Source organism: Cobetia sp. PDI-23MA, assembly GCF_059507735.1.
Window position 1 is genome coordinate 1,028,879 of record NZ_CM183352.1, and the last position, 115,343, is coordinate 1,144,221.

A 115,343-nucleotide genomic window follows, 5' to 3' on the forward strand; every position below is an offset into this window, starting at 1 on the left:
GGGTGCCATGAGGGGCGTCGTGGTGAGAGGCATCGCTGTCGTGTGCGCGAGGATGTCTCGCGCCGAGTGCGTCATGATGCAGGGGCGCGAAGACGCCGGCGGGCTGGTACAATATGTCGGCGTTATCGTCGCTGCCCGCAGGTGAGGTGCGTGGCTGGCCGCTTGAATCTGCGCCGTGTGCCTCATGCACGATGGCGGGTCGCCTGCCCTTGGGGCGCGCTTCCCCTCACGCATGTCAGAGACAACGGCTTGCCGGACGCGCCAGCCTTGCTGCCATTACCCGTGCCAGCGACATGCAATATGCAATACATGAGTGTTACCTGAATGACCCTGGCAGGTACGCCGCCCCGGTCCACACAGATAGACAGATAGACAGACGGGCGGCGGCGAACTGTCCCGTGGCGTGGCCAAGGTTGCCCGGCAGCCTGATGCCCGCCCGATGAAGAAGCCCTTTCGACCGACACGCAGTATCGGCCGTTCTTGTGGCGACCCATGAGCCTGTCCGTTGCGTGAGCCCGGCGATGACATGACCGGTGCCACGTGAGCAGACCCTCATGGCAGACGTCCGCTCCAGTCCCTTGCCGAACATTCGGGCAAGGGCGCGCTGGATGCGTGAATCCGTCAAGCACAGGTGAGAGCATTCGTGTCCTTCTGCACCCGAGGCCTGCGCGGCCCCGGAGACGCACACCCAGGGGGTGTTGCCGCACAAGGGCAGGGGATGGCTCCCAATCCGGTAAAGGCGCATGCAGCCCGAGACTACCGCGCATCAGGCGCGAGTCAGGCGAACCAGGTGAGACGACTGGGCATGACGAACCAGCCGGATGTGGCCTGTCACGGCGAGATTCCGAGAACGACCCGCGCCTGTCGCATATGAACCCTTGAAAAGAACGGATTACATGAGCGAGACGGATCAGACCCAGCCAGCCGCTGAGCAGACTCAGCAAGAGCCGCAGGACCCGAACCAGAAGCCGAGAAAGCCCAAGCGTCGTCGTCGCAAGCCGCGTCGCTCCCAGTCCAAGTGGAACCTCGATCAGTTCCCGGTCGCGCCGGTCGCCGGCCAGTGGCGCTTCCATGATTTCGATCTGCCGCTGCCGCTGATGCGTGCCATCCAGAAGGCCGGCTTTGAATACTGCACCCCGATCCAGGCCCAGACCTTCGAGAAGGCGCTGCTGGGTGGTGACGTGGTCGGCCGTGCCCAGACCGGCAGCGGCAAGACCGCCGCCTTCCTGATCGCCACCCTGGCCTACTTCCTGGAAGAGAAAGCGCCGGAAGGCCAGAAGCCGGGCGCGCCGCGTGCCGTCATCATCGCGCCGACCCGTGAGCTTGCGCTGCAGATCGAGAAGGACGCCAAGGCGTTCTCCGAATTCGCGCGCATCTCGGTGGCCTGTGTGGTGGGCGGCATGGACTACCAGAAGCAGCGTGAACGCCTCGAGCGCAAGGTCGACCTGCTGGTCGCCACGCCAGGCCGCCTGCTCGATTTCCACACCAAGCGCGATGTCGATCTCTCCGAGACCGAGGTGCTGGTGGTCGACGAAGCGGACCGCATGCTGTCGATGGGCTTCATTCCTGACGTCAAGCGCATCATCCGCGCCACGCCACGTCCCGAAGAGCGCCAGACGCTGCTGTTCTCCGCCGAGCTGTCTTCCGACGTGCTGGGGCTGGCCGAGCAGTGGACGCATGAGGCGACTCAGGTCGCGGTCGAGCACGAAGCGACGGCTGCCATCGCGGCGGACAACGACGCCGTGAAGAGCTACACCGTGAGCGATGATGACAAGCTGCGTCTGCTGATCAATCTGGTGAAGCAGAGCGAGATGGAGCGCTCCGTGGTCTTCGGCAATAGCCGTGGGCTGGTGCGCAAGATCAACGCCGCGCTCAAGGAAGCCGGTATCGAATCGGCGGTGATGTCCGGCGCCGAGACCCAGGCCGAGCGCCTGGAAGCCCATGAGGCCTTCCGCAACGGCAAGCTCAAGGTGCTGGTGGTCAGCGATGTCGCCGGGCGTGGCTTCGCACTCGAAGACGCGACCCATGCGATCAACTTCACGCTGCCGGAAGTGCCGGAAGACTACGTCCACCGTGCAAGCTTCAGCGATGTGACCTTGATCAGCTTCGTCGGTGAGGAAGATGTCTTCTCACTGCCGGAAATCGAGGACTACCTGCAGGAAACGCTGCCGCGTCAGCAGCCGCCCCAGGGCCTGTTGTAACGCCTGCTTGCCTCCGACCAGCCAAAGAAAGGTGGCCGGCCGCGCAGGGCAGTCGAGGTAGATGGCAGTAGCACGCAAAGACGGCGGACAGCTCAGGCTGTTCGCCGTCTTGCGCTCCATGACCCGCTGGTTTGACGACGAGTGGCCAGTCGCCAGTCGCCAATTGTTGTTGACCGTAACCGGCTGTCGTGGGGTAGGGGTGGATGGCCAGTTGAGGAGAGAGACACGCAATGCTGGAAGATAGCCTCAAGGGCGAGATTCAGGGTGCCTATCGCAAGTTGCTCGAGGGTCTTGAGCTGACGCCGCGCTATGGGCAGCGGCTGATGATCGCCGAGATCGCGCGCACCCTGGGCAACATCGAGCAGAATCCGGAAGGCTATCGCCTCGGCAACGAGCATGTCTGCGTGCTGGAGGCCGGTACCGGTACCGGCAAGACGCTGGCCTATCTGCTCTCCGCGCTGCCGGTGGCCAAGGCGCGCGGCAAGCGGCTGGTGGTCTCGACCGCGACCATCGCGCTGCAGGAACAGGTCATGCATCAAGACCTGCCGGCGCTCAAGAAGCATTCGGGGCTGAGCTTCGACTATGCGCTGGCCAAGGGCCGTCGCCGTTACCTGTGCGTGCAGAAGCTCGACCAGGCGCTGGAAGGTGTCGAGGATAACCCGACCATGGCGCTGTTCGAGCGCGACATGATTGCCAGCGATGGGGGCGGCTTCGTGGAGCTGGCCGGCAAGATGGCCGAGGACTATGCCAGCGGCGAGTGGGCGGGGGATCGCGACAGCTGGCCACTGCAGATCGAGGACCGCGACTGGGCGCGTCTGACCACCGACCATCGTCAGTGTACCAATCGCCGCTGCAGCCACTTCTCGGCGTGTGCCTTCTTCCGTGCGCGTCGTCAGCTGGAGCAGGCCGACATCATCGTCGCCAACCATGACCTAGTGCTGGCGGACCTCTCGCTGGGCGGCGGCCTGGTATTGCCATCGCCCAGCGACTGCATCTACGTCTTCGACGAGGCGCACCATCTGCCCGACAAGGCGCTGGATCACTTCCACCACCGCACGCCGATCAATCAAACGCTGCGCTGGCTGGGCAATCTCAAGAAGTCGCTCACCGAGCTGAATGCGGCGCTGGGCAGTCAGCCGACCATCGGCCGCCTGCTGGCGCGCATGCCGGAGTTGCTGGCGGATATCGAACCGCGTCTGGGCGAGGTGTTCGGGCTGGGCCACCAGCTGGCGGATCTGCCCAGTGGGGCCGGCGAGGACGTCACCAACCATCGCTTCGAGCGTGGTCAGGCGCCGGAGGCGCTCAAGGAGCTGGGCCACAACCTGCTCAAGGGCTTCGCCGAGCTGTCGCGAGCGCTGGAGCAGATTGCCGACATCCTGCGTGAGAGCCTGGACCCGGAGAAGGCCACCGGTCTGCCCAAGGAGAATGCCGAGGACTGGCTGCCACTGGTCGCCTTGCTGCATGGGCGCGCCCTGGAGGCTCATGCGCTGTGGGAGGCCATCGGCCTGAATGACCCTGCCGATGGGCCGCCGCATGCGCGCTGGCTGACTTTCGAGCGCTTCAATGGCGAGCCGGAAATGACCGTTTCGGCAAGTCCGGTGTCGGCCGCGGAAACGCTGGCGCGCCATCTGTGGGGCGCCTGTTTCGGCGCGGTGCTGACGTCGGCGACCCTGACGGCGCTCAATCGCTTCGAGCGCCTGCAGGAGCGCGCAGGCCTGGCCAATCGCTATCGCTATCAGCGTCTGCCCAGCCCGTTCGACTATGGCAAGGCGGTGCTGGCCATCCCGCGCGAGGCGGTGGAGCCGTCGCCGCCCGGCCCGCATGAGCAGGCGATCGTCGACTTCGTCAATGCGCTGGATGTGCGCGAGGCGGTGCTGGTGCTGTTCAGTTCGCGCAAGCAGCTGGCGGCGGTCAACAAGGCGCTGGACAGCGAGACCCGCAAGCGGGTGCTGGCGCAGAGTCGTCTGCCCAAGCATGAGCTGCTCAGTCAGCATCGCAAGGCGGTGGATGGCGGGCGCGGCAGCATCATCTTCGGGCTGGCGAGCTTCGCCGAGGGTATCGACTTGCCCGGCAAGTATCTGACCCACGTGGTGATCACGCGGCTGCCGTTCGCGGTGCCGGATGACCCGGTCGGTGCGACGCTGGCGGAGTGGATCGAGTCGCGGGGCGGCAACCCGTTCATGCGTATCGCGGTGCCGGATGTCTCCATCAAGCTGGTGCAGGCCTGCGGGCGCCTGATCCGCAAGGAAGCCGATGAAGGGCGTATCACGATTCTGGATCGACGCATCCTCACCAAGCGTTATGGCCAGCAGCTGATCGAGGCCTTGCCGCCCTTCGTGCGCGAGATCGATGGCGTGCGTCAGAACTGATGGGCCAGAACTGATGGATCAGGACTGATGGTTCAGGGCTGGACGGTTAGAGCTGGCCCGTCAGCTGCCGACCCAGCGGCCACAAAAAAGCCCCGCCAATCGGCGGGGCTTTTTCAGGACGAGACACCCAATGCTGCCGGCCTGAAGCCAGTGGTCTCAGGTTTCTGGCTCAGGTTTCTGGCTCAGGCTTCTGGCTCAGGCTTCTGGCTCAGGTTTCTGGCTCAGGCTTCTGGCTCAGGCTTCTGGCTCAGGCTTCTGGCTCAGGCTTCGGCAGGCTGCTCGAGGCGAGCGCGCAGCGCGTCCTTGAGCTTGGCGTCCATGGTCTTGAAGGTGTCTTCGGTGGTGGCCCAGTCGATGCAGGCATCGGTGATGGAAACGCCGTATTCCATCTTGCTGCGGTCGGCATTGATCTTCTGCGCGCCCCAGTTGATGTGCGACTCGACCATCAGGCCCATGATGGAGCGATTGCCCTCGAGGATCTGCTGGGTGACGTTCTCCAGCACCAGCGGCTGCAGGCCCGGATCCTTGTTGGAGTTGGCGTGGGAGCAGTCGACCATCAGGTTGGCGGTGACGCCGGCCTTGGCCAATTCCTGCTCGGCCAGCGCGACGCTGACGCTGTCGTAGTTCGGCTTGCCGTTGCCGCCACGCAGCACGACGTGACCGTAGGCGTTGCCACGGGTGCGGATGATCGCGACCTGGCCTGCCTGGTTGATGCCCAGGAAGTTATGGCCGTGGGACACGGACTGCAGGGCGTTGACGGCGACATCCAGCGAGCCGTCGGTGCCGTTCTTGAAGCCGACCGGGCACGACAGGCCGGAGGCCATCTCGCGGTGGGTCTGGGATTCGGTGGTACGTGCACCGATGGCGGACCAGCTGATGCAGTCCTGCAGGTACTGCGGAGAGATAGGGTCGAGGGCTTCGGTGGCCAGCGGCAGCCCCATCTCGGCCAGTTCGACCAGCAGGCCGCGCGCGATGTGCAAACCTTCCTCGATCTCGAAGGTGTCATTGAGGTGCGGGTCGTTGATCAGGCCTTTCCAGCCGACGGTGGTGCGCGGCTTCTCGAAGTAGACGCGCATCACGATATAGAGGCTGTCCTTCACTTCTTCGGCCAGCACCTTCAGGCGGCGCGCGTAATCACGGGCGGCGTCCAGATCATGGATGGAGCAGGGGCCGACCACGACCAGCAGGCGCGGGTCTTCACCGTCCAGAATGCGCTGGATGGTGCGACGGCCTTCGATGACGGTCTCTTCGGCCTTGGCGGTCAGCGGGATGTCCTGCTTGAGCGCTTCGGGGGTGATCAGCACGTCCTGGGACAGGACGTTGAGGTTGTTGACGTGTTGTTCTGACATGACAGTGTCCTGAGCGGTGTGCGGTGTGCGGTCTGCATGGCGGCTGGCAGAGTCAGACGGGCATCTTTGCGCCCGCCATCCGTGTTGTGCGTACTGAATGACGTCCATGGTATCTGCTGCATGCCGGCTTGTCAGCGTCATTGGGTCAAATTTAATCAACTGTCAAGCTGGCTGGCGCTGACTTGAGGCTCGTGTGAATCAAGATGAGCGTAAATCGTAAAGAAATCGTTACGCTTTGACGTGTCAGCGTCGCCAAACGCTGTCATGACGGGAGTGAACACGCAAAACCTGAGGCTTTGACGGTATGGCGTCTTGCCGTACAAATGATAAACAGGAACACTGTGCGTTGATTTTGGTCGCGTCAGCGGGCCGCCGGGCGCTTTATTCGCCCCGCGCCAGGCATCGCATCCATCACAACGAATATCAAAGGGGCCGGATAACGCATGCGCGAGTCGCAATTCCTGTCAGGTGCTGATGCCCCGGGGATTCCTGATGTGGAGTCCGCAAGCGGTGCCTCCACTCCCGCGGAGGGAGCGAGTGAATGAGTGTCAATGAAACGGACCAGCAGTTGGTCGAGCGCGCCCAGAAAGGGGATAACCGCGCCTTCGATCTGCTGGTCAGGAAATATCAGCACAAGATTCTCGGCCTGATCAGCCGTTACGTACACGATCATTCAGAAGTTCAGGATGTCGCCCAGGAAGCCTTCATCAAGGCCTATCGTGCGTTGCCCAATTTCCGGGCCGAGAGCGCCTTCTACACCTGGATGTACCGGATCGCCATCAATACGGCCAAGAATCATCTGGTCTCGCGTGGCCGTCGTCCGCCCGGCACCGACATGGATGTCGGCGATGCCGAGGTGGTTGATCAATCCGGTCGCCTGTCGGACATCGAGACGCCGGAAGCCGCCATGGCGCGTGATGAGCTGGAGAGGGTCGTGTTCGAGGCCATCGAGAAGCTGCCCGAAGATCTTCGCACTGCCATCACGCTGCGCGAGTTCGATGGTCTGTCCTATGAGGATATCGCCGAAGTGATGCAGTGCCCGGTGGGCACGGTACGTTCGCGTATCTTCCGCGCACGTGAAGCGGTCGACAAGGCGATTCAGGGGCTGGTCAGTCCCGCCTCGGCGGCGTCTGCCGTCGAGTGACGTCGCTGTTCTGCGTCGCCCCTGTGAGAGAAGAGCCACAAAAATCTTGTTGATTAAATCCAATCAACTCAGTGGCTTGGCGAAATCTTGCAGCTAAAGTGAATGTTTTCTGAATGAATGGCGGAACAATCCGTGCAGCGCGTGTTCTTACTGTTCAGTAGTCATGTAGCTCAGCGACTGCGTGCATGAGCGCTGGAAGGCGAGTGGCGAGGGGCAGGGCACGAAACCCCCTCTTCCACGGCGCAGTAACGCTGTCTGCCGTTGGTCTGCTCGGGCCATCAGCCGCCATGGTGAATGACGCCATTTGTTGCCAGGAGAGCAGATTGAAGTCGTCGTTCAATCTGACGAGTGTGAGGGTATTTACGCATGAATCTGAAGACCACCGAATCCGTGAAGGAGTCGCTGTCCGCGCTGATGGATGCGGAGGGGGACGAGCTGGATCTGCGTCGTGTCCTCAAGGGGCTCGATGAGTCTCCTGAGGCTGCAGACACCTGGCGCCGCTATCACCTGGCGCGCAGCGCCATGCATCGTGAGCGGGAAAGCACCTTCACTCTGGATATCGCATCGGCGGTCAGCGCCGAGGTCGAGCTGATCTCCCGCGAGGTTCCCGCGAGCGCACCGCCCGCGGCCGAGCGTCGCAGCCTGTTCTCCTTTGCCGGCTCCGCGGCCATCGCGGCAGGCGTGGCGGTGATGGTGATCACCGGCGTGCAGGTCTTCAATGGCGGTGACAATGGGGTGCCCGGCGGCGTGAACAGCGGTGCAGAGCTTGCCAGTGGTTCTTCCGCCAATCAGGGCGGTTCAGCCATTCAGGGTGGTACCGTACGTCAGGTCAGCCAGCCGTCGGTGAATGCCGAGGCGTCTCAGTGGGTACAGCCCGGCACCAACAGCGGCTTGATGCAGGTCGGCGTGACGCCCTCCAGCTCGCGCCCGATGTTCATGGCGCCGCAGAATGGCAGCTACGATTCCGGCATGTCGTCCAGCAATGTCGCCGCGGCGGATCTCGCCCAGCGCCGTCTGCTCGAGGCCTACTTGAGCCAGCATTCCTCGCGTGGCCCGGTGCCGGAGCGCAGCGAGTGGATCAGCCTGCAGGATGTTGCCCAGTAACGTTCGCTGGGTGACCGGCTTGCGTTGGCGTCGTAGCCAAGCCAGAGGAAAGCAGCAGGGATGGACAAGAAAAGAGGGGCAGCCATTGGCTGCCCCTCTTTTCTTGTCTGTATATCCTGGTTGCGCCCACATGAGCTGGTCGCGTCCGGCCAGCGCCGTCACTTGCCGGTGTGACCACGCTCGGCCTCAATCATGCAGATAGCGATCTGCCGTCTGGATGTAGAGCGCCTCGACCTTGGCGCGTGCCCAGGGCGTGCGGCGCAGGAACTTGAGGCTCGAGTTGATGCTCGGGTCGCTGAGGAAGCAGTTGATGGGAATCAGCTCGCCCAGGGTCTCGAAGCCGTAGTGGTCCACCAGCCAGGTCAGCAGTGCCTTGAGCGTGACGCCGTGCAGCGGGTCCAGGCGGGAAGTGGATGGGGGGGCGTCGCTCATGCGGGCTCCTGTTGATGGTATCGTGGGCGCTTGTCGGGCCTGAGGCGCGTGAAGTGCCGCCGTGAATGACGCTATTCTACGCGTATGTGTCGCCAGTGCGCGGCGAGTTTTTGCAGGAGTCAGCAAGATGATGCAAGAAGAGGGGCAGGTCACGGGGCATGGCAAGGAAGGCGTCTGGGTCGAGACCCAGCGTCGCTCCACCTGTGGTGCCTGCAATGCACGCAGTAGCTGTGGCAGCGGCCTGTTGAGCCAGTTTTCCCGTCGCAAGCCGCATCGCGTGCTGATCCATGTGCCGGCAGGCGAGGACTTGCCGATGGTAGGCGAGCGGGTGGTGATCGGCATCGATGAGTCGGCGTTTCTGCGCAGTGCGGGCCTGCTGTATGGCCTGCCGCTGGTCAGCGGCATGCTGGGGGGCATCGTTGCCGAGCAGCTGGCGGGCGCCGGCACCCTGGCGGTGCCGTTGGGCTTCGCGCTCTCTTTGGCGGCGGGCCTGATGGCCGTGCGCTGGCATGCCGCGCGCCCTGAGCGCCAGGCGCTCTATCGACCGCGCTTGATGCGTCGTCTCGGCATGGATGCGATGGCGATCAAGGCGCTGTAGTCGTCGTGCTCAAGTGATGACGTGCTCAAGTGATAGCGGTAGTCGACTCTCCCGGTAGATAGGGGAATGACTTGCGTAGTCAGCAGGTGGCGTCGTCAGTCTGCATCGGGCTGGCATCGGCACCTGTCGGATGTTGGCGACGCATGGTTGCGTCCAGCGCGGCACCAATCGCTGAACTTCAACGACGCTTCGACGTCAATGAGAAGGACGCCGCCAGCGATGTGACGCTGCCATCGTCAGTAGTTGCGTGATTGCACGCCTGATAACAAGTGATGACAGGACGTACCAGGAGCCGCACTGATGAAATCCCTTTCCCGCCTGATGGTACCTGCTCTGGCCATGGCTGCCCTGATGGGCTCCCAGCTGGTCCAGGCTCGCGAATTGCCCGACTTCACCCAGCTGGTCAAGGATTCGGCACCCGCGGTGGTCAATATCGCGACCACCACCGAGATCCAGCGCAGCTCGGGGCCGGTGTTCCGAGGGCCCAATGGCGAAGAGATGCCCGAATTCTTCAAGCGCTTCTTCGGTGATCAGCTGCCCGGCCCGGGTCGTGGGGGTATCGAGAAGCGGTCCAGCCTCGGGTCTGGCTTCATCATCTCCGATGATGGCTACATCATGACCAATGCCCATGTCATCGACGGTGCCGATGAGGTGATGGTGCGCCTCAATGACCGTCGCGAACTCAGGGCGCAGGTGGTCGGTGAGGACAAGAAGACCGATATCGCGCTGCTCAAGGTCAAGGCGGAAGACCTGCCGACCTTGCCGATGGGCGACAGTGATGCGCTGGAAGTCGGCGAATGGGTGGCCGCGATCGGCTCACCGTTCGGCTTCGACCATTCCGTCACCGCCGGCATCGTCAGCGCCATCGATCGTACCCTGCCGTCGGACGCCTATGTGCCGTTCATCCAGACGGATGTGGCGATCAATCCGGGCAACTCCGGTGGGCCGCTGTTCGATCTCGATGGCGATGTGGTGGGCATCAATTCCCAGATCTATACCCGCTCCGGCGGCTTCATGGGCGTGAGCTTCGCGATCCCGATCAATGTGGCGATGGATGTCGCCGACAAGCTCAAGACCGATGGGCGCGTGGACCGCGGCTGGCTGGGCGTCGTCATTCAGCCGGTCTCCAAGGATCTGGCCGAATCCTTCGGGCTCGACCGTGCGCGTGGTGCGCTGATCGCCGATCTTGATCCGGACGGCCCTGCCGCCGCCGCTGGCCTCAAGAGTGGTGACATCATCACCGACGTCGATGGCAAGGCGGTCGAGAGTTCGGCTTACCTGCCACGCATGGTCGGTGCCAGCTCGCCGGGCGATTCGCTCAAGCTCTCCATCCTGCGCGATGGCAGGAGTCAGACGTTGACTGCCAAGGTCGGCCATTGGCCGGGCAGTGAGCAGGCGCATGCCGGCAAGGCCAGTGATGACAAGCAGGGGCTGGGTGTTGCGGTGGCAGAGCTCGACAAGGCCAGCCTGAACGAGCTCAATCTCGATCACGGGGTGCGCGTGATGGAAGTCGACCCGCAGGGCGTGGCTGCCGAGGCAGGCATCAGCGCTGGCGATGTGCTGGTGGAACTCAATCAGCAGCCGTTGACCAGCGTGCAGGCGCTGCGCGATGTGGTCGCCAAGCTGCCGACCAACCGTCCGGTCTCGCTGCGCCTGGTGCGCAACGGTCGCCCGCTGTACATCGCACTGCGCATGCGTGCCGACAGCGACAAGTGATCCCGCCAGCGCCTGACGCAAGCGTCAAGAGCTTGAGGGATGATCGCGAAGCTAAAAGAGAGTGACCGCCAACGGCATGACGGCGGTCACTCCGGTAGCAGACGGGGCGCACGGGCGACTGTGCGCCCCGTCTGCTACCGAGCGGCCCTGCGGCTCACCCGAGTTCAGGCGGGGCGTGACAGGGCCCGGACGGGCGCAAAAGGCAACGCCTTCTATCATCGCTGCAAGTCGGACTGTACAATGCGTGCAATCCGATTTCCGTCGTCTCCCGTGTTGGCCGTGTGATTTTCACGGAGACGGGCACAAATACAGAGCAGTGATCCATGACCGAACGCGTAACGCCGCCGTCCTTGAAGCATATTCGCAACTTCTCAATCATCGCCCATATCGACCACGGCAAGTCCACGCTGGCTGACCGCATCATCCAGCTGTGCGAAGGCTTGAGCGACCGTGAGCTCAAGGAGCAGGTGCTTGACTCGATGGACATCGAGCGTGAGCGCGGCATCACCATCAAGGCGCAGTCGGTGACCCTCGACTACCACGCTGACGATGGCAATACCTATCAGCTGAACTTCATCGACACACCGGGGCACGTCGACTTCTCCTATGAAGTCTCGCGCTCGCTGTATGCCTGTGAAGGGGCGTTGCTGGTGGTCGATGCCGGCCAGGGTGTCGAAGCCCAATCGGTGGCCAACTGCTACACCGCCATCGAGCAGGGCCTCGAGGTGCTGCCGGTCCTCAACAAGATGGATCTGCCGCAGGCGGACCCGGACAAGGTCTCCCAGGAGATCGAGGAGATCATCGGTCTGGACGCGACGGATGCCTGTCAGGTGTCGGCCAAGTCCGGCATGGGCATGGAAGTGCTGCTCGAGCGTCTGGTGCGTGACATTCCGCCGCCCAAGGGCGATCCGGAAGCACCGCTGCAGGCGCTGATCATCGATTCCTGGTTCGACAACTACCTCGGCGTCGTCTCGTTGGTGCGTATCTTCGATGGCACCCTGAAGAAGGGCGAGAAGATTCGTCTGAAGTCCACCGGACGCGACTGGGAAACCGGCGCCATCGGTATCTTCACGCCCAAGCGCAAGGAAACCGGCGTGCTGCGTGCCGGTGAAGTGGGCTTCATCGTCGCCGGTATCAAGGACATCATGGGAGCGCCGGTGGGTGACACCATCGTGCACACCAAGACCGCTGATCAGGTCGAGCGCCTGCCGGGCTTCCAGAAGGTCAAGCCGCAGGTCTATGCCGGCATGTTCCCGATCAGCTCCGATGACTACGAGGACTTCCGTGACGCGCTGCAGAAGCTGGCGCTCAATGATGCTTCGCTGGACTACGAGCCGGAGAACTCCGACGCGCTGGGCTTCGGTTTCCGTGTCGGCTTCCTCGGCACTCTGCACATGGAGATCATCCAGGAGCGTCTGGAGCGTGAGTACAATCTCGATCTGCTGACCACCGCACCGACGGTGATCTATGAGGTGCTGATGGACAACGGCGATGTGCTGCCGGTGTCCAACCCGTCCAAGCTTCCGGACATGGCCAACGTCGATGAGCTGCGCGAGCCGATCTGCCGCGCTACCATCCTCGTGCCGCAGGAATATGTCGGCAACGTCATCACCGAGTGCGTCAATCGTCGTGGTGTTCAGCTCGACATGCAGTTCCTGGGCAGCCAGATCCAGCTGATCTATGAACTGCCGATGGCGGAAGTGGTGATGGACTTCTTCGATCGTCTCAAGTCCATTTCCAAGGGCTATGCGTCACTGGATTACAGCTTCGAGCGCTTCGAGGCGGCCAAGCTGGTGCGTCTGGACGTGTTGATCAACGGCGATCGCGTCGATGCACTGGCGGCGATCATCCACCGTGATCATGCACATGGCCGCGGCCGTCTGCTGGTCGAGAAGATGAAAGAGCTGATTCCGCGTCAGATGTTCGATGTGGCGATCCAGGCTGCCGTCGGTGGTCAGGTCGTGGCACGCTCCACCGTCAAGGCGCTGCGCAAGAACGTGACCGCCAAATGTTACGGCGGCGACGTCAGCCGCAAGAAGAAACTGCTCGAGAAGCAGAAAGCAGGCAAGAAGCGCATGAAGCAGGTCGGCCGGGTGGAAATTCCCCAGGACGCCTTCCTTGCCGTGCTCAAGATGAACGACTGAGGCAGGCCGCCGTCTGGCGGCTTGCCACCAAGACCCAGGGCAGACAGGGACAACGATGGATTTCTCGCTAGTATTGGTGATTGCCGTAGCGGTAGCCGGCATGGTGTGGTTGATAGACCTGGTTGCCCTGCGCAGTGCGCGCAAGGCGCGTGTGGCCAAGGCCGAGGCCTCCGTTGAAGGAGAACTGGACGCTGGCACGCGTGAGAATCTGGCGCGTGATCCGTGGCCGGTGGACTATGCCAAGTCCTTCTTCCCGGTACTGCTGCTGGTGCTGGTGGTGCGCTCCTTCGCGTTCGAGCCGTTCCAGATCCCCTCCGGCTCGATGCTCCCGACGCTCAAGATCGGCGACTTCATTCTGGTCAACAAGTATGACTATGGCCTGCGCCTGCCGGTGGTCGACACCAAGGTGCTGGAAGTCGGCGAGCCGGAGCGTGGCGATGTGATGGTGTTCCGTTTCCCGGAAGATCCGTCCACCAACTTCATCAAGCGCGTCGTCGGTCTGCCGGGCGACACCATTCGCTATGAAGGCAAGCAGCTCTACGTGAATGGTGAGGCCATCGACAAGACATTGAATGCGCGCAACTCCAGTGAGCAGTCCGGTGAAGATCTGCTGGATGAGACACTGGGGAAACACGCGCATCAAATCTACAATAACCCTCAGGACCCCGGCCCGCAGATGCGCGAGCTCCGGGTGCCGGAAGGCATGTACTTCGTGATGGGTGACAATCGTGATCACTCCAACGACAGCCGCTACTGGGGCTTCGTGCCGGAAGAGAACATCGTCGGCAAGGCGGTGGCGGTGTGGATGCACTGGAAAGAAGGGTTCCCGGACTTTTCCTCGGTACGCCTGATTCATTGATCAGTGCATTGACCGGGCCGCCGAGAGGCGGCCCGGTCGTGTCTGGCAGGGCCACATTGGCCCGCCGGCCTCATCAGTGCGGATTTTCGACATGGGACGATGCGTCGTGCCTGCCATGTCAACCTGCTGTTCATCATGTCGGACCCGTGGCCACAAGCCTGCGGGCAGCGCGGCTGACGAATATCGGATTGGGATGGTGGCAATCGGCAACTCCTCAAGCCGCGTAGGCTTCGGGCATCGCGAGACATGTCGAAGACGACAGGCATCAGCCAGCATGACTGATGCACCATTCGACAGGACGCCTGCGGGCGTCAGCGACAAAAAGAGAGTAGGGAGACCTGTGAGTAGCCCGCTGAATGCCTTTGTAAAGCGTATCGGCCACACCTTCGAGGATACGAGCCTGCTGGAACTGGCTCTGACCCATCGAAGCTATGGTGGCCAGAACAATGAGCGTCTCGAATTCCTTGGCGATTCCATCGTCAACTTCGTGATCGCCGAAGCGCTGTTCCTGCGCTTCCCCCAGGCCCGTGAAGGCCAGCTGTCACGCCTGCGTGCGCGTCTAGTCAAGGGCCAGACCCTCGCGGAGCTGGCGCGTGAATTCAATCTCGGCGAGAACCTGCGTCTGGGCTCCGGCGAGATGAAAAGCGGCGGTCACCGTCGCGAGTCCATTCTGGCCGATGCCGTGGAAGCCGTGATCGGTGCGATCTATCTGGACGCCGGCATGCAGGCGGCACGTGAACACGTGCTGCGCTGGTACGCCACCCGTCTTGAAGCGCTGAATCTTCAGGACACCCAGAAAGACCCCAAGACGCGTCTGCAGGAATTCCTGCAATCGCGTCAGGCGGCACTGCCGCGTTATGAGGTGACCAGCGTCGAGGGCGAAGCGCATTCGCAGACCTTCAGCGTCGATTGCCACGTCGAGATGCTCGACACCAAGACCACAGGCGTCGGCTCCAGCCGTCGTCATGCAGAACAGCAGGCGGCCGAGTTCGCGCTGCAACTGCTCGAACCTGCCCGCGGAGGCCGCTCATGAGCCATACCCCAGAAGACAACGTCACCCCGAGCGGCGACGCCTCTGATCATTCAGCTGACAACGGCGCCGGCAATGCCGATGCGCTGAACAGCATGCTGGCCGCTGCTGGTGTCAGCGATCAGCCGCTGCCGGACACCCGCTGTGGCTTCGTCGCCATCGTCGGTCGTCCCAACGTGGGCAAGTCGACGCTGATGAACCACATCCTGGGTCAGAAGGTCTCGATCACCTCGCGTCGTCCGCAGACCACGCGTCACCAGGTGATGGGTATCCACACCGAAGAGGGCACCCAGTGCGTCTTCGTCGATACCCCGGGGATCCACATCATGCAGCGCGATCGCAACAAGGCGATCAACCGCTTCATGAATCAGACTGCCACCCAGGCACTGCGCGATGTCGATGCCGTCGTGTTCATCGTCGATCGCACTCGCTGGATGGAAGAAGACCAGATCGTGCTCGACAAGCTGGCTCATGTGAAGGCGCCGGTGATTCTGGTGGTCAACAAGATCGATTGGCTCAAGGACAAGACCACCCTCGCGCCCTGGCTCAAGAGCCTGCAGGAGCGTCGTGACTTCGCGGCCATCATTCCGATGTCGGCCAAGAACGGCACCAACATCGACGTGCTGCTCGAGAACGTGATGCAGCGTCTGCCGCAGGGTGAGCACATGTTCGCGGATGACCAGATCACCAACAAGAGCTCTCGCTTCCTGGCCTCCGAGCTGGTGCGCGAGAAGGTGATGCGTCAGCTGGGCGACGAACTGCCCTACCAGATGACCGTCGAGATCGAGGAATTCAAGACCGATCAGCGCGGCACCCTGCACATCAGCGCGCTGATGATGGTCGAGCGTCAGGGCCAGAAGAAGATCCTGATCGGCGAGAACGGTGAGCGCATCAAGAACATCGGGCGTGAAGCGCGTCTCGAGATGGAGCGTGCCTTCGACGCCAAGGTCATGCTGAACCTGTGGGTCAAGGTCAAGCGTGGCTGGTCGGATGACGAGCGTGCCCTGAAGAGTCTGGGTTATACCCACGACAAGGACTGACGACGCCGCGCGAGCGGTACGGGGTGGGCGATCCAGAAGGTTCGCGACCGCCGTGTGCCGCTCGTCGCTGATCCGATGTCCTCGCGGTCTCTGCCGCGCACCGCCTGGCCTTTCCCGGGCGGTCTCGTTTCTTGCCAGGCCCTCTGCCAGTCCTTCTGCCAGCTTTATTTGCCAAGCCACCGTCTGACGTGAGCCTGTCTGATGACGCCGCAACCGGCCTTCCTGCTGCATCGCAAGCCCTACCGTGAAACCAGTGCCATCATCGAATTGCTGACCCTCGAACACGGACGGGTGCGCGCGGTGGCGCGCGGCGTTCAGCGTCCGGGCAGCAAGGCGCGCGCACGACTGCAGCCGTTCACGCCCTTGCATGTCACCTGGCGTGGCGAGAGCGATCTCAAGACTCTCAACCTGATGGAGACCGGCGGCAGCGCCAGCCTGCTGGCGGGCGAGGGGTTGCTGTGCGGGTTCTACGCCAATGAGCTTTTGACCCGCACCCTGCCGGTGGAAATGCCGGTGCCGGAGCTGTTCGCACTCTACTCGCTGACGTTGGACGAGGTGGCACTGCCCGCCAGGCGCGCCCCCGCACTCAGACGACTGGAATACAGCCTGCTGGAAGCGCTGGAGCAAATGCCGCAGTTTCGTGCTTTGGATGACAGCCCGCTGATGCCGGACGTGCGCTATGACTATGTGGTCAGTGAGCGACGCTTTCAGGCACAGCCGCCAGGCGCGGCGGGCATCGAAGGGCGCGCCCTGAAGTTGCTGGCCAGCGAAGACTGGGGCCATCCAGGGCTTGCCCGTGAGAGCCTGTGGCTGGCGCGGCGTGCGCTGGCGCCGCTGCTGGGAGAGCGTCCGCTGCGTTCGCGCGAGTTGATGATGCAGCTGACGGCCAGGCGGCGTCAGAGCCGCGAGTCCAACTGATGCCATCAGGCGTGCCGTCACTGTCCGGCTGCGGCGTCGGTTCCCGCTCCGGCTCGGGCGTGACGCGTGATAGTATGGCGCGACCTGTCTTCGGCATGGCCTTCGTCACCATGCCTGTTCTCTTGTTCATCGTTAGGAGCTGATCATGCATCCGCTGCGCATTCTGCTCGGGGTCAACATCGACCACATCGCCACACTGCGTCAGGCGCGTGGTACCCGCTATCCGGACCCGGTCCAGGCCGCGCTGGTCGCGGAAGAGGCGGGTGCCGACGGTATCACCGTGCACCTGCGTGAAGACCGTCGCCACATCCAGGAGCGCGACGTGCGCATTCTGGCCGAGGTGCTCAACACGCGCATGAACCTCGAGATGGCCGTCAGCGAAGAGATGCTGGCGCTGGCCGAGGAAGTCCAGCCGGCCAACGTGTGTCTGGTGCCGGAAAAGCGCGAAGAGCTGACCACCGAAGGCGGACTGGATGTCGCCGGTGATCTGGCGCGCATCACTGCCGCCTGCGAGCGTCTGGCAGCGGCGGGCTGTGAAGTCTCGCTGTTCATCGACCCGGAACCTGCGCAGATTCGTGCCGCCTTCGAGGCCGGTGCGCCGGTCATCGAGCTGCATACCGGGGCCTATGCCGATGCCACGGGCGAGACGGCGCGTGTCGAGTTCGAGCGTATCGCGGCCGCCGCGGAGCTGGCCAACGAGCTGGGGCTGGTGGTCAATGCCGGTCATGGCCTCAATTATCACAACGTCGAGGCGATCGCGGGTATCTCCGGGCTCAACGAGCTGAACATCGGCCACGCTATCGTCGCGCGCGCCATGTTCGTCGGTCTGAAGGAGGCCGTCATCGAGATGAAGCGTCTATGTATCGCAGGCCAGGAAGCGGGCCTGATGGCCGCACTGGATGCACACGATCATGACCATGACCATGACCATGACCATGACCACACACACGGTGATGATCATGAGCATGTGCAGGGCTCAGGCTGCTGCGGATGATCGTCGGCATAGGCACGGACATCGCGCGTATCGAGCGCTTCGAGGCAGGCATGGCACGCCATGGCGAGCGTTTTGCACGCCGATTGCTGGGGGAAGAGGAGCTGGCGCGCTTTGCCGATCACCCTCAGCCGGCGGCCTTTCTGGCCAAGCGTTTCGCGGCCAAGGAAGCCTTCGTCAAGGCGCTGGGCACCGGCCTGCGCCAGGGCATGCGCTTCACCCAGATTCAGGTGGTCAACGACGCCCTCGGCAAGCCCTCGCTCAAGCTGTCCGACGAGGCGGAAGCCCTGACCGCGCGGGCGGGTATTCGCCACCTGCATCTATCGATCAGTGATGAGCGTGATCAGGCCATCGCCTTCGTGGTGCTGGAGCGCTAGCCCCATTCGGTCTGGCGCTGTATCGCGCCTCTGAACACAACGCTCGAAACGACAATGCCACCCCTGCCTTGCGGCAGCGGGTGGCATTGTCGTTTGTGCAGGGCTGGTGAAGGGCTGGTTTTTCAGCGCTGGTTTTTGGGCTGGGGCTCGTTTGTCTGTCGCTCGCTTGTCTGTGGATTGCTTACCGATGACGAGCCTGTCGCGGAGGGCTCAGCGGGTGCATTCGAGGGCGCGGGGGCGGGCGGGGATGAAGGCGAGGTCTCGACAGAGGGCGCTGTCGGCGTCTCAGGCGTTTCACCCGCGGGGCTAGCCGGCTCAAGTGGTGCGGCGAGCAGGGCCTTGGCTTCATCGCTGTGTGACCACTGGATCAGGCTATCGATGGCCGCGAACAGGGCGTCGACATCCTCTTCCAGCCGCGACAGGCCGCTGACGCGGATGCGGGTCTCCAGCGCTTCCACCAGCAGTGCCAGACGCGGCACGCCACAGTAGCGGCAGGCGCCGTTGAGATAATGTACGCCATCGATCATCGCCTCGTTGTCACGCGCCTGCCAGGCACGACGGATCCTGGCCTCGCTCTCCGGCAGACTCTCGATCAACAGCCTCAGCATCTCCAGCGCCAGGGCCTCGCGGCCACCGGCCATCTCCACGCCCAGTGCCATGTCGACCACCGGCAGGTCGGCGTCCTGTTCCAGGCTAAGTCGGTTCTTTGCGGCAGAGTGGGGCAGCGGCGCTGCCGGCGGCGAGAACTCGGTCTGGCTGGCAGCGTCTTTCACTCCCGGTGGCAAGGCAGACGTCGCCGGACTGCGAGCGGGGCTGCGCGTTTGGCTACGGGCAGGGCTATGCGATTGGCTGGACGTGCGCGCTGCCTGCGGTGGCGGGTTCAGCGAAATACCCAGGTGACGACTGAGCAGGTTGGCCAGCAGACCCTCGTCGATGGGCTTGATCAGGTAGTCATCCATGCCTTCCGCCAGCAGTTCTCGCCGCTCGTGCGCCAATGCATGGGCGGTGAGGGCGATCACCGGCAGGTGACGGTTGCCCTCGCGCTGTTGATGACGCAGCGCCTTGGTGGCTTCCAGTCCGTTCATGCCCGGCATCTGGATATCCATCAGGACGGCATCCACGACCTGCTCCTGAGCCAGCGCCAGCGCCTCCTCGCCACTCTGGGCCGCCAGGGTGTCCAGCCCCATGTCGGTCAACAGCTCCTCGGCCAACAGTCGGTTGGAGGGGTTGTCATCGACCACCATCACGCACTTGCGAGGCTGTGCGGAGGTTTCCTGACGCGCGGGCTGTGCGGCGAGCTCAGGCCGCGGGCCGGCCGGTGGCGTCTTGACAGACGTGGCGCTCGCGGCAGGCGTGCTGGCTGGCTTGGTGCTCGCATCAGTCTTGTCGGTCGGCTTGGCGGCTGGCGCCGTGCTTGAGGTCGGCTCGCGTGTGGTCGGCTCGAAGGAGGTAAAGGTGTCGCTGCGTGGCGCCTGAGTCGGGTCGCGGTGAGGTGAATGCAGCAGATTGGCCAGCTTGTGGCGCATCTGCAGGCGTGTGACCGGCTTGCTGACCACCTCGTCGATGCCGTACTGCTGCAGGTTCTCGGCGTCGGCGGGCAGAGGGGCGTTCAGCAGGCCCAGCACGCGACACGGCAGATGCTTGAGGCGTGCACCCCATTCATCCAGCCGCTTGAGGTCACGGCTCTCCAGCGCGACCACCACCAGATCCGGCTGCTCTTCGATGCCGACCAGCGTCAGTGACCAGCGGGTCAGCAGGTAACTCAGGGCGCGACGGGTGGCCGAGTGTGGCTCGATCAGGCAGATGCGTTGATGATCGAACACGACTTCGCGCGGGCGCTCCTCGATGCTGCTGACCGCTACGGGGACGCTGAACAGGAAGGTGGAGCCGTGTCCGGGCAGGCTGTCGACCTGGATCTCGCCGCCCATCTGCTCGACCAGTCGCTTGGAGATCATCAGCCCGAGGCCAGTGCCGCCGAATTGACGTGCCCGCGAAGGATCTCCCTGCGAGAAGGCCTGGAAAAGACGATTGCGCTGGGCGCTATCCATGCCGATGCCGGTGTCTGCCACCGCGATCTTGAGGCGGGTGTTGCTGCCGTTCAGGTCATCCACCATCACGCGCACGATGACTTCGCCGCGTTCGGTGAACTTGACGGCATTGGCGACCAGATTCGTCACCACCTGCTTGATGCGCATCGGATCGCCCTCGAAGCGCTGGGGCACGTCGTCATACACCAGTCCCAGCAGATGCAGATGCTTGCGATGGGCCTCCGGAGCATGCATGGCGAGCACTTCCTCGATCAGTGGCTCGATGTCCATCTGGACCTTCTCGAGCTCGAGCTTGCCGGCTTCGATCTTTGAGAAGTCGAGAATGTCATTGATCAATGACATCAGGCTCGAGGAGGCATTCTGCATGTGTCCCAGCCAGTCGCGCTGACGGTTGTCCAGATCACTGCGCCCCAGCAGGTTGCTGAAGCCGATGATGCCGTTGAGCGGCGTGCGGATCTCATGGCTCATGTTGGCCAGGAATTCCGACTTGATGCGGTTGGCTTCCAACGCCTTGCGGCGCGCCATGTCGAGCTCGATGTTCTTGATCTCGACGGTTTCCATTGATTCGTGCAGGTCCTGGGTGGTCTGTTCGATCTGGTCCTGCATGTCCTCGCGGGAGCGCTTGAGCTGCTCGACGCTGCGATTGTAGTTCTCGGCCAGCTCGCTGAGGTCGTCATTGCCTGCCACCGGCAGCTGGCGGTGAGTCTCGCCGCGCGCCAGACAGGTCATGGCCTCGCTCAGCTCATGCAGCGGCTGCAGCATGCGGCGCGAGGCATGGAAGGCCAGCAGCAGCAGCGCCAGCCCGAAGACCAGATTGGCCAGCCCGTAGCCGACCAGCAGCTGATAGCGATGCAGCACTAGGCGGGTATCGGAGGCCTCCAGCACCAGCCACGACATCTGCTCGCCGCGTTGTGTCTCGCGCCACGGGTCGATGACCGGCATCACCATCACCAGCGAGTCCGGGTCCGAGGGGTAGGCCTGACTCTCGACCAGCGTGCTGGTTTCCGGGCGCTGGCTGGGACCGAGATGCAACAGGGCGCCGCCGTTGGCGGTGCGCAGCGTCAGGGCGCGCACGTCGCGCTGGTCGATCAGCATCTGGGCCTGCTCATGCAGACGTTGGTCGTCAGCGGCGAGGGCGGCGTTGGCCATGCCCGGCATGATGGCCTGCATGCTGGCCTGCAGGCGCTCCATCATGGCCAGGCGCTCACCGCTGATCTCGCGGTCCACCGCATACAGGCTGAACATCAGGCTGGTGGCGAGGGGCAGCAGCAAGAGGGCAAGCTGGAATCGGGTACGAAGCAGCATGGCAATCCATCGTCAAAGGGCGAACGAGCATCAGCGGCAAGCATACCTCGCGCTCATGAGCGAAGCGATGGCGAGCGCCCTGACAGGGCTGGGCGGGAGCGATATACTGCGCGCATCATCTACACCCCGACGCGGCCCCCGTTCGTCCTTGGTCCCGATGCCAGCGCCTGACCGCTGTCATTCGGCTGTCCGGGCGCGGCGTCTCTGGAGTCTGCCTCTCATGTCTCATCTCAGCGAAACCCCCGGTGACGCCATCCCTGGCGCGTCCGATTATCCCAGTCTTGCAGATGTCGTCGGCAATACGCCGCTGGTGCGCCTGACGCGCATCACCGCGGGCCGCAACAATGTGCTGCTGGCCAAGCTGGAGGGTCACAACCCCGCCGGCTCGGTCAAGGATCGTCCGGCGCTTTCCATGTTCGAGGAGGCGGAAGCGCGCGGCGAGATCGCACCCGGCGACACCCTGATCGAAGCGACCTCCGGCAATACCGGCATCGCGCTGGCCATGACGGCGGCCATCAAGGGCTACCGCATGGTGCTGGTGATGCCGGCCAGTGCCTCCAGCGAGCGCAAGCAGGCGATGGGGGCCTACGGGGCCACGCTGATCGAAGCCGATGGCATGGAGCATGCGCGGGACCTGGCCGAGGCGATGATCGCGCGTGGCGAGGGAAAGGCGTTGGATCAGTTCGCCAACCAGGACAATCCGCTGGCGCATTACCGCACCACCGGGCCGGAACTCTGGCAGCAGACCCACGGACGCATCACGCACTTCGTGTCCTCGATGGGCACCACCGGCACCATCATGGGCACCTCGCGCTATCTGAAGGAGCAGAATCCGGCCATCGAGATCGTCGGCCTGCAACCTGCCGAAGGCGCCAGCATCGCGGGTATCCGTCGCTGGCCTGCCGAGTATCTGCCGCGGATCTTCGATGCCTCACGCATCGACCGCACGCTGGATATCGGCCAGCACGAGGCCGAAGTCTGCATGCGTCGTCTGGCGCGTGAAGAAGGCATTCTGGCCGGTGTCTCCTCCGGTGGTGCGCTGGCAGGCGTGCTCAAGCTCGCCGAGCAGGTCGAGAATGCGGTCATCGTGTTCATCGTCTGTGATCGGGGAGACCGCTACCTCTCGACAGGCCTCTATACCCAGGGCGATGACATGACTCAGCAGGACACGCCCCACAATGAAGCCGTCACGGGGGAGTGTTCCTGATGGCGCTGCTCGGACAGAAACGACCGGCGCGCAAGCCGACCCGTCGTGAGAAGGAAGTGGCCAGTCGTGGCACTCGCAATGCCAGCGACGCCGACAGCCAGTGGCTGACGGTCGACCGCCTCGCTCATGACGGGCGCGGCATTGCCCATGACGAGAGCGGCAAGACCCAGTTCATCGATCAGGCCCTGCCCGGTGAGCGCGTGACGCTGGCCATCCACCGCACCCACAAGCGCTTCAATGAGGCGCATGTGCGTGCACGTGACAACGCGGCTGACAGTCGCGTGACGCCGCCCTGTGCCTATTTCGGCAGCTGTGGTGGCTGTGACCTGCAGCATATGGCGCTGGATGCCCAACGCACCCATAAGGTGCAGGTGCTGGGCGAACATGCGACACGCAATGGCGTGACGCTGCCCGAGATTCAGCCGCTGGGCGATGATGAGAGCCGTTATCGCCGTCGCGCGCGTATCGGCGTACGCGTGACCGATGCGGGCGAGTTGCAGTTAGGCTTCCGCGGACGTGGCAGCAACCAGCTGGTCGACATCACCACCTGCAGCGTGCTGGTGCCGGAGCTGGACCGCCTGCTCGCGCCGCTGCGTGAGCTGATCGAAAGCCTCGAGGCGCCCAGGCGTCTGGGCCATCTGGAGCTGACCGCTGCTGAAGGGCAGGTCATCGTGGTGGTGCGCCAGCTCAAGGCGGTGCCGCGTGATGCGCAGCGCTGGCAGGCCTTCGCCGAGCAGCACGGCCTGGTGGTCGGCTGGCGGGTCGGGCGTGATCCGGTGGTGCTGGAGTGGCTGTCGGGTACGCCGAATGCCGCGTATTCACTGAGTGTCGGCGCAACGACGCTGCGCCTTGCCTTCTCGCCGGGCGACTTCGTGCAGGTCAATGCGGCGCTCAATCAGCGTCTGATCGACACCGCCTTCGAATGGCTGGGCGATGTCAGTGGTCTCAAGGTGATGGATCTCTACGCCGGTGTCGGCAACCTGACCCTGGCGGCTGCCGCGGCCGGTGCCAGCGAGGTGACAGGCATCGAGGGCAGTCAGGGCATGGTCGATCAGCTGAGGGTCAATGCCGAAGCCAACGGACTGGCTCAGGTGAGCGCACGTCGAGCGGACCTGAGCAAGGCCCTGCCATCACTCGAGGGTATCGACCTTCTGGTACTAGACCCGCCGCGTGATGGCGCCCAGCCTCTCTGCGAGGAGCTGGCACGTGATCTGCATGCCGGGAGGGTCAGCCGAGTGCCGCAGCGTGTGCTGTACATCGCCTGTGACCCGACCACGCTGATGCGTGATGCCCGGCTGTTGCAGGACGCCGGTTATCGCGTCACGCGCGCCCTGATGGCGGACATGTTCGTTCACACGGCACATCTGGAGTCGATGTTGCTGCTGGAACGGGCGGAAGACTGAGGCGGTGCCTTCGGGTACTGCCATCAAGATGGCAAGTAATTCAAGGACATAGGGTCATGGTCAAGGTGCGCGAAGATCAGCCGCTGACCGATAGCGGTGGTGTGGACATCCCGGTGTGGGTCGCGCGACTGCGCGAGGAAGTCCCGTCGGTGAATGCCGAGGTCATGGTGCAGGCCTGTGAAGTGGCGCTCAAGGTGGCACGCGAGGCGGACGCCCGCGGTGACAAGCCGTGGCGCGAGCCGCTGCGCAGTTTCCGTTTCAGTCTCGAGATGGCCGACATCCTGTCGGAACTCAAGCTTGACCAACCGGCACTGGTCGCGGCCGTGCTCTATCGCGCGGTACGTGAAGGGCATCTGGGGCTTGAGGCCATCGAGAAGCATTTCGGCAAGGAAGTGGCCCGCCTGATAGATGGCGTGCTCAACATGGCCGCCATCAGTCAGCTGCAGGCGCCGAGTCATGGCATGGCGCAGCATGACCAGCAGGACAACCTGCGCAAGATGCTGGTGTCGATGATCGATGACGTGCGCATCGCGTTGATCAAGATCGCCGAACGTACCGTTGCCCTGCGTCACGTCAAGGATGCTCCGCGCGAGAAGCGCATGCGCGTGGCCAGAGAAGTCTTCGATATCTACGGGCCGCTGGCGCACCGCCTGGGCATCGGTCAGCTCAAGTGGGAGCTGGAGGATCTGTCCTTCCGCTACCGCGAGGAGGATGAATACAAGACCATCGCCAGGCAGCTGTCCGAGAAGCGCCTGGAGCGTGAGCACTACATCGCCGATCTGCTGGTCGAGTTGCGCACCCTGATGAGCGAGCAGGGCATCAAGCACTTCGATGTCGCGGGCCGCGCCAAGCACATCTACTCCATCTGGCGGAAGATGAAGATCAAGCGCATCGCCTTCTCCCAGGTGTATGACGTGCGCGCGGTACGGATTCTGGTCGGCACAGTCAGCGATTGCTACACGGCGCTGGGGATCGTCCACTCGCGTTGGCACCACGTGCCGCATGAGTTTGACGACTATATCGCCAACCCCAAGAAGAATGGCTACCAGTCGCTGCACACTGCGGTGGTGGGACCGAGCAACAAGGTCATCGAGATCCAGATCCGTACCTTCGACATGCACGAGGAGGCGGAGCTGGGCGTATGCGCCCACTGGCGTTACAAGGGCCACGATGTCGGTCACAAGAGTCGCAGTTACGAAGACAAGATCGCCTGGTTGCGTCAGGTGCTCGAATGGCAGGACGAAGTCGGCGAGAACGGCGGCCAGGAGGCGATCCGTCAGGGGCTGAGCTCCGACGTCGCGCCGGACCGCATCTACGTCTTCACACCGGAGGGGCATGTCATCGACCTGCCCAAGATCGCGACGCCGATCGACTTCGCCTACCGCGTGCATACCGAGGTCGGCCATCGCTGCCGGGGGGCCAAGGTCGACGGTCGCATCGTGCCGCTGACCTACAAGCTCAAGACCGGCCAGCAGGTCGAGATCCTGACCGCCACCAAGGGTGGCCCGAGCCGCGACTGGCTCAACCCGAATCTGGGCTACGTGCGCACCTCGCGGGCCCGCGCCAAGATCCAGACCTGGTTCAAGCTGCAGGCACGCGATCAGAATGTCGATGAGGGCAAGGCGCTGCTCGAGAAGGAATTCTCGCGGCTGGCGCTGGAGAACCTCGACCGTGACAAGCTGGCCAACGCCGTCAATTACCCGACGCGTGATGACATGTACGCCGCCATCGGCGCGGGCGATCTGCGCGTCGGCCAGGTGCTGCATCAGGCCCAGCAGCTGTTCGGTGATACCGATGATCAGGAGCAGCTCGAGCGTCTGCTGCGCCAGCGCAAGCCGCAGGGCAAGGAAAAGCCTGACGCCGTCATGGTGCTGGGGGTCGGCAATCTGAAGACCACCATGGCCAACTGCTGTCACCCGGTACCGGGCGATCAGATCGCCGGTTTCATCACCCAGGGGCGCGGCGTGACCGTGCACCGTCAGGACTGCCCGAACCTGATCCAGTTGCGCTCGGACGAGCCGCGTCGCATCGTCGATGTCGACTGGGGCCAGCGTTCGCGCAACCAGTATCCGGTGGATATCGAGATCCAGGCCTGGGACCGCTCCGGCCTGCTGCGTGATGTCACCAACGTGCTGAGCGGCGACAAGGTCAATGTGCTGTCAGTGAACACGCGCACCGATCAGCTCGACAACATCGCCACCCTCAAGATCACGCTGGAAGTCGAGAATCTTGATGTGCTGGGGCGCGTGTTCGCCCGCATCCAGCAGCTGCCCAACATCATCGACGTCAAGCGCCTGCGGGTCGGGGGCGACAAGGCATGAGTCGCCGATTCGATGCCAGTGTCGATGTCGATGTCGATGCAGGCAGGCAAGCCGATACGCGCTACACCCTCGATGACTTGCTGACCCTGATGGCCGTGCTGCGTGATCCGCAGTACGGCTGCCCCTGGGACAGCCGCCAGGATTACGCGAGTCTGGTGCCGCATACCCTGGAGGAGGCCTATGAGGTCGCCGATGTCATCGAGCGCGCCGCGGCCGATGCCAGCGTGCTCGAGGAGTTGCCGGCGGAACTGGGTGACCTGCTGTTTCAGGGCGTCTTCTACGCCCAGATCGCCAGTGAGCAGCAACACTTCGATTTCCACGACGTGATCCATGTGCTGACCGAGAAGATGCTGCACCGCCATCCGCATGTCTTCCCGGATGGCACCCTCGCGTCGCGCCGCGAGGGTATCGCCACTCATGAGGTCGATGAAGTCTCGCTCAATGCCCAGTGGGAGTCGCTCAAGCAGCAGGAGACCGCTGACGCGCCTGTCAGCCAGACTGCCGGCGACAGCGTGCTGGATGGCGTGCCACTTGGTCTGCCGGCGCTGACGCGGGCGGCCAAGCTCTCCAAGAAGGCCGCGCGTTCGGGCTTTGACTGGCCGGACACGAGTGGCGTGCTGGCCAAGATCCGTGAGGAGCTCGGCGAAGTCGAGGAAGCGCTGGCCGAGGGCGATACGGCCCATGCGCGTGAGGAGGTCGGGGATCTGCTGTTCGCGGTCGTCAATCTCGCGCGCACCCTCAAGGCGGACCCGGAGCAGATGCTGCGCGCTACCAATGCGCGCTTCGAATCATGCTTCCGCCATGTGGAAGCCGCGATCGCAGGGCAAGGGCGCACGCTGGAAGAGGCGTCGCTTGCCGAGATGGATGCGCACTGGGATGAGGCCAAGCGCCAGGAGCGTGCGGCTGAGCAGGCGCGGCAGGGCGAGGGTGCGACGTCAGCCGCACGCCCAGTGACGCCGCTGGTTCGGTGATGGAGCGTCGTCGCAGCGTATTGGGAAAAGGGCATCTGGAAAAATGTAGTAAGTTTACGCGATAGTCGGATTGTGGAGCCGAGGCCCGCGGTCGTATGCTGAGGGGAAGCGATCAGGACGCGAGTCTTGTCCTGCTTTCCGGTCTGCTGCGCCGCGGGTCTTTCCGTTTCGCGCCAGTGTCTTCACCAGCGCCAGGCCGGTGTCTTCCCTCAGCCGGTTGTCATCAGGTGTCTTTGCGCAATGAGGGAATCTGTTGTCAGCTATCTGACTGTGTGCCCCTGGTGACAGGGGAAGATGACCGCGGCAGCACCGTCACTCCCAAGGAGGGTTTCATGAGTCACGACTTGCATGAATCGTTGCGCGATAACGTGCGTATTCTCGGTGACAACCTCGGCCAGACCATCGCGGCCGACCTCGGCGATGACTTCGTCGCACGCATCGAGCGCATCCGTGCCCTGGCCAAACAGGGCCAGCAGGGCGATCAGGCCGCCCGGCATGAGCTCATCGACTATCTGCGTGATCTGCCGGACGCCGATCTGCTGCCCGTCACCCGGGCGTTCAACCAGTTCCTGAACCTTTCCAACATCGCCGAGCAGCACTACCGTGGCCGCTTCAAGCGCGTCGAGGATTATCGCCCCGGCAGCCAGCCGGACCTCGGCGAGCTGATCACGCGCATTCGCGAGCGGGGCTTCAGCGCACAGAAGATCGTCGAGGAGCTCTCGGCGATGCGCGTCGAGCTGGTGCTGACGGCGCACCCGACGGAAGTCATCCGCCGCACCCTGATCCAGAAATACGATGCCATCGAGGGCTGTCTGACCCAGATGGAAGGCGCCTGTGATCGCCCGGAACAGGCGACCCTCGCGCGTGCGCGCCTCACCGAGCTGATCAGCCAGGCCTGGCATACCGACGAGATCCGTCACGAGCGTCCGACCCCGGTGGATGAAGCCAAGTGGGGCTTTGCCACCATCGAGAACTCGCTGTGGCAAGCGGTGCCGGACTTCCACCGTCAGCTTGACGAGATGACGCTGGACGCCGCCGGTGAGCGTCTGCCGCTGGACGCCGCACCGATCTGCTTCGCCTCCTGGATGGGCGGTGACCGCGACGGTAACCCCAATGTCACCGCCAGCGTGACGCGGACCGTGTTGCTGCTGGGTCGCTGGATGGCAGCGGACCTCTATCTGCGCGATCTCGAACAGCTCAAGTCGGAGCTGTCGATGTGGAAGTGCACGGCTGCCCTGCGTGCCGAGGCCGGCGATGTGGCTGAGCCCTATCGCGAGATCCTGCGCCGCCTGATCCTGCGCATGGAAAGCACCCGCGACTGGGCCAAGGCGGGCCTAGACGGCAAGCGCCACGAAGGTGTCGACATCATCGAGACCCGTGAGCAGCTGTATACGCCGCTGCTGGCCTGCTACCGCTCTCTGTGCGACGTGGGGCTGGACACCATCGCCAATGGCGCTCTGCTCGACACCCTGCGTCGCGTGGCCTGTTTCGGTGTCACCCTGACCAAGCTCGATATCCGCCAGGAAAGCACGCGCCACGCGCAGGTCTTCGATGAACTGAGTCAGACGCTGGGGCTGGGCAGCTATTTCGAGTGGGATGAGCAGCAGCGCTGTGACTTCCTGAGCAAGGAGTTGGCTAGCCGTCGCCCGCTGATCCCGCGCCATTGGGAATGCTCCACCGACACGCGCGAGGTGCTGGATACCTTCAAGGTCATCGCGCGCGAGCATCGCGAGGCGCTGGGCACCTACATCATCTCGATGGCCGGTCAGGCCTCCGATGTGCTGGCGGTGGCACTGTTGATGAAGGAGATCGGCGGTGATGTGCGTCTACCGATCGCGCCGTTGTTCGAGACGCTGGATGATCTGGACCGCTCAGGCCCCGTCATCGACACGCTGCTGAGCATGCCGATCTATCGCGAGCAGGCCGGTGACCGTCAGGAAGTGATGATCGGTTACTCCGACTCCGCCAAGGACGCCGGTCAGCTGGCGGCCGCCTGGGCACAGTATCGCGCCCAGGAAACGCTGGTGGAAGTCACCAAGCGTCACGGTGTCGAACTGACCCTGTTCCACGGCCGTGGTGGTACGGTCGGTCGTGGCGGCGGCCCGGCGCATGCGGCGATCCTGTCCCAGCCACCGGGCTCGGTGACCGGCTCGCTGCGTGTTACCGAGCAGGGCGAGATGATTCGTTTCAAGTTCGGCCTGCCGGACATCGCCAGTCGCTCGATGGAGATCTATGTCTGCGCGGTGCTGGAAGCCAGCATGCTGCCGCCGCCGGCGCCCAAGCCGCAATGGCGCGACGAGATGGATCGCCTGGCCGGTATCGCGCACAAGGCCTATGTGGGCGTGGTGCGTGAAGACCCGAACTTCGTGCCGTACTTCCGCTCGGTAACACCGGAGACCGCGCTGGCACACCTGCCGCTGGGTTCGCGCCCCGCCAAGCGTCGTCAGGATGGTGGCGTCGAGACGCTGCGTGCGATCCCGTGGATCTTCGCCTGGACCCAGATTCGTCTGATGCTGCCCGCCTGGCTGGGCAGTGGCGAGGCCTTCGCCACGCGCATGCAGGAAGCGGGCGGCCTGGAAGTGCTGCGCGAGATGATGAACGACTGGCCGTTCTTCTCCACCTATGTCGACATGCTGGAGATGCTGCTCTCCAAGGCCGATCTCTCGACGGCGGCCTACTACGAGCAGCGTCTGGTCGATGAGCCGGCCCTGAAGGCGCTGGGGCAATCGCTGCGTGATCGTCTCGAGCGCCTGGAGAAGGTGGTGCTGGAGATCCGCGATCAACAGGCACTGCTTGAGCATATGCCGTTGATTCGTCAGGCTATCGATGTGCGCAATCCTTACATCGACCCGCTGCATGGTCTGCAGGCCGAGCTGCTGCAGCGTAACCGCGACGCCGATGGCGCCATCTCCGCCGAGCTGTCACGCGCGCTGATGGTGACCATGGCCGGTATCTCGGCTGGTCTGCGCAACACCGGTTGAGGAGCGATTGACGCCATCGCACGTTGGCGAGTCGCTAATCGTCCGCACGAAAAAAAGCCCCGACAGGCTGGCCTGTCGGGGCTTTTCGTTGTCATTAAGCCAATGAGGTCATCTCGCTACAGCAGGCCGCTCGCACGCTCGCCGACCAGTGGCATCAGGAAGCGCTCGCGCTGCCAGTCCTCATCCTGATCGAGCGCCACCAGATGCAGCAGTTTGGTGAAGGCCGCCTCCAGCGTCATGTCATCGCCTGACAGCGCGCCGACGGTGGCCAGTCCCGCACCGGCCGCATAGTGACCGATAGTGACCGGCCCATGCGGACATTGACTGATACCGGCCAGCAACTTGCCTTCGCCGCGTGCATCGGCCAATACCTCCAACAGCTCGCTGTCCTCCGGCAGATTGCCGCTACCCCACAGCTCCAGCACGGCGCCCTTGACCTCCGGGCGCATCAACTGCACACGCACGCTCTCGGCGCTGATGCCGGGGTAGAGCGGCAGGCGAATGATGCTGTCCTTGCCGAGGCGGGCATAGTCGGGCAGCTCGAAGGCGGGGCCTTGGTCATCCATCAGGCGGCCGGGGTAGAGCACGACACGGTCATCGACCCATTCGCCCAGCAGTGGTGCATTGGGCGTGGTGAAGCCGCGGTGGTCCTGGGTGTACCACTTGCGGGTGCACACGCCACGCAGCAACTGTCCGCCAAAGGCGACCACGACTTCATTGAGGGTCGGCTGGGCGGCGGCGGTGAGTGCCAGCTCGACATTGCCCAAGGCGTCACTGTGCTCGGCTTCCAGCGGCAACTGTGCGCCACTGATGATCACCGGACGCGCGGTGCCCTTGAGCTGGAATGCGAGGCTGGAGGCCGTCCAGGCCAGAGTATCGGTGCCCTGCAGCACGACGAAGCCATCGAAGCTGTCGTAGGCATCCGCGATCTGGCTGGCGATGGTGTGCCAGTCCGCCGGTGTCGCGGAGGAGGAGTCGATCAGCTGCGGAAATTCGCGCAGGGTGAAGGCGGGCAGACGGCTACGACGGCTGGGAGGCAGCTGTTCCAGTGCTGCACGCAGACGTGCATCGAAGTCACCGGCAGGCACCAGTCCTTGCTCACTTTCCACCATGCCCAGCGTGCCGCCGGTATACAGCACCAGGATGTGCGTCTCGGGAGTCATCGTGTCCACCTGCCAGAAATGGGAAAGCCGGCATTGTAACGCATGCCGGCTTGCAGGGGAGCTGTCGGAGTCGGGCGTTCAGCCGCGACGCACGGGAGGTGCTCAGCTGATATTGCCGCCGCCGATACGCGCATCCTCCTGATGGGACATGGCGCTGACGCACATCACCCGTACGCCTTCGAGCATGCTTTCAAGGCTCATGGTCGGCAGGCGGCCATCGATACTCTGCTCGGGCAGCGCCGGGATATGCACGAAGCCGGAGCGGATGGGGCTATCCGCCAGATGGCGCTGCACCCCATAGAACAGGTGGTTGCAGACGAAGGTGCCTGCCGTGTAGGAGACGCTGGCGGGAAGGCCCGCTGCCTGGAGGTCGTTGACCATCGCCTTGATCGGCAGGGTGGTGAAGCAGCCATCCGGGCCGCCAGCTTCGATGGGCTCATCCACCGGCTGGTGGCCGCCGTTGTCCTTGATGCGATAGTCATCCAGGTTGATGGCGACCCGCTCCGGGGTGATGGCGCTGCGACCACTGGCCTGGCCGAGCATGATCACGGTGTCAGGGGCGTGCTGGCCGATGGCCTCGATGACGCTGTCAATCGCGGCGTAGCGTGTCACCGGCACCCGGCAGGTGATGATCTCGAAGCGCTCATCGGGCTGGCCTTGCATGGCCAGTCTCTGGCCATCCAGTTGCTCGATGATCTTGAGGGCAGGATTGACGCTATCCGTGCCGAAGGGCTCGAAGCCGCAGAGTAGCAGACGACGCATGAGGAAATTCCTTGGCTGGCATCGATCACCGCGGGTCACTGCTGGCGGTGATCGATGCGCGGGTAAGAGTGGGAGATCAGAAGGCCAGCAGCAGCATCAGGCTGATGTTGGCGGCCAGCATGACCAGCGCAGGCAGTATCTGTGCGCGAATGATGTGGTAGCGGTCATCCAGTTCCAGCAGGGCGGCCGGCACGATGTTGAAGTTGGCGGCCATGGGCGTCATCAGCGTGCCACAGTAGCCGGACAGCATGCCCAGCACGCCGACGATGGCCGGGTTGCCGCCATGCAGCGCGATGACCAGCGGATAGCCGATGCCGGAGGTGATGACCGCAAAGGCCGCGAAGCCGTTGCCCATCAGCATGGTGAACACGGCCATGCCGACGCAGTAGGCAATCACGCAGACGATCAGGCTGGTGTCCGGCACCACGCTCGAGACCAGCCCGGCGATGGTCTGGCCGACTCCGGCCTGATCGAACAGCAGGCCAAGGGCGGCCAGGAATTGCGGCAGGATGGCGGCCCAGCCGATGGCATCGGCCAGGCGGCGACCTTCCTGCATGCCGGTCGCCGGGCTCTCGCGCAGCAGCAGCAATGCCACGGCAAAGGCCAGTACCGTCGCGACGCCCAGGCCGACCAGCGCACTCTGGCCTGTCGTGAGGGTGTAAAGGAAGGTGCCGACCGGAATCACCAGTGCGGGGATGAACAGGCGCGACCCGAGACGCTTGCGGCGCGCCTGACGCGCCTCATCGCTCAACTGGCCGTAGTGGCCGAGACCGAGCTGGCCGGTGGCGGCCAGCAGCGCCAGCGCCAGCATGGCAAGGCCGACCACGACATCGGGCAGCCACTGGCCAAATGCCAGGCTGATGCCGAAGATCAGCCAGAAGGCACTGGTGCCGAGTCTGCGCGGATGATCACGATCGGTGAGCGTCAGGACGGCAAAGGCCATGATGGCGAAGCCGGTAATCAGGTAGAGAGCGTCGATACCGTTCATGAGTGGCTCTCCGTCGCAGAAGTGGTGAAGGTGCCCTTGCCCGGTGTCGCGTTGGCCTGGCCCGAGGGATTAGGGTATTTCTCGCGCAGCAGCTGATGTTCACGGCGAATGCGCGCGTCCAGCCGGCGGCAGAGCACGAAGACCACCACCAATGACACCAGCGCGGTGGGAATGGCATACAGCGCCATGTCGGCCAGGCTGACGCTGGCGCCGCTCTTGTCGAGCACGCTCTTGATCAGCAACAACCCGCCTGAAGCCACGAAGATCAGCTGACTGAAGAAGTTGCCGAAGTTCTCGCTGACGGCATTCAGAACGCGTATGCGCTGGCTCAGGGCCTTGAAGCGTGGCGAGCTCAGCGCCTCTTCGGGGAGATCACGTTCGGCGGCGCCGACTGACATCGGGGCGACCAGCGGCCGGATCATCGCCGGGTGGCCACCGAGCTGCAGGCCGAAGGCGTTGGTTGCCTTGCGCAGCACCAGGTAGCTGAAGGAGATGCGCCCGGCGCTGGCGGCCCGCAGTTTCTGGACCAGATGCTCGGCCTGATCGCGCAGGCCATTGCGCTCGAGCAGCCCGATCACCGGCAGGGTGATGATGAACAGCGAGACGGCGCGGTTGTCGGTAAAGGCCTGACCGAGCGCGGCGAGAATTTCAGTCGGTGACATGCCGGCCACCAGGCCGGAGGAGAAGCCTGCCACCAGCACCACCAGCAGCGCATTGAGGCGCAGTGCCAGGCCGATGACGATGATGGCAACGCCGATCAATGACAGCATGAGGTGTCTCCCGAGCAGGGGGAGGACAATCGGATCCTTTCGAAGGACATGAGCCTGTGCCTCTGGGTGTGAGCTTGTTGTTATGCGGGGCTCGTTGCGAAGCGGGTCGAACATTGCCTGGCCGGTGACCATTGCAGAGCAGTTCGACATGGCGAGCTGTTCGAACATGGCGGGGCGCAATGTTCGTTGCTTTACAAAGAGAGCTCAAAGGGTAGAGCGACACCAGAGGAATCCAAATGAGACATTCGGAATATATAAATTTCAACGACATGTAGTATCGACAAAATCCATCATGCAGGCATGAATGACAGATAATATTGATACCTTGGTGGGCCTTGCCTCACTCTGTGGGGGAGATGTCAGCCGTCGACCACTTCGGTGCTGCCATCCTCGCGCAGGCAGATACGGCGACGTCTGCCGACCTGGAAGCCAAGCATGGCGGCACTCAGCAGGATCAGCGCGAACAGCGATGCGATCACGCGCAGATCGGCCGTGATTTCCAGCAGAATGCCGACGGCGAGTGGCCCGAGAGCGGCCAGCATGTAGCCGGTGCCTTGTGCCATGCCGGAGAGGGCGCCTGCCAGACGTGCATCGGAGGTGCGCAGCACCAGCAACGTCAATGCCATCGAGAAGCTGCCCCCCCTGGCCGAAACCGAGCAGCACGGCGAACAGCCAGCGCAATGACAGCGGCCCGATCATCAGTCCCAGTAGGCCGATGGCGGTACAGGACAGCAGCAGCAGGATGGCGGGGCGCTGGTCGCGCCCCATGCGGCCGATCACGGGGGCCAACAGGGCGGTAAGCACCTGTGCCATCACCGAGGCGGCCATCAGCCAGCCGGATTCGATATCGCTCAGACCGCGTTGCTGGAGCAGGAAAGGTAGCCAGCCAAAGACGATATAGGCCAGGGAAGACTGGCAGCCCATGAAGAAGGTGACCTGACGGGCCAGCGGTTGATGCCACAGGCGAGGGGTAGCCTGCTGATGGCTGGTGGTCATCTCTGGCCACGGGTGGGGCATGCTCAGGCGCCAGGCGGGAAGCGCGATCACTACAAGCAGCGCCCAGCAGGCCAATGAGGCTTGCCAGCTGTCGAGAAGATTGGCCAGTGGCACGCTGAGTCCCGCGGCCAGCGCAGCACCAAGACATAGCGCCATGGTGTACACGCCGGTGAACAGATCGGCTCGTTCAGGATGCTCACGCTTGACGATGGCGGGCAGCAGGGTGCCAGCGACGCCGATGCTGCCGCCACATAACAGGGTGCCGAGATAGAGCAGCAGTGCCATGTCACTGGCCCGCAACCACAGGGCGATGCCGAGAATGACCAAGGCAAGGCTGAGGGTGCGCTCAACCCCCAGGCGGCGGGCCAGGCGCGGGGCCAGTGGGGCGAACAGCCCCAGGCAGACGACGGGCAGTGTGGTGAGAAGGCCCGCTGCCAGCGTGCTCAGGCCCAGGTCCTGGGTGATGCGATCCAGCAGGGGTGCCAAGGATGACAGCGCCGGACGCAGGTTCAGGGCGACCAGAATCAGGATGAGCAGGAATAGGAATGCTGGCATTCGGCGCATGAGGAAACCTGAACGAGAGGACAGGTCTGTGAGAATACCGGCATATGCTCAAGCTGTCTTGCCTCGAACCGGTCTTCCTCCAGTAGGTCTTCCTCGAGCCGGGCCCTGGACAGCAGAACGCCCGGCAATTGCCGAGCGTTCTGTCTCAATGTATCTGTCTTGAGGTGCTTGCGCTCAATGCCCCGTGGTGATGGGCCGCTTGCCGGTACCGGAACGATCAGTATTTGGGTTCAAGCTCCAGCTCGTGTGCCGGGCTATCGATCCTTTGTGCTGCCGCGCGTTGACGCGTCATGGCACCGTCGGCATGCACGTCGTGGCCGCGGGGAGCGACATTGCGCCATGCGGGCGTCTTCTGCAGGCGCCCGGTATTGGCGCGTACCGTATTGGAGACCGGCTGGCGACTCGCCTTGGCGCGAATCAGGGTCATGTCCTCGGTGCTCAGCAGCATGCCCTGGGGCGTGCGCTCCAGCACGAGGTGCCCACTGAAGTGCCAGCAGCGCATGGGGGTATGCGCGACGCGATAGCGATGACCCGCCACCTCCAGTGAGATGGCTTCCTTCGGCTGGCAGCCAAGGGGGTGCAGCGTCACTTCCTCCAGCAGCACCAGACGATTGAAGTCGTCCGGCTGAAGTACCTGGTTGCCATCATGCATGCGCACCGGGAAGGCATGGTTGTCACGCTGCAGCTCACGCCGCTTGTGACTGACGCTGCCGTTGCCTTCCAGGATGCCAGCACCACACACATGCACGAGCTCGCCATCAATCTGTTTGATGACAAGCACCTCGACGTGGCGCTGCTTGAAAAGATGATCTCGCAGTGAGCGTAATGGCATGGCTGAAATCCTCATCTACACCATCCGTTGGCTGAGCATATCCGTCAGAGCCCGAGTCATCTCTCTGACCGACAGGCGCTGCCATGCTGCCTGCCAAGTGATATCTCGCTCTGATAGCCACATCATACGCCGTCTGTGAGCATTTTTCCCGAATCAAGCTCCAGTCCGAGGATAAATCATCTTGTCATGGCACGTTTTCATGACAGCTCGGTCAGGCAGATGACTGAGAACACTGCATCCCCGAGTCGGGTCACTCGTACTTGCCCAGCACGGCCCGGCAGATATCAGCGAAATTGCGTGCTTCCGGCGGATGTTCCAGATCGAGCCCCAAGGCCTTGCCGACGCGGGAGGCGGCGACCAGACCGCGCACGCTCGGCTTGCCACCGTCGCCCTGCTCGGTTACCAGCAGGTGGGATTCGCCGCTCTGACGCAGCGTCTCGACCAGGTCCCCGACGCGGGCGCGCTTGAGCACGGCGAGAGGAATGCCCTGCAGCTCCGCGCGAGGTATCTGCACCATGTCGGTAGTGACTTCGTCGCGCTGGACATTGAAGCGGGTCATGGCGCGCATCACGACTCGGCCACCCTGCAGCTCACGCGAGGTCACCACACCGGTGAAGGTGCCATCATGATCGTGTACCAGCAACAGGCGCACCCCGGCCTGTTTCATGGTCGCCAGTGCCTGACCGATGGAGGCGCTGCCCTGAATGCTGCGACCGGCAGTAATGGCAAAGTCCGTCACCAGCTCACTGGCCGGGCTATCCATGGTGATGTTGCCGATCGGCTGCAAAGGCAGACGAGCGGAGGTGACATGAGAGAGCGTTTCGACGTCGAGGGTGTGGTAAGCCGACGGTGCAATGGCATTCATGGACTGACTCCTGTAACCAGATAACGAGCATGTTCTGCGTACTATGAGTCAGGTGAGGGCCAGGAGTTTTCTGCACGATGGGTAACTTCAGGTTGCTACTGTCGCAACAGTGACAGGAATTTCGATCTATCAGGTCAATATCTGCCGCTGTCGGTGCGAGGTAGGAAATAAATAGATTCCATTTCGGAAACAAATACTCCTCCGGCAGGCCGGAATTGGCATGAGTCAGCAGTTTCCTTGCTCCTGACGGTAATGATGCCCACTGCACGAGGCGAGTGGGCATCATTGAGCCGATTCAGGGAGTTATCCCTTCATCAGGGGCTGGCGTACACGCCCGGGTGCGTCACACCCACTGCTTGAGGTCGCCGCGTACGGCATCCAGGAAGGTGATGAAGTCCGTCTGGTCATCGGCGTCGCAACGGTCCACCTTGCAGGCCAGCTTCATCTTGGTGCCGGCGACGATTTCGTCATACACCTCGAGCGTGAGTTTCTCGACGCTGGCATCGGCGGGTTCCTGCTCGCCATCCAGCAGGCTGAACGTCGTCATCAGCGTGCCGCGAAGACGCGTGGTGCCGCCTTCCGCGACCACTCGACGCACCTTGAGCCAGCCTTCGCGCACCATGAGCTCCCCCTGTGAATCGCGTTGCTTGTAGATGGTGCGATAGCATGCATTCTCGGAGGCGCCCTTGGCGGCCATGCTTTCATAGGCCTTGATCATGCGTGTCGCCATGGTGCCAGCTTCGGCGATCTTGCGGCGGGCAGCACGATGTTCACGTTCCAGGCGGTCTTGCTTGGAGAAACGCTGCCACAGGTGGAAGTCGCGTGTCAGAGTGGTCGCGTCCATTACAGTCTCTCTTCTCTAGAAGCGGCGGGGAAAAGTGGGTGGCGGCTATTGCCATGTCCAGGCGCCGATGGTGTCACGAAGGCGGGCGATTGTCTGCCCGGTTCTTGCTTCAGACGTCAAGGAGGGCCCGAGTGCCAAGTGGTGTGGGGCATGCAGGCTGGCGACGAGATGTCAGTATTGCCATGCTCAAGAGTACTATTGACTGGTCACGGGCTTTTTCCAGCCCGGTCATCATCACGACTGAATCTAGGGCTTAAATCTTCTCTGAACTACTCTGCAAGTCACCCACAAGGCCCGCTTTGTGAGAATCTGCGACTGCTGATCCTCGAGATTGCTGATGCTTCACGCTCAGGCGCCTGCTACGTGAGCCACGTCGCCGTGATGGGATTGCCAGTCTCGCAGGGGAGAATGCCTAGTATGCGTGAATCATATGCCTGACTGCGCTGCATGCCTTGAAGGATACGCAATGAAAAAGGCCGTCACGTTTCATACAGCAGCGTGAGATAGAATAGACAGGCAATATCATCAGGTAGAGCACAGCGGAGGCACACGGGAAGTGCCGTAAATGAGGAAGGAATCATGGCGAAAGCAGATCGCCGTCGCAAACCGGGAAGTCGGCTGGGTGTCTTGCGCACGGTCAACATGAAGTGGCGGTGGCCAGCTCCGGCGGGGCTGGCCGAGCGGCACCTCGCGCTTTATCAGTTGTTCATGTGGATCTATATCAGTGCGCTCGGCTGCCAGCTGGGCTACTTCGCTCTGCTGGGTCTGCAGCCTTATCCGCAGCCAGTGGTGATCAATGTCATCGGCGTCCTGCTCAACGTCCTGGCCATCCTGTTCCACCGCAAGGGCTACATGAATTCCGCGTTGCTGTTGCTGGTGGTGCCGATGTCAGCCAAGGCGGCATGGTGGGAATACCAGTTCGGCGCCGAGGGCGGCTTCGAGTATTTCCATATCGTCGCCATCTTCTTCATCTGTATCGCGTTCCTGTCACGCATTCAACGGCTATTGTTCAGTGGTGTTCTGCTGCTGTTCTATATCGGCTCCCAATATCTCACCAGCCCGGTCTATATCGTCTCCTACGAGTTCATGTCGCTGGCCAGTGTCGTCAACCTGATGATTTCCGTCACCTTCATCGCGGTGGTGGCCGTTCAGATCGGGTGGGAGGCTGAGCAGCGCGAGAAGCGCTACCGTCGTGACTTGCGCCATGACCAGTTGACGGGGGCACTGTCTCGTTTTGCCTTGCTGGAAGAGGGGCCGCGTCTGTTGAGCCGTGGTGGCCTGGGAGTGTTGATGATCGATGTCGATCACTTCAAGGCCATCAATGATACCCAAGGGCATGCGATTGGCGATGAGGTGCTGATAGAGCTGACGCAACGACTGCGTCACCATCTGCGCGGCAGTGATCAGCTGTGCCGCCAGGGGGGAGAAGAGTTCGTGGCGCTGTGCCCGACAGATGACAGGGATGGTCTCAAGCACGTCGCCGAACGTCTGCTGCTATCGATCAACAGTCGTGCCTTCACGCTGAGCAATGGGCAGTTGTTGCGGGTCACCATCAGTATCGGAGCGGCCCAGGGCGGGCCAGCGGCATGTGCGGAATCGCTGTTGCCTGATCTTCTGCAGCGTGCCGATCAGGCCATGTACCGTGCCAAGCGCGAAGGGCGCAATCGGGTGGTCACCGTCTGGGATGCGCCCGATCACGGCGCAGCCAGCCTTGATCAGATCGAGCCGTCTGATCACGACCACCGCCCCGACCGCGACAGGCTGGCCATGCCAGGCATGCTGCCACCGGACACTTCGGGCGATGGATCAGGCGAAGCAGCCTCGATCCCCAGCCGCTCTGATGTCAATGACCATGACGATGTGCAGACCGCCGATGAGGTCTATCAGTGGAAGCGCTGACGCAAGGATGATGGCTTTGCCATTTCACCTGATTGGGCGTGATATCCATGCATGATCCACGCTCTCACCAAGCGGAGAGACAAGCTGATGATGGATTCCTGTGGCAGCGTTTCACGCCGGTTGTCGCGCCGGCTCTTGCGGGGAATGCTGGTGACGGCGTTGGTCAGTGGTATGCCGCTTGCGGCGGTTCAGGCGGAGGAGTCGCCGAATGCTGCAGCGTCTTCGAGTGACGGGCAGGCGCCTCGGGCGCAAGTGATTGCCGACCCGGCGACACCCTCTCTGCCGCCTGCCGCCAAGGCCAGCAACAGCATCTTTCGCTGTGTTCAGGCAGGGGTGCCCACCTGGCAGCAGCAGCCTTGTCAGCAGGGCGATGCCCCCGTCACGCTGGATGATTCGCTGACGGTGGTGCCCGCCGCTGACGTGATAGAGAACACCTCTGGCGAAGACCCGACCGCACAGCGCCTGGCGCGTGAGAAGGAGCGTGCCCTGGCAGCACGTGAGGAGAGTCAGCGCCAGTACCGCATCCGTTCAGCGCTGGATGATGGCTATCTGGTGCAGGGCATGAGCGAGGCTCAGGCCATCTCGTTGCTGGGCAAGCCCAGTGATATCAGCGAGACGATTGCCGATGACACATCCTGCCGTCTGCTGAATTGGTGGGAAGATGTCCGCGTGCAGTTCTGCAACGATGAAGCCGTGTCCATCACGGCCAATCAGCGGGACTGAGTGACTTGCGGTCTGGGCCATCAAAGCCAGGGCCGGTGCGAGCTGAAACGCTCGCACCGGCCCTGTTCGTTCTGTCCGACTCGTACAGTCCGAGTCTGCGCCAGGGCGGTGAATGGGGTTTTCTCACTGCATGCCTACCCACCAAGGAATTGCTAATATAAAGCATGATCTAGCGTAGAAATTGGCTTTTCCATGCCCGATGTTGCGAAATGGCGACGATCGGGTGGTGAAGTTGCCACATTACCGATGTTTGTCGAACAGTGTTAGATTACTCCCCGAACGCAGCGGCAAGCCCCTCAAGTCTCATCCAGAGGCGGGGCTGACGGCCGACGAGCCAGGCTGCAACACTATTCGGTGAGGAGAACACGCATGAACAAGTCCATCCTGATTGGCGCGATCGTGGCTGCACTGGGTATTGGTGGTGGAGTGGCGATCGGCAGCTATACGGCCAGCAACTCAGGCCCTGAATATGCCGATATCGTGGCGGTGGATGCCGTGACGGAAACCGTGACCACTCCGCGCGAGGTCTGTCACAACGAGACCGTGACGCATCAGGCGCCCAGCAAGGACACCCACAATGTCGTCGGCACGGCGGTCGGCGCGATCGTCGGCGGTGTGGTGGGCAATCAGTTTGGCGGTGGCAATGGCAAGAAGGTGCTGACAGCCGCGGGTGCCGTGGGTGGCGGTTATGCCGGCAACCAGATACAGAGCCAGATGAAGAAGGGCGACACTTACACCACGACCGAGCAGCGCTGCGAAACGGTGCAGGACGCGTCAGACAAGGTGGTCGGCTACGACGTCAAGGTCGACATGGGGGATGAGACCCGCACCGTGCGTCTCGAGGCCAAGCCGGACGTGAAGCGCTTCGAGATCCGTGATGGTGAGCTGGTGCTGCCCCAGCAAGGCTGAGGCCAGATAGCAGCCAGACACGAAGCCCCCCGACGGAATCCGCCGGGGGGCTTCTTTTTTGGACATTCAGCTTTCTGGGTATCTTACCGTGCTCTTTTCTATCAGGCCGTCGGGTCGTCAGCTGGCATCCGCCGTGGCGGGCAGTGCCTTGGCGATCTCACGCGCCAACTGCTCGCCGGTCACACGCCAGCCTTCGCCCAGACTATTGACCAGCGCTGGATAGCCGTCATCCGTCAGGGGAGTCAGCGTCTGGATGTCGCCTTCCTCCAGTATGCTGCCATCCACGCCGCGCAGACGCCAGCGACCGGTGATGACGGATTGGCCATCATGGCGGCCGATGAAGCGATCCAGGCTGACGCTCAGGCGTGCGCCCTTGAGGCCGCTCAGGCTGGTATCCGCGATACGGTACTGGCTCAGCGGCTGGGCGGGGCTGGCTTTGAGCTGCGTCAACAGCTGGCGGGTCAGCATGTCCTGCAGGTCATCGGCCCACAGGTTCTGGCTGGCCTGTACCAGCGTGATGTCGTCCGTCTGATAGACCAGGCTGCCGCCTTCCAGGTAGCTGGCCAGTTGCACCGGCATCACTTCCAGCAGGGGGGCATCGGCGGCAATACTGCGCTGTGCGGCACTCGCCTGTGTCGTTTGTGGCAGTAGATAGGCGCCACCGGTGGCGGCAGTCGTGCAGCCCGCCAGTGTGCCGAGCATCAGCAAGCCTGCCAGCAGGCCGCCGAAGCGGCCCTTGTGCGACGTTGAAGTGCGCGGCGAGGCAGACGCGCTGCACGCTTGCGGCATGGCGGCTGTGCGGGTCGAGAGACTCATGGCTGTCGTCATCATTGGGCCCTTGGAATCGGATCGCGAGTGGTCGGCTTGTCGAAGATCAGGCTGGAGGGGTTCTTCTCCAGCGTATCGAGCAGCGGTTCCGCCTTCTTGAGCACACGATCCAGTCGTTCGAGATCGCCTTCCAGCTTGCGGTAGGCGGAAGAATCCGGCGTCAGGCCATCCAGGGTGCGATTGAGGTTGTCGATGCTGGTGCTGATATCGCCCGGCAGCTTCTGCACCTCGTCGGAACCCAACAGGGCATCGACATGGCCGGCGGTCTTGTCGAGACGCTTCACCAGGCTCTCGGAGGCCGACAGCGTCTTGTTCAGGTTGCTCAGTACCGGCTCGACATCGAGTGCATTGAGCTTGTCGAGCAGCGCATTGAGCTTGGCTTCCATCTGCGCGAGGCCGCCTGACACGCTCGGCATGACGTCAATATCATCGAAGGTGTCGGCCTTGTAGGGTGGCGGGTTGTCATAGAAATCGAGATCGACAAACAGGGCACCGGTCAGCAGGTTGCCGGATTTCAGCGTTGCGCGCATGCCACGCTTGAACAGTCGCTCGAGTCGCTTCTCCCACTGCTTGACGCCTTCGTCATCGACCTGCCCCTCGAGGCGTTCGGGCTCGATGCGAATCAGCACCGGAATCTCGAAGCTCGACAGCGTCCGCACGCGCTGGTGGGTCAGACGATAGGGCACGCTGACCACGGTGCCGAGACGGACGCCGCGGAATTCCACCGGCGCGCCACGCGACAGGCCACGCACGGTATCGTCGACCATGATCACGTAGTCGATGGCCTGGTGGAAGCTGCCTTCACGGGCCTCTTCCTGATCGGAGTACAGCGTGAAGGAGGTGTTCTCCACCACAGGGCGGCCACGCGGCAGGTCTTCGGGAATGCCGAAGGCCACCCCGCCGCTCAGTACGCTTTCCAGTGACCCGACATCGACCTGCAGGCCCTGGGAATCCAGGCGCAGGCTGACTCCGCTGGTGGACCAGAAACGTGTGGTGGAGGTCACCAGCTCGTTGTAAGGCGAGTCGATATAGAGGGTGTAGTGCATCTCCTTCTCGCTGGGGCTGAACTCGCTGGATTCCACGCGCCCGACCACGAAGCCTTCGTAGGTGACGGGGTCACCGTCGGAGAGCACGCTGCCATCGTTGCTGGTGAGGTCGATGCGCAGCCCCTTGGCGTCCTGCGTGGTCACCGGCGGTTGTTCCAGCGCCACGAAGTGATCCTCCTCATCGCGACTGTCGCCGGGCTGAAGCTGGATATAGGCCCCCGACAGTACGGTGTTGAGGCCACTGATCCCCTCGCGACCGATGCGCGGTTTCACGACCCAGAGCCGCGAGTCGGCATTGAGCATGCGCTCGCTGTCCCTGGACATGCGCGCGGTGACGATGGTCTTGTCGAGGTTGTCCGACAGACGCACGGATTCGACCTTGCCGACCTCGACGTTACGGGTCTTGATCAGTGTCTTGCCCGCTTCGATGCCTTCCGCCGTCTCCATTTCGATCGTGATCAGCGGGCCACGGCTGGCGTAGTTGTGCCACACCATCCAGGCGCCGATCAGCAGGGCCACGATCGGGACTATCCAGATTGGCGAAAGGCGGCGTCGGCTTTCACGACGAGCGCGAGAATCATCACTCATAAGTCATCCTGTGAGGCGGCAGCGGAAGGGGGAATGCGGGAGGCATTCGGGGTCGTGAATGGCGTCGTGAACGGAGGCGTGGCCTGCGAGGATGAGGCAAGAGACGCGGAGCCCGTCAGCGGTGTCAGCGGCAGATCACCGAACAGCGTGTTCGCCATCATTGTCTTCTCCGTCTCGGTGTCCCAGACAAGGCGCGGGTCAAAGCTCAACGCCGACAGCATCGTCAGCACCACCACGCAGGCGAAGGACAGCGCCGCAGGCCCCGGGTGCACCGACATCAGCGCACCCAGCTGGATCAACGCGGCCAGCAGCGCCACCACGAAGACATCGACCATCGACCAGCGCCCGATATATTCGGTGATGCGGTACAGGGTCACCCGCGCTCGCGCATGTTGCACCTCGGGGCGCTGGGCGCTGATGCACAGCCAGGCGATGGCGATCATCTTCGAGGCCGGCACGAGGATGCTGGCGATGAAGATGACCATCGCGATGGGCCAGTCACCATGTGACCAGAGCACCACGATGCCACCGGCAATCGTCTGCGGGTCGTTCTCCCCGAGGCTGACCGTGGTCATGATCGGGAAGACATTGGCGGGGATGTACAGAATCGCCGCCGCGATCAGCCAGGCCCAGGTGCGCTGCAGGCTCTGTGTCTTGCGCTGATGGACTGGGTCGCCACAGCGGCGGCAGTGGGTGTGCGCCTCCCGTTCGCCGCAGGCATTGATCAGGCCGCAGCTATGGCAACTGGCCAGTCCCTGTAAGGCGGCACCGATGCCCGGCAGCGTACCGCTGGGGGCGGCTGGCTCGCCCGCCAGCGCGAACCACATGCGATCCCCGTCGATGCTGGCCAGCGTCTTGGTCATCAGCAGGGCGAAGGCGCAGAACGCCCAGAAGGAAGGACCGAAGCTGATATCGGCCATGCCGGCGATCTTGACCAGGCTCACCATCACGCCGACCAGAAACACATCTGCCATCATCCACGGGCGCAGGTGGCTCAGGGTGCGCGCAATGCCGCGAATGCCCGGCAAGGGCAGTTTCAGTCCGATGGCCGCATGGGTGTAGATGACACCCAGCAGGTAGAGTGCCGGCAGCATCACGATGGTCAGGATCAGCAGCACGGCCAGAGAAGGATAGGACTCGGCCGTCAGGGCGGCGGGTGTATCGATCAGGCTGAGACTTGCCGAGATGCCACTGGTAGCAAAGGCGATGAACTCGAAGGGCAGCGTCAGCACCAGCATCACCAGGCACGCCATCGCCAGTGCCAGGGTGCGTTGCACGGCATGGGCGTGGCGCTGGGCGAACAGATGGTCGCAACGCGGGCAGCGGGCGCGCTCGCCGGCCTTGAGCGCCGGCAGCGCCACGACGAGGTCGCAGCACTCGCAGGCACGCATCCGCCGCCGTGACACGCCAGACGTGACAGGCGCGAACACCTGCGGTGGATCACGGGTTTCAAAGGTACGCCGAGTGTAGCGGCGCAGGGCAGCAAGGGGTCGAGGCATGTCGCTCCAGCGGGATCGGGTGGTGTATCGCCGTGCCGCGCGTGTTCGGGGCAGCCGCAGGCGTTGTCAGCCGCGGCTTGACCACGCCTGCGGCTGCGCTCTTGGGACAGCGCTCTCGAGGATGCGCTCTCGAGGATGCGCCGTCAGCGGCCTGGCCCCATGCACACGCGGACCTGCGAAGGTATGGGAGCTGTGGAAGCACCAGGCCTGCGCAGGCAAACAGTGTTCGATAGTAGCATGATGCCGCAAAAGGCTGATGGCACTCAATGCTTGCCGCGTGAGCGCGCCTTTTTTTGCCAGCCTGCAAACAGGCACGCCGCCCGGAGAGGGCGGCGTGCAGGGCCGTCACGCAATGTGACAGCAATGAGGCTTCTGTCGTGATCAGAGATCAGACAAGGTCATCCTCCTGGCGGGCCGCTTCGTGGGCTCGCTTGAGGTCTTTCGGCTCACCGAAGAGGCGGCGCACGACCACATAGCAGACCGGCACCAGGAAGATCGCCAGCACCGTGGCCGAGATCATCCCGCCGATCACGCCGTTGCCGATGGCGTGACGGCTGGCGGCACCCGCCCCCGTCGAGATGGCCAGTGGCACGGCACCCAGGGTGAAGGCCAGCGAGGTCATCAGGATCGGGCGCAGGCGCATGCGCACGGCTTCCATGGTGGCATCGATCAGCGAGCGACCTTGCACTTCAAGGTCCTTGGCGAACTCGACGATCAGGATCGCGTTCTTGGCCGAGAGCCCGATGGTCGTCACCAGGCCGACCTGGAAGTAGACGTCATTGTCGAGTCCGCGCATCCAGGTGGCGAGCAGGGCTCCCAGCACCCCCAGCGGTACCACCAGCATGACGGAGAACGGAATGCTCCAGCTTTCATACAGCGCGGCCAGACACAGGAAGACGAAGACCAGTGAGATGGCATACAGATACGGTGCCATGCCGCCACTCTGGGATTCCTGCAGCGAGATGCCGGTCCATTCCAGCGCGACGCCATTGTTGAGCTGGCTGACCATCTCTTCCATGGCCTGCATGGCCTCACCGGTGGAGTAACCCGGTGCCGCCTGTCCCAGCAGTTCCATCGAGGAGACGCCGTTGTAGCGTTCCAGCTGCGGCGACCCGTAGGTCCACTCGCCGTTGATGAAGGCGCTCAGCGGCACCATCTCGCCGGAGGTGTTGCGTACGTACCACTTCTTGAGGTCTTCCGGCTGCATGCGGGCACTGGCTTCCGCCTGCACATAGACCTTCTTGGTGCGGCCGTTGTCGAGGAAGTCATTGACGTAGGTCGAGCCCCACGCCGTGGAAAGCGTCGAGTAGACCTCTGACAGCGAGACACCCATCGCCGTCGCCTTGAGTTCGTCGATGTTGAGCGTGAACTGCGGGCTGTCTTCCAGACCATTGGGGCGCAGGCCGGTCACGGCCGGATTCTGGCCCGCCATGCCCAGCAGCTGGTTGCGCGCGTCGGTCAATGCCTTGTGGCCGATGCCGCCACGGTCGACCAGCATCATGTCGAAGCCGCTGGCGTTGCCCAGCTCCATGATCGGCGGCGGGTTGATGGCGAAGATCAGGGCTTCCTTCAAGGTGCTGAAGTAGCTCTGTGCTTCACTGACCACGCTGAAGGAATCGCGCTCGCGCTCATCCCACGGCTTCAGGTTGATGAAGGCCAGACCCATGTTCTGACCGCGACCGGCGAAGCTGAAGCCGGCGACGTCGAACATTTCCTGAACCGCATCTTCCTGATCGACCAGGAAGTGATGCTCGACCTTTTCCAGCGTCTCGAGCGTCTGCTCCTGAGTAGAGCCCACCGGCAGGATGACTTGGTTGAACAGATAGCCCTGATCCTCATCCGGCAGGAAGCCGGTCGAGATGCGCGTGAATACCACGCCACAGCCGACGACGATCAATGCATAGACCAGCATCGAGCGACCGGTGCGCTTGAGCATGCCGCCAACGCCTTTCTGGTAACGCGCGTTGGAGCGATCGAAGACCCGGTTGAAGAGGCCGAAGAAGCCGGTGGTCTTCTCCTTGGTCGGCTTGAGCAGGGTGGCGCACAGGGCCGGCGTCAGGATCAATGCCACCAGTACGGACAGCGTCATCGCCGAGACGATGGTCACCGAGAACTGACGGAAGATCGCGCCGGTGGTGCCGGGGAAGAAGGCCATCGGAATGAACACGGATGACAGCACCAGGCCGATACCCACCAGTGCGCCGGTGATCTGGCCCATCGACTTGCGAGTCGCTTCCAGTGGCGAGAGCTTCTCTTCGTGCATGACGCGTTCGACGTTTTCCACCACCACGATCGCATCGTCGACCAATAGCCCGATGGCGAGCACCATGGCGAACATCGTCAGGGTATTGATGGAGAAGCCCAGCACTTCCAGCACCCCGAAGGTGCCCAGCAGCACGACCGGTACCGCGATGGTCGGAATCAGGGTGGCGCGGAAGTTCTGCAGGAACAGCAGCATCACCAGGAAGACCAGTGCCACGGCTTCCAGCAGTGTCATCACCACTTCTTCGATGGAAATCTTGACGAAGGGCGAGGTGTCGTACGGAACCTTGAAGCTCATGCCCGGCGGGAAGTAGGCGGACAGTTCATCGAGGCGGTCCTTGACGGCCTGGACGGTGTCCAGCGCGTTGGCGCCCGAGGCCAGCTTGATCCCCAGGCCTGCAGCAGGCTTGCCGTTGTAGCGGCTGACGGTGCTGTAGGTCTCGGCGCCTTTCTCGACGCGGCCGACGTCACGCAGATAGACCTGAGAGCCATCTTCCTGGGTCTTGAGCAGGATGTTGCCGAACTGCTCCGGCGTTTCAAACAGGGTCTGCGCCACGATGGTGGCGTTGAGCTGCTGGCCTTCTTCCGCCGGCAGATTGCCCAGCTGGCCCGAGGCGATCTGGTTGTTCTGCGTGCTGATGGCCGTGGTGACGTCGCTGGTGGTCAGCTTGAAGTTGTTGAGCTTCTGCGGGTCGAGCCAGACTCGCATGGCCCCCGGCGCGCCGAACAGCTGTGTCTCGCCGACGCCCTGGACACGCGAGACCTCATCCTGGATGTCGGAGGCGACATAGTCGGTCAATTGCTGCTTGGTCATGCTGCCGTCGTCAGAGACGAAGGCCGCGACCATCAGGAAGCTGCCGGAGGACTTGGTGACCGAGACACCCTGGTTCTGTACGGATTGCGGCAGACGCGGAGTGGCCAGCTGCAGCTTGTTCTGTACCTGAACCTGAGCGATGTCGGGGTCGGTGCCGGTGTCAAAGCTCAGCTCGATGCTGGCGTTGCCCTGGGAGTCCGAGGTCGAGCTCATGTACAGCAGATTGTCGATGCCGTTCATCTGCTGCTCGATGACCTGGGTCACCGTGTCTTCCACCGTCTGGGCAGAGGCACCGGAGTAGGTGGCCTGAATGGTGATGCTGGTAGGGGCCAGCGAGGGGTACTGCTCGATCGGTAGCTTGAGGATACTGAAGATACCCCCCAGCATCACGATGATGGCGAGCACCCAGGCAAAGATAGGGCGATCGATGAAGAATCTGGCCATGACGTTTGAGGCTCCTGGAACGTCGTTCGGGACGGTCGCCAGTCACACGAGAAGCGTCTCTCGTCTGGCTGGCGACAGTGGCGCGAAAAGCGGGGGCAGGCTTACTGGCTATCGCCGGTCCTGGCCTGTTCACTTTCCGAGGAGTCGCTGCTGGCAGCAGTCCGCGACTGAGGTGCGGCGTTCTGGTCAGTGCCTGTCTCGTCCGAGGCGATCTCGACCGTGGCACCCGGCTTGATCTTCTGCAGACCGCTGACGATGACCTTGTCATTGCTGTCGAGGCCGCTGGTCACCAGCCACTGATTGTCGATGGCCTGACCGATCACGACCTGCTTGGCCTCGACCTTGTTCTCGGCATTGACCGTCATCACGCTGGCCTGGCCCGTGCTGTCACGGCTCACGGCCTTCTGCGGAATCAGGATGGCATCCTTGGCGACGGCTTCGGTCAGGCGGGCACGCACGAACATGCCCGGCAACAGCAGCTCATCTTCGTTGGGGAACAGTGCGCGCAGCGTGACCATGCCGGTCCCCTGGTCGACAGTGACATCCGCGAACTGCAGCTTGCCCTTGGCGCCGTAGACACTGCCGTCTTCCATCACCAGCTCGACTTCCGTCTGGACCGGAGCGGTGGCGGCATCGCGATTCTCGCCCAGCTCACGCTTGAGACGCAGCACTTCGGTGGCGGACTGGGTCAGATCGACATAGATGGGGTCCAGCTGCTGGACGGTGGCCAGGCTGGTTTCCTGGCTGGCCGTGACCAGTGCGCCCTTGGTGACGTTGGACTTGCCGATACGACCACTGATCGGTGAGGTGACCTTGGTGTAATCCAGGTTGATCTGCGCGCTGGATACCGCGGCCTTGGCCGAGGCGACATCGGCACGGTCTTCGCCGACGGTAGCCACGGCATCGTCGTAATCCTGCTGGCTGACCATCTTGCGCGCGACGAGGTTCTTGAAGCGCTTGGCCTTGAGGCTCGAGGTGTTGAGGCTCGCCTCGGCACGCGCCAGGCTCGCCTTGGCGCTCTCGACATCGGCGCGATAGGTGCGCGAATCGATGTGATAGAGCACCTGACCTTCCTCGACGTCACTGCCTTCGGTGAAGTCGCGCGATTCGATGATGCCGCCGACCTGCGGACGCACTTCTGCGATCTGATAGGCGCGCGTGCGGCCCGGAAGCTCGCTGGTGAGCGGTACATCCTGGGCAGTGACGGTGACGACATCGACCTGAGCGGCCTGGCTGGCGCCTGCGGCGGGGCCTTGGCCAGCCTCCTCCTTGTCGCCGCTACAGCCGGCCAGCAGGGCACCGACCAGCAGCAGGCTTGCCGGAAGCAGGCCGAGGCGGCGGGCATTGAAAGCCAATGGGTGTCTCTGCAAGCGGGATTGACTGGGGGAAGTCGGGGCCATGGAGCGTCCTTTACGAAATTCAGGGGCTGAAGTGCGCCATTATCGCCACATTGTGACTCACCGCAGGTGCGGCACGTCAAAGCAACGATGTCATGAAGAGGAAGATATTTAGCCCGCTATTCTATCGGAATGGCGAGGCGACTGTATGGTTGTTTTGTGCAGTTATTGCGCACCCTGTTGCAACAGATTGTTGCCATGTGAGCTGCATTCTGAACGTCATGGAGGGGGATGCAAGACGAAGCAATTCGCTTGCCATGCCCGCAGGCGTGCACATGTCTCGCCTCACACAGGGCGCGTGCGCAAGTCAGGTGGGGCCAGGACAGTGATGGTGCATCAATATGCGCAAATTCTGAATAAGTTATCAGATCGAAGTGTCTGAATGATGAACTCCCCGACCCTGTACGCAAACGCATGTTGCCAGCACAGGGCGGATCAGAATGAGAGCGTGAGGGCGGAAGCGCTTAAGAGCTTAAGAGCAGGGCAGCCTCTCGAGTCATCTGGCGCGAGCAGCGCAACCGCAAGAGGGCGCGGTAGGGACGGGTGACCAGGGGCGGAACGCCGTGAATTGCACCACCAATGGGGCAAGGCTTGCGTGGTCCTCCGGCAGCTGTGGTTGGCGCAGCAGGCGCAGGCAGGGGCGATCAGCGAAGGCCTCCTCCAGTCTGGCGGCCCAGCGTTGCTGCTGTTCTCGCCAGGTCGCGACCCAGTCAGCCTGCGGCTCGTGGGTCGCTGAGAGGGTCTTGCCAGCCTCTTGCGCGGCGGGTTCCGGCAGGCACTGATTGATGATCAAGCCGCCGACGGCCAGGCCATGAGCTTCCAGCGCCTCTCGTGTTCGAGTCGTCTCCAGACACGGCAGCTTCTCTGGCGTGCTGACCAGAATCACGCGCGCCCGGCGGGTATCGCTCAAGCGCTGACGCAATGCTGTGTAGCGCGTACGGCGTTGCTCCAGCGCCTCGCTGATCGGGTCTTTCGGCGCTTCTTCGCCTGGCGTCTCTGACGCCTGCTGACTGTCCAGCCACAGGCTGCGTTCGGCGACGGCGCGCCTGCGCTGACCCAGCATGCCCTCCAACCAGCCGCCAAGCACTTCGGGCAGGCTGAGCAGGCGAATGGTGTGCCCGCTTGGTGCCGTATCGAACAGGATGTGGCGATAATGTGAAGCTTCATCTTCCAGCGGGGCTGGCGGAGTCAGGATGATCTCCACCAGCGCATCGAAGAGCGCCGCTTCACTGGTGCCGGGAGCGTGGCGTGACAGTTCGAGCTGGCGCATCACGGTGGCACTGCGCTCGCCACTTACCAGGGGGGCGATCCGCTGGCGGACCGCCTCCAGGTAGCGGTCGCATTCCCGCTCGGGGTCCAGTTCCATCACGTCGAGTCGCGGCGCGATGTTGCAGGGCTTGCCACCGACAGCACCGAACAGATCGCCGAGATTGTGCGCGGGGTCCGTCGATACCAGCAGGGTCGCTTCGCCTTTCTCCGCCAGTGCCAGCGCCTGGGCCGCCGCGCAGCTGGTCTTGCCGACACCGCCCTTGCCACCGAAGAACCAGATCTCGGGGCGGGGGATGGCGCCTTCCTCTTGCGTATCACGCGCCATGCCGGGGTCGGAGCGGCCTTCGGCTGCATGCGTGCGGCGGGCCTCATCCTGTCGGCGACGCCGTCTGAGCCAGTTCAGCAGCATTTGATCCCTTCCAACGGTGAATGCTCGAGCCCCTGACGCAGGTGCCAGTCATGCATGCGTTCCAGCATCAGTGGCAGCATCTCCAGCGAGACGGCCGGCGCCGGATTGGGGATGCCCATCAGCTCCGCGAAGCTCATCATCATGAAGATGTCTTCCTCCTCACGGGCAAGCTGCGCCAGATCGCGCTGCTGGTTGACGCGCAGCATGGCCTCCCAGCCATCCCGCAGCTGAATGGCGCCTGTCAGCAGGCGCCTTGTCAGACTCGGCAGGCGTGGTGATGACGCCAACAGGGTATCGTCATCAGCTCTCATGAGCGCTCACCCGGGCGGGAGACGTCAGGCTGCGGCTGGCCTCGAGCAGAATCCACAGCGCAAACACCATGATAAGGCTGCCGAAGGTGAACAACAGCCATTGTGGGTCATTGCTGCCCATGCCCGACCAATCCAGCACCACCTGCTGCACCATCGCCCACAGCGTCATGATCATCAAAAAGACCATCGGGGCCAGGGTATAGATGACAGGGCGGCCCTGACGCTTGAGCCACACCGACACCAGCATCAGCGAGATGCCCGCCAGCAGCTGGTTGCTGGTGCCGAACAACGGCCACAGCAGGTAACCGCCGGAGCCGAAGCCCTTGGGCCCCTGCGGCAGGATGACCAGCGCGGCACTGGCGATGACGGCGATGCTGGTGGCGACATGCTTGTGGCTGAGTGCCGGCATGCCGTATTCGCTGCCCAGTTCCGCGATGATGTAGCGCATCAGCCGTACGGCGGAGTCCAGTGTCGTGGCCGCGAAGCTGACCACGATGACCGCGACCAGGGTGCTGCCGACGTTGACTGGCAGACCGAGATGCGAGATCAACTGACCGGAGCCCTGCACGAAGCTGGAGAGGCCGTTGGCACCGGCGGCAGCGAAGCTTGAGTAGGTTGCGGTGAAGTCGGCCTGGGTGGCGAACAGGGTTGCCACCGCAATGATGGAAATCAGCGCCAGCATGCCTTCGCCCAGCGCGCCGGAGTAACCGATCAGGCGCGCATCCGGTTCATGGGACAGCTGCTTGGAGGTGGTGCCGGAGGCGACCAGCCCATGGAAGCCCGAGATGGCGCCGCAGGCGATAGTGATGAACAGCAGCGGGTAGAAGGACATCTCGGCCTCGGCGTTGAAGGCCGGTGCCGTCAGCTGTGGGCCACCCACGGCCAGCCCCAGATACAGCAGTACCAGCCCGACCACCAGCTGGTGAGAGTTGATGGTGTCGCGAGGCTGCAACAGCTTCCAGACCGGCAGCACCGAGGCGATATAGACATAGCTCATCAGCGCGATGATCCACACCAGGAAGGCGCTGGAAATGGGCGAAAGGCCGAACAGCAGGGTGGCATTCTCGCCACCGGCCATGGCGGTGAAGGCACCGACCAGATCGATCTGCAGGAACTCGAACTGGCCAGCCAGCAGCGCGGCGGCATACATCACCATCAGCGCGAGCAGTGAGGGAATCAGCATCTTGCCGCCGCGACGATAGACGCGATGGCCGATCCATACCGCCAGCGGAATCTGGATCAGTACCGACAGCACGCTGGCCGGGAAGTTGATGAACAGATTGGCGATCACCCAGGCGAACACCGCGTTCAGCATCAGGACCAGAATCAGGATGATGAACAGAAACAGCAGCTTGGCACGCTTGCCGATCAGCTTGTCTGCCAGGGTGCCCACCGACTGGCCGCGATGGCGCGCCGATAGCGTCAAGGTGCCGAAATCATGCACGCCTGCCGCGAACAGACTGCCCAGCACGACCCACAGCACGGCCGGCAACCAGCCCCAGTAGACGGCGATCGCCGGGCCGACGATGGGGGCTGCGCCCGCCACCGAGGTGAAATGGTGGCCCCACAGCACCCAGCGATTGGTCGGCAGGTAATCGGTGTCATCGTGCAGCGCGTGTGCTGGTGTCACGAAACTCGGGTCGAGGCGGAAGATGCGTTCGGCCAGAAAGCGGGAATAGAAGCGATAGCCGATAGCGAAGGCAACGCAGCCGAACAGGGCAAGCCAGATGGCGTTCATGGCAGATTCCGAGGAGCGTGGTGATGGATTGAGTAGGGCGTGCTGGCGTGTGCCGGTTGTCAGCTCGACATGCCGCTGTCGAGCGCCCGCCGAGCAAGACCTTACGTCAGGGTTTTCAAGCAAGACTTTCAACACACTGGTGCAGATCGGCGTGACGCTAACATCGATAAATGCGCATATAACTTCGCCATTGGTCGCCCCGACGCGCGCCGGCATGTCGCCAGCAAACCTGCAGGACATTCCTGAAACGCCGCCTCTCTGCGTGGACTGAACGCAGAAGCGCGCCGCTGCCTTGTGCTCAGGCGGCATCACGCGCGGGGTAGCCGTTTTTGCCTCGCTCTGCCTTGCGACCAAGGAGTATCAGTGGGTTGATCCACGCGACCTTGTGTTCCGCCAAGCTCTTCTATACTCGAAGCAAGTCGGAGCACGGGGAGCCGCTCAGCGCCGTCACCTGGGTGAGGCTCTCGATAACAATGACAAGGAGGCGCCGATGTCATGGATCGCGGAATGCCTTTCCCGTGTCACCAGGCCAATGCGTCTGCGCTTGCGGCGTACAGTGACGCCCCTGTCACTGACGACCTTGTCACTGACAGCCCTTTCCCCTTCGGTGCTGGCAGTCGAGTACAACATGCCGGTCGGGGTCACCGCGGTCAGCCGCGAGATCCACTCGCTGCACATGATCATCTTCTGGATCTGTGTGGTCATCGGCATCGTGGTGTTCGGTGTGATGGGCTACGCGATGATCAAGCACCGCAAGTCACGCGGTGCGGTATCGGCAAGCTTCCATGAAAATACCCGTATCGAGATTCTGTGGACTGCCATCCCGCTGCTGATCCTGGTGGTGATGGCGGTGCCTGCCACCGCCACGCTCAAGGACATGTACGACGCCTCCGAGTCGGCGCTGGACGTGAAGATCACCGGCCATCAATGGCGCTGGCAGTACGAGTATCTGGGCGAGGATGTCGCCTTCACCTCAAGCCTCGCGACCCCGCGCGAGCAGATCAACAACACCGCCGCCAAGGGCGAGCATTACCTGCTGGAAGTCGACAACCCGCTGGTGTTGCCCATCAATCGCAAGGTGCGCTTCCTGACCACCTCCGCCGATGTCATCCACTCCTGGTGGGTGCCGGACTTCGGCGTCAAGAAAGACGCCATCCCCGGCTTCATCAATGAGGCCTGGACGCGTATCGAGACCCCCGGCACCTATCGTGGCCAGTGCACCGAGCTGTGCGGCAAGGACCACGGCTTCATGCCGGTGGTCGTAGAGGCGTTGCCGGAGGCCGAATTCGACGAGTGGCTGATCGCGCGCAAGGCCGAAGCCGAGGCCGCGCTCAACGATGCCGGTCGTGACTGGAGCCTCGAGGAGCTGATGGAGAAGGGCGAGAAGACCTACGCCACCATCTGCGCCTCCTGCCATCAGCCGGACGGCCAGGGCATGCCGCCGGCGTTCCCCTCGCTGGTGGGCAGCGCCATCGTCACCCAGGACATGCAGGCGCACATCGATATCGTGGTCAACGGCAAGGCGGGCACGCCCATGGCGGCCTTCGCCGATGTGCTGAGCCCGGTCGAGCTGGCGGCTGTCATCACCTATGAGCGCAACGCCTGGGGCAACGATACCGGTGAGCTGGTGCAGCCAGCCGTCATCAAGGAACAGCTGTCTCAATAGCGTGCAAGCGACGCATTCAGGAGGCGTGTCATGGCCAGCGAACAGCCACGCAAGGCGGTACTTCAGGCCAGCGAGAGCGAGGGGGCCACCGCAGGTGGTGCTCATGTGGGCGAGGGCCACGGCAGCGCGCCACGCGGCATGCTGCGCTGGCTGCTGACCACCAATCATAAGGATATCGGTACCCTCTATCTGATCTTCTCACTGAGCATGCTGTTCATCGGCGGCATCATGGCGCTGGTGATCCGCACCGAGCTGTTCCAGCCCGGCCTGCAGATGGTGCAGCCGGAGTTCTTCAACCAGATGACCACCATGCATGGGTTGATCATGGTGTTCGGCGCCATCATGCCGGCCTTCACCGGGCTGGCCAACTGGATGATTCCGCTGCAGATCGGCGCGCCCGACATGGCGCTGCCGCGCCTCAACAACTTCAGCTTCTGGTTGTTGCCGGTCGCCTTCCTGTTGCTGCTTTCCACCCTGCTGATGGAGGGCGGTGGCCCCAACTTCGGCTGGACCTTCTACGCGCCGCTGTCCACCACCTATGCGCCGCCCTCGACCAGCTTCTTCATCTTCTCGTTGCACATCGCCGGCATCAGCTCGATTCTCGGCGCCATCAACATCATCGCCACCATCCTCAATCTGCGTGCCCCGGGCATGCGCCTGATGGACATGCCGCTGTTCGTCTGGACCTGGCTGATCACCGCCTTCCTGCTGATCGCGGTGATGCCGGTGCTGGCGGGCGCCATCACCATGATGCTGTTCGACATCAACTTCGGCACCAGCTACTTCAATGCCGCCGGTGGCGGCGACCCGGTGCTTTTCCAGCATCTGTTCTGGTTCTTCGGGCATCCCGAGGTCTACATCATGATCCTGCCGGCCTTCGGCATCGTGTCCGCCATCGTGCCGACCTTCTCGCGCAAGCGGCTGTTCGGTTACGCCTCGATGGTCTACGCCACCGGCTCCATCGCGATCATGTCCTTCCTGGTCTGGGCGCATCACATGTTCGCCGTCGGCCTGCCATTGGTGGCGGAGCTGTTCTTCATGTACACGACGATGCTGATCGCGGTGCCGACCGGGGTGAAGGTCTTCAACTGGATCGCCACCATGTTCCGCGGCTCCTTAAGCTTCGAGCCCCCGATGCTGTTTGCGATCGCCTTCATCGTCCAGTTCACCATCGGCGGCTTCTCGGGCCTGATGCTGGCCATCGCCCCGGCGGATTTCCAGTACCACGACACCTACTTCGTGGTGGCGCATTTCCACTATGTGCTGGTGCCCGGCGCGCTGTTCGCGATTCTCGCCGGAGCCTACTACTGGCTGCCCAAGTGGACCGGCTTCTATCCCCATGAGGGGCTCTCCAAGTGGCATTTCTGGCTGTCGGTCATCGGCGTCAACCTGACCTTCTTCCCGATGCACTTCTCGGGGCTGGCCGGCATGCCGCGCCGCATTCCGGATTACGCGCTGCAATTCGCCGACTTCAACATGCTGTCCAGCATCGGCGCCTTCCTGTTCGGTATCTCGCAGCTGCTGTTCCTGGTCGTGATCGTCAAGTGCGCGCGCGGCGGCGTCAGGGCGCCGGCGTGTGCCTGGGAGGGCGCGGTGGACCTGGAGTGGAGCGTGCCGAGCCCAGCGCCGCTGCATACCTTCGAGATTCCTCCGCAGACCCGCGATGGCCAGATCATCCGCTGAGCGATGGACAGCGGCCAGGAGAGTGACATGCCCTCACGCGATCACGCAGCACAACAGCAACAGGCAGTGGCACGTACCGTGCGGCGCACGCTGCTGGCGCTGGTCGCGATGCTGGGCTTCGCCTTCGCGCTGGTGCCGCTCTATGACGTCTTCTGCAATCTCACCGGCCTGAATGGCAAGGCGGCCAGTCAGGCCAGGGCCGCGGTGGCGATGGAGATCGACGAGAGCCGCTGGGTCTCGGTGCGCTTCATCACCCAGCAGGGGCAGGGCCTGCCGTGGACGCTCGAGGCGCTGGATGAGCAGTTCCGCATCCACCCCGGTGGCCAGTACCGCGCGCGCTTCGTGTTCACCAATCACGCCGATTACCCGGTGCGTGGCCGCGCGGTCCCCAGTGTCAGTCCTGCCGAGGGCTCACTGCATCTGCGCAAGATCATGTGCTTCTGCTTCCAGGAGCAGACGCTGGCAGCAGGCGAGCGGCGCGAGCTGCCGCTGGTCTTTCAGGTCGACCCTGACCTCCCGGAGGGCATTCGTGATCTGACCCTGGCCTACACGCTCTATCCGGTCACGACGCCGTCATCCGCGGGGGACGATGGTGCAGAGCATTCTGCAGGAGGTGAAACATGAGCAGTGGCAGCTATTACGTCCCGGCCCACAGTGCCTGGCCCATCTTCGGCGTGCTGGCGGTGGGCGGCATGATGATCGGCACCGGAATCTGGATGGTGCACGGCAGCGCCGCCTGGTTGTCAGGCATCGGTCTGCTGGCCGTGATGCTGGTGATGGCGGGCTGGTTCCGGGATGTGGTGCGCGAGTCGATGGGTGGCCTCTACGATGACCAGATGGACCGCTCGTTCCGCTGGGGCATGGCCTGGTTCATCTTCTCGGAATTGATGTTCTTCGCGGCCTTCTTCGGGGCGCTGTTCTATCTGCGAACCTTCGCGCTGCCCTGGCTCGATGGCGAGGGCGCCAAGGGAGTGACGGCGCTGCTGTGGCCGGACTTCACCGCCAGCTGGCCCCTGATGACGCCGCCGGATGCCAGCATCGCCGGACCCAGAGAGCTGCTGTCGCCCTGGCAGCTGCCGCTGGCCAACACGCTGTTGCTGGTCAGTTCCAGCGTCACCCTGACGGTGGCGCATGAAGCGCTGAAGATGGAGTTCCGGCGCACCGCGCGCAACTGGCTGGCGGGCACCGTGGTGCTGGGGCTGTGCTTTCTGACCCTGCAGGGCATCGAATACTACGAGGCGTGGCACCACCTGGGGCTGACGCTGCAGGCGGGGGTCTATGGCGGCACCTTCTTCCTGCTGACCGGTTTCCATGGTCTGCATGTCACCATCGGTACCCTGATTCTGATCGTGATGCTGGTGCGCGTGATGCGCGGCCACTTCTCGAGTGAACGTCACTTCGCCTTCGAAGCGGCTGCCTGGTACTGGCACTTCGTCGATGCGGTGTGGATCGGTCTGTTCCTGTTCGTCTATGTGTTCTGACAGCACGCGGTGTGATGTCAGTCCAGCATTCCGGTGGAGAAGCCAATGACCAGCAGAATCACCAGACACACTGCCAGGCCAACCCGCCATTTGAGAGAGGTCAGCAGGCGTCGACTGCGGCTGCCATCGCGCAGCAGAAAACCGGCGCCGGCGACCAGGCTTGCCAGCATGCCGATGAAGACCAGTGCGATCAGCGATTTGAGCAGCATGTCACCTCCCGGGGCGCAGACAGTGGCGGGTGAGCACGGCGCGGCACTCGCTTGTGACAGTCGAGCTCATCCGGCTGACAAGCGCAAGTCAGCGCCAGCGGCGCAGGTGCCATCCACAGCGGCGCAGGCGTCTTCAACGGCGGCGACGCAGGAGCACCAGGTCGGACGTGCCTGGTGGCTGTTCTGGGGATGCCTGATCGTGCTCGGCCTGTGCCTGTGCAGCTGGCAGGTGATGCGTGGCCAGGCGCGTGCCCAGCATCTGGAGGACACCGCCAGCGCGCCGGAGCTGGTGATGCCGACGGCACCGCCTGCCAGTGCCAGCCTGATCGAGCTACGCGGCGAGTGGCTCGCGGAGCACAGCCTGCTGCTGGACAACCGCACGCTGGACAAGCGCCATGGCGTGGCGGTGCTCACGCCCTTTCGAACGCTGGATGGCCGCTGGTGGCTGGTGGAGCGTGGCTTCGTGGCATCGCCGGCCCCGCGCAGCGACCCGGAATTCACGACCCCGACAGGCGCCGGGGTGATCAGTGGTCGCTGGCAGTGGCTGAACGGTCAGGGCAACAGCGGTGGCCCACTGTTCGGCCCCAACCGCGAGGGGCAGCGCCTGCAGCAGGTCGATCTGAGCGCCTGGCAGGCGCTGGGCACACCGGCCTTTGCGGGTGTCCTGCACCAGACGAGCGGGGAGGGGCGATTCCTGCCCTGGTGGCAGCCGAGCAACATGACGCCTGAGCGTCATTACGCCTATGCGCTGCAGTGGCTGGGGCTCAGCCTGGGGGCGGCGGTGGTCATGATTCTGGGCGCGCGCCGTCAACGCCAGTCCGCGCTGCGTCAGCGCCAGGCCTAGCGCCCGGTGCTTGTGTCTTGAGTCTGTTGTCCGCACACCCGGGCAAGCAGGGAAGCCGTCGTCAGGAGGAGAGCGATGACACACGTGATGCGACAGCGTCTGAAACTCGTGGCCTTGCTGGGGCTGTTGTCCGCCCCGCTGCCCTTGGCGTGGGCCATGCTGAGCGCACAGGTCGGGATCCCCGAAGGACGGGTGGCAAACGGTGCCCTGTTGCCAAAGGTCAAGCCGCTCACGGACTGGTCGCTCGACTACCTCGTGACAGAAAACGCCACTGACAACGTCACCGAAAACGCCACAGAAAACGCGACTGACGGCGCTGTTAGCGCGAAGGAGGCCCCCGGCATGCCGCCGCTGGCTGCCCGAGGCGCGGATGAGCAGCGTTTCTGGCTCAGCTGGCCGGAGCCGAACCAGCCGCAGCTGGCCGCGGCGCAGGCCGAGCGCTGGTGGCGCCTGCATCGCGCACTTGGCAAGGAGGCGCCGCGCCTGGGCCGTCTGGTGGTGGCTGAAAAGGCCTTTGTGCATCCCCAGGTGCCGGGCGAGCAACGGGCGCTCGGGCACTGGCCAACGCCGAACGATACCACTTCCGCGCCGCACCAGTTGCGCCTCATCGACCCTCACGGGCAGGTCGTGGTCGCCTACGGGCCCGAGATCACCCCGCAGGCCGTGATGAAGGATGTGCGCCGGCTGCTCAAGCGTAATCCGGTCGGACCTCGATAGGTCGCGCCTCGTCAGGTCGGGCCTCGATAGTTAGCGCCTAGCCAGGTCGCACGTGATCTTCTTTCGCTTCACCAGGGAGATATGCCATGTCTCGCCTCGCCATGCAGAAGCGCTATCCACCGCAGGCCCGCCAACGAGGGGCGGCGTTGCTGCCTCGCCCGCCATTTCTGCGCCACGCCACCACGGATGAAGCCTCAGCTGCGCAGGCCTTCTTGATGGCGACGCCTGAGTTGACGTCTGAGCTGACGCCTGGTCTGAAGAGTGGTTCTGCCGACCGGCAGGCTTTGAGCCGGCGGGTAACGGCACGACTGTGGCGCAGCAGTCAGCGACTGGTTGCCAGCATGCTGGGATTGGTCATCCTGGTGATCGGGCTGGGAGCCTGGACGCGGCTGGTGGACGCCGGGCTGGGGTGCCCCGATTGGCCGGGTTGTTATGGCGCTCTGGTCGTGCCGGATGCCCAGACCGCGAGCTTGCATAGCCCGCATCATCCGCTTGAAGGCTACAAGGCGTGGGCGGAGATGATCCATCGCTATGCGGCGAGCCTGCTCGGGCTTGCGGCGATCGCATTGCTCGCGCTGGGCTGGCGGATTCGCCGTCGGGAGGCTCGTCAGACGCAGGTCCTCGAGGGTGGCAGTGGCCAGGTAAAGGCTGCTGATCACTGGGGCACGCAGGCGCGCGCTCGTTTTCCCCTGGCCGGCTGCTGGCTGTTGTTGGGCATGCTGTTGGTTCAGGGCGCGTTCGGGGCCTTTACCGTGACGCTGAAGCTGTGGCCGCAGGTGGTGACGCTGCATCTGCTGGGCGGCCTGAGCGTGTTGAGCCTATTGCTGTTGCTGTGGCTATCACTCAGACGGCGGGCGGCGCACCTCAAGGTGACGGCTGAGCAACAGAATGCGGACGCTGATGCAAAGCACATCCGGCGTCAGCCCTGGCTGGCTATTCTGGCCGCGTCTCTGCTGCTGGGGCAGCTGGCCCTGGGAGGCTGGACCTCGAGCAATTATGCCGGTCTTGCCTGTGAAGGTTTCCCGTCCTGCAATGGTGCCGCCTGGCCGGCGATGGACTGGGGAGAGGGCTTCCACCTGACCCAGGATGTCGGCCCCAGCTATCTGCATGGGCAGCTGCATGGTGAGGCGCGCACTGCCATCCACATGGCGCACCGTGGCGGGGCCGTGTTGCTGGGGGCGGTGCTGTTGGCGCTGTATTGGCGCCAGCGCCGCCACTTGCCGGGGCGGACGACAGCGCGCGACAACCCCTGGCGCTGGGCGCTGGGGTGTTGGCTGGTACAGGCAGGCCTGGGAGTCGCCAATGTGCTGTGGTGGTTGCCGCTGGATCTGGCGCTGGCGCATACCCTGGGGGCCGTCGCGCTGACGCTGGCGATAGTATGGGCGCTGGATCAGATGCGCCAGGCGGCTCGCCGCAAGCGGGCACCCGTCTCGCAGGCGCTGGCCTGATGAGAGGCGAAAGAGGGGCTCCCAAGCGCGTGATCGCGCTCACCAGACCGCAAGAGGCCGCTCATGAGAGCGGCCTCTTGCGGTCTGCGTCGTATCAGCCGGTATCTTGTCAGGCCGCGCTGCCGAAGCGCTCCTGCAGGTAGGCATTGATGGTGTCGGATTCGTACATCCACTCTTCGCGCCCATCGTCGTGGGTGATCAGCAGGCACGGCACCTTGACGCGACCGCCCCCCTGTTCGAGGGCCTGGCGGTGAGTGGCATTGTGCTGGGTGTCGCGCTGCTCGACATTCAGGTTCAGCTGATGCATGCGCTTGCGCACCTTGATGCAGAACGGGCAGGTCGAGAACTGATACAGCGCCAGCTTGGCCGTCTCGGCGTCCACCCCGGCCTGCTGGGCGGGGCTGCGCTCGAGCGCAGTGCCGCGGGTCAGCTTCTCGCTGAGCAGCATGAAGGGAGCCAGCACCAGACGCAGGGTGCGGAAGAACAGGCGGATGATGGAGCGCATGGCAGAACCTCATGGGACGTGCGGGTATCGACGCCAGTGCCGCAGGGCGGGTGGCGAATTCACAATGGGGCCATTCTAGAGCTCAGCGGCCTCGGCGTCTTCCCCATGCGCGTTGCGGATGTGCGTCAGCAGGGACTGTCGCAACCAGCAGTGCCCGGGGTCCTGCGCGTGGCTGGCATGCCAGATCAATCGGTAGCTGAGCGCGGGCAGGCGCATTGGTAGCTCAAGAATCGCCAGCCCATGCAGCTCGCTGCTGGCCTGGGCAAAGCTTCTGGGGGCACAGAACACCAGCTCACTGTGCGCGACGATGCTCAGGGCATCGCGGAAATCCGGCACCAGCACGCTGATGCGGCGTGGTGCGCCGTGCTGTTCCAGGCGCTCATCCAGCGACCAGCGTGAGCGCCCCTCGCAGGTGGCCTGCACATGACTCAAGGCCGCGAATTCATTCAGCGTCATCGGTGTATGGCGCCGCGTGAGCGGATGATCTCGTCGCACCAGAATCACATGGTCGTCGCGCCACAGCAGGCGCGATTGGAAGCCAACGGGGAGGGCTGGCGGCTCGCCCAGGGTCTCGGCACTGTGATCGTGTCCGGCAAGCCCGATATCCAGCTGGCCCTTTTCCATCAGGCTCAGGCAATCGGCCTGCCAGCGGCTGATCTCGAGGCTGCCATGCGGCAGCGCATCGGTCAGTGCCCTCGTGCAGGATGGCATCAGGGTCGCCCAGGCGCTTTCCAGCACCGCCAGCTGAAAGCGTCGCTGGCTCGTGGCGGGGGTGAAGGTGGCAGGGGCGCTCAGATTCTCGAGACGCGAGAGCAGCTCGGCCAGCTCACCACGCAATGACAGGGCACGCGCCGTGGGGCGCAGGCCATGGCGTTCGCGAATGAAAAGGGCGTCATCAAACATCACGCGCAGGCGTGCCAGACTCTTGCTGACGGCAGACTGCGAGAGGTGCAGACGGCCCGCCGCGCGCGTCACGCTGCATTCTTCCAGCAGTACCTGCAGCACCTGCAGCAGGTTGAGGTCGATGCGCGTGTTGAAGGGCGTGGCCGCTGGCGCTGAGCCCGAAGACGCAGACAGCGAAGACGCGGCTGGAGACTGGGCGGCAACCGGCCTTGCGGGTGTCTGCGAAGCTGTCGCGCTCATGAGTTTCTCCAGTGGAATATCAGGTCTGAAATAATATCATTTTGCTTCATAAGTCGCAGGCGCTAGGCTCTGCGGATTCTTGATGGCCCCTCTGTCGGGCCGCCCTTGGCTTCTGACTCTCGAGATTATCCATGTCCGTGTCTTCCTCTGCAGCCGCAAGGCCCATGCCCAACGCACGACTATTGCTGTTGTTGCTGGTCGGCTGCGTGATGTTCTCGCCGCTGGCGATCGATATCTATCTGCCCTCATTGCCGGCGATGGCGCGTGAATTCGCCCAGCCCACCGATGTGATGCAGATGACGGTGACGCTGTTTCTGGGCGCTGTGGGTGTCGGGCAGATTCTGGTCGGCCCGTTGACGGACCTCTACGGGCGGCGCCCGGCGCTGTTGGGTGGCGCGACGGTCTATCTCGTCGGCGCGGTGGTCGCCGTGCTGGCTCAGGACATCAGCATGCTGTATCTCGGGCGTATCCTGCAGGGGCTGGGAGCGTGCGCCACGGTGACGGTAGCCTTCGCGGCCGTGCGTGACTGCTACACGCCGGAGCAGGGCGCCAGGATGTACAGCTATCTGAATGGTGCGCTGTGCATCATCCCGGCGCTGGCGCCGGTGTTGGGCGGCCTGCTGGCGGTGCAGTTCGGCTGGCGCTCCAACTTCCTGTTCATGGCCGCCTTCGCGTTGTGTGTCGGCCTGATGGCGTGGAAGAGCTTTGGCGAGACGCGACCCGCCACGACGGTCGTGGAGCGTCCGCTGTACAACTGGGCGCGCTACCGCCCCGTGCTGACCAGCTGGCGCTTCCTGTATCAGGCACTGGTCGCGATGGCCGCGATGAGCGCCATCCTGCTGTATGTGTCGTCTTCCTCCGAACTGCTGGTCGAGCGTCTCGGTCACTCCGAGCTGGTCTTCAGTGCCCTGTTCGGCGGCAATGCCGTGATCAATATCATCACCTTCTTCTTCGCACCGCGCGTGATCACGCGCCTCGGCCGTCAGCCCACCGTGCGTCTGGGGTTGGCGATCATCCTGCTCTCCGGCCTGATGCAGGGCGCGGCCTTTGCCTGGCTGCCACTGTCTGCCGCTGCCTTCATGGTGCCGGTGGCTGTGCTGTCGGTCGGCTTCTCGCTGGCACTCGGGGCGGCATCAAGCCTGGCACTGGAGGCCTTCGCTGAGCGTGCCGGCACTGCGGCGGCGCTGCTCGGCAGCATCCAGCTCGGCGGTTCGGCAGTAGTGGCAACGGCGCTGCTCAATACGCCGCTCGCCCCTCAGCAGGGCCTGCTGCTCATCAGCGTGGTGATGGTGCTGCCGTTGCTGCTGTTGGGCGCGCGACGTCAGCCGGGCGTCTAGTCGGCAGGGCGTCTAGTCGGCAGGGCTTGCCGGTGCGGCTGAACGGGCATGAAGGATTCGCTGGCTGACAACCGCGGCGGGTCGCAGGGCAGAGATGGTTCATTGAAGGCCCCCGACCAGAGTATGCTTGTCGCTCGATCCGCATGTCGCCAAGGAGGCACCATGGAATCAGCGGCGCGTGTGCGCGTGATACTCAACGGGGACAAGGCTCAGCAGCCGGAGCTGCGTGAGGCCATCTTCGCTCAGCGTGAGCGTATGGCAGGGCTTGAAGTGCGGTTGACCTTCGAGGGTGATGACGTCGCGAGGCTGGTGGGCGAGGCAGTCGCTGAAGGCGTCACGCGGCTGGTCGTTGGTGGCGGTGATGGCACCCTCAACCTGATCGCCAATGCATTGATGCAGCATCCACTCGCGAAGCGCCCGGAAGTCGCGATCCTGCCGTTGGGCACCGCCAATGATCTGGCGACCTCGCTCGGCATCCCCGAGCCGGTGACGGAATCGCTGGCGCTGGCCTGCGAAGGGGTGGCGCGAGCCGTCGATGTGGTGCAGCTGGATGATGCCTACTTCCTCAACATGGCCTCGGCGGGCTTCGGTGCCGAGGTGACGCGCTCGACGCCCGGGGGCCTCAAGAAGCTGTTCGGTGGCGGGGCCTATTCGCTGATGGGCGTGCTCAAGGCGTGGGACTTCCGCCCCTATCGTGGCAGCGTGACCCTCAACGGAGTGGAGGAGGAGCTGGCGTTGTTCGTGCTGGCGATCGGCAATGGTCGTCAGGCGGGCGGCGGGCAGGAGCTGGCGCCTCGGGCGCTGCTTGATGATGGCTGCTTCGATGTGCTGGTGATTCGCGACTTTCCCATCGCGCGCGTGGGCGAGGTGATCGAGGAGCTGGAGTCGCTCCCCGAAAGCGGCCATTTCGTGCGGTATGTGCGCACTGACTCGCTGCACTATCGTGGTGAGTCGCTGCCGGTGAATCTCGATGGCGAGAGCTACTTGATCGAGAACAGCGAATTCCAGCTGATTCCCGGCGCTCTGCGTCTGGTCGCCCCGCAGGACGCTGTCCTGCTGACACACTCATGAGCCCGCAGTCGGGCCATTGCGCGCTGACTGAGCCATGAGAGCTGGCTGGTACACGAGCGCAGTCTGAGGTTTACTCAGGCTGCGCTCGTTGCGTTGGTGGCAGCGTTTTCTTCCAACCTCTCGGCCGCGCAGGGCGAGAATCAGGACCTCAGGGAGTGATTGCATGGTCGGTTTGGCAGCGTGGCATATCTGGGTCATCCTTGCGTTGATTCTGGCGGGGCTTGAGTTGCTGGGTGCGCAGTTCGTGCTGCTGGCGCTGGGTGTCAGTGCCTTCGGGGGCGCTCTGGCGGCGGGGTTGGGGGCGGGTCTCAACATCCAGTTGATCAGCGTCGCGATCACGGCCCTCGTGCTGGTGCCGCTGTTCGTGCGCAAGATCCATCCCTATCTGTTGCCCAAGACGCCCTACGGCACCCTGGGCAGTGGCGCGGAGACCGGGCAGCTGGCCAAGGTGATCATCGGCAACGGCGGCAAACCTGCTGTGCGCGTGTCAGGCAATGAGTATCCGCTACGCTGGGAGGGGGAGACGCCGCCGGAAGCAGGGGACACGGTCAGGATTGTCAGCGTCGAAGGCATTACCGTCTGTGTCGAGCCTGTCTCGAAGGAATCGGTCTCGAAATAGTCTGTCTAGAATTGGTCTTTCTCGAAGGAAACTGCACAAAGACGTCATGAGGTCGCGGCTCGACGGCGCGGTCGTGGTGGCAGCGGGTCAAGCGTGATCGGATATCTCACAAGGGCTTGCGGATACGGCCCAGTTCAAGGGAGTTGAGCAATATGATTATCAGTCCGGGACTCATCATCATTCTTTTCATACTGGCGCTGGTGGTAATCCTGCTGGCCAAGGGATTGATGATCGTCCAGCAGTCGGAAGCCGTCGTCATCGAACGCCTCGGCAGCTACAGCCGCACACTGGAGTCCGGCGTGAATCTGGTGATTCCATTCATCGACAAGCCGCGCTCCATCACCATCCGCCGTTATCGTGAGGTCAAGGGCGACAACCTGCCCTTGGTGGTGGAGGAGACCCGCATCGATCGCCGCGAGACGGTAATGGACTTCCCCGGCCAGAGTGTGGTGACGACGGACAACGTCACCGTGACCGTCAACGGGGCGCTCTACTTCCAGATCGTCGATCCCAAGCGCGCCGTCTATGAAGTCGAGAACTTCACCCAGGCCATCGAGGTCCTGGCCAAGACCAGCCTGCGCTCCGAGATCGGTCGCATGGAGCTCGACAAGCTCTTCGAGAGTCGCAAGGAGGTCAACGACGCCTTGCAGATCACCATGGATGAGGTCGGTGACAAGTGGGGCGTCAAGGTGACGCGCGTCGAGATCCAGGACATCAGCATGCCCGAGGAAGTCGAGGATGCGATGCGGCTGCAGATGGCGGCCGAGCGCAAGCGTCGCGCTACGGTGACCGAGGCCAACGGCCAGCGCGAAGCTGCCATCGCGACCGCCGAGGGCGAGAAGCAGTCTTCGGTACTGCGCGCCGAGGGTGACAAGCAGGCCGCGATTCTGCGCGCCGAAGGTGAGCGTCAGGCCATCTATCAGCTGCGCGATGCCATCGGTGCGCAAGACCCGCAGCTGGTGGTCGGCTACATGCTGGGCCAGAAATATCTGCAGGTGCTGCCGGACATGGCGCGCGAAGGTGATCGCGTCTTCATCCCCTATGAGGCTTCTGCCTTGCTGGGTGCCATGGGCAGTTTCCGCGAGCTTGCCACAGAGGTCGGCGAGCCCACCAACGCCAGCAATGAAGGGCTGAGACGCGCCCGTCAGATGATGACCGGCGAAGCGGGCCTGGGCTGAGTGTATTGTGCCGAGCAGTAAGTGGCAGTAGGCTGCCGCTCCACTGAATATTCACCGCATCTGGAGCAAGACGATGACAGCAATGACTACCGATCATGAGCGCTTCCTGCAGGCCGCCATTGAAGAGGCGGAAAAGGGTTATGCGGCAGGCGGCGTGCCGATCGGCTCGGTACTGGTCCATGATGGCAAGATCATCGGTCGTGGCCACAATCAGCGCCAGCAGAAGGGCAGCACGGTATTGCATGGCGAAATGGATGCACTGGAGAACGCCGGTCGCCTGCCGGCCAGCGTCTATCGTGAATCCGTGCTCTACACCACGCTGTCACCGTGCCCGATGTGCAGTGGTGCCATCCAGCTCTACGGTATCCCGCATGTCGTGGTTGGTGAAAACCACACCTTCATGGGCGCGGAAGACCACCTGCGGGGTCTGGGCGTCAAGGTCGATGTCGTCGACAACGCGCGCTGCCGCGAATTGATGGCGACTTTCATTCGCGAGCAGCCGGACGTCTGGAACGAAGATATCGGCGAGTGATCACGGCGCGATTGTTGGTGGTAGCTGATGGAAAATGGTGTTCGTTAACACTATTCTGCTGTGAAAAGAGCGAAATGCTTGAAAAGCTGTCGGTCTGGCACCATGTCTTGCGTATCAGGCGCCAAGCCACGCTTTCGCTTGCATGACTACACGACCTTTGTTGCAATGCCACTTGCAGGAAACAGGGGCTGGCAACTCCCCACCTATCATGGAGAAGACGATGAAACTCAAGCAATGGATGATTCCCGCACTGGCCGCTGGCCTGTCTATGGCCATCGCTGGTTGCGATAACGGCGATACTGACAAAGCTGCCCAGAACGCCGAGACCTCTGCCGAGCAGAGCGCCGAGCAGGCTGAACAGAGCGTCGATCAAGCGACTGACGCCGCTGCCGAGAAGATGGACCAGGCTGCTGACGAAGCGGCCGCAGAGATGGATGCTGCTGCTGACAAGGCCGACAACATGGCTGACGACGCTGCAGAATCTGCCGATGCCATGGCTGACGACGCTGCAGAATCTGCCGATGCCATGGGTGATGATGCTGCCGCCGAGAGCGAAAGTGCCCTTGAAGCAACCAAGAACGCTGCTTCCGAGACCTATGAGTCTGCCAAGGAAGGTGTCAACGATGCTGCTGACGCTACTGCCGATGCTGCCAAGAATGCCTATGAATCCACCAAGGAGCAGGCTGCCGAGCTGACCGACTCCGCTGAGCAGTCTGGCGACAACGCTGCTGCCGAAGTGAACGAGAAGATCAACGCTGCGCAGCAGGAAGCCAACGAGTCCATCGACGAAGCGCAGCAGTAATCACTGGCCAGCGAATGCTGGCGTGATGCATGTCGCAAGCTGTGTCACTGGCTGAGTGCGAGTGACACGGCCGCCGAGATGAGAACGCCGTGACCCCTTGGGTCGCGGCGTTCTTGTTGCTGACGATTCTTCGTCACGCGTGAGTCAGGCCAAGGCCTGTCCACAAAAAAGCCCGCCAGAAGGCGGGCTTTTCCATGACTGTCTTGCTGCCATCATCAGAGCGCCGGTGAGGGCGGCCTGACCAGGCTGATCGAGAAGATCAGACCGGCTTGATGTTTGCGGCCTGAAGACCTTTCTTGCCCTGGGTGACGTCGAAGGAAACCTTCTGGCCGTCTTGCAGGGACTTGAAGCCTTCCGCCTGAATTTCAGAGAAGTGCGCGAACAGGTCGTCGCCGCCGTCGTCCGGAGAAATGAAGCCGAAACCTTTGGTGTCGTTAAACCACTTTACTGTGCCAGTTGCCATGATTCTTTCCTTGCTTACGAGATGATGTTGGTGGTCTGCCCATCAGACCAGAGTGCGTTGGTGCGGCTAGGGGGAATTCCACCAGAGAGACGCGTTACGTCCTGCGACGACATCCTTTCCTGTTTGACCTACGCATGCAGCCAAGGCTGCACATGCTCGCTTCCATTCGAACAGAAAGTTGCCGTATTGGCGACTCCTCCCGGCTCAAGTAGGATGCTCACACAGAGCCAACATAGATGGAAATGCCATGAAGGTCCAGAACGTAGATTACCGCTCGGCCGACGCCGCCGAAAAATTTGTCGAATCCCTGCGTACGACGGGCTTCGGTGTCATCCGCAATCATCCGATCTCTCATGAATTGGTCGAGAAGATCTACGCCGAATGGGCCGAATTCTTCTCCAGCGCCGACAAGCTTGACTGGCGCTTCGACCCCAAGACCCAGGATGGCCTGTTCCCGGCAGATGTCTCCGAGACCGCCAAGGGCCATACGGCGCGTGATCTCAAGGAGTACTACCACATCTATCCGTGGGGCAAGATTCCTGACAGCCTGCGCGAGAATGCCATGGAGTATTACCGCCAGGCCGAAGCCTTCGCGGCGGAGCTCTTGAGCTGGGTCGAAGTCCATTCACCTGCCGAGGTGGCGGAGCTCTACCGTGAGCCGCTCTCCAACATGATCAAGGACAGCGGCCAGACGCTGTTGCGTGTGCTGCATTATCCGCCGATGACCGGCAGTGAAGAGCCGGGCGCCGTCCGTGCCGCGGCGCATGAAGACATCAATCTGTTGACCGTGCTGCCGGCAGCCAACGAGCCGGGCCTGCAGGTGATGGACGTCAATGGCGAGTGGATGGACGTGCCCTGTGATCCGGGTCAGCTGGTCATCAATGTCGGCGACATGCTTCAGGAGACCAGCGGTGGCTATTTCCCGTCGACCACACATCGCGTAATCAACCCGACCGGCGAGGGTTCCAGCCAGTCTCGTCTGTCGCTGCCGCTGTTCCTGCATCCGCGCCCCGAAGTGGTACTGTCTGACAAGCACACGGCGGACTCCTACCTCAAGGAGCGTCTGCGCGAGCTGGGTGTCATCTAGAGACCGACTCGCACTCGACCGGCAGATATCTGCCCATCAGACGCCATCCGCGCCAGTGCGTGGATGGCGTTGTCGTTTTCGGGTGCGCAGTGGTGATGGACGGCTTGATTCAGCATCGCCACGACCGCATTGACTGTATTCGCAATCATGATCTGCCGCATCGCGGCTAAGGCTTAACTGATGACCACATCGCCTGTTGTACAGGACACGCATTCCAAGACCATGGGCTATCTGCTGTGGATCTTCGGTTTCCTCGGCGCGCACCGCTTCTACTATGGCAAGCCGGTCACCGGCACCATCTGGCTGTTCACCTTCGGTTTGCTGGGCATCGGCTGGTTGATCGACCTGTTCCTGATCCCGGCGATGGACCGCGAGGCGGACTTCCGTTTTCGCGAAGGCCCGATCAATTACTCGCTGAGCTGGATTCTGCTCACCTTCCTGGGCGTGTTCGGCATCCATCGCATGTACATGGGCAAGTGGCTGACCGGCTTGCTCTACCTGTGCACCGGTGGGCTGTTCTTCATCGGCGTGCTGTATGACTTCTGGACACTCAATGACCAGATATCGCTGCGTCATGCCGAACAGGCCCCGGCCACCCAGCGCTAGAGATCACGCCTGCGTTGCATCCAGCGGGACGGAAGTGACGTAGCAGGAAAGGCAGTGCCGAGTTTTCGCATGCTCTAATGTGATGGGGCTCGGATGTTTTCATCAACATGACGACAAGGAAGTGAACAATGATCTGGTTGAAAGCCTTCATCGCCGCCTTTCTGGCGACTCTGATCTTCCATCAGGGCCTCTTCGGGCTCTTCTATCTGGCCGATATCCTGCCCAAGGCGCCCTACAACATGACGCCTACCGGGCCGCTGGGCGTCCCGTCAGTGCTCTCGCTGGCCTTCTGGGGCGGGCTGTGGGGGCTGCCGCTGTGGGCATTGGTACGACGCAGAACGGGCGTCAGCCATTGGCTGATCAGCCTCGTCTTCGGTGCAGTCGGCCCGACGGCAGTGGCCATGCTGGTCGTCTTCCCGCTCAAGGGGATCGAGGTCGCGCCACTGATGGTGGTCGGTGGCCTGATCCTGAATGGCGCCTGGGGCGTCGGCACCAGCCTGTTGATGCGTGTGCTGGGCGCGCGACCGAGTCCAGCGGCCCCGACGACAGCATGATGGCATCGATTCCGTGGCCCATGGTGGCGCTCGCCTGGGCTGCCGGGTTGTGCATGCCGCTGGGTGGCGTGATCGCCCAGCTGGAGCGCAGCCACGAGAGTCACGTCAAGCGCAGCTGGCTGGCGGGGATCACCGCGCTTGGCGGCGGGATTCTCTACCGCGTCTTCCAGAATATTGCGCCCCAGTCGCGGGTGGCGCATCACTGGTCACCGCCGTTGGGTGCCTCGCTGGGGTTCATGATCGGCATGCTGGGCGATCGTCTGGTCGGCTGACAATCAGCTGACGATTCACCGTGGCGGGGCGGCACCAGCTGACTCGCCACGGCTCGAGACCCTCACACCCTCTGTCATCTTCCCGATAGGGAGCTCGCATGAGCAAGCACGCCAATGAAGGCAACCTCACGGGGTTGCTGGAAGAGCTGGACCGCGAGATCGAAGGGGATATCTCGCTGGGCGACATTCTGGAGCACTTCAACTCCCGAGGCTTCGGCCCCTTGCTGGTATTGCCTGCCTTGCTGGTACTGCTGCCGACCGGGGCGATCCCTGGCGTGCCGACGACCTGCGCGCTGTTCATCGTGCTGATCGCGGGTCAACTGTTGCTGGGGCGCAAGATGCCGTGGTTGCCACGTCGGCTGGCGCGCTTCAGTTTCGAGCATCGACGCCTGACCCATGGCGTCGAGCGGGCAAGGCCCTGGACGCGACGCCTCGATCGTCTGCTCAAGCCACGCCTGAGCTTCATGACGCGCGGCCTTGCCTATCGCGGTATCGCGATGCTGACCATCCTGCTGGCCACGGCCATGGTGCCGCTGGAGCTGGTGCCCTTCGCCGCGGCCTTGCCGGCGGCAGCCTTGCTGCTGCTGGGCCTGGGGCTGATCGGGGAGGATGGCCTGGTCATCCTGCTGGCCTTGCTGGTGCTGCTGCTGGATATCGCCACGGGGTTCTGGTTGGTAGGTTGAAGGCTGCGTTGGTCGCTCAACAGCGACGCAGCGTATTTTAGGAGTCGAGGCTCGTATCCTTGATGACGTGACATGGCTCTCGCGTGCCATCAGTTGCGGGCTCATGAGAGCGCCTGCGCCGTTGTGTCGCAACGCCGTAAGACCAAAGACTGAAGTGCACCATTCAGAGACAAGACAGGCTGTCATCTTGATGGGGATGGCTTTGCAGGCTGGCCGTGCTCGCCTAGACTGGTCGCCTGTTCAGTGCCATGGGGGCACGAATTCGGCTACTGAAGCGGGTCTGTCGCAAGGACGTTCGTCATGTTTGATTTCATCCAGTTCGATGCTGCCTTCTGGTCCTTCGTGGTGGCCATCACCTTGCTGACGGTCACGCCCGGGGTCGACACCCTGCTGGTGATTCGCAATACCTCTCGCGGCGGCCTGCGTGACGGCGTGCTCACCAGTCTCGCGATCTGTGCCGGCCTTTTCGTGCACGCGTTGGTGTCGTCGGCGGGCATCTCGTTGATCCTGTTGCAGTCGGCATGGGCGTTCTCGGCCCTGAAGCTGGTCGGAGCGGGCTATCTGATCTGGTTGGGCATCAAGAGTCTCAAGAGTGCTCGGCGCGCACGCGGGCTGAATGTCGACGTCACCGTGACACGTCAGCAGGTATCGTGCTGGCAGCCGTTGCGAGAGGGCTTCCTGTCCAATGTGCTCAACCCCAAGACGGTGGTGTTCTACATGGCCTTTCTGCCGCAGTTCATCGCGCCGACCGACCCGGCCGTGCTCAAGTCATTGTGGCTGGCGGGTGTCCACTTCGTGATCGCCAACCTCTGGCAGATCAGCGTGGCGCTGATGGTCGGCGGTGCAGGGCGCTGGCTGGCAAGGCCGCGAGTCGCCTGCTGGATGGAGGGCATCACCGGATCCGTCATGGTGCTGCTGGGGGCGCGGCTGGTGCTAGGTCGCTAGGGATGAGTGGCCACTCCCGACATTGCAACGGAGCGCATGGGATGACGGTTCGTATCCTTGATCACACATGGACCCTGTGACATTGACGCTGGCGGCCTTTCTCAAGGTCGTCACGCACCTTGAGGCTCGGGATGTCAGCGATGTCTACGATTCCCACGTACAGCAGGTACGGGTGCTTTACTACGGCTACACCATCGACTTCCGCCACCAGCTGTGGCGCATCGATGATGAGACGGTCTGTGCACATCTGGAAAAGACCGGTACCGCCGTCGAGCAGCGCGAGTGCTCGCGCATGGCCAGCCGACTGTTCGTCGAGACCTGCCATGCCTTGCAGCGTCGGGGACGAGCGGCGCATATCGACACCCGCACCATGTATTGCAAGGCCGCAGCGACCTTCAAGCCCCGGCGCGACCCCTATGCGGGCATGACACCGGCAGAGCGCAAGGCGCGCAAGGCGCTCGAGGCGGCGCATCGAGAAGCCGAGCAGGCCTGCAACCGTTACGTGCTGGATGCCCTGTCCTCGAATTCACTGGAGATTTTGCGTCTGCGGCAACGCTACTGCGACAAGAGCAATCGATTGGCAGCACGGCTCGAACGACAATGATGCCCGGGCCGGTGCTGACGCCTGCCCGAGCCAACGACAGCAGCGGTACAGTGCTGCATTCATGACATGAAGACCGGCCCATCAAGGCTGGCATTGGCAGGGAACGCAATCGGATGAGTCTTTCACATACCCTTCGTCGCCGTCTGGGCGGGTTGAGTGCCGTGGTGCTGGTGGTCGCCGGGATAGCGGCCTGGCTGTTCGCCGTCGATGAGGGGCGCTGGGTAGGCCGCGTGACCACGCGCCCCGAAACGCTGAATCTCGAGTCGGTGGAGCAGGGCAACCTGCCGGTCAATCAGTTCGTCTCGCTGCGCAATCACTGGGCAGTCTATCGCGAGCATACCGAGACCTTTCGCCTCGATGCCGATGCAGACGGGGGTCGCCGCATCGAGACGCTCTATTATCCTGTCATCTCTGACATGAACCCCTATCTGCTGGAGTTGGCCGGTCTGTCACGCGCCTTCGGGGGCATTGATGGCATCCCCTCGGAAGAATGGCCGCGCATCGAGCGCATGGGCGTGCTGGTGCGAACCGACTCCGTGCAGAGCCTGGAAAACGTGCCGCCGCTGATCGAGTTCCCCGATGGCCTGTTCGGCACCGTTTTGCATGCCGAGACGGACCTGCCGGGCGATGAGCGCTCACTGCTGGCCGAACGCTGGCCTGACATCGATCTGTCGCGTGTGATCATCATCAATGCAGGCCACCGCCCCGGTAATGCCTGGGCGATGATCGTCTATGGCGTGCTGGGTACGCTCTGCTGGGGCCTGGCGGTCTGGCTGATGGTGCGATTGATGCGTACACCGCGCGTCACGCGCTTCCAGCCTCTGGCCCATTCCGCCCGAGCGGCATCGGAGCCGGTGGTGTCGCAGGCATACCCGGGTAGCGAGGCAGAGGGCGACGGGACTTCTCAGCGTCATGCTGCACAGGTCCATGCGGCATCTCAGGCTCATGACGACGCATCACGGCCCCGGGGCGCTGCCGGCAAGCGCCAGGGCTGGCGTGGCAAGGGCAAGAGGAGCGACGAAGGGCGACCCCTGAGTTATGCCGAGGCGCTGGGACGGTATACCCCTCAGCAGAAGCCGCCGTTCGGCAATGGCGTGGCTGCCTCGCGACCGGGCGAAGCCAAGGGCGAGAGCCAGTCCGGGTCCTCGCCCGCCATTCGTCCACGTCGCGATGACTGAACGAACGAATGGCTGAAAGAATGGCTGAAGGGCGCGATGAGCTCTGTCGCCATGGGCTCTGATGCTATGGGCCCTGATGCCATGAAAACGAAAACGCCAGCCCCATAGGGCTGGCGTTTTCGTTGCGGGATGCTGCGGTTCGGCTCAGCGGCGATCCACCAGGGCGGTGGTGTAACGCTGGCTGACTTCGCGGTCGCTGACCACCTTGACGCCCTCGCTGGTGCCCTTGGCCAGGCTTTCGAAGATTACGCGGTAGGCCAGCACGGCCTTGACGTATTCGCGGGTCTCCTTGAAGGGGATACGCTCGACGAAGCGGTCGTATTCGCCCGGGGTGTCGGCGAGCCAACGATCGACGCGTCCCGGCCCGGCGTTGTAGGCCGCGGCGGCGGCCAGGCGGTTGCCGGAGTAGCGGTCCAGCATCTCGCGGATGTAGGTGCTGCCAAGGCGGATATTGGTGACCGGGTCCCCCAGCGCCGCGTTGCTGGGCGTGGGCAGTCCCAGGCCGCGACTGACCTGAGCGGCGGTGCCCGGCATCAGCTGCATCAGGCCACGTGCACCCACCGGCGAGGTGGCGGTGGGGTTGAAGGCGCTCTCGCGACGCGCGAGTGCCATCAGCATCCACGGGTCGACGCCGGCATCGGCACCGAAGCGCTGGAAGTCCTGCTGCCAGGCCGGCGGGAAGCGCCAGGAAAGGCCATCCCACAGCTGGCCACGGATGGTGGCGAAGACGGTCAGGTCATACCACTGCTGCTGGAGCGCGTAGGCTGCAAGACGGCGAGCCCCGGCGTCATCCGCCTGGGTGACGGCGTTGAACCACTCGGAGCGAGCCAGACCGATCTCGTCGATGTTCATCAGTGCTCTGACGCGCTTGACGGCCGGCGTCTCGGCGACCTCGGCCAGTTCCGCGTCGGAGAAGTCCTGGTCATCACGATTGAGCGAGTAGGCCTGGCCGATACGGTCGGCGGCCAGGAAGCCGTAGAAGTTGCGCTCAGTCGCGGCGCGCGTCCAGGCGGCGCGTGCTTCCTGCGGGCGACCCAGGCTGTTATCGGCACGCCCCAGCCAATACTGGTAGCGGGCTTCGTTGCGGAAGCGGTCCGGCATCTTCAACACCCATTCACGCACCTGCGGCCAGTCGCCAGCACGCACCGCGTTGCGCATGCGCAGATCGAACAGCTCCTCGTCATCGAGGATGGTCAGGCGCTGATCGACCCAGCCGCGGTTGTTGGGGATGTCGCGCACCAATGAATACCAGGCCAGGTCGCGTTCGACGGTGTGGCGCTGTTCATCACTCATCGGCATGTGCGGATTCACCTTGCGCCAGGCTTCCAGCGCGGCCTCGGTGTCGGCACGCACGAAGCCATGCATGGCGGCGACACTCAAGGCGGCGAAGGCATGGCCGCCGTGGCCGAGGTTGGTCGGCAGGCGCGTGATGGCGGCAAAGTTGCCCTCCAGCTGCTCGCGTGCCGCGATGGCCCGCTGCCAGCTGCTGGGCAGTTGGCGCTCGAGATAGCTGACCATGCCACCCTGGCCGGCAGCCCAGGCGAGCATGGTGCGCTCCCAGATGGCTTGATCATCGATCACGCCACGCTCGCGCAACGCCGAGAACAGCGGGTCACAGGCCGAGTCCTGCGAGCTGGAGACATGCCAGAGCTTCAGGCCGCCTTGCGATGCGCTCGCGACATCATTGCCCAGCTGCGCCATGTAGTAATAGCACTGGCGCTGCGCGCCGGCCGGCACGCCATCGCTGACTTCCAGCAGGGCATCATGACGGCCGGTACGCCCGTAGGCGGAGATCGCCTGGCCTCGCATCCACTCGGCCAACGGCGAGTCTGCATGACGCTCGATGAAGGACAGCACTTCCGCGGCGGTGGCGTACGGCAGGCGGGCCTTGAGCTGGTGATACTCGATGTAGCCTTCCAGCACGTGGCCATTGACGGCGGCCTGCTGAATCTCGTCAAAGCGCTTGGCGCGCGCATCATCGAAGGCGGCGCGGAAGCTCTGGTCACTGGGAGTGGCGGCCTGCAGGGGCAGGCTCAGTCCCAACAGCAGGCCTAGGCCGGTGAGGTGCCGCAGCGCCGCGAAGCGACGGCTGCCACGGGGTCGGAGTGTTTGCTTGCCTGGTGTCACCTGGGACTCCTGCGACTGTCGGTAAAGGGGGCGTGGACTGGCTGCGACCTTGTGGTGGCGGTTCAGTGCCCCGATGTTGAACAAGTGCCCCGATATTGGCTATCAGGGGTTGCCGATTCAGTAACGATAGTGGCTATCGTGGCAGTGGTCGGCGCTGAATAACAGCACCATCTGATACTGATAGTGAATTATCCGAGAGTGATATCGCGGCTGTGCTGCCGCGAAGATGAAAAGCTCAGTGAATGAAATTTGTGCTACCCGTGAGGAGTCCACTATGGGCAAGGCATTATGGTTGACGCGATTGTTTGGCCGCCGACATGTGCTGGGCAAGGCAGGCGCCGCCTTGCGCACCATGGGGCCCTTGCTGCGCGACGTGGTGAGCGGTCGTTATCGCCCGGTGCCGTGGAAGGCGCTGGGGTTGGCGGCTGGCGCCTTCATCTACCTGGTCTCGCCGCTGGATCTGATCCCGGATCTGCTGGTGGGGCTGGGGATCCTCGATGATCTGGTGATCGTGACCTGGTTGCTCGGCAAGCTCGATGATGCGCTGGTCGACTATCGCCTGTGGCGTGGCGAGATTCCCGAACCTGATCCCTCCGATCCGCCGGCTCCCTGAGGGCGTCCAGCGTGGAAATGCCATTCATCTGCCAGCCTGGATATAGGTACTGGCCATTGGCCGCATGGCAGGGACGCGGCGACCCTGCCATGCTCGTGATACGCTATCAAACACCAGTTTGAATGGCGTGCCGTCAGTGTCGGGTCTGCCGTTCATTACAGGTCGGTGTGCCGTTTTATCCCAGGCGGTGCGTCGTTTTATCAAGGTAAGGCGCGCCGCTATGGCAACGCCCTGAACAACGCCTTTCAAGGAAATTCTGCATGCTGATCTATGCCTGCCTGCTGTTTGCGGCACTGATGCTGGTGCTGACCAAGGCTCCGGTCGCCTGGGCGCAACAGCGAACCGGTCGCTACGACAACCACGATCCGCGCGCACAGCAGCGTGAGCTGACGGGCTTCGGGGCCCGCGCGCTCGCCGCGCACCAGAACACCATCGAAGCCTTTCCGCTGTTTGCCGCCGGGGTGCTGGTCAGCCTCATCGCTGCACCGGGCGCCCCCATCGCGACCACGCTGGCGGTGGTCTTCGTGCTGGTGCGTCTGGGCTATTGGGGCTGCTACCTGGCCAATATCGCCTTGCTGCGATCACTGCTGTGGGGCGTCGGCTATCTGGTCTCGCTGGCGCTGATGGCGATGCCGCTGTGGATGTGATGCATGCAGTGCCGCAGAGCCTGCTGGGGCTGGCCGTCAATCCCGCTGACGTGCCGGCTGCGGGTGGCGTATTGGATGACGCCAGCTGGACGCGGGCGCTGACCGGATTCCTGAGCTTCATTCCGCACACGGCGCGCTTGAACGTCAGGGTCGAGGAGGTCGCCGCGCCGGCCATTCGCATGCAGCTGCCGTGGCAACCGGCCTTGATCGGCGATCCACACCGCAGGCTGGTGCATGGCGGTGTGCTGACCATGTTCGCCGATACGCTGTGCGGCAGTGCCGTGCTCACGGGGCTGTCGGCACCGGAAGTCTGCCCGACGCTGGATCTGCGCCTCGATCACTACCGACCCGGCGTCGAGGGCCTGGCGTTGGTGGGCGAGGCGCGTGTGCTGCGGGTCACGGAATCGATGGTGTTTACCGAGGCGCAGATCTGGCAGCAGCCGGGCAAGATCCTGTGTCGCGCGATCGGCAACTTCGTCAGGCTCGGCGAGCGCAATACCCCCAGCGGCTTTGCCGAGGCGCTGCTGGCGGCGGCCAATGCTCAAGCCCCCGCGAACCCTTCCACGGTCGAGTCGGAACCACTGGGGCAGTCAGCACAGGCTGCACAGCCAGCAGGCGAGAAAACCGAGCCGCAGGCGCCGCACAATGCCCAGGACCCGCGCGGCCTGCTCAGTGCGCGACGTTTCGTCGAAGGGCAGCGCACTCACGCCGACCTGGCGGCGCTGCTGGCGAGTCTGCCCTACGCGCAGGCGATCGGGCTTGGGCTGTGTGCCATTGACGGGCAGCAGGCGGGCGCGGCCAGTGATGTCGAGCTGCATCCTGAGCAGGCGCTGAGCTATTCCATGGCGGCAATGCCCGACAATGTCGGCAACCCGATGCTGCCGGCGGTGCATGGCGGCGTGCTGGCCGCGGCGATGGAAACCGCCGCGACGCTTGAGGTGCTCAGGCGGCATGGGCGCGGTGGTCGTGAAGCGCGCCTGCCCAAGCTGATCGATTTCTCCATCGACTATCTGGCTACGGCGCGCGGCGATCAGGTGACGCGCATCGACTGTGAAGTGATGCGTGAAGGTCGGCGCATGACCAATGTGCGCGTCAGTGCCTGGCAGAAATCCCGTGAGCAACCGGTCGCCAGCGCGCGCATGCACTTCGTGCTGGAGTCACTCGCCTCCCCATGATGGACAGGCGATATCTGCTCTGCAGGCATCACACCTGAGAGCACCTCCCTGAATGCCAGCGCTTCGTTGGCTCCCTCCGTTGTCTCCTTTCATTGCTACCCCAGGGAGCCGCTTGGGTGTTTCTATGGCACACGCCTGGCGCGTATGGCGCAATCATCTGTCGCTAGTGCCTTGAAATCCCTCACCCTTGCCCCATATCTGGTCCACGAGCGCTTCCTTCGATCTGCCGCCCAAGAAAGGCAGGCGTCGGCGAGCCGGTTCCATTGTTGCGGGGGCGCTCTGGCCACCGCGAATCTTCTTTTCAGGCATCCACGACATAGAGGTCCTTTTCGATGACGACCGCCACTCACACCGAAACGCATGGCTTCCAGACAGAAGTGAAGCAGCTGCTTCACCTCATGATCCACTCGCTGTATTCCAACCGCGAGATCTTCCTGCGCGAGCTGGTCTCCAACGCGGCGGATGCCTGCGACAAGCTGCGTTACCAGGCGCTGGACAACGACGCCCTCTACGGCAACGACAGCGAACTGCGCATCGAGATCGAGCACGATGCCGAGGCGAAGACCATCACCCTGCGTGACAACGGCATCGGCATGAGCCGTGACGATGTGGTCGCCAATCTGGGTACCATCGCACGCTCCGGCACTGCCGAGTTCATGAAGAACCTGTCTGGCGACCAGCAGAAGGATTCGCGTCTGATCGGTCAGTTCGGGGTCGGCTTCTACTCCGGCTTCATCGTCGCCGACGAGATCACCGTGCGCACCCGTCGCGCCGACCTGGGCGCTGATCAGGGCGTCGAGTGGAAGTCCCGTGGCGAGGGCGAGTTCAGCGTCGCCGACATCGAGCGTGCCGAGCGCGGTACCGAGATCGTGCTGCACCTCAAGGACGATGCCGTCGAGTTTGCCGACGATTATCGCCTGCGCAGCCTGGTCACCAAGTACTCCGATCATATCGAACTGCCGGTACGCATGAAGCGCGTCGAGAAGGACGAGGAAGGCAACGAGCAGGTCCACTGGGAAACCGCCAACTCCGCCACTGCGCTGTGGGTGCGCTCCAAGTCCGAGGTCAGTGACGAGGAGTACAAGAACTTCTACAAGCACGTCTCGCATGACTTCTCGGACCCGCTCAGCTGGAGCCACAACAAGGTCGAGGGCAAGCTCGAGTACACCAGCCTGCTGTTCGTGCCGGGCCGTGCGCCGTTCGATCTCTACCAGCGCGATGCCGCGCGTGGCCTGAAACTCTACGTGCAGCGCGTCTTCATCATGGACGACGCCGAGCAGTTCCTGCCGCTGTACCTGCGCTTCATCAAGGGCGTGCTGGACACCAATGACCTGTCGCTGAACGTCTCGCGTGAACTGCTGCAGCAGGACCCGCAGGTCGACAAGCTCAAGTCCGCGCTGACCAAGCGTGGCCTGGACATGCTCAAGAAGCTGGCCAAGGACCCCGAGCAGTACCAGACCTTCTGGAACCAGTTCGGCTCCGTGCTCAAGGAAGGCCCGGCGGAAGACTTCGCCAACCGTGAGAAGATCGCCGAGCTGCTGCGCTTCTCCACCACCGAGACCGACAGCGCGACCCAGGACCAGTCACTGGCCCAGTACGTCGAGCGCATGAAGGAAGGCCAGAGCAAGATCTACTACCTGGTCGCCGACAGCTTCAATGCCGCCAAGTCCAGCCCGCACCTCGAGATCTTCCGCAAGAAGGGTATCGAAGTCCTGCTGCTGACCGACCGCATCGACGAGTGGCTGATGAGCCACCTCACCGAGTTCGACGGCAAGTCCTTCGCGGATGTCGCCAAGGGCGATCTCGATCTCGGCGATGTCGAGAACGAAGAAGAGAAGAAGGCCCAGGAAGAGACCGCCAAGGCCAAGGAAGATCTGGTCAAGCGCGTCAAGGAAGCGCTGGCCGAGAACGTTCAGGAAGTGCGCATCACGCACCGTCTGACCGATTCCCCGGCCTGCGTGGTGCTGCCGGAGCACGAGATGGGCTACCAGATGCGCAAGATGATGGAAGCCGCTGGCCAGCCGCTGCCGGAAGTGAAGCCGATTCTCGAGCTGAACCCGGAGCATGCTCTGGTCACGCGTCTGGAAGGCGGTGAAGGCGATTACTTCACCGACCTGGCACACGTGCTGCTCGATCAGGCCATCATCGCCGAAGGCGGTGCGCTGGAAGATCCGGCCGCCTACGTGCGCCGCCTGAACAGCATGCTCAGCGCCTGAGACGGCGGAACGATCGAGTCACTGGCTTGATCAGGCATGTCCGCCACGACGCCCTCGCAGCCTGTGCTGCGGGGGCGTTTTGCGTTGGGTGTGTCGTCAGCGATAGCGTCCAGTGCGAGGTGCAGAGCGTGAAGGGCAGGAAGGCGGCAAGGCGGCAAGGTAGGAAGAGGAAAAGGAAAAGGGGGAGGGAGCTCAGAGAGCGCGCCGCGTCAGTAGCGCGAAAAGGCGGGCACCGTCTGGCGGTCTGTCGGTGACGGACGACAGGGCTTGCCGTGTCTTTCCTCGCTTGGCCGACCGCGCCATCTTCTCGCGTACGCGTTTTTAGGGTTTCATGCAGCCTCATGAGATACGCTGATGGTATCTCGCGTCTTGCTACTGCATCCCTCTCGATGAGCGCAGCACATGACTTACCTACCTTTCTCTGCGGGTTGGCTGACTGGCGGAGTGCGTGGCCTGCCACGCCTGCCCGCGTGGACGTGGGCCTGGCCGCGGCGCTCGTGGCGCCTGGGCTCTGTCCGTCTGGGCTCTGTACGTCTGAGCCCTGTTCATCTGAGCCCTGCTCGCCTGATCATCGCTGCCTTGCTGCTGGTGATGGGGCTGGGCTCGATGGCGCAGGCGGCGCGGCTGGATGATGAGCTGCTGGCCCGTGACAAGACCCATCAGATGCCGGACCTGCGACCCTATCCCGCGGGCAACCAGCGCAAGGTCGCCTTCTTCGAGCTGATGATTCCGCTGGTGGTGGCCGAGAATCAGCGCATCGCCGAGCAGCGCGACTGGTTGCTGGCGATGCGCAAGCGCGCCGGTGACGGAGGGCGTGACTACAGCGAGCGTGAGCAGGAGCGCCTCAACGGCCTGTGTGATCAGGTCAATCTGCCCTGTGATGTCACGCGCGAAGACATCGGCGTCAGCTGGACGCGCCTGCTGCTGCGCATCGATACCCTGCCGCTGGACATGGTGCTGGTGCAGGCCATCGAGGAGTCGGGCTGGGGGACGTCGGGTCATGCCCGTGAGGCCAACAATCTGTTCGGCATGCGCTGTTTCTCGCGCGGCTGCGGTATCGGGCCGCTGGGGCGTGAATATCGGCGCTTCGAGAGCCTGGAGGCGGGTATCGCCGCCTATTTCGACAATCTCAACTCCCAGCGCAGCTACGCCGAGCTACGTGAGCTGCGCGGGCGTCTGCGCAACGCGGGCCAGCCGGTGCGCGCCGAAGACCTCATCCCGACGCTGAGTGCCTACTCGACGCGGGGCAACGCCTACTTCACCACGCTCTATGAACTGTTGCGCTGGAATCGTGGCCTGATGCGTACCGTGCGTGAACGCCTCGCGGCCAATGGCGCCCTGTCCTAGTCATGATCGCGTAGCGAAGGTCTTGCTCCCCGCGCTGACAGGGGGGATCATGCCGCCATGCATCTGAGCAATGATCAACGGCGAATTCTCGCCCATCCCTTTCCCTCGCGCCTGCGCGATCGCACGCCGGCCAACAGCGCCGAGCACAGCGATTGCGTGGTGGTGCGTGCCTGTGCCGGCAGTGGCAAGACCGTGCTGATGGTCGAGCTGGCGCGTACCTACGCCGACGAGACCCTCATCTATACCTCGCTCAACCCGGCGGTGGCGGGGCGGACCGCCAGTCAGCTGCCCGCCAATGTCCAGTCGCTGTCGCTGCATCAGCTGGCGCGCCAGGCCTTGATGGAGGAGTACGGCGACAAGCTCAAGCGCCAGCCCGACATCACGCGCCGTCTGGCGCCGCAGAGTCTCAGCTGGCTGGGCAGTCTTTCCAGCCAGTCCCGCAGCCTGATCGCCCAGGGCCTGAACACCTTCTTCGCCGAGAGCGACGCGGTGCCGATGCCTGAGCACCTGCCCGACGGCGTGGCACAACGGCTGAGCGCCAATGAGCTGCGCCAGCTGGTCGAGAGCATGCGACTGGTGTGGGAGTGCCTGCTGGACCCCGCCGATCACCAGCAGAGCCTGTCGTTCAACGCCTTGCTCAAGCTGTGGTCGCAGCATGGCCAGTCGCTGGAGGCCGACCTGGTGATGCTGGATGAGGCGCAGGACGCCACGCCAGCGTTGCTGGCCATGTTGCGTCGCCAGCGCTGCGACCTGCTGCTGATCGGCGACCCGCATCAGAGCCTGTCGCGCCAGGTGGAAGGCATGAGTTCGCTGGATTCGCCGCTGCTGGCCGATGCCACCGTCTACTCACTGCCCGGCGCCTGGCGCTTCGGGCCGGCATTGGCGGCGCTGGGCACGCGGTTGGCGGCCTGTTCGCCCACCGCGCGTGAACAGGCCATGAGCGGCCTCGGTCCGGCGACCCGTCTGGCGCTGCCCGCAGTGCGTGAAGCATTGCTGCACTCCGGCAGGCGCCACGCGGTGATCAGTGCCGGCCCGGTGGCGGCGTTGAGGGAGGCGCTGGCACTGCACCAGCGCGGCATTGCGGTGGCCTGGCTGGATGGCATCGAGGGCTATCCGCTGGCGGGGCTGCTGGATCATTGGCGACTCTGGCGCGCACATCAGCTGGCCGAGCAGGGCGACAGGGCCAGTCAGCGTGAGTGCTGGCGACTGCTGCCCCCCTCCCTGACGCGGCTCGGACAGACTCCGGCGCAGGTACTGGGGGCTCTGGCGCGTCTCGAGGATCATCAGGCGCGCAGTCTGCATGAGTTGGCCTCCTGGTATGCCCAGGCGCCACTCGATCAATGGATCGGGGAGTTGCGCAAGCACGATGGTGACCTGCAGGCCGCCATCGTCAGTGCTCACTCGCGGGGACAGTCGGTCGAGCTACCCACAGTCATGCTGGGGACGGTGTTCCGCGCCAAGGGTCTCGAATTTGATTGCGTGGTGCTGGCCGATGATCTGGCATTGCCAAGCGAGCGCCAGCAATTGCCCAATCAGGTGCTGGTCACCAATCTCAGCTACACCGCCGCCACGCGGGCACGCCAGCTGCTGGTACTCAATGAGCGCCTGAGCCACTGGTGGCAGGCGCAGGGCGAGAGTGAGCGCTTCCCTCTGCTCGAGGCACTGCCGCAGGCCTGGCTGAGCGAGTCCACGCATGGCGTGCAGGCGCCGCACCCGTGGTGGGGCAAGGCGCGCCTGTCGGAGTTGGCACTGACACCGCGCAAGCGCCTGCTGCTGCGCCGTCATGAGACCTCGCTTGAGAGCACGCCTGCTGCGGTGTCGCCCGCGGCTGGCACGCGCGAGCAGGCGCAAGCCTCGGGCGACCCTGTCAGCCATGCTCAGCACCTGGACCATGATCAGCACCTGGGCCATGCCCGGGACTCCGACGATGCCCTGCAGGCGCTCAAACGTCAGGCGCGCACCGATACGACGGCGCGCAAGCTGTATGAGATGGCCAGCAAGCTGCCACCCGGGCGGCCCTCCGGCGGTCTGCGCAGCCTGTTGACCCCGAGTGATGCCGCCGCGTCCACTTCTTCCCCCAGCGGGTCGCCGACCCCCGGTGGCCCGACGGAGCCTCTTGATGAGTGAGTTTTCCCCTACGCACGCCGCGCACGTGCATGACCTGACGGCGCTGCGCTTCAACAACCGTTATGCCCGCCTGCCTGAGCACTTCTTCACGCGTGTCGCCCCAGAGCCGCGACAAGGCACGCGCCTTGCCGATGTGAGTCCTGACTGCGCTCGTCTGCTGGGGCTGGAGGCGCCCTTGGCCTCCGACGCCTCCAGCGAGGAGGCGCTCGAGCAGCTGCGACTCTTGATGGCCGGTGAGCAGTTGTTACCAGGCATGGACGCATTGGCCCAGAAATACACCGGTCATCAGTTCGGTCACTACAATCCGCAGCTCGGCGACGGGCGAGGCATTCTGCTCGGCGAACTTGAGATCGAACACGGCAAGACCTTCGATCTGCATCTCAAGGGCGCCGGTCGTACGCCTTACTCGCGCTTCGGCGATGGTCAGGCGGTGGTGCGCTCCAGCGTGCGCGAGTATCTGGCCAGCGAGTACATGGCGGCGCTGGGCATTCCCACCAGCCGCGCGCTGGCACTGGCGGTGAATGGCGAGCGGGTCCAGCGCGAGACCGTCGAGCCCGGCGCTACCGTGTTGCGCGTCTGCGAGAGCCACCTGCGCTTCGGGCACTTCGAGTGGCTGGCCCACTCCGGCCGGCATGAAGACCTCAAGACGCTGATCGATCACGCCCTGCGGGAGCACTTCCCCGAGTGCCTGCCCGAGATGTCGGAAGAGCCTTCCGACATGGGCGACATCGGGCGCGAGCCGCTGGATGAAGCGACACGCATCGCCGCCGCGCTGGCCATGTTCGAGACAGTGATCACTCGCACCGCGAAACTGATCGCGGCCTGGCAGGCCTACGGCTTCGTGCATGCGGTGATGAACACCGACAACATGTCGCTGCTGGGGCTGACCTTCGATTACGGGCCCTACGCCTTCCTCGATGGCTATGAAGAGAATCTGGTGCCGAATCATACCGATCAGGCCGGGCGCTATGGCTTCGCCCAGCAGCCGGGGATCGGGCTATGGAATCTGGAGCGTCTGGGCGTCGCGCTGTCGCCGCTGATCGACGTGGACGCACTCTCCACTGCGCTGGGTGTCTACGAGGGCGAGTTGCAGCATGAATATGCCCGCCTGATGCGCGCGCGTCTCGGGTTGCCGGATGCGCGTGATGAGGATATGACGCTGGTGCAGCAGTGGCGCGAGCTGCTGGCGGCCGGCAAGGTCGACCACACCCATGCCTACCGCCTTCTCAGTCATTGGGATGTCACGCAGCCCGCGCCGGAAACGCTGGTCGTGCGCCTGGCCGGCGAGCGTGGGCCGCATGGCAATTCGGCCCGGGCGCGCGATGAAGCCTCGGCGTGGCTTGAGCGCTATCAGGCGCGCGTCATGGCCATCGGGCTCTCTGCCGAGAATGAGCGCCAGCGTCGTCTGGCCATGCTCGGCTGCAATCCGCTCTATGTGCCGCGCACGCATCTGCTGCTGGAGGTGATCGCACGGGTCGAGCAGGGCGATGACGCTACACTCAAGGCCTTGCGTCAGCGTCTGACGGCACCCTTCTTCCGCCCCGAGGAGGGCAGTCTGGAGGCGGCGCAGGAGCTGGGGCAGGCGCAGGGCGTCGATGCCGAACTCGTCGATGACTGGACACGGCCACCGGCGGCAAATGCAGCGCCGATCTGCATGAGTTGCTCGTCCTGAGCGGCTCTGTCAGAGCCGCTCTCATTGAGGGGGCCTGAACTGCTTCGCTGACAGCGCAAGCCAAGGACTAACATCCGCTTTGTGCAATGCAGGAAACACGCGCTGACACTCAAGTCATCGTCACGAAAATGGGATGCTGCCGCGGCGGTGTCCCATTTTTCATGGCAGGTGCTGTCGCAGCCATAAGCTCGAGATTATGCGATGCATAACACAAAGCTGAGCTATTCTTGGTGAGGTGCCTTTTGTAAACTCATTGCAAATCAGTCACTTGGTAGTGTCGCAAGGCGCCTGTCAGCATAAGGCGGCTGTTATGGCTGTCATAACGATAGCTTTATGCTTGATTTTATTGCTTTTTTTGCACTGCAGCGCTTGACCCTGATGCACCGACAAGAAAAGACTGATGCTGGACACTCATCGTGTCGCGGGTGATGTCAGGCCTTCTGGCCATGCGTGAGTCACGGCTTGCGGTTCAGGCAAGTCTCACCTGTGACAGGCAATAACGTCGCTGAAAGCGCCTCCGGCAGGCAGGATGGTGCGAATCAGCGCTCAACAGGAACGACGCCATGAACCTTTCAAGGCTGGCAGCCTCAGGCATGAACACGGACGTGAAACGAGGTGCGCGATGCTGAATATTCTAGTCGTGCGCGAGATGCGTGCACCGGACCTGGTGACACCCGACGAGGGCGTGAGCAGCACACTGGCGCGCGGGGAGTGCCGCGTCGCGCTGGACCCGGTGACGGCCGGCAAGCTCGCACGTCACCTGGACAGCAGCGTCAGTGACACCAGCGACGCCATCGTGCACGTGGAGAGCGGTGCCGGACGTCATGCGCACTTCGATGATGCGGCCTACGCCGCCCAGGCCGGGGTGGCGGTCGTCGCCGAGGCCGATATCGCAGCGGCGCGTGCCGCGGCGGATCTCGTGCTGTGCGTGCGCACGCCCAGCGAGTCACAGATCAGCGAGTTGCGTGAGGGCGCGGTGGTGGTGGCATTGATGACGCCATACCAGAATCCGCAGCTGATCAGCAAGCTTGCCAGTCAGGGGCTGACCAGCCTGTGCATGGAATTCGTGCCGCGTATCTCGCGGGCCCAGAGCATGGACGCCCTGTCCTCGCAGGCGGGTGTCGCGGGCTATCACGCCGCGCTGCTGGCGGCCAACGAGTCCTCGGTGTTCTTCCCGATGCTGACGACTGCCGCCGGTACCGTGCGTCCGGCGCGTGTCGTGGTGGTCGGTGCCGGCGTCGCGGGTCTGCAGGCCATCGCGACTGCCAAGCGTCTCGGCGCCCAGGTGTGGGCCTATGACATTCGCGCTGCAGCGCGTGAGCAGGTCGAATCGCTGGGCGCCAAGATGATCGATACCGGCGTCGATGCCTCCGGCGAGGGCGGCTACGCCCGCGAGCTGACCGATGACGAGCGCGCCCAGCAGGCCGAGGCACTGGCACGTCACATGGGCGACGCGCATGTGGTGATCTCCACCGCCGCGATTCCGGGGCGCCCGTCGCCGCGCATCATCAGCCGCGAGATGGTCGAGGGCATGAAGCCCGGCGCCGTGCTGGTCGATCTCGCCGCCGAAGGCGGTGGCAACTGCGAACTGACCGAGCCCGGCAAGCGTGTCGAGCACGCCGGCGTGACGATACTCGGCCCGCTGGACATGGCCTCGAGCCTGGCGGTCAATGCCAGCGAGATGTACGCCAAGAACCTTTTCAACCTGCTGACCCCCTTCATGAAGGATGGCGAACTGACGCTGGACTTCGAGGATGCGGTGCTCGGCCCGATGCGTCTGACCGATGGCGGCCGCATCACCCACGATGACGTACGCGCTCGCGCGGAGGACGCCGCATGATCGAAGGACTTTCTGCCGTATACATCCTGATGCTGGCGGCCTTCGTCGGCTACGAGGTCATCTCGCGCGTGCCGGTGATTCTGCACACGCCCCTGATGTCCGGTTCCAACTTCATCCACGGCATCGTGCTGGTCGGGGCGATGATCGCCCTCGGTCAGGCCGAGACCGGCATGCAGCAGTTCATCGGCTTCATCGCCGTGCTGCTGGGCGCCGGCAACGCGGTCGGCGGTTATGTGGTCACCGAGCGCATGCTGGAAATGTTCAAGACCAGTGATCGCAGCAAGGGCACAGACGCTGCCAATGGCATCAACGACAAGGAGGCTCGCTGATGAACTGGCTGGTCGAAACAGGGTATTTCGCGGCGGCGGTGGTATTCATCCTCGGCCTCAAGCGCATGTCACATCCTTCCACGGCACGCAGCGGCATCCATTGGGCCGGTATCGCGATGGTCGTGGCCACGCTGCTGACCTTCCTGCATCCGCAGATTGATGGCCGTTATGGCCTGATGCTGCTGGCCATCGTCATCGGTGGCGGCATCGCCTGGTACTCCGGCAACAAGGTCGAGATGACCGACATGCCGCAGATGATCGCCATCTACAACGGCATGGGCGGTGGTGCGGCAGCGGCGATCGCCGCGGTCGAGCTGATGCGCATGAGCGACAATCCGGCACTGATCGAGCAGCACGGCTCGCTGGCGCTGTGGCTGGGTGTACTCGGGGCGATGATCGGTGCGGTGGCCTTCTCCGGTTCCATCGTGGCCTGGGCCAAGCTGGATGGGCGCCTCAAGAAGGCGTTCAACTTCCCGAGTCAGCAGCTGATCAACATGATCGTGCTGGGCCTAACGGTCTACCTGGGTGTCGTGATCGCGGCGGTGGAACCGTCCGGCTCGCTGGTGCTGGTGTTCTTCGCGCTCGCGTTGCTGTTCGGCGCGATGCTGGCACTGCCCATCGGTGGCGCCGACATGCCGGTGATCATCTCGCTGTTCAATGCGCTGACCGGCCTTGCGGTGGCAATGGAAGGCTTCGTGCTCGGCAATGCCGCGATGATCATCGCCGGTACTGTCGTCGGGGCGGCCGGTACGCTGCTGACCCAGCTGATGGCCAAGGCCATGAATCGTCCGCTCCGCAACGTGCTGTTCAAGCAATTCGGCGGCGCCTCCGGTGTCGAGCAGGGCGAGATCGAGGGCAGCATGAAGGCTTCCGATCCGATGGACGCCGCCGTGCAGCTGGCCTTCGCCGAGCGCGTCATCATCGTGCCGGGGTACGGCATGGCGGTGGCACAGGCGCAGCACAAGGTCTGGGAGATGGTCGAGCTGCTGGGTGAGCGTGGCGTCGAAGTGCGCTTCGCGATCCACCCGGTCGCCGGTCGCATGCCGGGCCACATGAATGTGCTGCTGGCGGAAGCCGGCGTGCCCTACGATATGATCGCGGACCTGGACGAGATCAACAACGACTTCGAGACCACCGACGTCACGCTGGTCATCGGCGCCAATGACGTGGTCAATCCGGTCGCCAAGAACGACGCCTCAAGCCCGCTGTACGGCATGCCGATCCTCAATGCCGACCAGTCCCGCAACGTGCTGGTGATCAAGCGCGGTCAGGGCTCCGGCTTCTCCGGTGTCGAGAATCACCTCTTCTATCTTGACCACACGCGCATGGTGTATGGCGATGGTCAGAAGGTGGTCGGCGACATGATCACGGCCCTCAAGACGCTGTGATCTGACGCCTCGGCGTGATGGGTCAAGTCTGCCGCCATCCCGCCAGCGCTGAACAGACCGGCAATTTCTGCGCCTCAGTGGGCAGGGATTGCCGGTTTTTTGTATGTATCGAGAGTTCATGCATATCGATCGTTCATGCCAGTCGATGGAGCATGCCAGTCGATTGCTTGCGTGGCGCGCGTGGCAGGTACGTCACTCAAGCGCGTCACTCAGTCGCGTCAACCAGGCGCAGCCCCTGCGTTGGCCACGAAGCCTGCGCAGACATCTCTTGTTCAGCATTCTCTGACAAACTATGAGTACAATGCCTGCCATTCACTGAGCACATCGTCATCCAAGGAGTCAGCATGTCTGCCACTACCCCTTCACCTCGTCGGGCCATTCGTGATCGCGAGGTAAGCGAAACGACCCCTCAGGCGGTGGGACTCAATGTCTGCGTGCTGGGTGGCGGCAGCTTCGGGACCGCGATCGCCTCGATTGCCGCCGACAATGGTGCCAGCGTCACCCAGTGGATGCGTGATGCCAGCCAGGCCGAGGAGGTCAACACCCGGCACCGCAACTCGGGCTATCTGCCGGGCTTCGAGATCAATGCCTCGGTGCGTGCCACCACCGACATGGCCGATGCACTGGCCGAGGCCGAGCTGGTCTGCGTGGCGATTCCTTCCAAGGCCTTCCGTACGGTGGTCCGCCAGGCGCGCGCCCACCTGCGTGAAGGGCAGATACTGGTGGCTACCACCAAGGGCATCGAGAGCGAAGGCTTCACCCTGATGAGCGAGGTGCTGGAGCAGGAAACCGGCTTCACGCACATCGGCGTGCTGTCTGGCCCCAATCTGGCGGCCGAGATCGCCCAGCGGCAGCTGACAGCCACGGTGATCGCCTCCGACGACGCCTACACCCGCGCTCGCGTGCAGACGGCCTTCGGCTGCGACTATTTCCGTGTCTACGCCAGTAATGACCGCTACGGCGTCGAGCTGGGCGGGGCGCTGAAGAACATCTATGCCATCGCGGCCGGCATGGCCGCGGCCCTTGGCATGGGCGAGAACACCCGTGCCATGCTGATGACCCGCGCGCTGGCCGAGATGAGCCGCTTCGCCGTGGCCAAGGGCGCCAATCCGATGACCTTCCTCGGCCTTGCCGGTGTGGGCGATCTGATCGTGACCTGCTCCTCGCCGCTGTCGCGCAACTATCGGGTCGGCTACGCACTGGGAGAAGGGCGCACCCTCGACCAGGCGGTCGAGGTGCTGGGCCAGGTCGCCGAGGGTGTCAATACCGTGCGATTGGTGCAGGATGAATCCGAGCGACTGGGCATCTACATGCCGCTGGTCAGTGGCATGGCCAAGGTGCTGTTCGAGAATGTCGACCCGCATCACATGGCCCGCGCGCTGATGGGCGGTGAGCAATCCAGCGATGTAGAGTTCGTGCTGTCGCGTGAGTCGGTGCAGCAGGCGCGGCAGTTGGAACCCGACGGCTCCTGAGGACTCATAGCAGGTGATGGAACGTGTTTCGCCATCCCCTTGTCTGACTCGTGCAACGCTCCGGTTGGCGAGTCCCTGGTCATCGGCCGCAGCGACAGAACGAGTGATTTGGCGGTTGCGCTGCGGCAGTCATCTTTTCAGGAGAATGTCATGAGTGTACTGATCATGCGTCACGGTGAGGCCCAGGCCGGCACGCCGGACCCCAGCCGCGAATTGAGCGAATATGGTCGCGAAGAGGCGCGCCGCATCGGTCGCTGGTTGGCCCATCAGCTGCCCGCCGAGCGTCGTGCGCGCCTGACGCTGGTCGTCAGTCCGTTCACCCGCGCCCAGCAGACCGCCCAGGAGATCTCCTCGGCGCTGGAGTTGAGTGGTGAGCAGCAGACCACGCTCGAGATCATCACCCCGGACGACCCGCTGACGCCGGTACTCGACTGGCTGCAGACCCATGTGCCGCCCACTTCTGAAGGGCGCGAGCCGCGTGACTGGCTGATCATCAGCCACAATCCGCTGGTCTCGAATCTGGCCAGCGCCCTGGTCGATGGCCCCGGCAGCACCCAGCTGGCCTTTGCCACCGCAAGCCTCGCCTGGCTGGACGCCGATGTCTGGGCCGCCGGTCTGGCGGATCTGCACCAGTTCGTGAGCCCGGCGGAACTGGCGTAAGTCACGCGAGGCTGTCATGAACCACAACCCTTGAGTCGCAACCATTGAGTCACAACGAAACGCCCCCGCCAGTCTGCACTGGCGGGGGCGTTTCGCTTTGGCATGCAACCAGACTGCTGCTTGATCAGAGCGCTGCTGCTAGACCAGACCGCTCAGCTTGAGCACGAAGATGCCTGCCGTGATGGTAATGCCCGCCATCAGGGTGCTGATGGCGATGATGTTGGCGGCCAGGCGGTCATTGCCACCCATCGCCCGCACCATCACGAAGCTTGCCGCCGCCGTCGGTGAGGCGAAGAACAGGAACAGCACCCCGAGTTCGGTGCCGCGGAAGCCCAGCAGCACGGCGACGGTGGTCGCCAGCAGCGGCACGCTGATCATCTTCATCAAGCTGGCACTGAGGGCCAGCTTGCGGCCTTCACGCAGCGAGCGCATCGACAGGGTGCCGCCGATGCAGATCAACGCCAGCGGCAGCGTCATGCGCGCGAAGTAGTCGCCGGAGGTCTCCAGCCACTCGGGCAGCTGCCAGCTGAAGGCCGCGAAGGGCAGGGCGGCCAGCACGCCGAGAATCAACGGGTTGGTGATGATGCCGCGCGCGATGCCACTCCAGCTGGTGCGGCCATCGCCGAGATAGCTCGACAGCACCACCACCGACAGCATGTTGTAGGACAGGATGACGACGCCCATCAGGATGCCGCCCATCGAGAGGCCGAGGTCGCCGTAGAGGTTGGCGGCCAGTGCCAGCCCGACGATGGCGCAGTTGCCGCGAAACGAGCCCTGTACCACCTCGCCGCGTTCCTTTCTCGGCACGCGCAGGATCGCCCAGCCCCACAGCAGCAGGAAGGTGCCCAATGTCGCCAGCGCGAAATAGGTCAGCATGCCCGGACGCAGGGCGTGATCCAGGTCCGCGCGCACGATGGAGAGGAAGACCAGCACCGGCATGGTGCCCTTGAACACCAGCGATGAGGCGGTGCCAATGAAGGTGTCATCGATCCAGCCGAGGCGTTTGAGGCCCAGGCCCAGAAATACCATCGCGAAGACCGGAACGGTGACGTTCAGGGTCGCGACGAACAGCGCCAGCATGTCGTTCATGAAGTCGTCTCGCTCATGTTCACCCTTGTCGTGTGCAGGTTGTGGTGTGTCTGATCAGGCCTGATGCCGGTGGCTGCGCCACTGACGATAGTAGTGCGTGATGTAGTGGCGCGTAATGTGGCGGCGCGTGATGTGTCGGCGCAAGGAGCGCCTTCAGGCCAGCCAGAAGCCCGCGATCAAGGCCGCTGCCAGCAAGGCCCAGAACAGGCCGTTGCGCAGGCGGGTATCGCGACGCGGCCTGGAAGACGGCGAGGAGGTAGCGGACTGCTTGTCATGCTTGAGCATCGAGGGGTCCTGTCCAGCAAGATTAAATGAAGGCTCACAGAATGAAGGCTCAACGTGTGAAGGCTCTGGCAGGCAGACCGCCGGCCAGCAAGGCGCTCTGACAACAGCGCGTGCCTGTCATCCGTCCAGCATATCAGGCTTTCCTTAGACTTAGGGATAGTCGTTCAGTTCTGGGCTAGTGGTTCAGCTCTGGTATCAGGTTCTGCTGTGCGAATGCCGCCAACCAGGGGCGCGTGTGGGCGTGATGATCGAGAAGACAGGCGCCACGATACGCCTTGAGGGCCGGCAAAGGGCGGAATAGACGCCATAACCGCGCGAGTGGTGACTGCGCGCGTACTCCTGCTTGGCGAGCGCAGGCTGTCGGCTTACCCTGTGCGCTGCATTGTCATCTGTCACGGCCATCTCTCAAGGTCAGCCGCCGGAGCCACGATCATCTTCCGGCCTCATGATCACCTGCCGGAACCATCAGTCCCGGCTACGCATTGCCCCTATCAGGAAAAGTACAAGGAGCGGGTATCTTGCAGGACCCATACACGACCTCTGCGTCATCCTCTGCCGCGACGCCCTCTGCTGTGACTCGATCTGCGTCAATCCCCGAGCGCGCGTCTGACGATCCGTCCGCTTCCCCGGCGTTGTTGGTCAGTCGCGGGCTCGGGCGTCAATTCGGTCAGCAACAGGCCGTCACCGGGCTGACCTTCACGGCCTCGCGTGGTGAGGTCATCGGCCTGCTGGGGCCCAATGGCGCCGGCAAGACCACCAGCCTGCGCATGCTGGCGGGCACGCTCGCCGCCACCCAGGGGCAGCTGGAGCTGGAAGGCGAAGCCTTCGATGGTCGCGCCAGGCAGCGCCAGCTCAATCGCCTCAAGCGTCGCATCGGCTATCTGCCGGAGGGCGCACCCCTGTGGCCGCAGCTGACGGTGCGCGAGAGTCTCGAGTGCGTGGCGGGTCTGCATGGGTTGTCGCGCAAGGTGCGTAATGATCGTCTTGCGGCATTGATAGATCGCTTGGATATCACGCCTTTCGCCAATCAATTGTGCGCTGTGTTATCCAAAGGCTATCGGCGTCGCGTGGCGCTGGCGATGGCGTTGACCCATGATCCGGACATCCTGCTGCTCGATGAGCCCACCGATGGGCTGGACCCGCTGCAGAAGGACAGCGTGCGCGCCTTCATTCGTGAGCTGGGTCGCGAGCGTCTGATCATCGTCTCCACTCATCTTCTGGAGGAAGTGCCTCGCATCTGTGACCGCGTACTGGTCATGGCCAATGGCCAGCTGGGCTTCGATGATACGCCGGAGGCGCTGGCCGCGACCTCCGTCAGCGAAGGCATCCTGGGGGGCAGTCGTTCGCGCTACGGCGCGGGGTATGGCGCGAGTTCCAGTCTGCCGGTATGGCGAGTGACGTTGAGTCGGGCCTTGAGCGAGCGCGAACTGGCCAGTGTCTCGCGTCTGCCGGGCGTGGCGGCCATCACGCCCGTCAAGCCCGGCGATGCCATGGCGCGTGACAAGTCGCCGCTGGTGATCTCGACCGGTGCCGTGCTGCGCCTGGCCGGGCGTCTCCATCAGGACCCGCGCCCCGCGCTGGCACGCTGGTGCAGCTACATGGAAATCCGCCTCGATGAATGTGTCCACGAACGGGGCGATATCGAGGTCGCGTTCCGCCAGCTGGTGACGCGCATGGCGGAGCAGCCCTCGCCGCTGCCGATGCGCAGGCAGGCACCGCGCGCAGATCAGGAGGTGTCGTCATGAGGGCCGTTCTCGCGCTGGTCCGCCGTGACCTGCATCAGGCACTGACACAAGGCGCCAGCTGGTCGCTGCTGGTGGTGATGGCGGTGCTGGCGCCGCTGGGGGCCTTCGAGGTGGGCGATCTGCTGGCACGTGACCGCGCCGATCTTGGCTCGCTTTGGCAGGTGTTGCCCTGGTTGCTGGTGCTGTGGACGCCGTTGCTGGCCCTGCGCGGCTGGCCGGAAGAGCGCGCCAACGGCCTGCTCGAGTGGCTGTCCGGCCTCGGGCTGGGGTCGTGGCGACTGGCCAGCGCACGCTTGATCAGTGCCAGCGTGCTGGGCTGGCTGGGGCTTGTGATGACGGCGCCGCTGGTGGTGTTGGTCCATTGGCTCGGCACGCCGGATCTCGGCCTGATGCTCAGCGGCTATCTGGGCATGGTGCTGCTGGTGATGGCGCTGGCCAGTCTCGGTCAGGCGCTGGCGGTGCGCGCGCCTTCTGCGCTGTCGGCGTGGCTCGGGGCGCTGGTGCTGGGCCTGGCGCTGATGCTGCCAGGCACACCTGCGGTGACGAGCCAGCTGACTCAGCATCTGGCACCGCACTGGGTGCAGCTGCTCGATCTGATCAGCTTGCCGGCGCATCTGACGCCTTTCAGTGAAGGCCGGCCGACCTGGCTCGATGCCAGCTACTTCCTGCTGCTGACTCTGGCCGGGCTGGTGCTGCAGGCGCGCGGCCTCAGTCAGGAACGCCATGCACGCAAGCAGGCGCCACAGTGGCTGGTCACGACGGCGCTGGCGGCTGCGGTCACCGCGCTATTGCTGGCCGGCGTGCGCCTGCCGCCGCTGCTGACGGCCGACGGCCACAACCCGCTCACCCGCGCGCATGATCTGACTGCCACGCGTCAGCACAGCCTGAGCCCTGCCAGTCGTGCGGTGCTCGGTGGCCTCGAGGCTCCGGTGACATTGACCTTCGCCTACAGCGAACGCTTCGCCGCCGATCTGCCGCAGCTGCGTGAACTGGCGACACGGATCGAGACGCGTCTGGCCGCCTTTGCGCGTGAGCCGCAGATACGCCTCAAGCGTGTCGACCCTGCGCCGGACAGTGCCGACTTCGCGGATCTCGAAGCGCAGGGCCTGACCGCGCTGTCATTGCCGGGCGGTGAAGAGATGCTGTTCGGGCTGGTGGTGGATGGCCCCTACGCCGAACGCCGCGCCATTCCGCTTCTCAAGGCGGCGGATATCGGCGGGCTGGAGGCGCAGGTGACACGCCAGATTCAGGAAGTCTCGCGCACCGAGCCACCGCGCCTGGGTGTCGTCTCGCGTTTGCCGGTAATGGGGAAGCCCAGCCTGGAGCAGGGCAGAGCACTGGGCAGCTGGGGCCTGATGGAGCATCTCAATGCACGCCTGCGCATCGACTGGCTGTCGGCCGGTGATGATGCCTCGCGCCCGATCGCCGATCAGGATGCGTTGCTGGTGATTGCGCCGCGGCTGTTGCCGGTCAAGACGCTGGAGGCCATCACGGCCTATCTCGAGCGTGGCGGCCGGGTGTTGATGCTGGTGGACCCGCTGCCCGAAATGCTCGATCAGCCGGCGCCGGCTTCCGAGGCGCTCGAGGCCTTGCTGGCGCGCGCCGGGCTTGAATCACGCGCGGGCGAGGTGGTGGCGGATGCACAGCTGGCCTTGCCGATCGGCTTGCTGGACGGCACCCGTGCGCTGAGCCCGACACTGCTCGGGTTAAGCGCTGCGCAGCTGTCGGACGCCGCGCTCAACCTCAATGTCGAGCAACTGGTGATGTCCAGCGCGGGCTGGTTGGCGCCGCTGTCTGATGCAGCAGACGCATCATCGAAAGGCCCGGGAGCGCAGGAAGCGCCGTTGCAGTGGCTGATTCGTGCCAGTGATGAGGCGCGCCTGATTCCGGCCGCGCGTGTCCATGCCAGTCGCATGGACCCGCGTCCGCTGTCGGGGCTGGCGGGGGAAGCGCCGCCGGCTGGTGGCCTGGCGGTGTTGGCGCAATGGCCCTCGACAGGCGCGCAGGGTGGCCAGTTGCTGGTGGTCAGCGATGTCGACATGGCTAGTGACCGTCTGTGGCGGCGCACGGCAGCGGATGGCAGCGAGCAGGCCCTCAATGCCAATGCGCGCTGGCTGGAAAATGCCGTGGACCTGCTGGCGGGCAGCCCCGAGCTGGTCGCCCTGCGTGCGCGTGCCCATCAGGTGCGCGAGCTGACGCGCCTGCATCAACTGGCCGATCGTCAGGCCGCCGAGGAGACCCGGCTGCGCAATGACTGGCAGACGCGTCTGAGTGCGCTCGGCGCGACGCCGGTATCTGGCAAGGCCGAAGCCGCGCAGCAAAGCGACGCCCTGGCGGCGATGCAGAATGACTTCGAGGACGCGTTGTCACGCCAGCAGCGTGAGGCGAATGCCGAGCGTGATGCCCTGCGCCGCGAGCTGCGCCTGTGGACGCTGCTGGCCTTGCCGGTGGCGTTGAGCTTGCTCGGCGAGCTGATCTGTTGGCGCCGCTATCGCGCCAGCCGTCGCGCGGGCTATCAGTCGACAGGGCGTCTGTCAGGGCACGGTCAGCCCAGCGGGAAGCGCAACGCCGAACGAAATGAACAGCGTAAGGAACAACGCAATGAGCAGCGCAATTCACAGCACAGCGCCCGCTCCGCGAGTGACGCCGCCACAAGCACTTCGACAGGCTCTATCAAGTCGACCGCAGGCAAGGCAGCTTCAGGCAAGGCGGCTTCAGGCAAGACAAGACCGAGCGATACTACTCAGTCGGGAGGTGATTGATGGGGCGCTTCAATCGGGCGGGATGGGCACTGACGGCGCTGGTCTCCGTAGCTGCGGCGACGGCGCTCACCGCAGGGCCGTCACTGCTGGAATCGCTGCGCTCAGGCGCCGCCACGGGCGGAGCAGACCCTGCCCAGTGGCAAAGTGATTCGCTGATGACAGTCGCTGCGGGTCAGTCAGGCGTCTTGCAGCCCTTGCCGCTGCTGTCGCAGGTGGCCGCCTCTGCGCAACGTATCGGCATTCGGCGTGGCGCAGAGGCCAGTCAGGACTGGTTGAGTCTGGCGCGTGGGCCCGCAGGCGACTGGCAGATCACCTCATTGGCCGGCTGGCCTGTCCGCCAGGGCAAGGTGGAGGCGTTGGTGAGTCAGCTGGGCGAGGCACAACTGCGCACGCGCAAGCCGGCCACGGACGAGGCACTTGAAGCGCTGGGCTTCAGCGCGCAGTCACCGCTGCTGAGCGTGAAGGGCAATGGCGCTCAGGTGAGTCTGCAACTGGGCGCCAGGCCCGCGGCGGCAACGCAGGTGAACGGCGCGGGCAATGCTGAGTTGGCGGGGCGTTACGTGCGATGGGTGCCGTCGCCCTCGGACGTGAAAGTCAAAGGCTCCTCCACCATGAATGGGGCGGATGGCGCGCCGGTCTGGGAGTTGACGCGCGATGTCGGGTTGCCGGATTGGCGCGGCGGCATGGCGCCCAGTGAAGTGCTGGATGTCACCGAGCTGCGCAGTGACGCCGCGGTATACAAACCGCTGAGTCGCCTGGATATCTCGCTGGCGGCGTCTGCGCTTTCGTCTTCAGTCCGAGGTGCGTCAGCACGGCAAGCGCCGCTGGTGCGAGGCCTGGCACCTGACAGCGACGCTGCCCATGAGATTCTCGCTGCGCTGTCGCCACTGACGCAGAATGACCTGCGCCCCCGCGCCTCCACGCCTGAAAGCGGCGCAGCCCAGCCAGACGGCTGGCAGCCCGCCGTGACGCTGACCCTCAACTGGTCGCGCCCCTCGCTCCATTACCGTCAGCATGAGCAGCTCAGTGATCGCACCCAGCTGGTGCTGGCCATCGCGGCGGGCAGCAAGCCCTGGGCGCGGCTGACGCTCTCCGGCAAGGGGTGGCCACCTGAACTGGTCGCGCGCGTGAATGCCGTCGAGATACAGGTCAATGGCGCGCTGCGTAATCATCTGCTGGCACTGGGCGCGAGGGCGTTGCAAGACGAACCCATTGAGCTCACGGCTGTCGCGATTCAGGCGGCACTGGCGGTCAGTCGTGCCTTGGCGCTGCCTGAGCCGGAAGCCGCCGAGCCGAGCACGGAAACCGCCGCTGCGCTGGTGCCGGCGGCCATGGAGGAGGAGTGAGGTGTTCCATGGGCCAAAGGGAGGAGTGGCGCCCATGGGGCGGGGCTGGCATGCTGTTGACTATATTTAAACAACCGTTTGTCTGGTCGCGTCAGGGACGGCGGCCCGTGGTAAGGAGACCTTGCGATGAATGCCACCTCACGGCAACCCCGGCCCGGGCAGCACTTGTCCGAACCTTCCATGTGCGAAAAGACCTTGTCCGAACAGGACGGCACTGACCCGGCCAGCTTGAATGCGGACACCGAGCGTCCGGTACTGGCCTTCGCGCATGCCAATGGCTTCACCGGTGCCTGCTACAAGAGCCTGTTGGCGCCGCTGGCCGAGCACTTCAATCTGCTGCCGGTGGACCGACTGGCGCATGACCCTGCCTATCCGGTCGGCAACAATCTGATCTCGCTGCGTGATGAGTGGCTGGCATGTCTGGACGCCGCGCTGGGGCCGCTGCCCGCGGCGGGCGGCACCGGGCGCAAAGTGATCGGGGTCGGCCATTCGCTGGGAGGCATCGTCAATTACATGGCGGCGCTCAAGCAGCCGGAGCGCTTCCACTGCCTCGTGCTGCTCGACCCGCCGTTGATGCTGGGCCGCGATGCGCTGGGCATGAAGGTCGCCAAGCGCTTCGGCTTCATTGATCGTGTCACTCCGGCGGGCCGTACCCGTGGGCGTCGCGCACGCTGGGACTCCCGTCAGGCCATGCAGGATTACCTGCGCCGTCGCTCGCTGTTCGCCAACTTCACGCCAGAAGCGCTGGACGACTACATCGACAACGCCACCCATCGTCACGCGGATGGCAGCCTGTCGTTGAGCTTCGATACCCGTCATGAGGTCGAGATCTTCCGCCACCTCAGCGATCACCTGTCAGGCTCACCGGCGAAACTAGCGGTGCCGGTCAGGATTCTGGCCGGCGCCCAGTCTGATCTGCTCACGCCGGCGCGTCAGGCACGCCTGCGCCGCGCCGGGCTGACGGTGGAGCATGTCCGGGGAGGACATATGTATCCCTTTGAATACCCACAAGAGACGCGCGCCGCGCTGCTGGCGGCCATCGCCGACCTCGCGCCGCCGAATATACTTCCGCCAAGTCTGCTGGCCGAGAGGCAATCATGAGCACTGATCAATCCGTTCAGGACATCGCAGAGCCTCCCCTCAGCGCCAACGTTACGCTGCGTGAGCGTCGCTTCCCACGGCGCACGGGCGGAGAATTGGCGGCCCTGGAGTGGGCGCCTGCCGTGCACGCCGAGCAGGCACCGACGTGGCTGGCGCTGCATGGCTGGCTTGACAATGCCGCCAGCTTCAGTCGCCTGGCGCCGTTGTTGTGTGAGCAGCTCGGCATTCGTCTCATCGCCATCGACATGGTCGGTCACGGGCGCTCGAGTCCGCTGGGTGAGCACGGTGATTATGCGGTGTGGGATTACTGCCACGATGTGATCGAGGCGCTGGAAGGCCTGTATGACGAGGGGCTGCCGCGCGCGCCGGTCACGGTGATGGCGCACTCGCTGGGGGCAGCGGTGTCGGGGCAGGTGGCTGCGGCGCTGCCGGAATATATCGCGCGCCTGGTGCTGATCGATGGCATCGGCGCACTTGCCACGCCAGCCTCGGAGGTGGTCGACCAGCTGCGCCGCGGATTGCTGGCACGCCATGCGCAGCCGGCCAGACGCGCCGCCACGCGACGTGCCCATTATCGTCATGTCGAGGACGCCGTGGCGGCGCGGGTTGCGGGAGGTGTCACGCCCATTGATGCCGATACGGCGCGGCCGATCGTCGAGCGCAACCTCGAGGTGCTGGAAGACGGTGGCCTGCGACTGAGAAGTGACCGTCGCCTGCTGCGGCCTTCATTGATGCGCTACACCCCGGAGCAGGTGCTGGCGTTATTGGCGGCGTTGACCCAGCCGGTACTGCTGATCGAGGGCGAGCAGGGTATTCTCACCATAAGACACGAAGCACAGCAGGCGCGGGATGCCGTGAAGCGGCTGAAACGTCGCGTCTTGCCGGGTGGTCACCACCTGCACCTGGAGCCACCGCATGTGGCGGCGGTCGCCGATGCCATCGTCGAGTGGGTCAGCTCGCAATGAGTGATGCACCCTGTGCCGTATCCGTTCATCTATCATCATCTGCAGCGGGAGACATGCCATGGCCAAGCGCAAGACCATCGCCCTGGCACTGGGGAGTGGCGGGGCCCGAGGCTATGCCCATATCGGCGTGATCGAGGAAGTGCTGGCGCGCGGGTACGACATCCGCGCCATTTCGGGCTGCTCGATGGGCGCACTGGTCGGGGGCATCCATGCCGCCGGCAAGCTGGATGCCTATCGTGACTGGGTCTGTGAGCTGGATTACTTCGACGTGCTGCGGCTGGTGGATGTCACCTGGAGCCCGATGGGCGCCATCCGCGCGCGCCGCATCATGGATGAGCTGGAAGCCCTGATCGGTGATACGCGTATCGAGGATCTGCCGATTCCGGTCACCACCGTCGCCACCGACCTGATCGCCCAGAAGGAGGTCTGGTTCCAGAGCGGCAATCTGCTCGAGGCGATCCGGGCCTCCATCGCGGTGCCCGGGGTGATCACGCCGGTGCAACGCGACCGCAAGGTGCTGGTGGATGGCGGCCTGATGAATCCCTTGCCGATCACGCCGCTGGTCGCCGCCCACGTTGACCTGGTGCTGGCGGTCAATGCCACGGCGCATTCGCCGCGCAATCAGACGCTGGAACAGATGCTGCCACCGGCCGATGCCGCCGAGGAAGAGGCGCGCGAAGCCGCCCTGGAAGCGCGCGGCGGTGGTTTCAGTGACTGGCTACGGGGAGTGCGTCGCGGGGCCGAGCGCATCTTCTCTGCCGAGAAGGAGCAGGCGCTGGAGGACCAGCAAGGCATGGCGTTCGCCAGCCCGGTGGGCGGTGTTCCGCTGCCACCGGGCGATGCCTCACGCATCAAGTTCGAGGCGCTCAAGCGCCGTGATGGTGAGGACGAACCCGCTCAGGCAGCAGAGACGCCGGCAGGGCAGCCCGCGGACGGCGGCGTTGTCGCCCAGGATGATCAGCCGCCGGCGAACGACGTCGAGCCTGAACCGGTCGATGAGAATGCGCCGGAGCTTGCCTGGGGCAAGCTGGACATGATGATGCGCTCCTTCGATATCACCCAGGCGACGTTGGCCAAGTACAAGATCGCCGGCTATCCGCCGGACATCCTGGTCGAGATTCCCAAGACGGTGTGTGGCGCCTATGAATTTCACCGCGCCGCGGGCCTGATCAAGCTGGGGCGCCATCTGGCCGCCGAAGCGCTGGACCGCTACGAGTCAGGCAGCGACGGCTAACCTGCCGTGAGTTGCCCTTCAATGAAAAAAGCCCCCGCCAATCGGCGGGGGCTTTTCGTGTCTTGGGCAGCGTGTTTCTGATGCGAAGGGCGACAAAGCCTCAGCCGTTGATCCACTTCTCGAAGATGGCGGCCTGCTCACCGGTGCCCTGCATCTGGGTCAGCCACTGATCGACGTAGGCCTTCCAGATGTTGTCACCCAGCGGCAACAGATAGCCCTTCTGGGAGAAGGTGAACGGCGTCTCGGGGTGCACGCTGCACAGCTCTGGATGGCGGCTGGCCTGCAGCTGGGTCTCGATGGCGTCGGTGACCATCACATCGGCACGGTCTTCGATGATGTTGTTGAAGATGGTGCGGTTGTCGTCGTGGGCGAGGCGCGTGGCATCGCTCAGGAATTCATTGGCGAAGCGCTCGTTGGTGCCGCCCGGATTGACGGTGATGCGCACGCTGGGCTGATTGATCTGCGCGACGGTCTGGTACTTGTCGACGTCTTCGCAGCGCACGATGGGCGTCTTGCCGCCGGTCTGGTACGGCTGGCTGAAGTAGGCCTGAGCCTGGCGGTCCAGCTTGACCGAAATGCCGGACATGGCGATGTCGCACTTGCCTGAGGTGAAGTCTTCCATCAGCGTCGGCCAGCTGGTCGGCACGGTCTCGACCGTCGCGCCCAGGCTCCTGGCCAGTGAGGCGGCCATGTCGATGTCGATGCCTTCGAAGTCGCCATTGTCTTCACGGTGGCTGAAGGGCGCGTAGTCACCGGTGGTGCAGACCTTCAGCACCTGTCCTTGTTGCACACGCGAAAGGGTGCTGTCGGACAGCGCATCGCTGGCGGCGGCCGGCATGGCGAAGGCCAGTGACAGGCCAGCGGCGGTTGCACCGCTGAGAATGGCAGCGGAAAGGGTGCGGCGTGAAGAAGTGCGCATTGGCTGTTCAGCGTTGGGTGTCATCAGGGTGTTCCCTTGTCGTTATGGTTCAGGCCCAGCGAGCGGCCTGCTTGTGGTAGTGATTCAATCAGTGGTGGTGACTCAATCTGTAATGGTGGCTCACTCCAGCAGCGGATCACGGCCCTTGCTGCGCAGCAGGACATAGACCGCGCCGCTGCCGCCATCCAGCTCCAGTGACGAAGTAAAGGCCAGCACGTCAGGCCATTGGCGCAGCCAGGCATTGACGTGGCTCTTGATGATGGGGTGATCGGCCATGCCGGTCCATGCCTTGCCGTGCACCACCAGCACGCAGCGTGAGCGACGGGCGATGGCATCGTCGATGAAGGACTCGAGCTCGATGCGGGCCTGCTCCAGCGTATAGCCGTGCAGGTCGAGACCCGCCTCCCAGGCGATCTCGCCGCGCTTGAGACGCTGACGCTGGCGGTAGGGGAGATCGGGCACCGCGAAGTCGAGCAGCTGGCTGGGCGTGACCGGCTCGACCTGTCCATCGGTGGTGCGCGATGGCGTGCCGAGTGAGTCGGTCGAGGCTTCGCTGGCGGCTGCGCGGCGCGCCGCCAGACGCGCCTGCTCTTCCTTGTCGAGGGGCTTGCGGCCGGGGTCGGCGCGGTTGGTGGTGATCTTGCGTACGCCGGCCTGCTTGAGGGCGGCACGGAAGGCGTTGAAGTCGTCGCCGGTATCCGAGCTGTCGTCGTGGTTGGGTGGCATGACCGGGCTCCGCGGGCAATAAAATGGCAAGTCGCGCAGTATAGCGCGGCTGTCGGTGCTGTGAAGCACCAGGCGCCCATGGCGCGAGCAAGGGTCGCCGCCACGCCTTGTGAACGCTACAATGCCTGCGCGAGACGCCATCGGCCCCTCACGACTGGCGGCGCTCGTTGTCCATCTGTCCGCTTACAGGAATCACCGTGTCCACTACTTCCGCGTCCGACCTGCGCCACCCTTCCAGTCTCAGTGAGCCGGACTCCCGTCTCGTCGAGGAGCTGGTGACCCTGCGCGATCTGATCCGCTGGGCGACCAGCGAGTTTCACGCGCATCGCCTGCACTTCGCCCATGGCACCGATTCTGCCTGGGACGAAGCGGTGGCGCTGGTGCTGGGTGCGCTGCATCTGCCATGGGACACGGACCCCGCCGTGATCGACGCGCGCCTTCTGACCATGGAGCGTGCGCGCATCGTGGCGCTGGTGCGTGAGCGCATCACTACCCGCAAGCCGCTGCCGTATCTGCTCGGCGAGGCCTTCTTCACCGGCGTGCCCTTCGATGTCGATGAGCGCGTGCTGATTCCGCGCTCGCCGATCGCCGAGCTGATCGAGAGCGGCTTCTCGGCCTGGTTCCCGGAACTGCCGCCGACCCGCGTGCTGGACATGTGCACCGGTTCCGGCTGCATCGGTATCGCCACCGCGCTGGTGATGCCGACCGCCGAGGTCGATCTGGTCGATATCAGCAGCGAGGCGCTGGAAGTCGCGCGTCGCAACATCGAACGCCACGACGTGGCAGGGCGTGTCATCGCTGTGCAGTCGGACCTGTTCGCGGGCGTGGCGGGCAAGCGCTATGACCTGATCGTCTCCAATCCGCCCTACGTGGATACCTTCGATCTCTCCAACATGCCGCAGGAATTCGGCCATGAGCCGGCACTGGCGCTGGGCGCCGGTGACGACGGCCTGGATATCGTGCGCCGTATCCTGCGCGAGGCGCGTGACTACCTGACCGACGATGGCGTCTTGATCGTCGAGGTCGGCAATTCCGAACGCCACCTGATGGAAGCCTTCCCGGAAGTGCCCTTCATGTGGCTGGAGTTCGAGCGCGGCGGCAACGGCGTCTTCGCCATCGATGCCCAGACGCTGGAAGTCTGCGCACCCGAATTCGCTTGAGCTGGCGGGCGCCTGCCTCGGTGGGATTCGTCTGAGCTGGCGGGATTTGCCAGAAGCACGGGCGCAAGCCGTCAGACTCTGCAACGCTTACGACAACTATTATCAGAACGCCGTCGGCCATGACCGGCGGCATCGCCTGAGGACCCCTGAATGTCCGGAAATACCTTCGGCAAGCTGTTCACCGTCACTACCTTCGGCGAAAGCCACGGCCCGGCACTGGGCGCCATCATCGATGGTTGCCCACCGGGCATCGAGATCAGCGAGGCGGATCTGCAGATCGATCTGGACCGCCGCCGTCCCGGCACCTCGCGCCACACTACCCAGCGTCGCGAGCCGGACCAGGTGCGAATTCTCTCGGGCGTGTTCGAGGGCCGCACCACCGGCACGGCCATCGGTCTGATGATCGAGAACACCGATCAGCGTTCCAAGGACTACGGCAAGATCAAGGACCAGTTCCGTCCGGCCCACGCCGACTACACCTATCACCACAAATATGGTGAGCGTGACTACCGCGGCGGCGGCCGCAGCTCGGCCCGCGAGACCGCGATGCGTGTCGCCGCCGGGGCCATCGCCAAGAAGTATCTGGCGGGTCTGGGCGTGCAGGTGCGTGGCTACCTGTCCCAGCTCGGCCCTATCGAGCTTGAGGTCAAGGACTGGTCGCTGGTCGACACCAACCCGTTCTTCTGTGGCGATGCCGATCGCCTCGGGGAGCTGGAGCAGTACATGGACGCCCTGCGCAAGGAAGGTGATTCCGTGGGCGCCAAGGTCACCGTCGAGGCGACTGGCTTGCCGGTCGGTCTGGGTGAGCCGATCTTCGATCGCATCGATGCCGAACTCGCGCATGGCCTGATGAGCATCAATGCCGTCAAGGGCGTCGAGATCGGTGATGGTTTCGCTGTGGTCAGCCAGAAGGGCACCGAGCATCGTGACGAGATGACGCCGGAAGGCTTCCTCTCCAATCATGCCGGCGGCATTCTGGGCGGCATCACCAGCGGTCAGGCCATCCGTGCCAGCATCGCCCTCAAGCCGACCTCCAGCCTGCGGCTGCCGGGGCGTAGCATCGACGTCAACGGCGAGGCGGTCGAGGTGATCACCACTGGCCGTCATGATCCGTGTGTCGGCATCCGTGCCACGCCGATCGCCGAGGCGATGGTCGCGCTGACGCTGATGGATCACCTGCTGCGCCATCGTGGTCAGAACGCTGACGTCAAGGTCGATACGCCGGTGCTGCGCGAGGTGTAAGCCGCATGCGGCGCGGCTGAACTTGTAACGCTGCCAAGCCGCTGAATTTGTAAAAAGACACGCCCCAGCCGTGGAGTGATGCCCAGCATCCTTCATGGCTGGGGCGTCTTGCGTAGTGGGCTGGCTTGCACAAAGTAAATAAGAAAAGGCGTAAGTAGCAGGCTGCCCCCGTGTCATTCTCGCTGCTAGACTCGAATGGCATGCATGCCAGCGGACTCGCGCACCACGCCGTGCGCGGGCAGACAACACAAGGAATCTGCCATGAAGATCAATGTCGAATTCGACCTCACGCCGCAGGAATTTCGCCAGGCGATGGGCCTGCCGGACGTGGAAGCCTTCCAGCAGGAATTGATGGAGCGCTTTCGTCGCCAGATGGAGGCGGGTGTTGAAGGTTACGACCCCATGAGTCTGCTCAAGCCATTGATGGCACCGGGCGCGGGCACGCCGTTTGCCAGGTTCATGCCGCCGGGCATGGCCGAGGGGATGATGGGTGGCGCGTCTGGCGCTGGCAATGCCGGGCAGGGGGTAGTGGGCGGCATGCCGGGCGATATGGGCGAGAGCATGGCCCAGGGCATGGCCGCCTTCAATCAGTATCAGAAGATGATGCTGGATACCCTGCAGCAGTTTGGTCAGGGCGGCGCGGAAGGCAAGGAGGCTGACAAGCCGGAGCCTGCCGCACGCAGGAGTTCGGGGCCCAGTGGTGATCAAGCCGCGGATCAGAAGGCAGAGCAAGGCGCCAGCCGGGCGGATGATGCGAAACCGGCCTCTGCGGCCAGTGCGCGCTCACGCGCCAAGCGCAGTTGATGCTAGGCGCGATGAAAGTCCTTGGCTGATATCGGTGTGAGGCATGCCCGGCCAATCCCGTGACAGAGAATGTCGTTTGACAGTTTTCTGTCATGGGATTGCAACCACCTGAGGAGCAGACTAGTCTTTGTGCAGTGCAGCATATTGCTGTGCTCCACAGGTGGCGCAGAGACTTCTGCGCGCTGTCCCGGTACGGAATCCATGGGAGGAACCGTCATGCAGCAGGATCAGATGTTCAACGCCTTTGCCGAGCAAGCCCGCAGCTTCTACCAGCCGATGCGCAAGCTCAACACTCTGATGCTCGACCATATGGGCAAGATTGCCGATTATCAGATGGACGCTGCCAAGCGCTATACCGAGACTGGTCTCGAGCGTGCGCGTGCTGCCACTGAAATCAAGGGTATGGAAGAGTTCAGCGAGTTCAGCAGCCGCCAGCTGGAAGTGGCGACCGAGCTGTCTCAGCAGATGATGGATGATTCCCTGAAGCTGGCCGAGATGGGCAACGACATGCGCGCCCAGCTCGAACAGGCCTACTCTGACGCTGGCAAGGAAGCCAACGACAAGGCGTCCGCTGCCGTACAGAAAGCCGCTTCGGCAGCAGAGGACAAGGCATCCTCCGCTGCCAGCAACAAGCCGGCTGCCGCGACAAGCCGCGCCAAGCAGAACTAAGGTATTCCCCGAAAAGGCTGGCGCTTGCGCCAGCCTTTTTTGCCGTTGTCTGGCATTGCCCCTGCCGTGCTGAAAGGCGCATGCTGGAGGTGAGCACGCTGTCGAACAGGCTGTTTTGCTCTCGTATTTGCCGCGCGCGAATCCGACGGAAAGCAGTCCTTGCAGTGGAGCATTCGATCGCCCCGTGGCGGTCAGTCATGAATTGCTGGACAACCTTGAAAACGATGTCCGTCGCCAGTGAAGGCGCTCATCTCGGTGAAGATGGCATGACATCGCTCAGTGCTCAGGAAGGATTCGATTCGATGAAATCGTGCCGCCGACAGGCGTTCGGCAGCCAAGCTTCGATAGCCAATGACGTGATGGTCAATGACAAGGAGGAAGGGCGATATGGACTCAGCCCAGCAGCAGGCGTTCTCACAGACATTCTCTCAGGCCTTTGCCAGTCTGTTCCCCGACGGTGCTGAAGGCACGGAGTGGGCCAGCGTCGTGCAGCAGGCCAGTGCCCAGTATCAAGCCTTGATGAGTGACATGTTGGAGCGCCTATGGCCCAGCGCCGCCGCTTCCACCATCTATGACGAGATGGGTCGTTGCTTCCAGGCGGGAGCCGAGGCTCTGGCACGCGACCCGCAACTGCTGCTGTCGACCCAGACTCGCCTCTTCCAGGACCAGATGGCCCTGCTGCAAGGCACGCTGCGCGAGCTGAATGGCGAGAGTGTCGAGCCGGTGATCACGCCCGCGCGCTCTGACCGCCGCTTCCGCGATGAGGCCTGGCAGAACGAGCCCTATTACCACTTCCTCGTGCAGCAATACCTGCTGTTCTCGCGTGCCGTGGACGATATGCTGGCCGGCATTCAAGGCCTGCCGGAGAGCCAGAAGCGCAATCTCGAGTTCTACGCGCGCCAGTACGTCAGCGCCTTCTCGCCCTCCAACTTCGCCTCCACCAACCCGGAAGTGCAGCGCGTGACCCGCGAGACCGGCGGCCAGAACCTGCTCGACGGCCTGAAGCGTCTGCGTGAGGACCTGGCCAACTCCGCCGAAGGCATCAATGTCGCGATGACCGATACCGAAGCCTTCCGTCTCGGCGACAACATCGCCGTCACGCCGGGTGATGTGGTCTTCGAGAACGAGCTGATCCAGCTGATCCAGTATCGTCCAGCCACCGAGAAGGCCTTCAGCACGCCGTTGCTGGTCGTGCCGCCGTGGATCAACAAGTACTACATTCTCGATCTGCGTCAGGACAATTCGATGATGCGCTGGCTGGTGGAGCAGGGCCACACCGTGTTCCTGATCTCCTGGCGCAATCCGGGGCCCGAGCAGAGTGATCTCACCTGGGCCGATTACATGCAGATGGGGCCGCTGGCCGCGATGGATGCCATCGAGCAGGCCACCGGCGAGAAGCAGGTCAACATCCTGTCCTACTGCATCGGCGGCACGCTGACGGCCAGCACCATGGCCTATCTGGCGGCCGAGAAGCAGGCCGATCGCGTGCGCTCGGTCAGCTACATGGCGACGCTACAGGACTTCTCCGATCCCGGTGAGATCGGTGTCTTCCTCAACGAGCCGGTGCTGCAGGGTCTCGAGAAGCAGATGGCGCAGGACGGCTATCTGGATGGCCGCGTGATGGCGTTCTCCTTCAATCTGCTGCGCGAGAATGACCTGTTCTGGTCGTTCTACGTCTCCAACTATCTCAAGGGCGAAGCGCCGACCGCGTTCGACCTGCTGTACTGGAACACCGACGGCACCAACCTGCCGGCCGGGACCCATGCCTGGTATCTGCGTCACATGTATCTGGAAAACCGTCTGGTACAGCCCGGCGGCATCGAGCTGGACGGCGTGCCGATCGATCTCTCGCAGATCGAGACACCGAGTTACTGGGTCTCCGCGCGCGAGGACCACATTGCCAAGTGGCAGACCACCTACAACGGCACCCAGCTGCCCAAGGCCTCCATCAAGCGCTTCGTGCTCGGTGGCTCTGGTCATATCGCGGGCATCGTCAATCCGCCGCACAAGAACAAGTACGGCTACGCCACCAATGACAGCCTGCCGTCAACCCCGGACGAGTGGCTCGCGGGTACCGAGCTGCACGAAGGCTCCTGGTGGAATGACTGGCAGGCGTGGATGACCGGCAATGGCTTCGTGGAGCCGGAACCGAAGGTCGCTGCACGCACGCCGGGTGAGGGCAAGCTCGACGTGATCGAAGCGGCGCCGGGGCGTTATGCGCGCCAGACCATTCCCGAAGTGCTGGGGCAGAGCGTGCCGGAAGAGATCACCAGCGTGGCGGATGCGCTGCTCAAGGCCGTGCGTGATGTCCAGCAGACGGTCGAGAAGAGCGTGAATGAAGCGCTCAAGCAGGTGACACTGCCGCTGGAAGAAGCCATGACCGCGATGACTGAAGCCGTCACCGGCAAGGCCGCCAATGATGCCAGCAGTGCCTCTGCTGCCAAGTCGTCTACCGCCAAGCCTGCCGCTTCCAAGGCCGCATCAGCGTCTACTGAGTCGGCATCACCGGCAAGCAAGCGCGCTGCTCCCAAAGGCACAGCCTCCAGGAGCACTGCTGCCAAGAGCACTGCAAAACAGAGCACGGCAAAACCGAGCACTGCGAGCACGGCGGCCAGCAGCACCGGTAGCTCAGCAGCGAAGACCACCACGGCGAGAAAGACCTCCACGCCGCGCAAGACGGCTGCCAACAAGACGACCGCGAGCAAGACAACTGCGGCCAAGACGACGGCAAGCAAGTCAGCCTCTGACAGCAAACCGTCTGCCTCCGGCACCTCGAGCAGTGGCACTTCTTCCGCGGCCTCCGGCTCCAGTGCTGCGAAGCCCGCGACGACGCGCAAGACTCCGGCGAGCATAAGCACGGCGAGCAAGGCGGCTGGAACCAGCAATAGCACTGCCAGCTCGACAGGAAGCACGAGTACTGCCAAGACGGGCAGCAGCACCGGGGCTTCCAATCAGGGGGCTTCCCGCTCGAGCGCTTCAAGCTCTGGTGCTTCCACTACCACCGCCAAGAGCGACACCGGCAGCCAAGCGCCCAAGCCGCGCCGTGGCCGTCCCTCCAATGCTAGCAAGGCCGCCGCCGCCAAGGCAGCGGAAGAGGCTAAGAAGGACGATGCCAAGCCTGCGGCCAGCAAGACGGATGGCGCGTCTGACAATGCCAAGGATAGCGACAAGAGTTGATCCGCGGCGCCACAAGTTGTGAGTCAGAATCGCAACGCCAGCCCTTCGGGGCTGGCGTTGTGGGTTCAGGCGGTATTTCCAAAGTGGGCTTTCGAGCGCGCTAGAGGCTTCTCGATGCCGCGTCCCTTGCCCCTTCCAGCAGTTCGATCATCGCGCTGGCGGCGTTCGAGAGGGTGCGGTTGTTGTGGTAGAGGTAGCCGAGCTGGCGTTCGATGGGGCGGTGGTCGATGGGCAGGATCTCGATCTCGTCGTCGATCATGCTTTCCGGCAGTACGCTCCAGCCCAGGCCGATGGCGACCATCATCTTGAGGGTCTCGAGGTAGTTGGTGGACATCGAGACTTCCACCGAGAGGCCGTCACGCGCGAAGGTGTCGATGACGATGCCGCGCGTGAAGGTCAGGTGGCCCGGCAGTACGGCGTCGTGCTGTGAGAGGGCGGCCAGCGGCAACGCCTTGTGCCCCGCCAGCGGATGGTCCCGTCCGCACACGAAGCGCATCTCATCCAGCCACACCGGCACCACCGTCAGATTGGGATCGCGATGCGGTGCCAGGGTGACGACGGCCAGTTCCAGCTCCCCATCGAGTACGCCCTGATAGGCCTGTTCCGAATCCAGAAAGCGCATGTCCATGCGCACCTCTGGGTGGGCCATGGTGAAGGCCTTGAGCAGTGGCGGCAGCCGGTGCAGGCCCACATGGTGGCTGGTCGCCATCGTCAGGCTGCCTTTTACCTCGCCGGACAGATTGCGCAGCGCACGCCGGGTGTCATCGTGCATCACCAGGATGGCGCGGGCCCGCGGCAGCAGGATGTTGCCGGCCTCCGTCAGGGTGACGCGCCGTCCGATGCGATCGAACAGCCGTGCGCCATGCAGTTGCTCCAGCTGGGCAATGCGCTTGGAAACGGCCGGCTGGGTGAGGTGCAGCTGCTCGGCGGCCAGCGAGAAGGAGGCGGTTTCGGCGACGGCGACGAAGGCCTGCAGAGAGGGTGTGTCCATGTGGGCCAGCTATCCTGTGATGACGGCGTTCAGAGAGGCATTCAGAGGCGCATCAAGCGGGGCGGTTATGCCGTCCCGGGCGGATGAATTCCTGATTAAGACCTGATGAGTCATGGTATTCCTTTTGGGAATCCAAAGCATGAAAAACATGAATTGCTTTTATTCATGGTCGCCGAGTACTCTTGATGGCACAGGACGCGGCCGCGATGCTGGAGCCTGCAAGCAAGTGGTCACTCTCCACGGGCTCGCACGACCGCCCCGCCATCAACACTGGACGACACACCCTCATCAAGGGGTCGTTACGAGCCCCGAGGCAGCAAGCGCGCTCTTACCGTAAGGCGCCACGAGGAGACACGACATGGCTAGCCAGACCCTTTATGACAAGTTGTGGGATCAGCACCTGGTCAAGCAACGCGAAGACGGTACTGCACTCATCTACATCGACCGTCACCTGCTGCACGAAGTCACGTCGCCGCAGGCATTCGAAGGGCTGCGTCTGGCCGGCCGCAAGCCGTGGCGTCTGGATGCCAACCTGGCAACGCCGGATCATAACGTGCCGACGTCTCTCAAGGAGCGTGCTGCCGGTATCTCGGGCATCGAGGACGAAACCTCACGCATTCAGGTGCAGACCCTCGACGACAACTGCAACAGCTTCAACATCGAGCAGTTCACCATCAATGATGCGCGTCAGGGCATCGTGCATGTGGTCGGGCCGGAGCAGGGCGCGACCTTGCCGGGCATGACCGTGGTGTGTGGCGATTCCCACACCGCGACCCACGGTGCCTTCGCGGCGCTGGCCCACGGGATCGGCACCTCCGAGGTCGAGCACGTGCTCGCCACCCAGTGCCTGATCCAGCGCAAGATGAAGAACATGCTGGTGCGCGTCGATGGGCGTCTCGGCACTGGCGTCACCGCCAAGGATGTCGTGCTCGCCATCATCGGCGAGATCGGCACCGCCGGCGGTACCGGCTACGCCATCGAATTCGGCGGCTCTGCCATCCAAGACATCTCCATGGAAGGCCGCATGACCATCTGCAACATGGCGATCGAAGCCGGTGCGCGGGTCGGTCTGGTCGGTGTCGATGACATCACCATCGATTACCTGCGCGATCGTCCCTATGCGCCGAACGCCCAGCAGTGGGAAGCGGCCGTCGCCGACTGGCGCAATCTGGTCTCCGATGCGGACGCCGAATTCGACAAGGTTGTCGTGCTCAAGGCCGAGGACATCGCACCGCAGGTCACCTGGGGCACCAGCCCGGAGCAGGTCACCAGCGTCAATGGCGTGGTGCCGGACCCGGCAGCCGCCAGCGATGACACCGAAGCGCGTGGCATCACCCGTGCGCTCGAATACATGGGCCTCAGCGCTCAGCAGAAGATCACCGACATCAAGCTGGACCGTGTGTTCATCGGTTCCTGCACCAACTCGCGTATCGAGGATTTGCGTGAAGCGGCGCGCGTGG

Annotated in this window: 94 protein-coding genes and 1 pseudogene (1 of these 95 cut by a window edge); 66 read left to right on the top strand and 29 right to left on the bottom strand. The window is 63.7% G+C overall.

Annotation, left to right across the window (positions count from 1 at the left end; translation table 11 throughout):
• The first annotated feature begins 896 nt into the window (after positions 1-896).
• Both AC5WNJ_RS04445 and dinG read left to right on the top strand, forming a co-directional pair.
• Entirely contained in the window at positions 897-2,201 is a 1,305-nt protein-coding gene (locus tag AC5WNJ_RS04445) for a DEAD/DEAH box helicase (protein ID WP_495930486.1), read from the top strand.
• A 230-nt stretch (positions 2,202-2,431) separates the two neighbouring features.
• On the top strand, positions 2,432-4,570 hold the full coding sequence (gene dinG, locus AC5WNJ_RS04450; protein ID WP_495930487.1) for an ATP-dependent DNA helicase DinG: 2,139 nt from the start codon (positions 2,432-2,434) through the stop codon (positions 4,568-4,570).
• Between the two features lie 260 nt (positions 4,571-4,830).
• On the opposite strand, the gene AC5WNJ_RS04455 is transcribed toward dinG, so the two are convergent.
• Positions 4,831-5,919, bottom strand: coding sequence for a 3-deoxy-7-phosphoheptulonate synthase (locus AC5WNJ_RS04455; RefSeq protein ID WP_043331875.1), 1,089 nt, complete (start codon positions 5,917-5,919; stop codon positions 4,831-4,833).
• A 541-nt stretch (positions 5,920-6,460) separates the two neighbouring features.
• Here AC5WNJ_RS04455 and rpoE point away from each other — a divergent pair.
• Both rpoE and AC5WNJ_RS04465 read left to right on the top strand, forming a co-directional pair.
• Positions 6,461-7,063 (top strand): RNA polymerase sigma factor RpoE, encoded by a 603-nt coding sequence (gene rpoE, locus AC5WNJ_RS04460; protein ID WP_175088179.1) that lies wholly within the window; start codon positions 6,461-6,463, stop codon positions 7,061-7,063.
• 366 nt (positions 7,064-7,429) lie between these two features.
• The gene (locus tag AC5WNJ_RS04465; protein ID WP_495930488.1) at positions 7,430-8,167 is read left to right on the top strand and encodes a sigma-E factor negative regulatory protein; all 738 of its coding nucleotides are present in this window, start codon (positions 7,430-7,432) and stop codon (positions 8,165-8,167) included.
• A 186-nt stretch (positions 8,168-8,353) separates the two neighbouring features.
• Here AC5WNJ_RS04465 and AC5WNJ_RS04470 read toward each other — a convergent pair whose 3' ends face one another.
• Positions 8,354-8,599 carry a VF530 family protein gene (locus AC5WNJ_RS04470; RefSeq protein WP_043331871.1) on the bottom strand — a complete coding sequence of 82 codons (246 nt, stop codon included), beginning with the start codon at positions 8,597-8,599 and terminating at the stop codon, positions 8,354-8,356.
• Positions 8,600-8,726: 127 nt separating this feature from the next.
• On the opposite strand from AC5WNJ_RS04470, the gene AC5WNJ_RS04475 reads away from it, so the two are divergent.
• The 9 genes from AC5WNJ_RS04475 to acpS all read left to right on the top strand — a co-directional run bounded on the left by AC5WNJ_RS04475 (position 8,727) and on the right by acpS (position 18,272).
• Entirely contained in the window at positions 8,727-9,197 is a 471-nt protein-coding gene (locus tag AC5WNJ_RS04475) for a SoxR reducing system RseC family protein (RefSeq protein ID WP_052384327.1), read from the top strand.
• A gap of 300 nt (positions 9,198-9,497) precedes the next feature.
• Positions 9,498-10,913: a Do family serine endopeptidase gene (locus AC5WNJ_RS04480; protein ID WP_176676448.1), complete on the top strand. Its 1,416-nt coding sequence runs from the start codon at positions 9,498-9,500 to the stop codon at positions 10,911-10,913.
• Positions 10,914-11,236: 323 nt separating this feature from the next.
• Positions 11,237-13,057, top strand: coding sequence for a translation elongation factor 4 (gene lepA, locus AC5WNJ_RS04485; RefSeq protein WP_176676449.1), 1,821 nt, complete (start codon positions 11,237-11,239; stop codon positions 13,055-13,057).
• 55 nt (positions 13,058-13,112) lie between these two features.
• Positions 13,113-13,916, top strand: a complete 804-nt coding sequence (gene lepB, locus AC5WNJ_RS04490) for a signal peptidase I (protein ID WP_253062596.1) — start codon at positions 13,113-13,115, stop codon at positions 13,914-13,916.
• A 340-nt stretch (positions 13,917-14,256) separates the two neighbouring features.
• Positions 14,257-14,949: a ribonuclease III gene (rnc, locus tag AC5WNJ_RS04495; RefSeq protein WP_176676451.1), complete on the top strand. Its 693-nt coding sequence runs from the start codon at positions 14,257-14,259 to the stop codon at positions 14,947-14,949.
• Positions 14,950-15,041: 92 nt separating this feature from the next.
• Positions 15,042-15,986, top strand: a complete 945-nt coding sequence (era, locus tag AC5WNJ_RS04500) for a GTPase Era (RefSeq protein WP_495931020.1) — start codon at positions 15,042-15,044, stop codon at positions 15,984-15,986.
• Positions 15,987-16,187: 201 nt separating this feature from the next.
• Positions 16,188-16,904, top strand: coding sequence for a DNA repair protein RecO (gene recO, locus AC5WNJ_RS04505; RefSeq protein ID WP_495930489.1), 717 nt, complete (start codon positions 16,188-16,190; stop codon positions 16,902-16,904).
• 145 nt (positions 16,905-17,049) lie between these two features.
• Entirely contained in the window at positions 17,050-17,898 is an 849-nt protein-coding gene (gene pdxJ, locus AC5WNJ_RS04510) for a pyridoxine 5'-phosphate synthase (RefSeq protein WP_495930490.1), read from the top strand.
• Entirely contained in the window at positions 17,895-18,272 is a 378-nt protein-coding gene (gene acpS / locus AC5WNJ_RS04515) for a holo-ACP synthase (RefSeq protein WP_043331863.1), read from the top strand. Before pdxJ ends, acpS begins: the two co-directional genes overlap by 4 nt.
• A 122-nt stretch (positions 18,273-18,394) precedes the next feature.
• On the opposite strand, the gene AC5WNJ_RS04520 is transcribed toward acpS, so the two are convergent.
• The gene (locus AC5WNJ_RS04520) at positions 18,395-21,625 is read right to left on the bottom strand and encodes a response regulator (protein ID WP_495930491.1); all 3,231 of its coding nucleotides are present in this window, start codon (positions 21,623-21,625) and stop codon (positions 18,395-18,397) included.
• A gap of 220 nt (positions 21,626-21,845) precedes the next feature.
• Between AC5WNJ_RS04520 and cysM the strand changes: the two genes are divergently transcribed.
• The 5 genes from cysM to ppc all read left to right on the top strand — a co-directional run bounded on the left by cysM (position 21,846) and on the right by ppc (position 30,508).
• Positions 21,846-22,832 carry a cysteine synthase CysM gene (cysM, locus tag AC5WNJ_RS04525; protein ID WP_495930492.1) on the top strand — a complete coding sequence of 329 codons (987 nt, stop codon included), beginning with the start codon at positions 21,846-21,848 and terminating at the stop codon, positions 22,830-22,832.
• Complete coding sequence (locus tag AC5WNJ_RS04530) at positions 22,832-24,235, top strand: RsmD family RNA methyltransferase (RefSeq protein ID WP_495930493.1); 1,404 nt, start codon at positions 22,832-22,834, stop codon at positions 24,233-24,235. The genes cysM and AC5WNJ_RS04530 overlap by 1 nt, the downstream gene beginning before the upstream one ends.
• Positions 24,236-24,291: 56 nt before the next feature.
• Positions 24,292-26,556: a GTP diphosphokinase gene (gene relA / locus AC5WNJ_RS04535; RefSeq protein ID WP_176676457.1), complete on the top strand. Its 2,265-nt coding sequence runs from the start codon at positions 24,292-24,294 to the stop codon at positions 26,554-26,556.
• The gene (gene mazG, locus AC5WNJ_RS04540; protein ID WP_495930494.1) at positions 26,553-27,527 is read left to right on the top strand and encodes a nucleoside triphosphate pyrophosphohydrolase; all 975 of its coding nucleotides are present in this window, start codon (positions 26,553-26,555) and stop codon (positions 27,525-27,527) included. Before relA ends, mazG begins: the two co-directional genes overlap by 4 nt.
• 332 nt (positions 27,528-27,859) lie before the next feature.
• The gene (gene ppc, locus AC5WNJ_RS04545) at positions 27,860-30,508 is read left to right on the top strand and encodes a phosphoenolpyruvate carboxylase (protein WP_495930495.1); all 2,649 of its coding nucleotides are present in this window, start codon (positions 27,860-27,862) and stop codon (positions 30,506-30,508) included.
• Positions 30,509-30,624: 116 nt separating this feature from the next.
• Here the strand turns inward: ppc and AC5WNJ_RS04550 are convergent, their stop codons facing one another.
• From AC5WNJ_RS04550 to AC5WNJ_RS04585, 8 genes are all read right to left on the bottom strand, one after another.
• Positions 30,625-31,671, bottom strand: a complete 1,047-nt coding sequence (locus tag AC5WNJ_RS04550; RefSeq protein ID WP_495930496.1) for an asparaginase — start codon at positions 31,669-31,671, stop codon at positions 30,625-30,627.
• Positions 31,672-31,773: 102 nt separating this feature from the next.
• Positions 31,774-32,433: a pyroglutamyl-peptidase I gene (gene pcp / locus AC5WNJ_RS04555; protein ID WP_176676461.1), complete on the bottom strand. Its 660-nt coding sequence runs from the start codon at positions 32,431-32,433 to the stop codon at positions 31,774-31,776.
• 76 nt (positions 32,434-32,509) lie between these two features.
• Complete coding sequence (locus tag AC5WNJ_RS04560) at positions 32,510-33,421, bottom strand: DUF979 domain-containing protein (protein ID WP_495930497.1); 912 nt, start codon at positions 33,419-33,421, stop codon at positions 32,510-32,512.
• The gene (locus tag AC5WNJ_RS04565; protein WP_253062631.1) at positions 33,418-34,191 is read right to left on the bottom strand and encodes a DUF969 domain-containing protein; all 774 of its coding nucleotides are present in this window, start codon (positions 34,189-34,191) and stop codon (positions 33,418-33,420) included. The genes AC5WNJ_RS04560 and AC5WNJ_RS04565 overlap by 4 nt, the downstream gene beginning before the upstream one ends.
• Before the next feature lie 261 nt (positions 34,192-34,452).
• A complete protein-coding gene (locus AC5WNJ_RS04570; protein ID WP_495930498.1) occupies positions 34,453-35,742 on the bottom strand; it encodes an MFS transporter in 1,290 nt (429 codons plus the stop codon).
• Positions 35,743-35,968: 226 nt separating this feature from the next.
• Complete coding sequence (locus AC5WNJ_RS04575) at positions 35,969-36,583, bottom strand: hypothetical protein (RefSeq protein WP_495930499.1); 615 nt, start codon at positions 36,581-36,583, stop codon at positions 35,969-35,971.
• Positions 36,584-36,833: 250 nt separating this feature from the next.
• The gene (locus tag AC5WNJ_RS04580) at positions 36,834-37,448 is read right to left on the bottom strand and encodes a CBS domain-containing protein (RefSeq protein ID WP_495930500.1); all 615 of its coding nucleotides are present in this window, start codon (positions 37,446-37,448) and stop codon (positions 36,834-36,836) included.
• Positions 37,449-37,791: 343 nt separating this feature from the next.
• Positions 37,792-38,292 (bottom strand): hypothetical protein, encoded by a 501-nt coding sequence (locus tag AC5WNJ_RS04585; RefSeq protein ID WP_495930501.1) that lies wholly within the window; start codon positions 38,290-38,292, stop codon positions 37,792-37,794.
• A gap of 579 nt (positions 38,293-38,871) precedes the next feature.
• Between AC5WNJ_RS04585 and AC5WNJ_RS04590 the strand changes: the two genes are divergently transcribed.
• From AC5WNJ_RS04590 to AC5WNJ_RS04600, 3 genes are all read left to right on the top strand, one after another.
• A complete protein-coding gene (locus AC5WNJ_RS04590; RefSeq protein WP_253062646.1) occupies positions 38,872-40,191 on the top strand; it encodes a GGDEF domain-containing protein in 1,320 nt (439 codons plus the stop codon).
• Positions 40,192-40,278: 87 nt separating this feature from the next.
• The gene (locus tag AC5WNJ_RS04595; RefSeq protein WP_495930502.1) at positions 40,279-40,914 is read left to right on the top strand and encodes a hypothetical protein; all 636 of its coding nucleotides are present in this window, start codon (positions 40,279-40,281) and stop codon (positions 40,912-40,914) included.
• A gap of 369 nt (positions 40,915-41,283) precedes the next feature.
• Positions 41,284-41,823, top strand: coding sequence for a glycine zipper 2TM domain-containing protein (locus AC5WNJ_RS04600; protein WP_253062650.1), 540 nt, complete (start codon positions 41,284-41,286; stop codon positions 41,821-41,823).
• 117 nt (positions 41,824-41,940) lie between these two features.
• Here AC5WNJ_RS04600 and AC5WNJ_RS04605 read toward each other — a convergent pair whose 3' ends face one another.
• From AC5WNJ_RS04605 to AC5WNJ_RS04640, 8 genes are all read right to left on the bottom strand, one after another.
• On the bottom strand, positions 41,941-42,639 hold the full coding sequence (locus AC5WNJ_RS04605; RefSeq protein ID WP_495930503.1) for a PqiC family protein: 699 nt from the start codon (positions 42,637-42,639) through the stop codon (positions 41,941-41,943).
• A gap of 11 nt (positions 42,640-42,650) precedes the next feature.
• Complete coding sequence (pqiB, locus tag AC5WNJ_RS04610; RefSeq protein WP_176676472.1) at positions 42,651-44,285, bottom strand: intermembrane transport protein PqiB; 1,635 nt, start codon at positions 44,283-44,285, stop codon at positions 42,651-42,653.
• The gene (locus AC5WNJ_RS04615) at positions 44,282-45,784 is read right to left on the bottom strand and encodes a PqiA/YebS family transporter subunit (RefSeq protein ID WP_176676473.1); all 1,503 of its coding nucleotides are present in this window, start codon (positions 45,782-45,784) and stop codon (positions 44,282-44,284) included. The genes pqiB and AC5WNJ_RS04615 overlap by 4 nt, the downstream gene beginning before the upstream one ends.
• 388 nt (positions 45,785-46,172) lie before the next feature.
• The gene (locus AC5WNJ_RS04620) at positions 46,173-49,304 is read right to left on the bottom strand and encodes an efflux RND transporter permease subunit (protein WP_495930504.1); all 3,132 of its coding nucleotides are present in this window, start codon (positions 49,302-49,304) and stop codon (positions 46,173-46,175) included.
• Positions 49,305-49,405: 101 nt separating this feature from the next.
• Positions 49,406-50,704, bottom strand: coding sequence for an efflux RND transporter periplasmic adaptor subunit (locus tag AC5WNJ_RS04625; RefSeq protein ID WP_253062656.1), 1,299 nt, complete (start codon positions 50,702-50,704; stop codon positions 49,406-49,408).
• Positions 50,705-51,197: 493 nt separating this feature from the next.
• Positions 51,198-52,379 (bottom strand): ArsA family ATPase, encoded by a 1,182-nt coding sequence (locus AC5WNJ_RS04630; RefSeq protein ID WP_495930505.1) that lies wholly within the window; start codon positions 52,377-52,379, stop codon positions 51,198-51,200.
• On the bottom strand, positions 52,370-52,690 hold the full coding sequence (locus AC5WNJ_RS04635; RefSeq protein ID WP_217485768.1) for a cory-CC-star protein: 321 nt from the start codon (positions 52,688-52,690) through the stop codon (positions 52,370-52,372). The genes AC5WNJ_RS04630 and AC5WNJ_RS04635 overlap by 10 nt, the downstream gene beginning before the upstream one ends.
• The gene (locus AC5WNJ_RS04640; protein WP_495930506.1) at positions 52,680-54,428 is read right to left on the bottom strand and encodes a carbon starvation CstA family protein; all 1,749 of its coding nucleotides are present in this window, start codon (positions 54,426-54,428) and stop codon (positions 52,680-52,682) included. The genes AC5WNJ_RS04635 and AC5WNJ_RS04640 overlap by 11 nt, the downstream gene beginning before the upstream one ends.
• Positions 54,429-54,960: 532 nt before the next feature.
• Between AC5WNJ_RS04640 and coxB the strand changes: the two genes are divergently transcribed.
• Genes coxB through AC5WNJ_RS04660 form a run of 4 tightly spaced genes read left to right on the top strand, consistent with a single transcriptional unit; the run spans position 54,961 to position 59,258 of the window.
• Entirely contained in the window at positions 54,961-56,094 is a 1,134-nt protein-coding gene (gene coxB / locus AC5WNJ_RS04645; RefSeq protein WP_373456563.1) for a cytochrome c oxidase subunit II, read from the top strand.
• Positions 56,095-56,124: 30 nt separating this feature from the next.
• Positions 56,125-57,777, top strand: coding sequence for a cytochrome c oxidase subunit I (gene ctaD, locus AC5WNJ_RS04650; protein ID WP_175088149.1), 1,653 nt, complete (start codon positions 56,125-56,127; stop codon positions 57,775-57,777).
• 27 nt (positions 57,778-57,804) lie between these two features.
• Positions 57,805-58,401, top strand: coding sequence for a cytochrome c oxidase assembly protein (locus AC5WNJ_RS04655; RefSeq protein WP_495930507.1), 597 nt, complete (start codon positions 57,805-57,807; stop codon positions 58,399-58,401).
• A complete protein-coding gene (locus AC5WNJ_RS04660) occupies positions 58,398-59,258 on the top strand; it encodes a cytochrome c oxidase subunit 3 (RefSeq protein WP_495930508.1) in 861 nt (286 codons plus the stop codon). The genes AC5WNJ_RS04655 and AC5WNJ_RS04660 overlap by 4 nt, the downstream gene beginning before the upstream one ends.
• A 17-nt stretch (positions 59,259-59,275) precedes the next feature.
• Here AC5WNJ_RS04660 and AC5WNJ_RS04665 read toward each other — a convergent pair whose 3' ends face one another.
• A complete protein-coding gene (locus AC5WNJ_RS04665; RefSeq protein ID WP_043337068.1) occupies positions 59,276-59,467 on the bottom strand; it encodes a DUF2909 domain-containing protein in 192 nt (63 codons plus the stop codon).
• On the opposite strand from AC5WNJ_RS04665, the gene AC5WNJ_RS04670 reads away from it, so the two are divergent.
• The 3 genes from AC5WNJ_RS04670 to AC5WNJ_RS04680 all read left to right on the top strand — a co-directional run bounded on the left by AC5WNJ_RS04670 (position 59,466) and on the right by AC5WNJ_RS04680 (position 62,476).
• Complete coding sequence (locus AC5WNJ_RS04670) at positions 59,466-60,311, top strand: SURF1 family protein (RefSeq protein WP_495930509.1); 846 nt, start codon at positions 59,466-59,468, stop codon at positions 60,309-60,311. The genes AC5WNJ_RS04665 and AC5WNJ_RS04670 overlap by 2 nt on opposite strands.
• A gap of 75 nt (positions 60,312-60,386) precedes the next feature.
• The gene (locus AC5WNJ_RS04675) at positions 60,387-61,028 is read left to right on the top strand and encodes a redox-active disulfide-containing membrane protein (protein ID WP_253062661.1); all 642 of its coding nucleotides are present in this window, start codon (positions 60,387-60,389) and stop codon (positions 61,026-61,028) included.
• Between the two features lie 341 nt (positions 61,029-61,369).
• A complete protein-coding gene (locus AC5WNJ_RS04680; RefSeq protein WP_495931021.1) occupies positions 61,370-62,476 on the top strand; it encodes a COX15/CtaA family protein in 1,107 nt (368 codons plus the stop codon).
• A gap of 109 nt (positions 62,477-62,585) precedes the next feature.
• Here the strand turns inward: AC5WNJ_RS04680 and AC5WNJ_RS04685 are convergent, their stop codons facing one another.
• Both AC5WNJ_RS04685 and AC5WNJ_RS04690 read right to left on the bottom strand, forming a co-directional pair.
• Complete coding sequence (locus tag AC5WNJ_RS04685) at positions 62,586-62,981, bottom strand: glutathione S-transferase N-terminal domain-containing protein (protein WP_176676482.1); 396 nt, start codon at positions 62,979-62,981, stop codon at positions 62,586-62,588.
• Positions 62,982-63,056: 75 nt separating this feature from the next.
• Positions 63,057-64,124 (bottom strand): LysR family transcriptional regulator, encoded by a 1,068-nt coding sequence (locus tag AC5WNJ_RS04690; RefSeq protein ID WP_495930510.1) that lies wholly within the window; start codon positions 64,122-64,124, stop codon positions 63,057-63,059.
• A 131-nt stretch (positions 64,125-64,255) separates the two neighbouring features.
• Between AC5WNJ_RS04690 and AC5WNJ_RS04695 the strand changes: the two genes are divergently transcribed.
• The 6 genes from AC5WNJ_RS04695 to AC5WNJ_RS04720 all read left to right on the top strand — a co-directional run bounded on the left by AC5WNJ_RS04695 (position 64,256) and on the right by AC5WNJ_RS04720 (position 69,663).
• Positions 64,256-65,461, top strand: a complete 1,206-nt coding sequence (locus AC5WNJ_RS04695; RefSeq protein WP_495930511.1) for a multidrug effflux MFS transporter — start codon at positions 64,256-64,258, stop codon at positions 65,459-65,461.
• A gap of 162 nt (positions 65,462-65,623) precedes the next feature.
• A complete protein-coding gene (gene yegS, locus AC5WNJ_RS04700; protein ID WP_495930512.1) occupies positions 65,624-66,532 on the top strand; it encodes a lipid kinase YegS in 909 nt (302 codons plus the stop codon).
• Positions 66,533-66,695: 163 nt separating this feature from the next.
• A complete protein-coding gene (locus tag AC5WNJ_RS04705; RefSeq protein ID WP_176676485.1) occupies positions 66,696-67,151 on the top strand; it encodes an NfeD family protein in 456 nt (151 codons plus the stop codon).
• Between the two features lie 152 nt (positions 67,152-67,303).
• Positions 67,304-68,329, top strand: coding sequence for an SPFH domain-containing protein (locus tag AC5WNJ_RS04710; protein WP_176676486.1), 1,026 nt, complete (start codon positions 67,304-67,306; stop codon positions 68,327-68,329).
• Between the two features lie 73 nt (positions 68,330-68,402).
• Positions 68,403-68,861 carry a nucleoside deaminase gene (locus AC5WNJ_RS04715; RefSeq protein WP_373456560.1) on the top strand — a complete coding sequence of 153 codons (459 nt, stop codon included), beginning with the start codon at positions 68,403-68,405 and terminating at the stop codon, positions 68,859-68,861.
• A gap of 220 nt (positions 68,862-69,081) precedes the next feature.
• Positions 69,082-69,663, top strand: coding sequence for a hypothetical protein (locus AC5WNJ_RS04720; protein WP_495930513.1), 582 nt, complete (start codon positions 69,082-69,084; stop codon positions 69,661-69,663).
• A 259-nt stretch (positions 69,664-69,922) separates the two neighbouring features.
• Here AC5WNJ_RS04720 and AC5WNJ_RS04725 read toward each other — a convergent pair whose 3' ends face one another.
• A complete protein-coding gene (locus AC5WNJ_RS04725; RefSeq protein ID WP_043335501.1) occupies positions 69,923-70,126 on the bottom strand; it encodes a cold-shock protein in 204 nt (67 codons plus the stop codon).
• Between the two features lie 247 nt (positions 70,127-70,373).
• Here AC5WNJ_RS04725 and AC5WNJ_RS04730 point away from each other — a divergent pair, with 247 nt between their 5' ends.
• The 8 genes from AC5WNJ_RS04730 to AC5WNJ_RS04765 all read left to right on the top strand — a co-directional run bounded on the left by AC5WNJ_RS04730 (position 70,374) and on the right by AC5WNJ_RS04765 (position 76,055).
• Complete coding sequence (locus tag AC5WNJ_RS04730; RefSeq protein WP_176676488.1) at positions 70,374-71,213, top strand: isopenicillin N synthase family dioxygenase; 840 nt, start codon at positions 70,374-70,376, stop codon at positions 71,211-71,213.
• 180 nt (positions 71,214-71,393) lie between these two features.
• On the top strand, positions 71,394-71,819 hold the full coding sequence (locus AC5WNJ_RS04735) for an NINE protein (RefSeq protein WP_043335505.1): 426 nt from the start codon (positions 71,394-71,396) through the stop codon (positions 71,817-71,819).
• A gap of 128 nt (positions 71,820-71,947) precedes the next feature.
• Complete coding sequence (locus tag AC5WNJ_RS04740) at positions 71,948-72,373, top strand: hypothetical protein (protein ID WP_054554953.1); 426 nt, start codon at positions 71,948-71,950, stop codon at positions 72,371-72,373.
• On the top strand, positions 72,373-72,645 hold the full coding sequence (locus AC5WNJ_RS04745; RefSeq protein WP_495930514.1) for a hypothetical protein: 273 nt from the start codon (positions 72,373-72,375) through the stop codon (positions 72,643-72,645). Before AC5WNJ_RS04740 ends, AC5WNJ_RS04745 begins: the two co-directional genes overlap by 1 nt.
• A 98-nt stretch (positions 72,646-72,743) precedes the next feature.
• The gene (locus AC5WNJ_RS04750; protein ID WP_176676491.1) at positions 72,744-73,328 is read left to right on the top strand and encodes an exopolysaccharide biosynthesis protein; all 585 of its coding nucleotides are present in this window, start codon (positions 72,744-72,746) and stop codon (positions 73,326-73,328) included.
• Positions 73,329-73,628: 300 nt separating this feature from the next.
• Positions 73,629-74,273, top strand: a complete 645-nt coding sequence (locus AC5WNJ_RS04755; protein WP_495930515.1) for a LysE family translocator — start codon at positions 73,629-73,631, stop codon at positions 74,271-74,273.
• Positions 74,274-74,340: 67 nt separating this feature from the next.
• Entirely contained in the window at positions 74,341-74,877 is a 537-nt protein-coding gene (locus AC5WNJ_RS04760) for a hypothetical protein (RefSeq protein WP_495930516.1), read from the top strand.
• A gap of 113 nt (positions 74,878-74,990) precedes the next feature.
• Positions 74,991-76,055 carry a hypothetical protein gene (locus AC5WNJ_RS04765; protein ID WP_495930517.1) on the top strand — a complete coding sequence of 355 codons (1,065 nt, stop codon included), beginning with the start codon at positions 74,991-74,993 and terminating at the stop codon, positions 76,053-76,055.
• 144 nt (positions 76,056-76,199) lie between these two features.
• Here the strand turns inward: AC5WNJ_RS04765 and AC5WNJ_RS04770 are convergent, their stop codons facing one another.
• Entirely contained in the window at positions 76,200-78,182 is a 1,983-nt protein-coding gene (locus AC5WNJ_RS04770) for a transglycosylase SLT domain-containing protein (protein WP_495930518.1), read from the bottom strand.
• 274 nt (positions 78,183-78,456) lie between these two features.
• Here AC5WNJ_RS04770 and AC5WNJ_RS04775 point away from each other — a divergent pair, with 274 nt between their 5' ends.
• From AC5WNJ_RS04775 to sixA, 12 genes are all read left to right on the top strand, one after another.
• Positions 78,457-78,795, top strand: a complete 339-nt coding sequence (locus AC5WNJ_RS04775; RefSeq protein ID WP_176676495.1) for a YkvA family protein — start codon at positions 78,457-78,459, stop codon at positions 78,793-78,795.
• 260 nt (positions 78,796-79,055) lie between these two features.
• Positions 79,056-79,442, top strand: coding sequence for an MAPEG family protein (locus tag AC5WNJ_RS04780; protein WP_176676496.1), 387 nt, complete (start codon positions 79,056-79,058; stop codon positions 79,440-79,442).
• The gene (locus tag AC5WNJ_RS04785) at positions 79,442-80,617 is read left to right on the top strand and encodes a hotdog domain-containing protein (RefSeq protein WP_495930519.1); all 1,176 of its coding nucleotides are present in this window, start codon (positions 79,442-79,444) and stop codon (positions 80,615-80,617) included. The genes AC5WNJ_RS04780 and AC5WNJ_RS04785 overlap by 1 nt, the downstream gene beginning before the upstream one ends.
• A gap of 332 nt (positions 80,618-80,949) precedes the next feature.
• Complete coding sequence (gene htpG / locus AC5WNJ_RS04790) at positions 80,950-82,833, top strand: molecular chaperone HtpG (RefSeq protein ID WP_495930520.1); 1,884 nt, start codon at positions 80,950-80,952, stop codon at positions 82,831-82,833.
• Positions 82,834-83,235: 402 nt separating this feature from the next.
• On the top strand, positions 83,236-84,180 hold the full coding sequence (locus tag AC5WNJ_RS04795; protein WP_495930521.1) for a glucosaminidase domain-containing protein: 945 nt from the start codon (positions 83,236-83,238) through the stop codon (positions 84,178-84,180).
• A 57-nt stretch (positions 84,181-84,237) separates the two neighbouring features.
• Positions 84,238-86,307, top strand: a complete 2,070-nt coding sequence (locus AC5WNJ_RS04800; protein WP_176676499.1) for an ATP-dependent helicase — start codon at positions 84,238-84,240, stop codon at positions 86,305-86,307.
• A complete protein-coding gene (locus AC5WNJ_RS04805) occupies positions 86,300-87,979 on the top strand; it encodes a protein adenylyltransferase SelO (RefSeq protein WP_495930522.1) in 1,680 nt (559 codons plus the stop codon). The genes AC5WNJ_RS04800 and AC5WNJ_RS04805 overlap by 8 nt, the downstream gene beginning before the upstream one ends.
• A gap of 622 nt (positions 87,980-88,601) precedes the next feature.
• Complete coding sequence (locus AC5WNJ_RS04810; protein ID WP_495930523.1) at positions 88,602-89,819, top strand: NAD(P) transhydrogenase subunit alpha; 1,218 nt, start codon at positions 88,602-88,604, stop codon at positions 89,817-89,819.
• The gene (locus tag AC5WNJ_RS04815) at positions 89,816-90,148 is read left to right on the top strand and encodes an NAD(P) transhydrogenase subunit alpha part 2 (protein ID WP_043335532.1); all 333 of its coding nucleotides are present in this window, start codon (positions 89,816-89,818) and stop codon (positions 90,146-90,148) included. Before AC5WNJ_RS04810 ends, AC5WNJ_RS04815 begins: the two co-directional genes overlap by 4 nt.
• Positions 90,148-91,536 carry an NAD(P)(+) transhydrogenase (Re/Si-specific) subunit beta gene (locus AC5WNJ_RS04820; protein WP_495930524.1) on the top strand — a complete coding sequence of 463 codons (1,389 nt, stop codon included), beginning with the start codon at positions 90,148-90,150 and terminating at the stop codon, positions 91,534-91,536. The genes AC5WNJ_RS04815 and AC5WNJ_RS04820 overlap by 1 nt, the downstream gene beginning before the upstream one ends.
• Before the next feature lie 344 nt (positions 91,537-91,880).
• Positions 91,881-93,008 carry an NAD(P)H-dependent glycerol-3-phosphate dehydrogenase gene (locus AC5WNJ_RS04825; RefSeq protein ID WP_084589572.1) on the top strand — a complete coding sequence of 376 codons (1,128 nt, stop codon included), beginning with the start codon at positions 91,881-91,883 and terminating at the stop codon, positions 93,006-93,008.
• Positions 93,009-93,158: 150 nt separating this feature from the next.
• Entirely contained in the window at positions 93,159-93,668 is a 510-nt protein-coding gene (gene sixA, locus AC5WNJ_RS04830; RefSeq protein WP_054554945.1) for a phosphohistidine phosphatase SixA, read from the top strand.
• Positions 93,669-93,806: 138 nt separating this feature from the next.
• On the opposite strand, the gene AC5WNJ_RS04835 is transcribed toward sixA, so the two are convergent.
• Positions 93,807-94,757 carry an AEC family transporter gene (locus AC5WNJ_RS04835; RefSeq protein ID WP_495930525.1) on the bottom strand — a complete coding sequence of 317 codons (951 nt, stop codon included), beginning with the start codon at positions 94,755-94,757 and terminating at the stop codon, positions 93,807-93,809.
• 153 nt (positions 94,758-94,910) lie between these two features.
• Positions 94,911-95,042 (bottom strand): hypothetical protein, encoded by a 132-nt coding sequence (locus tag AC5WNJ_RS04840; RefSeq protein WP_495930526.1) that lies wholly within the window; start codon positions 95,040-95,042, stop codon positions 94,911-94,913.
• 518 nt (positions 95,043-95,560) lie between these two features.
• Here AC5WNJ_RS04840 and AC5WNJ_RS04845 point away from each other — a divergent pair.
• The 6 genes from AC5WNJ_RS04845 (at position 95,561) to AC5WNJ_RS04870 (ending at position 104,195) form a co-directional block, all read left to right on the top strand.
• Positions 95,561-96,787: an ABC transporter ATP-binding protein gene (locus tag AC5WNJ_RS04845; protein ID WP_495930527.1), complete on the top strand. Its 1,227-nt coding sequence runs from the start codon at positions 95,561-95,563 to the stop codon at positions 96,785-96,787.
• The gene (locus tag AC5WNJ_RS04850) at positions 96,784-99,549 is read left to right on the top strand and encodes a Gldg family protein (protein ID WP_495930528.1); all 2,766 of its coding nucleotides are present in this window, start codon (positions 96,784-96,786) and stop codon (positions 99,547-99,549) included. The genes AC5WNJ_RS04845 and AC5WNJ_RS04850 overlap by 4 nt, the downstream gene beginning before the upstream one ends.
• A complete protein-coding gene (locus AC5WNJ_RS04855; protein WP_176676505.1) occupies positions 99,549-100,895 on the top strand; it encodes a DUF4340 domain-containing protein in 1,347 nt (448 codons plus the stop codon). Before AC5WNJ_RS04850 ends, AC5WNJ_RS04855 begins: the two co-directional genes overlap by 1 nt.
• A gap of 180 nt (positions 100,896-101,075) precedes the next feature.
• Complete coding sequence (locus tag AC5WNJ_RS04860) at positions 101,076-101,996, top strand: alpha/beta fold hydrolase (RefSeq protein ID WP_495930529.1); 921 nt, start codon at positions 101,076-101,078, stop codon at positions 101,994-101,996.
• Positions 101,993-102,961: an alpha/beta fold hydrolase gene (locus AC5WNJ_RS04865; RefSeq protein WP_495930530.1), complete on the top strand. Its 969-nt coding sequence runs from the start codon at positions 101,993-101,995 to the stop codon at positions 102,959-102,961. The genes AC5WNJ_RS04860 and AC5WNJ_RS04865 overlap by 4 nt, the downstream gene beginning before the upstream one ends.
• Positions 102,962-103,019: 58 nt before the next feature.
• A complete protein-coding gene (locus tag AC5WNJ_RS04870) occupies positions 103,020-104,195 on the top strand; it encodes a patatin-like phospholipase family protein (protein WP_495930531.1) in 1,176 nt (391 codons plus the stop codon).
• A gap of 100 nt (positions 104,196-104,295) precedes the next feature.
• Here AC5WNJ_RS04870 and AC5WNJ_RS04875 read toward each other — a convergent pair whose 3' ends face one another.
• Together AC5WNJ_RS04875 and AC5WNJ_RS04880 are read right to left on the bottom strand one after the other, a co-directional pair.
• Positions 104,296-105,138, bottom strand: a complete 843-nt coding sequence (locus tag AC5WNJ_RS04875; RefSeq protein ID WP_495930532.1) for a transporter substrate-binding domain-containing protein — start codon at positions 105,136-105,138, stop codon at positions 104,296-104,298.
• Between the two features lie 96 nt (positions 105,139-105,234).
• Positions 105,235-105,840, bottom strand: coding sequence for a Smr/MutS family protein (locus tag AC5WNJ_RS04880; RefSeq protein WP_176676509.1), 606 nt, complete (start codon positions 105,838-105,840; stop codon positions 105,235-105,237).
• 197 nt (positions 105,841-106,037) lie between these two features.
• On the opposite strand from AC5WNJ_RS04880, the gene prmB reads away from it, so the two are divergent.
• From prmB to phaC, 5 genes and pseudogenes are all read left to right on the top strand, one after another.
• Positions 106,038-107,000 (top strand): 50S ribosomal protein L3 N(5)-glutamine methyltransferase, encoded by a 963-nt coding sequence (gene prmB, locus AC5WNJ_RS04885; RefSeq protein ID WP_176676510.1) that lies wholly within the window; start codon positions 106,038-106,040, stop codon positions 106,998-107,000.
• 150 nt (positions 107,001-107,150) lie between these two features.
• On the top strand, positions 107,151-108,242 hold the full coding sequence (gene aroC / locus AC5WNJ_RS04890; RefSeq protein ID WP_495930533.1) for a chorismate synthase: 1,092 nt from the start codon (positions 107,151-107,153) through the stop codon (positions 108,240-108,242).
• Positions 108,243-108,503: 261 nt separating this feature from the next.
• Complete coding sequence (locus AC5WNJ_RS04895) at positions 108,504-109,046, top strand: DUF6489 family protein (protein WP_495930534.1); 543 nt, start codon at positions 108,504-108,506, stop codon at positions 109,044-109,046.
• A 216-nt stretch (positions 109,047-109,262) separates the two neighbouring features.
• Positions 109,263-109,715: a phasin family protein gene (locus AC5WNJ_RS04900; RefSeq protein WP_176676512.1), complete on the top strand. Its 453-nt coding sequence runs from the start codon at positions 109,263-109,265 to the stop codon at positions 109,713-109,715.
• A gap of 519 nt (positions 109,716-110,234) precedes the next feature.
• Positions 110,235-111,965, top strand: a pseudogene (phaC, locus tag AC5WNJ_RS04905) (class I poly(R)-hydroxyalkanoic acid synthase); the annotation flags it as partial.
• 1,027 nt (positions 111,966-112,992) lie between these two features.
• Here phaC and AC5WNJ_RS04910 read toward each other — a convergent pair.
• Positions 112,993-113,883: a LysR family transcriptional regulator gene (locus AC5WNJ_RS04910; RefSeq protein WP_176676514.1), complete on the bottom strand. Its 891-nt coding sequence runs from the start codon at positions 113,881-113,883 to the stop codon at positions 112,993-112,995.
• A gap of 358 nt (positions 113,884-114,241) precedes the next feature.
• On the opposite strand from AC5WNJ_RS04910, the gene leuC reads away from it, so the two are divergent.
• Positions 114,242-115,343: the 5' portion of a 3-isopropylmalate dehydratase large subunit gene (gene leuC / locus AC5WNJ_RS04915; RefSeq protein ID WP_176676515.1), read on the top strand. 350 nt of this gene lie beyond the right edge of the window; 1,102 of the gene's 1,452 nt are visible here — the first part of the coding sequence; the start codon lies at positions 114,242-114,244; its stop codon lies off the right edge, out of view.

Bases quoted from the DNA above. Each gene is read 5' to 3' on its own strand.
- AC5WNJ_RS04445 (WP_495930486.1), top strand. From the start codon at position 897: ATGAGCGAGACGGATCAGACCCAGCCAGCCGCTGAGCAGACTCAGCAA.
- dinG (WP_495930487.1), top strand. From the start codon at position 2,432: ATGCTGGAAGATAGCCTCAAGGGCGAGATTCAGGGTGCCTATCGCAAG.
- AC5WNJ_RS04455 (WP_043331875.1), bottom strand. From the start codon at position 5,919: ATGTCAGAACAACACGTCAACAACCTCAACGTCCTGTCCCAGGACGTG.
- rpoE (WP_175088179.1), top strand. From the start codon at position 6,461: ATGAGTGTCAATGAAACGGACCAGCAGTTGGTCGAGCGCGCCCAGAAA.
- AC5WNJ_RS04465 (WP_495930488.1), top strand. From the start codon at position 7,430: ATGAATCTGAAGACCACCGAATCCGTGAAGGAGTCGCTGTCCGCGCTG.
- AC5WNJ_RS04470 (WP_043331871.1), bottom strand. From the start codon at position 8,599: ATGAGCGACGCCCCCCCATCCACTTCCCGCCTGGACCCGCTGCACGGC.
- AC5WNJ_RS04475 (WP_052384327.1), top strand. From the start codon at position 8,727: ATGATGCAAGAAGAGGGGCAGGTCACGGGGCATGGCAAGGAAGGCGTC.
- AC5WNJ_RS04480 (WP_176676448.1), top strand. From the start codon at position 9,498: ATGAAATCCCTTTCCCGCCTGATGGTACCTGCTCTGGCCATGGCTGCC.
- lepA (WP_176676449.1), top strand. From the start codon at position 11,237: ATGACCGAACGCGTAACGCCGCCGTCCTTGAAGCATATTCGCAACTTC.
- lepB (WP_253062596.1), top strand. From the start codon at position 13,113: ATGGATTTCTCGCTAGTATTGGTGATTGCCGTAGCGGTAGCCGGCATG.
- era (WP_495931020.1), top strand. From the start codon at position 15,042: ATGCTGGCCGCTGCTGGTGTCAGCGATCAGCCGCTGCCGGACACCCGC.
- recO (WP_495930489.1), top strand. From the start codon at position 16,188: ATGACGCCGCAACCGGCCTTCCTGCTGCATCGCAAGCCCTACCGTGAA.
- pdxJ (WP_495930490.1), top strand. From the start codon at position 17,050: ATGCATCCGCTGCGCATTCTGCTCGGGGTCAACATCGACCACATCGCC.
- acpS (WP_043331863.1), top strand. From the start codon at position 17,895: ATGATCGTCGGCATAGGCACGGACATCGCGCGTATCGAGCGCTTCGAG.
- AC5WNJ_RS04520 (WP_495930491.1), bottom strand. From the start codon at position 21,625: ATGCTGCTTCGTACCCGATTCCAGCTTGCCCTCTTGCTGCTGCCCCTC.
- cysM (WP_495930492.1), top strand. From the start codon at position 21,846: ATGTCTCATCTCAGCGAAACCCCCGGTGACGCCATCCCTGGCGCGTCC.
- AC5WNJ_RS04530 (WP_495930493.1), top strand. From the start codon at position 22,832: ATGGCGCTGCTCGGACAGAAACGACCGGCGCGCAAGCCGACCCGTCGT.
- relA (WP_176676457.1), top strand. From the start codon at position 24,292: ATGGTCAAGGTGCGCGAAGATCAGCCGCTGACCGATAGCGGTGGTGTG.
- mazG (WP_495930494.1), top strand. From the start codon at position 26,553: ATGAGTCGCCGATTCGATGCCAGTGTCGATGTCGATGTCGATGCAGGC.
- ppc (WP_495930495.1), top strand. From the start codon at position 27,860: ATGAGTCACGACTTGCATGAATCGTTGCGCGATAACGTGCGTATTCTC.
- AC5WNJ_RS04550 (WP_495930496.1), bottom strand. From the start codon at position 31,671: ATGACTCCCGAGACGCACATCCTGGTGCTGTATACCGGCGGCACGCTG.
- pcp (WP_176676461.1), bottom strand. From the start codon at position 32,433: ATGCGTCGTCTGCTACTCTGCGGCTTCGAGCCCTTCGGCACGGATAGC.
- AC5WNJ_RS04560 (WP_495930497.1), bottom strand. From the start codon at position 33,421: ATGAACGGTATCGACGCTCTCTACCTGATTACCGGCTTCGCCATCATG.
- AC5WNJ_RS04565 (WP_253062631.1), bottom strand. From the start codon at position 34,191: ATGCTGTCATTGATCGGCGTTGCCATCATCGTCATCGGCCTGGCACTG.
- AC5WNJ_RS04570 (WP_495930498.1), bottom strand. From the start codon at position 35,742: ATGCCAGCATTCCTATTCCTGCTCATCCTGATTCTGGTCGCCCTGAAC.
- AC5WNJ_RS04575 (WP_495930499.1), bottom strand. From the start codon at position 36,583: ATGCCATTACGCTCACTGCGAGATCATCTTTTCAAGCAGCGCCACGTC.
- AC5WNJ_RS04580 (WP_495930500.1), bottom strand. From the start codon at position 37,448: ATGAATGCCATTGCACCGTCGGCTTACCACACCCTCGACGTCGAAACG.
- AC5WNJ_RS04585 (WP_495930501.1), bottom strand. From the start codon at position 38,292: ATGGACGCGACCACTCTGACACGCGACTTCCACCTGTGGCAGCGTTTC.
- AC5WNJ_RS04590 (WP_253062646.1), top strand. From the start codon at position 38,872: ATGGCGAAAGCAGATCGCCGTCGCAAACCGGGAAGTCGGCTGGGTGTC.
- AC5WNJ_RS04595 (WP_495930502.1), top strand. From the start codon at position 40,279: ATGATGGATTCCTGTGGCAGCGTTTCACGCCGGTTGTCGCGCCGGCTC.
- AC5WNJ_RS04600 (WP_253062650.1), top strand. From the start codon at position 41,284: ATGAACAAGTCCATCCTGATTGGCGCGATCGTGGCTGCACTGGGTATT.
- AC5WNJ_RS04605 (WP_495930503.1), bottom strand. From the start codon at position 42,639: ATGAGTCTCTCGACCCGCACAGCCGCCATGCCGCAAGCGTGCAGCGCG.
- pqiB (WP_176676472.1), bottom strand. From the start codon at position 44,285: ATGAGTGATGATTCTCGCGCTCGTCGTGAAAGCCGACGCCGCCTTTCG.
- AC5WNJ_RS04615 (WP_176676473.1), bottom strand. From the start codon at position 45,784: ATGCCTCGACCCCTTGCTGCCCTGCGCCGCTACACTCGGCGTACCTTT.
- AC5WNJ_RS04620 (WP_495930504.1), bottom strand. From the start codon at position 49,304: ATGGCCAGATTCTTCATCGATCGCCCTATCTTTGCCTGGGTGCTCGCC.
- AC5WNJ_RS04625 (WP_253062656.1), bottom strand. From the start codon at position 50,704: ATGGCCCCGACTTCCCCCAGTCAATCCCGCTTGCAGAGACACCCATTG.
- AC5WNJ_RS04630 (WP_495930505.1), bottom strand. From the start codon at position 52,379: ATGCTGCTGAACTGGCTCAGACGGCGTCGCCGACAGGATGAGGCCCGC.
- AC5WNJ_RS04635 (WP_217485768.1), bottom strand. From the start codon at position 52,690: ATGAGAGCTGATGACGATACCCTGTTGGCGTCATCACCACGCCTGCCG.
- AC5WNJ_RS04640 (WP_495930506.1), bottom strand. From the start codon at position 54,428: ATGAACGCCATCTGGCTTGCCCTGTTCGGCTGCGTTGCCTTCGCTATC.
- coxB (WP_373456563.1), top strand. From the start codon at position 54,961: ATGCGTCTGCGCTTGCGGCGTACAGTGACGCCCCTGTCACTGACGACC.
- ctaD (WP_175088149.1), top strand. From the start codon at position 56,125: ATGGCCAGCGAACAGCCACGCAAGGCGGTACTTCAGGCCAGCGAGAGC.
- AC5WNJ_RS04655 (WP_495930507.1), top strand. From the start codon at position 57,805: ATGCCCTCACGCGATCACGCAGCACAACAGCAACAGGCAGTGGCACGT.
- AC5WNJ_RS04660 (WP_495930508.1), top strand. From the start codon at position 58,398: ATGAGCAGTGGCAGCTATTACGTCCCGGCCCACAGTGCCTGGCCCATC.
- AC5WNJ_RS04670 (WP_495930509.1), top strand. From the start codon at position 59,466: ATGTCACCTCCCGGGGCGCAGACAGTGGCGGGTGAGCACGGCGCGGCA.
- AC5WNJ_RS04665 (WP_043337068.1), bottom strand. From the start codon at position 59,467: ATGCTGCTCAAATCGCTGATCGCACTGGTCTTCATCGGCATGCTGGCA.
- AC5WNJ_RS04675 (WP_253062661.1), top strand. From the start codon at position 60,387: ATGACACACGTGATGCGACAGCGTCTGAAACTCGTGGCCTTGCTGGGG.
- AC5WNJ_RS04680 (WP_495931021.1), top strand. From the start codon at position 61,370: ATGCTGGGATTGGTCATCCTGGTGATCGGGCTGGGAGCCTGGACGCGG.
- AC5WNJ_RS04685 (WP_176676482.1), bottom strand. From the start codon at position 62,981: ATGCGCTCCATCATCCGCCTGTTCTTCCGCACCCTGCGTCTGGTGCTG.
- AC5WNJ_RS04690 (WP_495930510.1), bottom strand. From the start codon at position 64,124: ATGAGCGCGACAGCTTCGCAGACACCCGCAAGGCCGGTTGCCGCCCAG.
- AC5WNJ_RS04695 (WP_495930511.1), top strand. From the start codon at position 64,256: ATGTCCGTGTCTTCCTCTGCAGCCGCAAGGCCCATGCCCAACGCACGA.
- yegS (WP_495930512.1), top strand. From the start codon at position 65,624: ATGGAATCAGCGGCGCGTGTGCGCGTGATACTCAACGGGGACAAGGCT.
- AC5WNJ_RS04705 (WP_176676485.1), top strand. From the start codon at position 66,696: ATGGTCGGTTTGGCAGCGTGGCATATCTGGGTCATCCTTGCGTTGATT.
- AC5WNJ_RS04710 (WP_176676486.1), top strand. From the start codon at position 67,304: ATGATTATCAGTCCGGGACTCATCATCATTCTTTTCATACTGGCGCTG.
- AC5WNJ_RS04715 (WP_373456560.1), top strand. From the start codon at position 68,403: ATGACAGCAATGACTACCGATCATGAGCGCTTCCTGCAGGCCGCCATT.
- AC5WNJ_RS04720 (WP_495930513.1), top strand. From the start codon at position 69,082: ATGAAACTCAAGCAATGGATGATTCCCGCACTGGCCGCTGGCCTGTCT.
- AC5WNJ_RS04725 (WP_043335501.1), bottom strand. From the start codon at position 70,126: ATGGCAACTGGCACAGTAAAGTGGTTTAACGACACCAAAGGTTTCGGC.
- AC5WNJ_RS04730 (WP_176676488.1), top strand. From the start codon at position 70,374: ATGAAGGTCCAGAACGTAGATTACCGCTCGGCCGACGCCGCCGAAAAA.
- AC5WNJ_RS04735 (WP_043335505.1), top strand. From the start codon at position 71,394: ATGACCACATCGCCTGTTGTACAGGACACGCATTCCAAGACCATGGGC.
- AC5WNJ_RS04740 (WP_054554953.1), top strand. From the start codon at position 71,948: ATGATCTGGTTGAAAGCCTTCATCGCCGCCTTTCTGGCGACTCTGATC.
- AC5WNJ_RS04745 (WP_495930514.1), top strand. From the start codon at position 72,373: ATGGCATCGATTCCGTGGCCCATGGTGGCGCTCGCCTGGGCTGCCGGG.
- AC5WNJ_RS04750 (WP_176676491.1), top strand. From the start codon at position 72,744: ATGAGCAAGCACGCCAATGAAGGCAACCTCACGGGGTTGCTGGAAGAG.
- AC5WNJ_RS04755 (WP_495930515.1), top strand. From the start codon at position 73,629: ATGTTTGATTTCATCCAGTTCGATGCTGCCTTCTGGTCCTTCGTGGTG.
- AC5WNJ_RS04760 (WP_495930516.1), top strand. From the start codon at position 74,341: ATGGACCCTGTGACATTGACGCTGGCGGCCTTTCTCAAGGTCGTCACG.
- AC5WNJ_RS04765 (WP_495930517.1), top strand. From the start codon at position 74,991: ATGAGTCTTTCACATACCCTTCGTCGCCGTCTGGGCGGGTTGAGTGCC.
- AC5WNJ_RS04775 (WP_176676495.1), top strand. From the start codon at position 78,457: ATGGGCAAGGCATTATGGTTGACGCGATTGTTTGGCCGCCGACATGTG.
- AC5WNJ_RS04780 (WP_176676496.1), top strand. From the start codon at position 79,056: ATGCTGATCTATGCCTGCCTGCTGTTTGCGGCACTGATGCTGGTGCTG.
- AC5WNJ_RS04785 (WP_495930519.1), top strand. From the start codon at position 79,442: ATGCATGCAGTGCCGCAGAGCCTGCTGGGGCTGGCCGTCAATCCCGCT.
- htpG (WP_495930520.1), top strand. From the start codon at position 80,950: ATGACGACCGCCACTCACACCGAAACGCATGGCTTCCAGACAGAAGTG.
- AC5WNJ_RS04795 (WP_495930521.1), top strand. From the start codon at position 83,236: ATGACTTACCTACCTTTCTCTGCGGGTTGGCTGACTGGCGGAGTGCGT.
- AC5WNJ_RS04800 (WP_176676499.1), top strand. From the start codon at position 84,238: ATGCATCTGAGCAATGATCAACGGCGAATTCTCGCCCATCCCTTTCCC.
- AC5WNJ_RS04805 (WP_495930522.1), top strand. From the start codon at position 86,300: ATGAGTGAGTTTTCCCCTACGCACGCCGCGCACGTGCATGACCTGACG.
- AC5WNJ_RS04810 (WP_495930523.1), top strand. From the start codon at position 88,602: ATGCTGAATATTCTAGTCGTGCGCGAGATGCGTGCACCGGACCTGGTG.
- AC5WNJ_RS04815 (WP_043335532.1), top strand. From the start codon at position 89,816: ATGATCGAAGGACTTTCTGCCGTATACATCCTGATGCTGGCGGCCTTC.
- AC5WNJ_RS04820 (WP_495930524.1), top strand. From the start codon at position 90,148: ATGAACTGGCTGGTCGAAACAGGGTATTTCGCGGCGGCGGTGGTATTC.
- AC5WNJ_RS04825 (WP_084589572.1), top strand. From the start codon at position 91,881: ATGTCTGCCACTACCCCTTCACCTCGTCGGGCCATTCGTGATCGCGAG.
- sixA (WP_054554945.1), top strand. From the start codon at position 93,159: ATGAGTGTACTGATCATGCGTCACGGTGAGGCCCAGGCCGGCACGCCG.
- AC5WNJ_RS04835 (WP_495930525.1), bottom strand. From the start codon at position 94,757: ATGAACGACATGCTGGCGCTGTTCGTCGCGACCCTGAACGTCACCGTT.
- AC5WNJ_RS04840 (WP_495930526.1), bottom strand. From the start codon at position 95,042: ATGCTCAAGCATGACAAGCAGTCCGCTACCTCCTCGCCGTCTTCCAGG.
- AC5WNJ_RS04850 (WP_495930528.1), top strand. From the start codon at position 96,784: ATGAGGGCCGTTCTCGCGCTGGTCCGCCGTGACCTGCATCAGGCACTG.
- AC5WNJ_RS04855 (WP_176676505.1), top strand. From the start codon at position 99,549: ATGGGGCGCTTCAATCGGGCGGGATGGGCACTGACGGCGCTGGTCTCC.
- AC5WNJ_RS04860 (WP_495930529.1), top strand. From the start codon at position 101,076: ATGTGCGAAAAGACCTTGTCCGAACAGGACGGCACTGACCCGGCCAGC.
- AC5WNJ_RS04865 (WP_495930530.1), top strand. From the start codon at position 101,993: ATGAGCACTGATCAATCCGTTCAGGACATCGCAGAGCCTCCCCTCAGC.
- AC5WNJ_RS04870 (WP_495930531.1), top strand. From the start codon at position 103,020: ATGGCCAAGCGCAAGACCATCGCCCTGGCACTGGGGAGTGGCGGGGCC.
- AC5WNJ_RS04875 (WP_495930532.1), bottom strand. From the start codon at position 105,138: ATGACACCCAACGCTGAACAGCCAATGCGCACTTCTTCACGCCGCACC.
- AC5WNJ_RS04880 (WP_176676509.1), bottom strand. From the start codon at position 105,840: ATGCCACCCAACCACGACGACAGCTCGGATACCGGCGACGACTTCAAC.
- aroC (WP_495930533.1), top strand. From the start codon at position 107,151: ATGTCCGGAAATACCTTCGGCAAGCTGTTCACCGTCACTACCTTCGGC.
- AC5WNJ_RS04895 (WP_495930534.1), top strand. From the start codon at position 108,504: ATGAAGATCAATGTCGAATTCGACCTCACGCCGCAGGAATTTCGCCAG.
- AC5WNJ_RS04900 (WP_176676512.1), top strand. From the start codon at position 109,263: ATGCAGCAGGATCAGATGTTCAACGCCTTTGCCGAGCAAGCCCGCAGC.
- AC5WNJ_RS04910 (WP_176676514.1), bottom strand. From the start codon at position 113,883: ATGGACACACCCTCTCTGCAGGCCTTCGTCGCCGTCGCCGAAACCGCC.